This is a genomic window from Roseateles sp., assembly GCF_039595295.1.
GTDB lineage: Bacteria > Pseudomonadota > Gammaproteobacteria > Burkholderiales > Burkholderiaceae_C > Roseateles.
This window is the reverse complement of record NZ_JBCNLU010000013.1, coordinates 56,841-146,152: the sequence shown is the minus strand read 5'-3', so window position 1 is coordinate 146,152 and position 89,312 is coordinate 56,841. Positions and strand designations below refer to the sequence as shown.

Here is an 89,312-nt window from a genome sequence, read left to right as displayed (position 1 = left end):
CCGGCGCTCATGCCGCCGGCGGTGAAGAAGTCGGGCGGCGTCTTGAACTGCTTGTAATGGTTGGCCACGAGCCACTCGTTGACCGGATTCTTCGGGATGCCGAAGTAGTAGTAGGTCGCGCCTTCCATGCCCGGCAGCGCCTTGTAGGCGGCCATCGCGGGCAGGATGTTGCCGCCGGTGGCGATCTCGATGCCGTAGCGCTTGAGGTCCAGATCGGCGATCTTGAACGGGTTGCCCGCGCCGGCCCAGATGATGAAGATCACCTTGCGGCCGGGCTGGTCCTTGAGCTTGTCGATGAGGCGCTGCGCGCCGGCGGTGAAGTCGGTGGTCGTCGTGGGCAGGTATTCCTCATGCACGACCTTGGCCTTCTTGATCGCGTCCTTGAAGGCCTTCACCCCGTCCTTGCCGAAGGCGTAGTCCTGCGCCAGCGTCGCGATCACGGTGCCGGGCTTGTCCAGCGCGACGGCGTTGGAGATCGCGTCCTGCGAGCTGTTGCGGCCGGTGCGGAAGATGTATTTGTTCCACTTGTCGCCGGTGATGGAATCGGCGACGGCGGGCTCGACGAGCAGGATCTTCTTGTACTCCTCGGCCACGGGCAGCAAGGCCAGCGCGACGCCCGAGGAGGACGGGCCGACGGCGATGTCGGCCTTGTCGTCACCGTAGGCGGTGGCCAGCAGGCTCTTGCCCACGTCGGGCTTGCCCTGGTCGTCCTTCTCGATGACGACGAGCTTGCGGCCGGCCACGGTCATGGTGCCGCCGGTGGCGTAGTCCAGGCCCATCATCAGGCCGGTCTGTGTCTGCTTGCCGTAGGCCTCGAGCGGGCCGGTGCGGCTGTAGACGTGGGCGATGCGGATCTCCTTGCCCTGCGCGAGGGCCGGGGCGCTCGCGCCGAGCGCGGCGCTCAACGCCAGCGCCGCGCCGGTGGCGGCGCGGATGAAGCCATGGGTCATGTGCCTTGTCTCCTGTCGTGACGGACCGGTCGTGCGCCGGTCTCGGTCCGCTCACTTCGCAAGGCCCGTGCCGTCCGGGAGAACCCGCAGGAAACGCGTCCGCATCGCCCGGTTTCCGCCAGAAACGACGACGCCGCTGTCCGGATTTCAGACAGCGGCGCGAGGCTGCGATCAATTCAATGTCTGAAATTCGGACGGTGTCCGACGTCCAGACAGTCAAGGCGAATCAAGTCCTGAACGTCGCCACCTGCTCGTTCAGCAACCTCGCCTGCTGCTGCAGCGACTCGGCGGCGGCGGCCGTCTGCTCGACCAGCGCGGCGTTCTGCTGCGTCATGTCGTCCAGATGGGCGACCGCCTGGTTGATCTGCGCCAGGCCGTCGGACTGCCCGGCGCTGGACTGGCTGATCTCGGCCACCGTGCCGGACACCTGCTTCACCGAGTCCAGGATCTGCCCCATCGCCTCGCCCGCACGGCCGACCTGCGCGCTGCCCGCGTCCACGCGCGAGACCGAGTCGTTGATCAGCGTCTTGATCTCCTTGGCCGCCCCCGCGCTGCGCTGCGCCAGCGCGCGCACCTCGCTGGCGACGACCGCGAAGCCTCGCCCCTGCTCGCCGGCACGCGCCGCCTCGACGGCCGCGTTCAGCGCCAGGATGTTGGTCTGGAAGGCCACGCCGTCGATGACCGCGATGATGTCGGCGATCTTGCGGCTCGCGCCGGAGATGCCGTCCATGGTCTGCACGACCTCGCCCATCACGTCGGCGCCCTGACGCGCACGATCGGCCGCGCCCAAGGCCAGCTGATTCGTCTGCTGCGCCGCCTGCGCGGAATGCGAGACCTGCTGCGTCAGTTCCTGCATCGAGGCGGCCGTCTGCTGCAGGCTCGACGCCGCCTGCTCGCTGCGCTGCGACAAGTCCTGGCTGCCCATCGCGACTTCGCGCGACGCATGCTGGATCGAGTCCGTCGCGTCGCGGATCGCGCGCACCAGCTCGCTGAGCCGCCGCTGCATCGCGGCGACCTGCGTCAGCACCACGCCGATCTCGTCCTGCGACTGCGCGCCGATGCCGTCGCCGACCTGCGCGCGCAGATCACCGTTGGCCACCGCCTCGACCACCTCGCGCATCTGACCCAGACGCCGCTTCAGGCCGCGGGCGAACCACTCGACCGCCACCATCGCGCCGACGCCGAAGACGATCACCAGCACCAGCGCCATCAGCGCGTCGCGGCGCGCGATCGCCGCCACATCGTCGGTGTAGACGCCGGAGCCGATCACCCAACCCCAAGGCTTGAAGCCCGACACGTAGGAGCGCTTGGGCTCGGGATCGCTCGATCCGGGCTTGGGCCACAGGTAATCGACGAAGCCCGCGCCCTGCGCCTTGACCGTGTCGACGAAGGCCACGAAGAGCTTCAGCCCGTTCGGATCCTTGTTGCCCGACAGGTCCTTGTCGTTGAGCTCCGGCTTGATCGGATGCATGACCATCTTGGGGGTCATGTCGTTGATCCAGATGTACTCGTTGCCGGAGTAGCGGATCCTGCCGATCTCCGCCGCCGCCTGCTTGCGGGCCTCGGCATCGGTGAGGCCGCCCGCGCCGATGCGGTCGAAGTAGCGCTTGGCGATCTGCTCGGCGTTCTTGACCTGCTCGACGGTCGTGATCATCTTCACGTCCAGCAGGCTCATCGCAGAGCGGTGGCTCAGCCACATCACCAGCACGACGAAAGCGACCACCGCGGCCAGCACGGCCACTCGCAATCGCGTCGCCAGCGTCCACGCGCGGCGGGTGCGTCCGGCAGCGGACGCGGAAGAGGGACGGTCGGCCGCAACGGCCGCGGTAATGCTCGTCATCGATGTCTCCTGGACTCGCCGGCCCAACGGCACCGGGGTCGTGGCTTGTCGTTCTGTTTTGGTCCCTGTGCGCAATATGCGCACAGGGCGGCAGCGTCGGCAAGCCCGGTGAACCCTCTAGGCGTGCGGGCGCAACGCGAAGGTCGTGACGATGTGGCGCTATTGCGGGTTCGTTGGAGGGCTTGTCCCTGAAGGGACGGACAGCAGGTGTGGCCCGGCGGGGACCGAGCGGCGACCGAAGATCACCCGGGGCCGGTGCCGACGGCTCACCCCTCAGGGCGCTCAACTCGGTCCGCTCGCCTCCGGCTCGCTGCCCTCAGACAGAACGCGCCCAGTCAGTTGTCGATGCACGCTCCGCGTGCGCTCGCCGTCGGCACCGGCCCCGGGTGACCTTCGGTCACGAGGGCTTGCCGTGCGAGCTCGGGGTACTTGTTGAGCTTCTCGTACAGCGTCGCGCGCGAGATCGCCAGCAGTCGCGCCGCCGCCACCCGATTGCCCCCCGTCCGCCTCAACGCCTGCGCAATCGCCTCCCGCTCCAGCGACGCCTTGCGCATCGGCAAGGTCGCGCTCGGCCCCTCCTGCCTCGTCGCAGTCGCCGACATCGAACTCGGAACCTCCGGCATCGGCTCGACCTGGCGCGGCAGTTCCTGCGGGGCGCCCAAGCCGAAATGCTTAGGCTCCAGCAGGCCGTCGTCGCTCATCAGGAAGGCCTGCTCCAAGGCATTGCGCAGCTCGCGCACATTGCCCGGCCAGCGCTGCGCCATCAGCGCGCGCAGCGCTTCATGCCCCAGCGTCTTCGGCGCCAGACCGCCGCGGCGGGCGATGTCCTCGAGCAGCACCTCGACCAGCGCCTCGATGTCCTCGAGCCGCTCGCGCAGCGCGGGCAGCCGGATCGGCAGCACATGCAGCCGGTAGAACAGATCGGCGCGGAACTCGCCGCGCGCCACCATCGTCGCCAGGTCGCGACTGGTCGCGGCGATGACGCGCACGTCGACCTTCACCACCTCGTTGCTGCCCAGCGGCTCCAGCTCCTGTTCCTGCAGCACGCGCAGCAGCTTGGCCTGCAGCGCCGGCGGCATGTCGCCGATCTCGTCCAGGAACAGCGTGCCGCCGTCGGCCAGCTTGAACTTGCCGTCCCGGCCCTTGCGCTCGGCGCCGGTGTAGGCACCAGGCGCGACGCCGAAGAACTCCGCCTCCAGCAGCGTTTCCGGCACGGCGGCGATGTTGACCGACACCAGCGGTTTGGCCGCACGTCGAGAGGCTGCATGGATCGCGTGCGCGAGCAGCTCCTTGCCGGTGCCCGTCTCGCCCAGCAGCAGCACCGTCGCATCCGTCTGCGCGACCCGGCGCGCCTGGCGTTTGACGTCCAGCGCCGCGGCGCTGGTGCCGATGAAATCGATGATGCGGTGCTTGGGCCGCCGGTTGCGCGACTGCTCGGCGGCGAGCTGCCGACGCGTCTCGTCGAGCTCCGCCTGCAAGCACGCGAACTTGTTCATCAGCGGCTGCATCGTGGTCTCGGGGTGGTCCAGCAGCACCATGCCCATCGCGCCGATGACTTCGCCGCTCGGGCCACGCAGCGGCAGTCGGCTCACCAGGAAGGTCCCGGCCTTGTTGGTCAGCAGGTCCACCAGGATGGGCTGGCCCGTGTCGATGACCTGCGCCATCAGCGTGTTGGGCACCAGCTCCTCGACGCGGCGGCCGACGAACTCGGATTCGTCGCGGAAGCCCAGCGCCGGCAGGAAGCGCTTGTAGCCCTCGCTGATCCAGACCACGCGGTGCTCGCGGTTGACCACCATCGCGCCTTGCGCCGTGCTGGCCAGCACGTCGAACATCGACTGCGCGGCCAGGCGCAGCACCGCGTCGGCATCCTGAGGAATGTCGCTCATGACTTGTCTCCTGGGCGGCGGGCCCGAGTGCCCGTGCGTCCGCCTGCGGATCCCGGCTTGGCGCCGGCGCGGCGGATCTGATGCGGGCCAATGTAGCAGGTGAGTCCGCGCAAGAAGCGCTCCCGCTCCGGGGGATGACCCGGGGGTGCGAAACTCTCCGGATGCTCGACACGACCCCGCCCCCGACCGGTCACGGACACGCCGTCGCCGACCTCAACGGCAACCTCTTCGCCGCCCTGCGCGCGTCCTTCCCGGACGACCTGGACGCCTGCGCCATCGAGATCGCCGACGGCGCCGACACCGGCAAGCGCTACAGCTGGCGCGACCTGGACCGTGCCACGGCCATGATCGCCAACTTGCTGGACTCGCTGGACCTGCCCGCCGGCAGCCGCGTCGCGGTGCAGACGGAAAAGAGCGTCGAGTCGCTGCTGCTCTATCTCGCGGTGCTGCGCGCCGGCTACGTCTACCTGCCGCTGAACACGGCTTATCAGGCCGCGGAGCTCGAGTACTTCATCGGCAATTCCGAGCCCGCCGTGGTCGTCTGCGCGGGCAAGCATTTCGGCTGGGTCAGCAAGATGGCCTTCCAGGCCAAGGTCCCCTGGGTCTTCACCCTCAACGAGGATCGCACCGGCACGCTGCTGGACCGCGCGGTGCAGATGCCCGACACGCATCAGGCGGCCGAGCGCGGCGCCGACGACCTGGCGGTGATCCTCTACACCAGCGGCACCACCGGCCGCAGCAAGGGCGCGATGCTGAGCCACGGCAACATGCTGGCCAATGCGCGCACGCTCAAGCATTACTGGGGCTGGCGCGCGGACGACGTGCTGATCCATGCGCTGCCGATCTTCCACATCCACGGGCTGTTCGTGGCCTCGCACGGCGCGCTGATCGCGGGCGCGCGCATGCTGTGGTTCAACAAGTTCGACGCCCGCGGCGTGATCGCCCGCCTGCCCGACGCGACGCTGTTCATGGGCGTGCCCACGCTCTACGTCCGCATGCTGGAGCACGCCGCGCTCACGCGGGAGGCCTGCGCGCGGATGCGGCTGTTCATCAGCGGCTCCGCCCCGCTGCTGATCGAGACCTTCAATGACTGGCGTCGCCGCACCGGCCATACCATCCTGGAACGCTACGGCATGAGCGAGACCGTCATGCTGACTTCCAACCCCTATCGCGAGCAGGACGGCGAGCGCATCGGCGGCACCGTCGGCTTCCCGCTGCCGGGCGTGGGTCTGCGCGTGGTCGACGACGCCGGCGCGCCGTGCTCCACCGAGGGCGACGGCGAGATCGGCCACTTGCAGGTTCAGGGGCCCAACGTGTTCTCCGGCTATTGGCGCATGCCGGAGAAGACCAAGGAAGAGTTCACGGCCGACGGCTGGTTCAAGACCGGCGACGTAGGCCGGCGCGACGCACGCGGCTACGTGACCATCGTCGGCCGCAGCAAGGACCTGATCATCACCGGCGGCTACAACGTCTACCCGGCCGAGATCGAGGGCTGGCTCAACGAGCTGCCCGGCGTGGCCGAGTCGGCGGTGGTCGGCGTGCCGCATCCGGACTTCGGCGAGGGCGTGATCGCCGTGGTCGTGCCGCGGCCCGGCGCGTCGCTGGATGGCGCCGTGCTGGTCGCGGCGCTGAAGGACCGCATCGCCCACTTCAAGGTGCCCAAGCAGGTCTTCGTCGAGCCCGAGCTGCCGCGCAACACCATGGGCAAGGTGCAGAAGAACCTGCTGCGCGAGCGCCATCGGGAGCTGTTCACGTGAGCTCGCCCTCGCCGCTGCCCGACAACCTCGCCTGCCCGCGCTGCGGCGGGGGCTTCCATTGCGGCGTGGACGAGGGGTGGTGCGCCTGCTTCGGCACGCGGCTGGGCGAGGGCCTGAAGCGGCAGCTGCGCGAGCGCTGGCCCGGCCGCTGCCTGTGCCTGCGCTGCCTGGCCGAGCTGGCCGCGGACGATCCCGACAGCCAGGTCCCCGCCCGCCCCGGTCCGCCGCCTGTGCGCAAAGACACATAAGGACGGCGCCGCCCCCGCTGTTGGGCGTTTGCCCACGTACGACGCACGGCCAAAATGTCGGCCATGCCCTCCTCCCTGTTCCGCAAGTCCATCGTCGCGCGCCTGGACGCGCGCCGCATGCGCGCGCTGCTGCTCGGCCCCTTTCTGGCGCTGGGGCTGGTGCTGGTCGTGCTGTGGGCGCTGGTGGGCTGGTTCGCGCTGATCTATCCGCGCTCCCTGGTGCAGGACCTGCAGGAAGACCTGCAGAACGTCGCCCGCGACGCCACCACCGAAACGGAAAACCTGTTGCGCGAAACCGAGGGCAGTCTGCGCACCATCGACCTGCTGCTGCTGACCCGCAAAAGCGCTCAGCAGGACCGCGACGCGACGGTGTCGCTGCTGGCGGACTCGCTGCGCGACAGCTCGCGCGGCCTGACCGACGTGATGCTGGCCAACACCGACGGCCGGCTATGGCGCATCCCCTCGGTCTCCGGCGAGCCCTATCTGCAACTGCCCGAGCCGGCTTTCCTGAGAGCGCTGCGCGCGCCGGGCGGACCGAGCATCGTCATCGGCGTGCCGGTGCGGCTGCGTCCGGGCGCCCACATGGTGCTGCCGGTAGCCACGCGGCTGAGCGCCGCCACCAGCGACTTCGACACCGCCATAGCGTTCATCGATCTGGACGCTTTGCTGCGCCTGTACAGGCCGCGCGTGATGCGGCCCGGCATGGCCATCCTGCTGCAGCGCAAGGACGGCATCGCGCTGGCGCGTTGGCCCGAAGTGGACGGCGTGGTGGGCCGCAATCTGACCCCGCAGACCGGCCCTCGGGCGTTGCCGCCCGATCCGCCCGCCAGCGGACGTTTCCTGATCGCGGCCAGCCCGGTCGACGGGCACGAGCGCATCGTCGCCTACCGCGCGTTGCAGGACTATCCGCTGCGGCTGTTCGTGTCCTTCGAGCGTGACCGCATCCTGGCCGGCTATCTGACGCAACGGCGCGCGCTGCTGGGCTTCTCGCTGCTGGTGAGCGTCATCGCGATCGGGCTGATGGCCTGGTTCGTCCGCATGCAGGCCCGCACCCGGCTGCGCGAGGCGGAGCGCCAGGCCACCGCCGACGCCTCGCCGATGGGTCTGTTCCGCTGCGACCTGACGGGCCGCGTGGTCTACGCCAACGAGACCTATCTGCGGATGATGGAGGTCGAGCCCGCCAATCTGGCCTGGGGCTGGATGGAACGGCTGGGGGACGTCGACCGCGAACAGGTCCGCTCGCAATGGGCCGCCCTGGTGGCCACCCACGATTCGGTCGATCGCGTTCGACGCCTGACCCGGCGCGACGGCAGCGAGATGCTGGTGGCGATGCGCATGCGGCCGATGCGCATCGACGGCCGCGTGGTCGCGCATGCGGGCACGGTCGTGGACATCACTGAGAACGCGCGCCAGCAGCAGGCCTCGCGCATGCTGAGCGCCATCATCGATCTGGCGCCGGACTACATCGCGCAGACCGCGCCGGACGGGCGGATGCTCTATCTGAACCCCGCCGTGCGTCGGCGCCTGGGCCTGGCGCCGGACGCGCCGCTGGACGAGCTGCGGCATGAGCGCTTCTTCGTCGACGGCGGGCTGCGGCGCTACCGCGAGGAGATCCTCCCCGCCGCCGAGCGCGACGGTCACTGGCACGGCCGCTGGGCGGTGCGCGCCTCCGACGGTCGCGATCTGCCGGTGGACTGCACCGTGATCGTGCATCGCGACGACATGGGGCGGGTGTCGACGATCTCCTGGATGCTGCGCGACATCAGCGCCGAGCTGGCCGTGGAGCGCGAGCGCGAACGCAGCCAGGCCGTGATGAGCGCGCTGGCGCAGAGCGTGACGGTGATGATGCTGGCCGTCGACACGGACGAGCAGGTGCTGTTCTGCAACAAGGCCTTCGAGCAGCGCTTCGACATCGCGCACCGGGCCTGGCTGGGCCGCGGCGCGTCGGAGCTGCTGGGCGAGGCGCGCTACGCCATCGTCCGACCGCTGATCCGCCGCGCTTTCGCGGGCGAGACCAGCGTGGTCGAGATGCGCGACGACGACGACCTCGATCCGCTCGCCGCCAGCCGCCCGATGCCGCGGGACGGCGACGGTCGCGGCGAGGTGCGCTATGTCGAGCTGAGCTACGCGCCGCTGTACAGCGACGCCGGCGCGATCATCGGCGCCTACGGCGTCGCGCGCGACGTGACCGAGGTGAAGCAGGAGCAGATGCGGCTGCTGAAGGCGTCCAACACGGATCCGCTGACGGAGCTGCTCAACCGGGCGGGCTTCTCGGCCTACGTGGACACCGCGCTGCGCCGCGCCGCCGACCGCGACGAGCTGGTGGCCCTGCTCTACCTGGACCTGGACCGCTTCAAGCCGGTCAACGACGAGTACGGCCATCCGGTCGGCGACGCGCTGCTCAAGGCGGTGGCGGGCCGGCTGCGCCACGCGCTGCGGCCGCAGGATCTGGTGGCGCGCCTGGGCGGCGACGAGTTCGCGATCTTCCTGCACCACGTCGCGCGTCCCGAGGACGCGCGCATCGTGGCGGACAAGCTGGTGCATGCGCTGTCCATGCCTTTCCGCATCGGCGCGCTGGAGCTGCACATCGGCACCAGCGTCGGCTTCTGCGTGCAATGGGCGCGCGGCGTGCAGATCGACGCCCTGGTCATGCAGGCGGACGAACAGCTCTATCGCGCCAAGCGCGCCGGCCGCGGCCGGGCCAGCGGCAGTGTCTGCGCGGCGCGGCCGGCGGGCCTGCCGAACTGAGCCAGGGCGTCAGCCGCCGCAGTTGCCGAATTCGTCCCGGCTGCGTCCGCCGAGGGTGGTGGTCGCCAGATCGGCGCCGTGCTTGATGCGCATCAGCGTCATCTGCAGCACCTTGGCGTCGGCGCTGGCGCGATGGCGGCGCAGCCGCGCCTCGTCGCGCACCTGCGCCTGCACCATGGACCAGCGGCCCGCCTCGTCCTCGCTGAGCAAGCGCCGCAGGTCTTCAAGCTTGAAACGCGGCAGACAGCCGGCGCTCTCGAAGAGCTTGGACAGCCAGCTGTAATCGTGCCCCCAGCTGTCGCAGTAGACGGTCTGTCCGGCCAGTCGCCGATTGAGCTCTTCCGCGACCCACTCGCGCGGCCGACCGTGACGCAGCAGCAGTTCGCGCGAGATGCCGTGCAGTTGCTCGGCCTGCTCGTCCCAGTGCTGCCACTCGGGCGCCGGCTGGATCAGCGAGCAGAAGGGCAGCCCGGTCGCCTCGACGAACCCGATCTCGATCGGATAGCTGCCGCGGCCGAAACCGCTGGCCTCGAGGTCCAGGATGGTGGGCGCCACGGTGGGCGCGACGGGGTCGAGTACGGCCATGTCAGCGAGTATGCAAGCCCCGGGCCAGGCCGAGCCCGGCGTCCCTCCTCCAATCAGGGGACGGCCGGATGCACCGAAGGAGGGGGCACCGACGGATCGGCGGGGTCCATGCGGCTGTCGCGACCTTCACGGCCGCTGTCGTCGCCGCGATCGCCCCGATCCCGCTGACGGCGGCGCTGCATCGCATCCCAGCCGTCCAGGCCGCCCTCGAGCGCCAGCACCCGGGCGTGGCCGCGTTCCAGCAACTGATGCGCACCGGTGATGGCGGAGACCTCGTTGGGGCAGTTGCAGTACAGGACCAGCAGGCGGTCGTCGGGGAGTTGATCGGCGTACTCGGCCAATCGCGGCAGCGGGATGTTGAGCGCGCCGGGCAGCGTGCGGGGATCGGCGGCGCGGCCGGCGTCGCTGCGCACGTCGATGAACTGCGGCGCCATGTCCTGGTCGATCAGAGAGGCGGCGTCCTCGACGCTGATGCGCTCGATCTCGCCCTGCAGGCGGGCCATGCGGCGGCGGCGCCACCAGCGGTTGCCGACCAGCACCAGCAGCAGCGCGCCGATCGCGGCCAGGGCGATCAGGCCGGCGTTGGACAGCGCGTCCAGCACGTCCTGGATCTGGTCGCTGAAGACCAGGCCCAGGCCGAGGAAGCACAGGCTCCAGACCAGGCCGGCGACGGCGTCGTAGGCGATGAAGCGGCGCCAGCCCATGCCCAGCGCGCCGGCCATCGGCGCGGCGACGACCGAGATGCCTGGGAGGAACTTCGCCGCCAGCAGCGAGCTGCCGCCCCAGCGGGCGATGAGGCTTTCGCTCTGACGGACACAGACGTCGGGGGAGAGCGAGACGCGGCACAGCAGGCGCAGCACACGGTGGCCGTAGTTGCGGCCGGCGATGAACCAGAGGGCGTCGCCCAGGACGTTGGCCAGCACCGCCGAGGTGACCAGCGAGGCGGCCGAGATCCGTCCCGCGGCGGCCAGCCCGCCGGCGACGACGAGCAGCGGGGCGGCCGGCACCGGCGCGCCGATGCGCGCGGCCAAGGTCACGATGAAGATGAGGAGGAAATCGTGCTGGACCAGCAGTTCGATCAGGGCGCGCATAGGCACCGATTGTCGCGGCTGGCGATGAGGCGCGTCGGCGGTGGGGCGATTAGGCGCGACTCGCTCTCCCATGTCGCTCTCCCATTTGGGAGACGGCTGGCTCTCGATCCGCCAGAGCCGCGTCGGCCGCTCACGACGCCAGCCGCATCCCCGAACTCGTGGCCGGCTCCTGCTCGACCGCGCGGCGAGCGGGTCGGGCGACGAAGGCGTACTGGACGAACTTGGTCTCCGTCAGCCAGCGGCCGAAGAACCGGTACGTCAGCCGCCGCTTGAGCGAGGTGTTCCACCACTGCTCGTTGATGCCGGTGACGCTCAGCACCTCGTAGCCGCATTCCTCGAACATGCGCAGCGCGCTGACGCGGGTGAAGAAGCGCAGATGGGTGCGGTCGCGCACGCCGCTGCTTTCGTAGCGGAAGTCGTGGTCGTGCAGCAGCGGCCAGATCGTGTCCAGGTGCAGCAGGTTGGGCAGCGACACCACCACCACGCCCTCCGGCGTCAGCAGGCTGCGCGCATGGTGCAGCGCCGCCCACGGATCGGGCATGTGCTCGAGCACGTCGTTGAAGGAGATCGCGTCGAAGTGCCCGTCCGGCAGCGACAGCGAGCCGTCGAAGAAGCCTTGCTGCACATGATCCAGGTGCTTGCGCGCCCGTTCGGCCGCGCCGCCGTCGGGCTCGATGCCCCAGACCTCGGTGCCGGGCCGCGCCTGCTTGACCGCCTCGCCGAAAGCGCCGGTGTTGCAGCCCACGTCCAGCAGCCGCGGACAGGTCTTGGGCAGGAAGGCCAGCATCTCGCGACGGGCCAGGTGGGGATAGGCGATGCGCACCAGCGGGCTGACTGCCGACATGAAGATCTCCTCGAACGACGGTGGGGCTCTGCGGCCTTGGCTTTCAGCGGGCCAGCATAGCCACGGCGATCCGACGCCGATACCCCCATGGATTCGGGACATGCAAACCCTGTGGCACTCCTCGATCAGAACGTCGTCCAGTCGTCGTCGCCGGCGGTGACCGCCTGGGCGGCGGGCCGCGCGGCCGGAGCCGCCCGGACCACCTGCAAGGCGGGCGCGGCGACGGAATGGCGGGCCGGAGCGGGCTCGCGCTTCCCGGCGGGAACGGCGACCGGCTTGCGGGCCGCCGCCACGAGCGCCGGCTTCGCGGTCGGACTCGGCGCCGGGACCGCCGTTGCCATCGGCTTCGCGTCCGACGCGTGGGTCGAATGGATCGTCGACGCCGCGCCCGACTTCGGCGAGGCCACGGCCACGGCTGGCTTCATCGGCGAGCGCAGATCCTCATCCGTGCGGAACACCGCGACAGCCGCGACCATGTCGTCGGCCTGCTGCTTCATGCGGTCCGCGGCGGCGGCGCTCTCGTCGACCAGGGCGGCGTTCTGCTGCGTGGCGCGGTCCATCTGGGTGACCGCATCACCCACCTGGCCGACACCGGTGCTCTGCTCGACGCTGGCGGCGCTGATCTCGCTGACGATGTCGCTGACGCGGCGAATCGCGCCGACGACCTCTTCCATCGTCGCGCCGGCCTGATCGACCAGGCTCGAGCCCTGCTCGACGCGACTGACGCTCTCGCCGATCAGCGCCTTGATTTCCTTGGCGGCGCCGGCCGAGCGGCTCGCCAGATTGCGGACTTCCGACGCGACCACCGCGAAGCCGCGGCCCTGCTCGCCCGCGCGCGCCGCCTCGACGGCCGCGTTCAGCGCCAGGATGTTGGTCTGGAAGGCGATGCCGTCGATGACGCCGATGATGTCCTCGATGCGTCGGCTGCTCTCATGGATACCGCGCATGGTGTCGACCACCTGCCCCACCACGCCGCCGCCGCGCAGCGCCACCTCGCTGGCATTGCGCGCCAGCTGGTTGGCCTGCTGCGCGTTGTCGGCGTTCTGGCGCACGGTGGCGCTGAGTTCTTCCATCGACGCGGCGGTCTGCTCCAGCGCCGAGGCCTGCTCCTCGGTGCGCGAGGACAGGTCGTTGTTGCCGCGGGCGATCTCGCCGCTGGCGAGGGCGATGTTCTCGGCGGACCGGCGCACCTGGCCGATCAGATCGACCAACTGACGCTGCATCACGCCCATTGAGGCGAGCACGCTGTTCGCCGGCGCGGCGTGCACACCTTCGACGGGACGCAGATCGCCGTCGGCGATCCGGTGGGCGGCGTCGGCCAACAGCGCGGGCTCCGTGCCGAGCGCCTTCATCAGGCGGCGCACGATCAGCCAGCCCAGTCCGATGGCGACGGCCACGGCAGCCAGGCTGATGGCGCTCAGCCACCAGCGCTGCGCCGCGTAGGCGGCGGTCGAGTCCTCGACGCGCTGATCGGCGGTGGCGCGGGCGTACTTGACGTACTCGCCCACGTCCTTGAGCAGCGCGGCCAGCAGCGGTCGGCAATCGTGAGTCATGGTGGACATGGCCTCGTCGCGATGGCCGGCGGCGGCCAGGCCGACGATGCGCTCGGCGACCGGTCGGTACTTGTCCTCGACGTCGACAATGCGGGCAAGCAGCTCGCGCTCACGCGGGGTGGCGTCGTCGGCGCTCGCGACGGCGGCCTTGAGCTTGTCCAGTTGCTGCGCGATGGCGGCGTGCGCTTCCAATGCGGAGGCTTTGGAACTGTCGACGTCGGCAGCGTCCTTGACGACGACCATGTCGCGCACGCCGATGGCGCGGCGGTTGGCGGAGGCCCGCACATCGGTCGCCATCATCTCGCGCTCATTGATCCCTGTGACGAAGCCGGAGAAGCGCGCGTCCGAGGCGCCGAGCGCGCGCAGCGCGACGAAGCTCACCAGCATCACCGCCGCGACGAGGGCGGCAAACGCGAGGGTCAGCTGTTTCTTGATCGTGAGACCGTTCATGTCCTGTTCCGGGTAAGAGGTCCGCAGGGAGCCCGCTCATGGCGGCGGCGAGAGTGCGCTGACCCGAACGCGTGAGGCACGACGGAAGCGCGGGAAGGAAACAGGTGAAATGCTACTTTTGAAAACGAAGCTGCAGAAATTGCAGATTTGTCTTCGCGTGAAGAAGTGGGGGAATGCCTAGGGAACCTCCCTCGGGTGGGGGGAAGCGGGATGTGATTTCCTGCTCACCCACACTGCCCCACGAACCCGCACGCCGTACAGAACTCGCAGCCATCACGTTGGATCAAGGTCGCGTTCCCGCATTCCGGACAGCGCTTGCCGGCCATCGCCGGAACGCCGGTCGGCACGGCGCCCGTCCGCGCCTTCGCGGCTGGCGCCTGCTGCAGAAGTCCCATGTCGACCAGCGGATAGCCCTGCTCGTCCAGCACGCCCAGCATCGCGTAGCGATGGATCACCAGCCGCGCGACGTAAGCGACCGTCGACGGCCAGACCTGCTGGCGGCGCTCGCCGGACAGCGTCGGCACTGGCGCCATGAAATGCCCCAGCGGCTCGCCCACATTGAGCAACTTGCGCAGCTTCATGCCGATCCAGCCCGGGTCCAGCACCCGCATGTCCAGCGACAGCAGACGCGCCAGACCGTCAAAGGCGCGCGGGTAGTTGCCTGAGAAACCCATCGCGCAAGGCCGGGTCACGCTGCCGCCGTCGGGCGTGGGCAGGCTGACTTCCTTGAGCGTCAGCGTGAACAGCTCGCCGGTGGCGGGGTTGTCAACGTCCACCGCCCAGGCCATCGTGCCGGCGGTGCCGGTGCGCGGCTCCTCGCGCGAGAACATCGCGTCCAGCACCGGCGTCGGGCCGCCCTCCTGCAAGGCGCCGAGCTGCTCGCAGCGCCAGCGGATCACCGCCGCTGTCGCCGCGACCACGCCGGGGAACAGCCGCGGCTCGCCGAGCGGCGGCATGGGCATCTCGAAAGAGCGCTCCTCGGCCACGGTCGCCAGCGCATCGAGCTTGAGCCGCAACCAGGCCGCATCGTTGGCGCGCAGGTCCATCGACAAGGTCTTGGCCATCGCCCCGAGTCCGCGCGGCTGCTCCGCGCCGTTGACCCAGACCTCGAAGGGCAAGGTGCGGCCGAACAGCCCGGCCTCCGGCCCCTCGGCCGGCAGTTCGCCGACGAAGAGCGCGAAGTCGCCATGCGGGTGGCGGATCATCGTGGACCAAGCCGGGTTGCCGCCCGGCAGCTCGGGCCGACTGGGCCAGCGCAAGGAGGCCAGCACGGGCTTGGGCAATCGCTCCACGCGCAGGCGTTGATTGGGACCGGTCTCCGGCTTGAGCGGTTCGGGCTGGGCGACCGGCTCGACGCTGAGCACCGCGCCGAGCACGCTGTTGGGTCGATAGGTCGCCAGCCCCTTGAGCCCGCTTTTCCAGGCCAGGGCGTAGAGGTCCTGGAAGTCCGCGTAGGGATAGTCCGCCGGTACGTTCACCGTCTTGGAGATGGACGTGTCCACATAGGGCGCCACGGCGGCGACCATGGCCTCGTGATCGGCGGCGCGCAGCTCGAGCGCGGTGACGAAGGCCTCGGTCAGCGGCGCGTCGGCGCCGAAGATGTGGCGGTAGAGACGCCAGGCGTGGTCCTCGACGGCGTACTCCTTGAAGCTGTTGTCGGGCATGCGCTTCTTGCGGGTGTAGCTCCAGGAGAAGGCGGGCTCGATGCCGTTGCTGGCGTTGTCGGCGAAGGCCAGCGAAATGGTGCCGGTCGGCGCGATCGACAGCAGATGCGAGTTGCGCAGCCCCTGCGCGCGGATCTTGTCCTTGAGCCAGGGCGGCAGCCGCGACGCGAAGTTGCCGCCGGACAAGTACAGGTCCGCGTTGAAGAGCGGGAAGGCGCCGCGCTCGACGGCCAGATCGGCGGAGGCCTCATAGGCGGCGTCGCGCATGAGTTCGCTGATGCGGCGCGCCATCGCGCGGGCGGGCTCGCCGTCGTAGCGCAAGCCCAGCATCACCAGCGCGTCGCCCAATCCGGTGAAGCCCAGCCCGACGCGCCGCTTGTTGGACGCCTCGTGCGCCTGCTGCGGCAGCGGCCACGGTGTCACATCGAGGACGTTGTCCAGCATGCGGGTGGCGACTTGGCAGAGGTCGGTGAAGCCCTGCTCATCGAAGCTGGCGTTTGGGGTGAAAGGGTCCCGAACTGAGGTGGTCAGATTGATGGATCCTAGGCAGCAGCACCCATAAGAAGGCAGGGGTTGTTCGGCGCACGGATTCGTCGCGCTGATCGTCTCGCAGTAATTCAGGTTGTTGTCCGCGTTGATCCGGTCGAGGAACAGCACCCCGGGCTCCGCGTGGTCGTAGGTCGAGCGCATCACCAGATCCCAGAGCTTGCGCGCCCGCATCCGCCGATAGATCCACAGCCCGTCCGCCCGCTGCGTCGCGCCCGCCGCGCGCTGCTTGTCGCCGGGCGCGGCCTTGTGCACCAGCTCGAAATCGGCGTCCGCCTCCACCGCCTGCATGAACGCGTCGGTCACCGCGATCGAGATGTTGAAGTTGCGCAGGTCCCCCTGGTCCTTGGCGTGAATGAACTCTTCGATGTCCGGGTGGTCGCAACGCAGCACGCCCATCTGCGCGCCGCGTCGCGAGCCCGCCGACTCCACCGTCTCGCAGCTGCGATCGAAGACACGCATGTAGCTCACCGGTCCCGACGCGCTGGACTGCGTCGACTTCACATACGCGCCCTTGGGCCGGATGCGCGAGAAGTCGTAGCCCACGCCCCCGCCCCGCCGCATCGTCTCGGCCGCTTCCGTCAGCGCGGTGTAGATGCCGGGATAGCCATCCTTCTCCTCGGCGATCGCGTCGCCGACCGGCTGCACGAAGCAATTGATCAAAGTCGCCGACAGCCCCGTCCCCGCCGCCGACGCGATCCGTCCCGCGGGCACGAAGCCGCGCCGCTGCGCGTCCAGGAAGCGCGCCTCCCAATGCGCGCGCTGCTCGGGCGATTCCGCCGCGGCGAGCGCGCGCGCCACCCTCGCCCTCACCTCGTCCAGGCTGCGCTCGCCCCCCTTGGCGTACTTCTCGAGCAGGACTTCCGCGCTGATGTCCTGCGCCGGCAGGCTCTCGGCGCTGGCCTTCACCGACGTGGTCGGCGAGGGCGACGAGCCCTCGGGAGAGGGGGAAGTCCGAGAAGACTTCGAATCGGTCGACGGATTCATGCGCCACGCCTCCAAGCAACACCAGGGACGGACCATCCTAGTCCTCCACTGGTAAGCCCGCATGGGATGTCCGAATCTCGGACGCTATCCTTTTTCGCCATGAACCTTGACAAGGTCTTGCGTGCCAGCCCCGGAACCCTGGGCGATCTGGAACAAGGCTGCGCCGACGCCCGCCGTCTGATCCTGGACGGCCAGGTCGACGCGGCCCGCGTTCGTCTGGACGAGCTGCGCAAGACCCATGGCGAGGAGCAGGCCCCGTTGCAGGAGGCCCTCAGCGCCGTGGCCGAGGCGTATGGCGACCTGCCCGCCGCGCTGTCGCACTACAAGCGCTTCCATGCGCTGGCCATGCAGGCCGGCGCGTCCTCGCCGCTGGCATCGCGGGACCAGCTGCTGGCGCGGCTGGTCGAGCGCCAGCAACAGCAGTCCTCCGACATGGCCTGGTGCCTGGTCGCGCTGGCCGCGGCGCGGGCGCCGGCCGGCGCGCTGCCGCACATGCTGCGCCAGCAATGCCGCGCGCAGGACGTGCTCGCGCTCGGTCAGGGCGAGGCCATGCTCATGCTGCTGCATGACGTGGACTTGCCCACCGGTCGCAAGGTCTGCGAGCGCTTCCGCGCCGTCTGGATGCAGCAGCAGCCCACGGCCGGTCCGCTCAGCATGGGCCTGACCGCCTGGCGCGGTCCCGGCGACACCGGCAGCGGCCTGCTCGGTCGCGCGGAACATGCGCTGGCCCGCAGCCAGCGCGAAGGCGCCCCGCTGCGCACCGGCTGACCGATCGGCGGACCGACCGGTTGACGGCGCACGGGTTCGGGGGCATCCCGGCGATCAGAACGGGTTGATCGTCTTCTCGCGGCGGTAATGGATGTAGCCGACGCTGGCCCCCGCGCGCAGCCCCACGCCCAGACGGATCGGCGCCAGCGTGATGCCGTTGGCGCGTTGGTAGTTGATGCCCGCGCCGCCGATGTAGTACAGGCTGCCGTCCACGCCCGGGAAGCGGCGATAGATGGCGCTCGCCTTGGGCAGCTTGTAGACCAGCGTGAATACCTTGGACGCGTTCGCGCCCAGGTCGAAGCCCACCGACGGGCCGGCCCAATAGACCATGCCGCCGCCGCCGCGCTTCATCAGCAGCTCGCCCTCGCCGTAGCGCAGGCCCACCGTGATGGCGCCGCCGGCCTCCTGGCCCTTGATGTAGGCGTTCGGGCGGCCCTGGTCCTTGAAGGCCTTTTCAATCACCTTGGCCAGACCCTCGGTGGTCTCGCCGAAGAAGTCCGTCGCGGCCTTCAGCACCGAGTCCTGGTCATAGGTGTCGTCCTCGTTCTCCGCCGCCAGCGCAGGCAGCGCGCCCAGGCCCGCCGGCAGCACCAGCCCCGCGGCGGTGTAGCGGCCCAGACGGCTCAGCGCGTCGCGACGGGCCAGCAGCGGCTGGCCGTCCAGGTCTTGCAGCTCGGTGGCGGCAGGGATCAGGGGCTGGGAATCGTGGCGGTTCATGCGAGGTCTCCGGGTTAATCGGAATGGTGTCGGTCTTCGGCGAGCCGGCAATCAGGATGCCCGCTCTACGAACTGACGAATGCTACGCCGGCTGGTGACGGACGGCATGGCGGATCGACATGTCGCGCCTATACACTCCGCGAACGCCGACGCAGAGGGATTCCCGAAGACCAACAAGGAGCGGCGATGCATGCAAACAGCAGTCGTGACAAGAGTGCGTCAAGGAGGACATGCAGTGAGCAGTGACCTGCCCCGTCTGGCCCGAGCGCTGGAGTATCTGGACATGGCGTCCGCGCTGTACCTGGCCGGCGGCGCCGACCATTCGGCGCAGTTGCTGGCCGCCGCGGGCGAACGCCTGCTCGGCGACCTCGCCCGCCTGATCCAGTCGCCGGAGCACGGCGCCGAGGTTCAGCAACTGCTGGCCCGACTCGCCCAGGACCACATCAGCCAGCCCGTGCCGGAAGTGCCCGGCCACAACCAGTCGCGCCAGCTGCAAGCCATGCTGTCGCGCCAGGAATCGCCCGAGGCGACCGAGCTGCGTCAGGCCACGTCCGCGTTGCTGCGCGCGGGCTGGTACTTGCTGGAGACCATGGGCCTGGAGCCGCTGGCGCCCTCGCGTTTGCACCAGGCGATCGAGAAGAGCACGATCTACGCCGAGCTCTGATCCGAGCCGACCGCGCCGCGGCGCCCGACATCGTCGGACCCGCGGCCTTCCTTCAGCCGACCGCCGCGAGCCCCCCATGAGCACCACCGACTCCGAACGCCGTCACTTCTCTCGGATCGCGTTCGCGGGTCCGGCCCAGCTCGTCACGGTCGAGCAGCGATTGCCGGTGCAGGTGCTGGACCTGTCGCTCAAGGGTGCCCTGCTCCTGCTGCCCGAGAGCGCGGCCATCGAGCCCGGCGCGCTGTGCCTGCTCGATCTGCCGCTGGCCCCGCACGAGGGCCGCATCTCCATGGCCGCACAGCTCGCGCATGTGAACGGTGATCGCGCCGGGCTGCTCTGCCTGGGGATCGACATCGAGAGCATCACCCACCTGCGCCGCGTCATCGAACTCAACCTCGGCGACGCCGCGCTGGCCGAGCGCGACCTCAAGGCGCTGGCGGCGCTCTGAAGCGGGGGCCGAGGCCCCTCCTCCTCACTCGGCGATGAAACGCCGCAGCACCGCGAAGGCGGCTTCCGGATCGTCGCGCCACGCGCCATGGCCCACGCCCGGGAAGCGCGCCAGCTGACGCCAACGTTCGGGCAGCGCGTCGTGGATGTCCAGCGCGTCCTCGAGGGGGCACACCGGGTCGTCCTCGCCGACCATCACCAGCACCGGGCATTGCGCCTTCTCCAGGCCGCGCAGCAGTCCCAGGTCCTGTTTCTCGCCCGAGACGAAATGCAGCAGGATGTCCAGGTTCACCAGCGTGCGCGAGCCCGCCTCCGGATCGGCGGCCGGCTGCGTGTTGTACAGGTGACGCACGCCGGCCCAGTAGGCGTCGAACGTCGCCTTGGACGGGCGCGCCCAGAAGTCCTCGGCCAGACGCCGCGCCTCGGGTCCGCCCCGACGCTCGAAGGCGGCGAGCTTGCGCTCCAAGCCCATGTGGTGCGAGGTGCTGGACAGGATCACCTTGGACGCGTGGCCCGGATGCCGCGCGATGTAGCGCTGCGCGACGAAGCCGCCGAAGGACTGGCCCAGCACGATGGGCTTGTCGATGCCGAGCGCATCGCACAGGCGCACGATGTCGTCGGCCCACATGTCCAGCGTCCATTCCGAGGACGGCCGCGGATCGCTGCGGCCGTGACCGCGGTGGTCGTAATAGACGATCTGCGCCAGGTCCGCGAGCCGGCTGAAGGCCGGCTTGTAGGCCGAGTGGTCGAAGCCCGGGCCGCCGTGCATGCAGATCAGCGTGGGTTTCTCCCGCATGGTCGCGCCGTCCGGCACCAGGCCCGGCCCTTCCACGTCCACGAACAGGCGTGCGCCGCCACCGATATGGATCTTCATGGCCGGCGAGTATGCCGCCGCCGTCCCCGGGCCGGCAGCCCGCGCGCGCGAGGCCGGATCGGCCTGCGCCCGCCACGCCGCGGCAAGTCCGCGCCCTCGGTCCCTTGAGGGGCGGACTCGTCCCGCCCTGGGCGGCTTCGTCGCATGGGCGGTGGCGACCCGGTCGGCAGGCGGACAGAATGCCGCCCATGTCCGATGCGTCCCCGTCCCTCGAGCCCGTCGCCGCCACGGCGGCCGCGCGTCCCTTGCGCCCTGCACGGGAGGCCGCGCTGCAGCTCTTCAACCTGCGCATGATCGCGGCGGCCTTCTACTTCTGCCTGGCGATGGCGGGAGCCCGCTCGCTCACCTGGATGACGCAGACGGACACGGTGGCCGACTGGATCTTCGAGTGGGCCACCTTTACCCGCCAGACCCTGCTGACCGCGCTCAGCGTGCTGGCCATGCTGGCCGTGGCCGAAGCCTGGCTGGCGCGCCGGCCGGGCGCGCCGATCGTGGTGCGCGGCGTCGCCATCGCCATCGGGGCCGCGGTCGGCACGTTGCTGCGTTTCAAGGTCGCCAACATGGGCGATCCGGAGGCGCCGCTGCATTGGGCCTGGCTGTTGTCGACCACGCTGCTGTGGCTGCTGCTGGGTTGCCTCTTCAGCGCGCTGCTGCAGACCCTGCGCGAGGAGCGCCGCGTTCAGGCGCATCTGGTGGAGCTCGCACGCCAGCATGACCGGCTGCAGGCGCAGCAGATGGAGGCGCAGTTCTCCGCGCTCAACGCCCAGATCGAGCCCCACTTCCTGTTCAACACCCTGGCCAACGTCAAGCGTCTCTACGAGACCGTCCCCGAGCGCGGCCGGGACATGTTGACCAGCCTGATCGCCTATCTGCGCGCGGCGCTGCCGAGCATGCGCCAGGGCATGTCCACGCTGGGCCAGGAGCTGGAACTGGCGCGCAGCTACCTGACCATTCTGCAGATGCGCATGGGCGATCGCCTGCGCTTCGACATCGTGGCCGACGCGGCACTCTTCGCCACGCCGCTGCCGCCCATGGTGCTGCCCACGCTGGTGGAGAACGCCATCAAGCACGGCCTGTCGGCGCTGCCCGAGGGCGGTCGCATCGACATCAGCGCGCATCGCGAGCCCGGCGGCGACGGCCTGACCCTGGAGGTGCGCGACACTGGCCAGGGCTTCGCGGCGAGCGGAGGCAGCGGCGTCGGTCTGGCCAACACGCGGGCGCGGCTGAGCGCCATGTTCGGGCGCGAGGCCTGGCTGGAGCTCGAGGCAGCCGCGCCGCGCGGCGTGGTCGCCCGGGTGCGGGTGCCGCTGCTGGACTCGCGCCGCGGTGCCGGTCAGGCCACGGCCTCGGCCGAAGCCCGGGTGGCCACATGAGCGCGGCATCGATGACGAGTCCCGTCCGCTGGTCCGAAATCCCCGGCCATTTCTGGCGCTCCTGGGCCTCGCTGCGACGCGAGGAGCTGACCTGGTTCCTGCTGATGGGCGTGTTCTATGGGCTGGTGGACGTGACGTCCATCGCCTACGTGGTCGACAACCCGCGCTGGCCGGCGGCGCTCGCGAATCAGCTGCTGACGCCGCTGCTGGTGGCGCTGGTCATCCTGCTGGCCTGGCTGCCCGCCAACCGCAGCGCGGTCGACAGCCCGTGGCGCATCGCGCGCTTGTGCGCCGCGGTGCTGCTGGGCGCGGTCGCGTCCAAGCTGCTCTACGACTGGCTGATGCCGCTGCTGCATCTGCCCTCGATCGGCGATCTGGCCCGGGAGCGCAAGGGCGAGATGGCGCTGGATCCGGTGCACTCGGCCAACTTCATCGGCGAGTGCCTGGTCATCTGCGTCACCGCCAGCCTGTCGGTCGCTTGGTATGAGGCGGTGCTGCGCCGCCGGCGCACGCGCGCGCGGCTGGAGGTCCTGCTGCGCGAGCAGAGCGCCATGCAGCGCGACGCCGCCGCCGCGCGTCTGGCCACGCTGCAGGCGCAGGTGGAGCCGCAGTTCCTGTTCGACACGCTGGTCGACATCGAGCGCGCCTATGAGCAGGGCGAGCCCGAGGCGCCCGAGCAGATGGAACGGCTGATCCGCCATCTGCGGGTGGCGCTGCCGCGGCTGCGCGAAAGCGGCGTGACGCTGGAATCCGAGAGCGCGCTGCTGGACAGCTATCTGGCGGTGGTCGCCGGCCGGCAGCGGCGCGCGCTGAGCTTGTCGACCGACTGGCCGGCCTGGCTGTCCGCGCGTCCGCTGCCGCCGATGCTGCTGCTGCCGCTGGCCCAGCTGATGCTGCGCGACGCGACGCGGCTGCCGACGCAGGCGCGGCTGAGCGCCAACGAGACCGCCGGTGGCGGCCTGCGTCTGCGGCTGGCCTTCGACCGGGGCGGGCTGATCGGCGAGGATGGCGCCCTGCGCGCGCTCGGCGAGCGGCTGGAGCGGCTGGAACGCGCCGGTCCGTCGGACGGCGCGACGCCCGCGCGCCTGCATTGCCGCAGCAATGCGGAGGACACCGAATTCACCTTGGAGCTGCCTGCATGAGCCCGAACCCCGCCGCCCCGACCGCGGTCGTCGCCGAGGACGAGGCGACGCTGCGTCATGAACTGATCGAGCGACTGTCGCAGCTGTGGCCGGAGCTGAGCGTGGTCGGCGAGGCCGCCGACGGCGTCCAGGCCTTGCGCCTGCTGCAGGAGTGCGAGCCGGATGTGCTCTTCCTGGACATCCAGATGCCGGGCGCGACGGGGTTGGAGGTCGCGCGTCAGGTACGGGGGCGCAGTCATGTGGTCTTCGTCACCGCCTACGACCAGTACGCGGTGTCGGCGTTTGACGAGGGGGCGGTGGATTACCTGCTCAAGCCGCTGGAGCCGGCGCGGCTGTTCACGGCGATTCATCGGGTCAAGCAGCGATTGGCCGGGCCGCCGGTGGATCTGGGGGCGGTGCTGAGCCAGCTGGGGGCGCATGGCGGGGCCACGCCGCAGCGGCAGTACCTGCGATGGATCAATGCGTCGGTCGGGCAGACGCTCAAGCTCATCACCGTGGATGAGGTCTTCTACTTCCAGTCGGACAACAAGTACACGCGGGTGGCGACCAGGCAGGGGGAGGCCTTGATCCGGAAGCCGCTGAAGGAGCTGGTGGATGAGCTCGACCCGCAGCAGTTCTGGCAGATCCATCGGTCGACGCTGGTGAACGCCGCGGCAGTGGCGGGCGTGTCGCGTGACTTCCGTGGGCGCATGCAGGTCAAGCTCAAGGAGAGCGAGGACGCGCTGATCGTGGCGGAGAGCTATACGCATTTGTTCAGGCAGATGTGAGCGGGGGCGTCACCCTGTCGCCTACATGACCACGTCGCCCTGAGCCCCCTCCCACAATCGCCGCCATTCCCGCCCCCCGGGACCGACGATGGGAGACACGCCATGGCCCTGGACGCCACAGCCGATCACGCCGCTCAAGCCGCCTGCGGCGACGCCGCCGCAAGCTCCGACCACGAGCAGTCCCACTTCCGCATCTGCCCGCTCTGCGAGGCCTGCTGCGGCCTCGAGATCCGCACCCGCGACAACCCGAGCGGCCGCTCGGTCGTCTCCATCCGCGGCGAAGCCCGCGACCCCTTCAGCGGCGGCTTCCTCTGCCCCAAAGGCGTCGCCCTCAAGGACCTGCACGAAGACCCGGACCGCCTGCGCCAGCCGATGAAGCGTCGCGCCGATCGCAGCGGCTTCGATCCGATCAGCTGGGACCAGGCCTTCGCCGAGATCGCCGAGCGCCTGCCCGCCCTGCGCGAGCGCCACGGCCCCGACGCGATCGCCCTGACCATCGGCAATCCCGCCTCGCACAAGATCGGTCTGTTCAGCTACTTCCCGCATCTGGCGCGCGCGCTGGGCACGCGCAACCTGTTCTCCGCCTCGACGCTGGACCAGATGCCCAAGCAGCTCGCCTGCGGCCTCATGTACGGCCACTGGCTGAGCGTCCCGGTGCCGGACCTGCCGCGCACCGACCTCATGATCGTCCTCGGCGCCAACCCCATGGTCAGCAACGGCAGCCTGTGGACCAGCCCCGACTACCGCGGCAAGGCCAAGGCCATGCGCGCCCGCGGCGGACGCATCGTCGTGATCGACCCGCGCCGCAGCGAGACCGCCCAGGCCGCCGACGAGCACCTCGCGATCCGCCCCGGCGGCGACGTCTATCTGCTGCTGGGCCTGCTGCACACGCTGTTCGACGAAGGTCTGGTGAATCTGGGCAAGCTCGCCGATCACGTCGAAGGCCTCGACGCGCTGCGCGCCGCCGCGACCGACTTCCCACCCGAGCGTTGCGCCGCCCATTGCGGCATCGACGCGGACACGCAGCGCCGACTCGCGCGCGAGTTCGCGACCACGGAGCGCGCCGTGCTCTACGGCCGCATCGGCACCTGCACGCAGCGCTTCGGCTCGATCAACAGCTGGCTGATCGACGCGCTCAACATCCTCACCGGCCACTTCGACGTCGAAGGGGGGCTGATGTTCCCCAAGGCCGCGGCCTTCGCGGCCAACACGCTGGGCCGCCCCGGCCGGGGCAAGGGCGTCAGCACCGGGCGCCGCCACAGCCGCGTCAGCCGCGCGCCCGAGGTCATGGGCGAGCTCCCCATCAGCTGCCTCGCCGAGGAGATCGAGACGCCCGGCGAAGGCCAGGTCCAGGCCCTGATCACCATCGCCTGCAACCCCGTGCTGTCGTCGCCGAACGGCGAACGGCTCGCGCGGGCGCTGGACTCGCTGGACTTCATGGTCAGCCTGGACCCCTACATCAACGAGACCAGCCGTCATGCCGACCTCGTGCTGCCGCCGCCCTCGCCGCTCGAGGACTGGCATTACGACATGGTCTTCGCGCAGCTCTCGTGGCGCAATCACGCACGCTGGTCGGACGCGGTCATTCCCACGCGACGCTCAGCCGACACCGCCGATGAACACGGCGATCCAGGCCATCGCATCACCGACGCCGCGCCCGCGCCGCATCCCGAGTGGCGCACGCTGCTGCGCCTCGCGTCCATCGTCAACGGCGTGCCGCACGACGCCGACCTCGGCCCCATCGACGACGCCGCGCTGATGGCCGAACTCAAGCGCCAGGCCGGCGATCGCGCCGAGGCGATCTTCGCGATGCTCGATGGCGACGAGGGTCCCGCGCGCTGGCTGGATCTCGGTCTGCGCGCCGGCCCCTATGGCGACGGCTTCGGCGCGCGGCCCGACGGGTTGTCGCTGAAGAAGGTCCGGGCGGCGCCGCACGGCATCGACCTGGGCGAGCTCCAGCCCCGCGTGCCCGAGCTGCTGCGCACCGCGTCCGGCCGCATCGAACTCGCGCCGGCACCGCTGCTGGAGGATCTCGCGCATGTCGCCTCGGCGCTGCGTTTGCCGCCGGGCGACGAGCTGCTGCTGATCGGCCGACGCGAGACCCGCAGCAACAACAGCTGGATGCACAACCTGCCGGTGCTGGCCAAGGGCCGCGATCGCTGCACACTGCTCGTGCATCCGGACGACGCGGCCCGCGCGGGCCTCGCCGATGGCGAGCCGGCGCGCCTGAGCAACGCGCGCGGCAGCTTGATCGCGCCGATCAGCATCAGCGCCGACATGCGGCCCGGCGTGGTCAGCCTGCCGCATGGCTGGGGCCACGACTTGGCGGGCAGCCGGCTCGGCGTCGCCGCGCAGCATCCGGGCGTCAACATGAACCGGTTGCTGGACGAGGAAGCGCGCGATCCGGTCTCCGGCACCTCGGTGCTGAGCGGCATTCCGGTGCGGCTCAGCGCGGCGACTCCCCCGCTTTGATCGACAGCCCGGCCGGCGGTTGCGCGGTGCGGCCCAGCAGATCCTCCGGCACGCGCGCCGGGAAGTGCCCGGCGAAGCGCCCGCTGAGCAGGCCGCTGACCAGCTCCAGGTGGTGCATCACCTCCCACTGCTTGCTGAGCGCGCGGGAGGGCGGCGTCGCGGTGATCAGGCTGGACAGGTAGCGCCGAACGGACTCGGTCGGGCCGAAGGAGGCGTCGCCGCGGTCCAGCGATTCGCGGAAGCACTGCAAGGCTTGGTCGAAGCGACTGCCGCCGCGCTCGTCCGACACGCGGTAGCCGGTGAAGTGCTCGGTCCAGATCGAGTCGCCGCGCTGCGCGTCGTGGTGGATGTAGCTCATGCGGAAGCATTCCGAGCGCGGGGGCGCGTCGGGCATGTCCGGCCGAGACGGCAGCGTCGTGTAGTCGGAGAAGCCGACGAAGCCCTCGGCGCGGTAATGCAGATGGCGATCGGTGAAGGGGTGGCGATCGCGCTGACGCAGATCGGCGGCGTCCGGCAGTCGGCGATCCTCGACCCACACGCAGCCGGCGGTGCCGGCCGACGCGCGGGCCTTGGGCGCGGGTTCGGCGTCGCGGAAGAACACGCGCTGCACCTGCACGCCGCCGAGCAGCGCCATCACGTCGTGCAGCGGCGGCGCGTCGTGGCCGACCACGATGCCCACGGGCCGCGTGCCGAAGACATGGGCGAAGCGCCGCACCAGTTCCGGCGTCAGCGCCGGGCCCAGGCTCAGCACCGGGTGGATCCATTGGCGCTGAGGGAGCGAGGTGTAGAGCCGGTGGCCCCATTCCAGCGATTGCGCGGGCTTGAGCGGCTCGAAGTCCTGGCGGGTGGGATTCACCACCAGCCAGATCTGCTGCTTGTGGGCCTCGCAAGCTTCGAGCGTGTGGCGCAGCGAGGTCGCGGCTTGGCGGACCGGTTCGAGGATGGGTTGCACGACGCCGTCCGTGCCGAGTACCGCCGCGAGGTGCCGCAGGGCGAGCACCTCCTTTTGTTTGCCATGGAGATAGGGGAAATACATGGTCGCGACCTCTGCGCTGTGGATTCAGGGAGGGCGCCGATGATGCGTAGCCCCCGCGCATTCGTCAGCAGCCATCGCGGTCATGTATGAGGCAAGTCAAAGGATCCGCAAATATGGGGAGAAGTGGCGATCTGCGAATGCAACCGACCGGCAAGAGCGCTGCACTGATGCGCCCCTCGCGGGCGCCGCAGTCGGCAACCACGGCGAATGACAAGGTCGCAATGACAGATTGAGGTCAATCGAAGAGGGCTTCGACGGCTTGGCCTCGCCGACCGAGGTCGGCAACGCTCCCCCCCTCTCCCCCGCCCTCTCCCGCCCCGCGGGAGAGGGGGTAATACGGCACCGCGCGTCTTCTCGCCGCCAGCCTCGGTCGCCGCACGAGTCACTCCCTTGCCTGCCGAAGCGATGGATGGCCCCCTCGCCTGCCGAAGCGATGGATGGCTCCCTCGCCCGCTTGCGGGAGAGCGATGGATGGCTCCCTCGCCCGCTTGCGGGAGAGGGTGGGGGAGAGGGTCTTCGAGCTCTCACAGCTCCCCAAGAACGCCCCCGGCACCATGGAAGATGCCGGCTCGAATGGTTGACTGCGAGGGCGCGCGGAAGACCCTCTCCCCTGCCCTCTCCCGCAAGCGGGAGAGGGAGTCATAACAACGAAAACGGCGCCGGCCGCTCAACGCGAACCGGCGCCGTCAAGGCGTCGAAATGACAGACCTCAAATCAAGACGGTTGCCCGCCCCCCAGCACCTTGTAGAGCTGCACCTGGTTCTGCAACTGCGCCAACCGCACCTGGAGCGCGAGCTGCTGAGCCGCGAAGCTCGAACGCTGCGCATCCAGCAGGTCCAGCGTCGACGCCGCGCCGTTGCGATAGCTCAGGTCGACCAGCTGAAGCCGCGTCGCTTCCGCCGCCGCCTGCGCATCCTGCGCGCGCAACTGCTCGTCCAGCGTCGCCCGTCCGGCCAGCGCGTCGGCGACTTCCTTGAAGGCCGTCTGCACGACCTTCTCGTACTGCGCCACCGCGATCTCACGATTCGCCTTCGCCGCCTCGACGTTGTTGCGCACGCGCCCCGCGTCGAAGATCGGCATCAGCGCCGATCCTGCGATGCTCCACGCGCTCTGGCTGAACAGGTCACGCAGCGCGCCGCTCGCCGTGCCCACGCTGCTGGTCAGCGTGATGCTCGGGAAGTAAGCCGCGCGGGCCACGCCGATGTTGGCTTCGGCCGAGACCAGTTGCTGCTCGGCCTGACGCACATCGGGACGACGCACCAGCACCTCCGACGGAATGCCCGCCAGCAGCGCGCCCATGGTCTGGTCGCTCAGCTTCTGCGCCGTCGGCAGCGTGTCCGGCAGCGTCTGGCCGACCAGCAGGGTCAGCGCGTTCAGGTCCTGCTGACGCGTGCGCTCGGCCTGGGCCAGCGTCGCGCGCGCCGACTCGTACGAGGACTTCGCCGTGCTCAGGTCCAGGTTGGACGCCGCGCCGTTGTCGAACTTCAGCTGCATCAGCTTGAGGCTGTCCTCGCGCGTGGCCAGGGTCTGGCGCGTGAGCGCCAGCAGCTCCTCGTCGGCCTGCACCGCCAGATAGGCGGAGGCCACCCCTGTCACCAGGCTGATCTGCGCCGATCGCGCCGCCTCGCCGGTGGCCAGGTAGGTGGCGAAGGACGCCGCGCTCTGGTTCTTCACCCGGCTGAACAGATCGATCTCGTACGAGGTGATCTGCAGACCCGCCTGATAGACGCTGGTGATCTTGCTGTCGCCGTTGCTGGTGGTCTGCGGACCGCGCTGGGCCGACAGGCCCAGGTTGACCGTCGGCCAGCGGCTGGCCGCGGTGACGTTGGCTTGCGCCCGCGCCACGTCCACGTTCAGCAGCGCGATGCGCAGATCGCGGTTGTTCTTCAGCGAGAGCTCGATCAATTGCTTGAGCCGCTCGTCGCGGAAGAACTGCTGCCATTGCAGCTCGGTCGCGACCTTGGCGTCGGCGGCTTCCGCGCCGGGGCCTTGCGGCCACTGCGGGGATACCGGCGCCTCGGGACGCTGATGCTCAGGCGCGAGGTTCACGCAACCGGCCAGCAGCGCGACCGTCGCGGCCGCCGCGGCCATCACAGAGAGTTTTCTTTTCATCATCGTCAGACTCCGTCGGCGTTCTTGGCGGCTTCGATCGCCTTGGCCGGATTCGGGCCGTCCAGCTCATGCGTGTACATCTTGCGCTGGCGCTCGCTGCCCTTGAAGAAGCGGCGCACGACCAGGAAGAACACCGGCACGAACACCACCGCCAGCACCGTCGCCGAGATCATCCCGGACAGCACGCCGGTGCCGATCGCGCGCTGGCTGCCCGAGCCCGCGCCCGTGGCGAAGAACAGCGGCGCCACGCCCAGGATGAAGGCCATCGAGGTCATGATGATCGGGCGGAAGCGCAGATGCGCCGCCTCGAGCACGGACTCGACCAGCCCCTTGCCCTGCGCCTGCAGGTCCTTGGCGAACTCGATGATCAGGATCGCGTTCTTCGCGGACAAGCCGATGATGGTGATCAGGCCGACCTTGAAGTACACGTCGTTGGGCATGCCGCGCAGCGTCGCGCCCAGCAGCGCGCCCAGCAGACCCAGCGGCACCACCAGCATCACCGACAGCGGGATGGACCAGCTCTCGTACAACGCGGCCAGGCACAGGAAGACGGCCAGCAGCGAGAACGCCAGCAGGATGCCGGCCTGCGAACCCGACAGTTGCTCTTCACGCGACAGACCGGTCCATTCGTAGCCGATGCCCGCCGGCAGCTGCGCCACCATGTTCTCGAGCTCCTTCATCGCCTGACCCGAGGACACGCCCGCGGCCGGATCGCCCGCCAGACGCATCGCCGGATAGCCGTTGTAACGCGTGGCCTGCATCTGACCCGTGATCCAGCGGCTGGTCGCGAAGGCGGAGACCGGCACGTCCGTGCCCGCGGCATTGGTGACGTTCAGCCTGAGCACGTCTTCCGGGGTCGAGCGGCGTGCCGCATCGGCCTGCACCACCACCCGCTGCATGCGGCCGGCGCTGGGGAAGTCGTTCACATAGGCCGAGCCCAGCTGCGTGCCCAGCACGCGGGCGATGGTGTCGAAGCTGACGCCCAGCGCCTGCGCCTTGGCGCGATCGATGTCGATCTGCAGCTGCGGCGCGTCTTCCAGACCGTCGGGACGGATGGTCGCGATCAGCTTGCTCTTGGACGCCATGCCCATGAGCTGGTTGCGCGCGTTGAGCAGCGCCTCGTGGCCGAGGCCGCCGCGGTCCTGCAGACGCAGCGCGAAGCCGGTGGCGTTGCCCAGTTCCTGGATGGGCGGGGGCGACAGCGGGAAGATGAACGCGTCACGCACGCCCACCATCATCGCGCCCATCACCCGGCCGGCCAGCGCCTGCGCGCTGTGGGCCTCGCCCTTGCGCTCGTCCCAGGGCTTCAGGGGAACGAACACCAGCGCGGCGTTCTGACCTTGACCCGAGAACGAGAAGCCGATCACGCCGATGGTGTCGGCCACTTCCGGCTGCTTGTGCAGGAACTGCTCGACGGCGGCGACGGCGGCTTCCGTCCGGTTGGACGTGGCGCCCGGGGGCAGCTGCACGTTGACGATCAGGTAGCCCTGGTCTTCGTTGGGCAGGAAGGACGTGGGCATGCGCACGTACAGCCAGCCCACCACCGCCACGATGGCGACGAAGGCGACCATCATGCTGCCGCTGCGCTTGAGCAGCTTGGCGACCCAGCCCTCGTAGCCCTTGGCGGTGCGCGAGAAGCCGCGGTTGAACCAGCCGAAGAAGCCGCGCTTCTCGTGGTGGTGACCGGCGTCGACCGGCTTGAGCAGCGTGGCGCACAGCGCGGGCGTCAGCGACAGCGCCATCAGCGCCGACAGCGCCATCGAGGCCACCATCGCCAGCGAGAACTGGCGATAGATGTTGCCCACCGAGCCCGCGAAGAAGGCCATCGGGATGAACACCGCGATCAGCACCGTGGTGATGCCGATGATGGCGCCCGAGATCTGGCCCATGGCCTTCTTGGTCGCCTCGCGCGGGGAGAGGCCCTCCTCGCTCATGATGCGCTCGACGTTCTCAACGACCACGATCGCATCGTCGACCAGGATACCGATCGCCAGCACCATGCCGAACAGCGTCAGCACGTTGATCGAGAAGCCCAGCGCCAGCATCACGCCGAAGGTGCCCAGCAATGCCACCGGCACCACCAGCGTCGGGATCAGCGTGTAGCGCCAGTCCTGCAGGAACAGGAACATCACCAGGAACACCAGGACCACCGCCTCGATCAGGGTCTCCACCACCTGGGCGATGGAGATCTGCACGAACTTGGACGAGTCGTAGGGGACGCTGTACTCGACGCCGGCCGGGAAGAACTTCTTGAGCTCTTCCATGCGCGCCTTGACCGCCTTGGCGGTGCCCAGCGCGTTGCCGGTGGGCGAGAGCTGCACGCCCACGCCGGTCGAGGGTTGGCCGTTCAGGCGGGCGTAGGTGCTGTAGCTCTGGCCGCCCATCTCGATGCGCGCGACGTCCTTGAGCTTCACGGTGGAGCCGTCGGTGTTGGCGCGCAGCACGATGTTGCCGAACTGTTCCTTGTTCTCCAGCTGGCCCTTGACCACGATGGTCGCGGACATGGTCTGGCTGCTCGTGTTGGGGCGGTCGCCCAGCACGCCGGCCGGCACCAGCGCGTTTTGCGCGGTGATGGCCGCGTTCACCTCGGACGGGCTGAGGTTGAACGACTGCATCTTGGCCGGGTCCAGCCAGATCCGCATCGCCTGCTCGGAGCCGAACAGTTGCGCCTGACCGACGCCCGCGATCCGCTGGATCTCGGGCACGACGTTGCGGGCGGCGTAGTCGCCCAGCGCGATCGGGTCCAGCGAGCCGTCCTTGGACGACAGCGTAACGAACAGCAGGAAGTTGGAGCGGGCCTTGTCCACGCGCACGCCCTGCTGCGTCACCGCGGCGGGCAGCCGGGGCGTCGCGCGGGACAGACGGTTCTGGACTTCCACCTGCGCCAGGTCGATGTTGGTGCCCGACTCGAAGGTCACCGTGATCGCGCCGGTGCCGTTGGCCTGGCTGACCGACTCCATGTAGGCCAGCCCGGGCGCGCCGTTGAGCTCCTGCTCGATGACGGAGATCACCGCCTCGTCCAGGGTCTTGGCGGAGGCGCCGGGGTAAGCGACGTTGATGGACAGCGAGGGCGGCGCCACCGTGGGGTACTGGGCCACCGGCAGCTGCGTCACCGCCACGCCGCCGAAGACCAGGATGAACAGGGCGATCACCCACGCGAAGATGGGGCGATCAATGAAAAAACGTGCCATGTCTTGGATCCTTCCCGAGCGTCAGGCGCTCAGCGGCTCGCGGCCGACGCGGCCGGAGCGGCGGCACCGGACGCGGCGCTGGCCGGGTTGAACGGCACCGGATTGACCGGCGCCCCCGGCACGAACATCTTCTGGAAGCCGTCGGCGATGACCTTCTCGCCGGACTTCAGCCCGTCGAGCACGATCCACTGGTTGCCGACCGCGTTGCCGATCTTGACCTGGCGGGTGGCGGGCTTGTTGTCCGCGCCCACGACCAGGACCGTGTCGCCGCTGGAGCCCCGCGTGACGGCCTGCTGCGGCAGCAGGATGGCGGACGGCAGCTCGGCCTGCGCGACGCGCACCCGCACGTACTGGCCCGGCAGCAGCTGGCCGTCGGCATTCGGGACTTCGGCGCGCAGGGTCACCTGGCCGGAGGTCGGGTCCACGGTCAGATCGGTGAACAACAGCTTGCCGGTGCGCACGACCTTGCCGTCGTCGCCCAGCACCTCGACCTGCGCGGCGCCCGCGCCGGCGCTGCGCAGTTGGCCCGCGGCCAGCGCGCGGCGCATGTTCTGCACTTCGTTGGCCGATTGGGTGAAGTTCACGTAGACGCTGCTGACCTGCTGGATCAGCGCCAGCTGGGTCGCGTCGGACGCGCCGACCAGCGCGCCTTCCGTCACCAGCGCGCGGCCGATGCGGCCCGAGATCGGGGCGTAGACATGGGCGTAATCGACGCTCAGCTTGGCCTGCGCGACGGCGGCCTTGGCGGCGGCGACGTCGGCGGCGGCCGCCTTGGCGGTGGCGACGGAGGTGATGTATTCCTGCTGGCTGATGGCCTTGGCGTCGGCCAGCGGCTTGTTGCGGGCGGCCTGGGCGGCGGCCTGCGCTTCATTGGCTTGCGCCTTGGCCAGCGTGGCGTTGGCGCTGTCGAGCGCGGCCTGGTACTGGGCCGGGTCGATCAGGAACAGCTGCTGGCCGGCCTTCACTTCCGAGCCTTCGGTGAACAGGCGCTTGAGCACCACGCCGTTGACGCGGGCGCGGACCTGGGCGGTGCGCAGGGCCTCGATGCGGCCGGGCAGCTCGCTGGCCAGGGCCACCGGCTGAGCACCCACCGTGACCACGCCGACGTTGGCGGGCGGCATGCCGCCGCCGTGCGCGCCCGCCGCCTGATCGCTCTTGCCGCAGCCGGTCAGCACGGCCGCCAGCGAGATCACCAGGGGCAGCAGATAAAGCACGCGCGCGCCGACCTTCAGGCCCGGACGCTCCGTCCCCGGCAGTTCTTTTGTCAGAGGGCTAGACATCACGATGGGATTCCTCTCGCAGTTCATGTGATTCGAGTGAGCGGTCGGACCGACCCACGGACGACGGACGCGGCGCATCTTCTGGCAAGTCGCGGCCCTTCCGCAACGACGGAGGGCGTCGTCGCGGATCGACAGCGTTGGCGGGAAGGCGGGGGCAGCCCACTCCGGGTAGACCCGAAAGGCGTGGAGTATATACATACATTCGCGTATGTATGTTTCCCCCATGTTCTAGAATCCGCCCCATGGCCCGCCGAACCAAACAAGAAGCCCAGGAGACACGCGCCCGTCTGATCGACGCGGCGGAACGGCTCTTCCACGAGCGCGGGGTGTCCCGCACCTCGCTGCAGGACATCGCCCAGGCCGCCGGCGTCACGCGCGGCGCGGTGTACTGGCATTTCGAGGACAAGGTCCAGCTCTTCAACGCGATGATGGAGCGGGCCACCATGCCGCTGGAGGAGGGCTTCGACGACGCCGTCCTGGGCCATGCCCAGCGCCCATTGGACGAGCTCCGGCTGCGTCTGTTGAACGTCATGCACCATGCGGCGTTCAATGCCCGCACACGGCGCGCCTTCGAGATCGCCAACCTGCGGGTGGAGTTCGTCGGGGAGATGGCCTCCATCCACGGCCGCAAGGTCGACGCGCACCGCGAGTGGACCGCCCGCAACCAGGACACCTTCGAGCGCGCCATCGCGCTGGGCCAGCTGCCCAAGGGCCTGGACACGCACCAGGCCGCGATCGGCCTGATGGCGATGGTGGGCGGGCTGCTGCACCACTGGATCATGGATCCGGAGTCCTTCGACATCATGGTGGTCGGCCAGGCCCGGCTGGAGCATTACCTGTCCAGCCTCACGGTGACCGTGCCCAACCGCTTCGCCCCGCTGACCGAGGCCGAACGCCATGCCCTGGGCCGCCAGCCGATGTGCGGCAGGGCCGCCTGCGACGCGGACGACCACCCCGCCACGCCCGCCGATTCGCCCCCTCGCTGAAACAATCCCGGGCGAAATCCCCGCGAATGTGAGGTCTCCCCTGGGGGGAACCCGGGTGTGCGGCGACAATACCCGGTTGCCCACGCCCGAGCCGACGCCGTGTCCATTGCCCCGCCCCCGACCCGTCCCCTGTCCGATCTGAAGAAGACCGGCCAGAAGGCGCTGACCGCCTACCGTCCGTTCTGGGCCAAGCGCTTCGGTCCCGCCCCGTTCCTGCCGATGTCGCGCGACGAGATGACCCAGCTCGGCTGGGACAGCTGCGACATCATCATCGTCAGCGGCGACGCGTACGTGGATCATCCGAGCTTCGGCATGGCGGTCATCGGGCGGACGCTGGAGGCTCAAGGCTTCCGGGTGGGGATCATCGCGCAGCCGGACTGGAATTCGGCCGATGCGTTCCGGGCGCTGGGCAAGCCCAACCTGTTCTTCGGCGTGGCGGCCGGCAACATGGATTCGATGATCAACCATTACACGGCCGACCGAAAGATCCGCTCGGACGACGTGTACACGCCGGGCGGCCTGGCGGGCAAGCGGCCGGACCGGGCGACGCTGGTCTACACGCAGCGCTGCAAGGAGGCGTTCAAGGACGTGCCGGTGATCATCGGCGGCATCGAGGCCTCGCTGCGCCGCATCGCGCATTACGACTACTGGCAGGACAAGGTCCGCCGCTCAATCCTGGTGGACTCCAAGGCCGACCTGCTGGTCTACGGCAACGCCGAGCGCGCCATCATCGAGATCGCCCATCGGCTCTCTCAGAAGAAGCCGATCGAGTCCATCACCGACGTGCGCGGCACCGCCTTCATGCGCAAGCCGGACGACGAGTCGCTCAACGGCTGGTTCGAGATCGACTCCACCGAGGTCGACGTCCCCGGCAAGATCGACGCGCTGCTCAGCCCCTACATGACGACCGAGGAAGCGGCCGCCGATCAGGGCACCGATTGCTCGAAGCAGCAGGAGCAGGCCGCGTCTGCGAACGGAGCCCCAGCGCCCGCGCAAGCCGGCATCGCCGAGGTCAAGCCGATCAAGATCATTCGCCAGACGCTGTCCAGGACGGGTGGCGACGGCCGCGCGCTGGTCACGCCGCGCGACCGCACAGTGATTCGCCTGCCGGCGTACGAGCAAGTCAAGAGCGATCCGGTGCTCTATGCCCACGCCAACCGCGTGCTGCATCTGGAGACCAATCCGGGCAACGCACGCGCGCTGGTGCAGCGGCACTCGTCCAGCGGCGTGGACCGCGACGTCTGGCTGAATCCGCCGCCCATTCCGCTGACGACGGTCGAGATGGACCATGTCTTCGACCTGCCCTATGCGCGCAGCCCGCATCCGAGCTACGCGGACCAGGACGGCAGCCACGATCACGCCACGAAGATTCCCGCCTGGGAAATGATCCGCTTCAGCGTGAACATCATGCGCGGCTGCTTCGGCGGCTGCACCTTCTGCTCGATCACCGAGCACGAGGGGCGCGTGATCCAGAGCCGCAGCGAGGACTCGATCATTCGCGAGATCGAGGACATCCGCGACAAGGTGAAGGGCTTCACGGGGGTCATCTCGGACCTGGGCGGCCCGACGGCCAACATGTGGCACATCGGCTGCAAGAGCCCCGAGATCGAGGCCGCCTGCCGCAAGCCCAGCTGCGTCTATCCGGGCATCTGCCCCAACCTGCACACCGACCACGGCCCGCTGATCAAACTGTACCGGCGCGCACGCGGGCTGCGCGGCGTCAAGAAGATCCTGATCGGCTCGGGCCTGCGCTACGACCTGGCCATCGAGTCACCCGAGTACATCCAGGAGCTGGTGACGCATCATGTCGGCGGCTACCTGAAGATCGCGCCCGAGCACACCGAGGGCGGCCCGCTGTCCAAGATGATGAAGCCGGGCATCGGCACCTATGACCGCTTCAAGCAGCTGTTCGAGGCGGCCAGCGCCGCGGCGGGCAAGAAGCAGTACCTGATCCCGTACTTCATCGCCGCGCACCCCGGCACGGCGGACGAGGACATGATGAATCTGGCGCTGTGGCTGAAGCGGAACGGCTTCCGCGCGGACCAGGTTCAGACTTTCTATCCGAGCCCGATGGCCACGGCCACGGCGATGTACCACTCGGGCAAGAACCCGCTGAAGAAGGTGGGCCGGGACAGCGAGGCCGTCGACATCGTCAAGGGCGAGCGTCGTCGGCGCCTGCACAAGGCCTTCCTGCGCTATCACGACCCGAAGAACTGGCCGTTGCTGCGCGACGCGCTCAAGGAGATGGGCCGCGCCGATCTGATCGGCAACGGCAAGCATCACCTGATCCCGACCTTCCAGCCCACGGGCACGGATGCGGGCTACGAATCGGCGCGCCGGAAGAACTCGACCAACGCGGGTCAGAAGGTCGCGCCGAACAAGCCGCGCGCGGGGCAGATCCTGACGCAGCACACGGGGCTGCCGCCGAGGGAGACCGGGGCGGCCCGTACGCCGCAGCGTCCGGCCGGCGCCGGTGTTCGTCCGGCTGCAGGTTCGACGACGACTCCGCGTCCAGGCAATCGCCCGGGCGCGAAGCGCGGTCAGCGCTGAGCCTCGGTGGGGGTCGCCGGTGCGGACGGCGTCGGCGCCTGCGGCTTCACCCACTGCCACACCTTCCACCCCAGGCTGACCCACGCCCACGCGCGCGCGATGCGTCCCGGCGCGGCGCCCGCGTCCTCCGACGCATTCGTGCCGCGCCTGCCCCAGCGCCGCATCAAGCCGGCAAGTCCGCCCGCAGCAGCCATCGCCGCAGCCGTGCGCCACAAGCGCGGCAGGCTGCCCGCCAGTCGCCACAGCGAATGACCGCGCTCTGCCCAGCGCATCGGGCGCTCGAAGGCCTCGGCGTCGTGCAGCAATCCCAGACGCAGCTCCGCGCTGCGCAGTTGCAGCTCGAGCTGACGCAGCTTCAGCCGTTGACGGGACTCTCGCCACATCACCTGCGCTCCCCGCCGCGACCGGTGTCGGCGTCACTCTCAGGAGCGACAGCGCGTCCGTCGCGGGCCAGTTCCGCCACGCTCGCGGCGAAGGGGCGACCGGTCGACAGCTGGCGCTTCGCCCATTGCCAACACAGGACCGCCGCGATCGCGAAGGCCGCGCCCAGTCCCGCGCCCACCGGCGCGCGCCACTCGGCGGGCACCCACAGCAGCCCCGCGAAGATCAGCATCACCAGCGCCGCCACGCCCATCAGCAATGCGAGCAGCAAAGCGGTCAGCGCGCCGAACAGCCGCAGCAGCTCGCTCTGCAGCTCCACGCCCAGCAATTCCAACCGCACGCGGGCCAGTTCCAGCGCGCGTTCCGCCATCCGGCGCAGCCGGTCCGCCAGGCTCGGATCGTGTGCATCCATCGTTGGTTTGTCCTCCGTGTCTCTCCCCCCGGAATGCGGAAGCTATCACTGAATCGGGGGAAACGAGGGCGATGTTTGGGGATCCGGCCCACAGGCGTTGGGCTACAGTGCGCGGTAACGCTTGGTTGCGCCCCGCGCCGCCGGACAGACAAGGTCCTTTCAATGCCTGATCGCCAGCCCCTGCCGCACACCGCCGTCGTCGAGGACGACGACCTGCTGCAGTTCCTGGACGACCACGATCACGCCCACGACGAGCCCCCAACCCCGCGCACTCCCTGGCGCGTGCTGATCGTCGACGACGACACCGACGTCCACAAGGCCACTGAGTTGGCCATGCAAGGCCTGCCCATCGAGGGCCAGCCGCTGACCTTCCTCCACGCCAAGTCCGCCGCCGAGGCCCGCTCCCTGCTGGTCGCGGAGCCCGACATCGCCGTCGTGCTGCTGGACGTGGTGATGGAGTCCGACGACGCCGGCCTGCAGCTGGTCCGCCACATCCGCGAGGAGCTGCGGCAGCGCGCCGTGCGCATCGTGCTGCGCACCGGCCAGCCCGGCTACGCGCCCGAGATCGAGACGGTCCAGACCTACGACATCAACGATTACAAGACCAAGTCGGAGCTGACCCGCACGCGGCTGTACACGGTGCTCACCGCCGCGATCCGCTCCTATCGGCAGATCCGCGCGCTCGAAGCCAACCGGCAAGGCCTGGAGATGATCGTCGAGGCCAGCACCGAGCTCGGCCGCCAGCACGGCCTGCATCGCTTCGCCGAGGGCGTGGTGACGCAGCTGTGCGCGCTGCTGGGCACGCTGCCCGAGGGCCTGGTCTGCGTGCAGGCCCACAACGACGCCAGCGGCGACGCGCGCGTCATCGCGGCCGCCGGCCAGTACAGCTCGCTGATCAACCGGCCGCTGCATGCGGTGCCCGTGGCCAAGGTGCGGGAGCTGCTCGCGCGCTGCCTGGCCGCCGGCCACAACCTGCATGAGGACGGCTGCACCGTCCTGCACTTCGGCCTGCCCAGCGGCCGCGCGATGGCCGCGCTGGTCGAGGTCCAGCGTGAGCTCGACGACCTCGACCGGCAGCTGCTGCGGGCCTTCTGCTCCAACATCTCGGTCGGCTTCGAGAACGTCATGCTCTACACGCAGTTGACGGACCAGGCCTACAACGACCCGCTGCTGCAGCTGCCCAACCGCACCCGCTTCATCGAGCTGCTTGAGCAGAACCTCAAGAGCCCCGAAGGCATCACGCTCGCGCTGATCGACCTGGACGACTTCGCCGACGTCAACGACGCCTTCGGCCATCGCTTCGGCGACCAGGTGCTGCAAGCCGTGTCGCAGCGGATGGCGCAGCGCCTGGGCTTCAACACCGCGATGGCGCGGATCTCCTCGAACGCCTTCGGCCTGCTGGGCCCGGACGAGATGGTCAACGGCCAGCGCATCGGCGCGGTCTTCGACGACCCCTTCACCGTCGCGGGCGAGCGCCTGCAGCTCTCCGCGACCACCGGCCTGGTGCGGCTGGCGCAGTCACGCGCGCTGGGATCGGAGCTGCTGCTCGACGCGCAGATCGCGCTCAAGCGCGCCAAGGCGGGCAACCGCGGCGCCTCGCAGTACTTCTCACCGGAGATGGGCGTGGACGCGCGCGAGCGCTTCAAGCTGCTCAAGGGCCTGCGCGCGAGCTTCGAGGAGCGCCGGCTCTTCGTCGTCTATCAGCCACAGGTGGAGCTGACGACGCTGCGCGTGGTCGGCGCCGAGGCGCTGCTGCGCTGGCGCACCGCCGAGGGGCAGTTCGTGCCGCCGGACCAGTTCATCCCGCTGGCCGAGCAATCCGGCCTGATCGTCCCGATCGGGGAATTCGTGCTCAGGACCGCCTGTCATCAGGTGCGTCAGCTGCGCGACCACGGCTTCGCGGACTTCCGCATCGCGGTCAACATCTCGCTGGCGCAGTTCCGCCATCCGGCCTTCATCGACACGCTGCGGCGCGCGCTGGCCGATGCCGAGGTGCCCGGCTCCGCGCTGGAGCTGGAGATCACCGAATCGATGGCGATGGAAGAGGTCTCGGCGGTGCTGCGCGTGCTGGCGGAGATCCGCGGCACGGGCGCCTCCGTCGCGATCGACGACTTCGGGACGGGCTTCTCGTCGCTCAGCCAGCTGCGGCGGCTGGACGTGGAGCGCCTCAAGATCGACCGCGCATTCGTGCGCGAGGCGCAGAGCTCCGCCGCCGGCGCGACGATCGCGCAGATGGTGGTGAACCTGGGTTGCAGCCTCGGGATGCGAGTCGTCGCCGAGGGCATCGAGACCGAGGAGCAGCGCCAGCACCTGTTGGCGCTGGGCTGCCATGAAGGTCAGGGCTGGCTGTTCGCCCGCCCCATGCCGGCCGAGGACCTGGAGCGCTGGCTGGCCGCGCCCAAGCCCTGGGAGACGGCCGGCGCCGACGGCGCGCAGCCCGCGACCACGCCGCAGGTCCGCACGGCGTCTCCGCTCAGCGGCGGCTGAGCAGCAGCCCCACCAGCAGGCCGACGCCGGCCGCCACGCCGATCGACTGCCAGGGGTTGTCGTGCACGTAGTCGTCGGTCGCCTTGCCGGCGGCCTTGGCACGCTCCACCGCGACCGACTGGAACTCGCCCAGGCTGGTCTTGGCGCGGTCCAGCGTGGACTGCACGCGGGCGCGCAGCTCGGAAGCCCCGGCGCTGGTCTGGTCGGCGGTCGCGCGCAGCAGCGACTCGGCATCCGTCACCACCTGGTGCAGGTCCGTCAGCAGGCGGTCGGAAGGGGAAGTCTTGGCCATGAGCAGCACTCCTTTTTCGGGTTGATGGTCGGACGGCGCCGGGCGACCCGGCACCGGAACGTCCGGTTGTACGTCTATCGAGCAGTGGCGGGCAAGTCGGCGGCTTAGTCCGAGCGCGCCGCGCGGTCTTGCCCAGACAAGGATGCGGTGTACGGGCAGACGGCGTGCCTGGGCTTCAGACCGGATCGCCTGACGATTCGCCGCCCGGCGAATCATCGCCCCGCACGCGATAGCGACGCACCAGGAAATGACTGCCGCGGTGTTCCCCTTCGACGATCAAGACCTGACCCTCCAGCGCCTCCAGCTCCGGATCGTGGAAGGGATTGGCGCCCAGGCGCCGCAGGACCTCGCGCCGCCCGTCGTCGAGCTCCAACAAGGGCGCGACGCGCTCGCTCTTGCTGCCGGGCGAGCGCTCGGCCAGCACCAGGCGACCGACGAGGCGCTCGGGCTTGGGATCGGCGTCAGCGGGCATGCATGCGCCTCACGTGCAGCAGACGACCGTCCTGCTCAGTGGCGACCAAGGACAGCGGCAGCGCGGCGTCGCCCTTGGCCCCCTCGGCGCCCTCGCCTTTCCCGACCTGACGCAGCGCGGTGTAGACATGCACCGTGCGATGGTCCGGCGCGCCCACGATGCGGTAGCTCACCAGCCGGCAGTCCTTGGGCTTGAGGCCCGACTCGCGCAGCATGGGCGTCACCGCCTTCACGACGGCGGCCGCGGGCGCCTCGTCGGTGGGTTGCAGGCGCGGCAGGCTGCGCGCCAGGTTCTGGCCCTCCCGCTGCAGGCGCTCGCGGCGCAGGCCGCGCACGCCACGGTCCTGCACGGCGGAGAAGGCTTGCTTGAAGGCCTTGGTCCGCGCCAGCGCATGGCCCTGGAAGGTCACCGGCTGCACCGACGGATCGCCCAGCAGATAGAACTGCGCCAGCGTCTTGAGGTCGACCGGATCCAGATGGGTGCGCTCGCCGGCGAATTTCTGACGCGCCTCCAGCAGCGCGCGGCCGGTGGACGCGCCGGCCAACACCCGCTGCAGGAAGTACTGGCAGACCAGATCCGCCGAGCCGTTGCCGGCGCTGGGGCCGTAGGCCACGGTGGTGCTGCCGACGAAGGCGATGGCGCCGTCGCCCAGATAGCGCAGCGAGATCGGCCAGGGCCCCGGATTCCCCTTGGCGTCCGGCGTCGGCGCGAAGACCTGCGCGCCATAGCAGCACTCCGCCGCGACCACCGTGCCCGGCGTCACCAGGCCCTTCACCGTCGTCGAGGTCATCGCCTCCGGATAGGACCGACCGCGCTGACCGTAATAGGTCGGATCGTGATCGGCCCCGTGGCAATTGATGAAATGCATGCGCGGGGCCAGGTCCGCCTTCTTCCACTTGGGGCCGCTGGGCGGGGAGAGCCTGAGCTGCTCGGCGCTGCCGAAGGTGTTGGTCAGACTCATGCGGGTCGAGTCCTGCCAGACCTCGGCGGACAGGCCGAAGCTTTCCAGGTAGGAATCGCGCGGCAGCGGCTTGTGCGAGGTCGCCGCGGCGATCAGGGACAGCAGCAGCGCCGGATCCTTCGCGCCCGGCAGATCGGGCAGCCGCCCGACCACGCGGGTCGGACCCAGGAAGCGATTCGGGTCGGTGCTGTAGGCGGCCTCGCAGGCATAGGGCAGATCGCTGGGGACGTCGGCGTCGTCGTCATCGGGCGCGGGGTTCTTCAGCGCCACCATGGGCAGCAGATCGGGACCGCCGATCAGCACCAGGTAATGCGGGTTGCGCGCCTTGGCCAGCGCATCGATCACGGTCTTGAGCGCCCTCGCGGTGGCCGGCGTCGGCAAGGGGGCGACGCCGAAGGGCTTCATCGTGGCGGCCAGGTCGGCGGCGATGACGCGGGTGTCGATGCCGCGTTTGGCGTCGGCCTTGACCAGCGCCTTGAGCGCCGTGTCGATCTTGGTCAGCGCCTGGGCGCCGTACTTCGCGCGCAAGGCGGCGCGGTGCAGGACGATCAGCTTGTCCATGGAGTCCTCCCTTGTCGGGGCAATTGTGGTCATCGAAGGGTCGTGCGGCAACGCACGGTCTAGGGAGAGCGACGCGGAACTGTCATCAAGCCTGCATCGCATCTGCGCAACATGCGCCGGCCATGCAAGCCACCCTCACCCCGCCCCGCAAGACTGACCGCGCGCGCGAGCTGCTCGCGCAGGGCCAACGCCAGTTGCCCGGCGCCCTGCGCGCGCTGCTGATCACCGTCGACGGCAAGCGCGACGCGGACGAGCTGCGCCGGCTCGGCCGAGGTCTCGGCCTGGAGGATGGACTCGAGCGCCTGGTCGACCAGGGCCTGGTGGAGCTGCCGCGGGTGGTGGACACGCGCGCCACGATGGAGCGCGCGCGCCGTCTGGTGTCGACCAAATTCTTCGCGCTGGATCTGGTGACGCGCATGCTGGCGGGCCGCGAGGGTGAGCTGCGCGACCTGGCCCGCCAGGCCGACACCGAGAGCCGCTTCATGGAGTGGGTCGAGCTGTGCTGCGCCCGCATCGAGTCGCAGTCCGACGCCGAGCGCGCGGCCAAGTTCCGGACCAGCGTCGCGCAGACGCTGGCCGGTGCCTGAGCCGGCGCCGGGCTACTCGAACATCCGTCCCTGACGCAGCGCCGCGAGGCGCTCGCTGAGCTGGATCTTCTCCTCCGCCTTGCGGCGCGCGGGATCCGACATGAGCTCGGTGAGCTCGCGCAGCTGCTCGGGATTGGCGACGATGCGGAAGTCGCGCAGCCGGTGGACGAAGACCACGGTCTTCTTGCCGCGCGCCAGCAGCTCCAGGATGTTGCCCAAGGTGCCGGTACTGCGGCAGTCCCAGATCATCAGCCCGAAGTCCGCGACCTCGGCCAGACGCCGGTCCTTGGCGGTGAAGTAGGCGCGCGAGCCGACCTGATGCTCGGACTCGACCGACTCGACGCGCCAGCCGCCGAGGTTGTTGCGCGGCGTGCCGGTGCAGAAGACGGTGACGCGCGCCTGCGGCATCTCGAGCAGCACGCGCTGCGCCGCGGTGTCGACGCCCTCGGCATCGCCGACGACGATCTCCAGCCGCTGCGCGACGATGTTCTCGATGCGCGCCCGCACGCGCGAGTCCAGTTGCCGGATGCTCAGCGAGCCGGCGACGAACACGCGCGGTGGAGGCGCCGGTGACTTGTCGGCAGGCTTGGCGTGCTCGTTGACGATGTCCTCGTGGGACTCGTCGGGCGTCGCGTGGGCGGCCTCGACGGGCTGATCCTCGGGGCGGTCCGTGGGGAGGTCGTTCGGGGTGTGGTGGGATGCAGCCATGGCATTCATTTCCAGGTGAGAGCGGCCACGCAGACCTGATGGACCTTGGCGTAGCCGGCGAGCGCGATGCTCGCGGCCTCCATGGAGGCGCCGCTGTCGAAGAGATCGTCCAGCAGCAGCGCGTTCCAGCAGCCCTGCGCGCGGATCTCGTCCTGCAGGAAGAAGGCGCCGGCGAGCGCATGCAGCTTCTCCTCGCGCGATTCCATGTCCTTGAGCGGACGCGCCAGCGGAGACTTCATGAGCAGGCGCTCGAAGGTGGGAACGCCCAGGCGCCGTGAGAGCTCGCGCGCGACGACAGCCACCGGCTGCCAGGGCCGAGCGCGGCTGGGCGGCATCGGCACGACAAAGCCGATCGGGGGCAGTCGTGGGCAGATGTGGTCGAGCACCGCCTGCGCCAGCGTCCCGGCGTGGCTGGGCTCTAAGCGGTACTTGAGCTGAAACAAGGCCTCGCCCGCCTCGGTGCGAGTGTTCTGGAATTGCGGGTGACCCTGCGCGTCGTCGCCCAGGTACACGCTGTTGAGCATGTGCTTGTCCAGCACGTAGCCGGCCGTCCAGGGGCCATCGATTTGTCTGAGAGAGACCTTCATCGGCATGACTTTCCGCGGTTGAAAAGCAGCTAGTTGCCATTCGAGGCCGAGGAAGTTCGACATGCACATGCTGCTCACTGGCTTGTGATGCGCAGGGAACGCGGCCTATGCTGGTCACTTCTGACTGTCGATCCGGAGTCGCTCATGAAGCCCACGCCCGCCGGTTGGCCGCGCCTGTCCTCGGCGCTCTATTACGAGAGCGCCGCGCGCGCGATCCCGTGGCTGTGCGAAGCCTTTGGGTTCGAGGTGCAGCTGCGGGTGGATGGGGAGGATGGATCCGTCGTCCACAGCCAGCTGGTCTACGGGGAGGCGCTGGTGATGGTGAGCGAGGGCGGCAAGGACGGGAAGCCGCAGCGCTTCGGGATTCCGTTGCGGAGCCCGAAAGCGCTAAGGGCGGCCAACACGCAGAGCGTGATGATCTTTGTCGACGATGCCGACGCGCATTGCGCGCGTGCGCGCCAAGCCGGCGCGACCATCGTGCACGGCCCCCAGGTCGAGGACTACGGGCCCGAGTACTGGGCCGACAAGACCTACGGCGCCCTGGATCTGGACGGGCACCTGTGGTGGTTCGTGGAGCGGGTTCGGGGTTGAACCCGAAGCCCGCTCAGCCCTTGCGCTTGGCCAGGATCGCGCGCCCCACGCGCGACACCGGCGGCCGGCCCAGCACGCCGGAGATGAAGGCGCCGGCGTCGACCAGCTTGTCCAGATCGATGCCGGTCTCGATGCCCAGGCCGTTCAGCAGGAACACCACGTCCTCGGTCGCCACGTTGCCCGTCGCGCCCTTGGCATAGGGGCAGCCGCCCAGGCCCGCGACGCTGGCGTCGAAAGTGTGGATGCCCATCTCCAGGCAGGCGTAGATGTTGGTCAGCGCCTGGCCGTAGGTGTCGTGGAAATGGCCGCTGAGCTCGACCAGCGGGTAATGCTTGAGCGCCCGCTCCATCGCGGCCTGCACCTTGCGCGGTGTGCCGACGCCGATGGTGTCGGCCACGCCCAGGTGGTCCACGCCGATGTCCTTCATCAGCTTCACGACGCGCTCGACCTCGTCGGCGGACACCTCGCCTTGATAGGGACAGCCGACCGAGCACGACAGCGCGCCGCGCACCTTGATGCCGGCCTCGTGCGCGGCGGCGACCACCGGGGCGAAGCGCTCGATGCTCTCGGCGATCGAGCAGTTGATGTTTTTCTGCGAAAAGGCCTCGGAGGCTGCGGCGAAGACCACGATCTCATCGGGCTTGGTCGGCAGCGCGCCTTCGAGGCCCTTCATGTTGGGCACCAGCACGCTGTGGCGCACGCCGGGGCGGCGCTCGATGGCCGCCATCACCGCGGTGTTGTCGGCCATCTGCGGCACCCACTTGGGCGAGACGAAGCTGGTGACCTCGATCTCCTTCAGGCCGGCGTCCTGCAGCATCGCGACGAGGCGGGCCTTGTCGGCGGTGCCGACGTTCTCCTTCTCGTTCTGCAGGCCGTCGCGGGGGCCGACGTCGACGAGGGTGACGCGATTGGGCAATGAGCTCATGACTTTTCCTTTGGTCCTTCGATTCGAGCTTGCACCCTCGCCCGCTTGCGGGAGAGGGCGGGGGAGAGGGTCTTCGGGCTCAGGCGTACTGCAACCCTCCCACCCTCTCCCCTGCCCTCGCCCGCTTGCGGGAGAGGGAGTCAGAAGGCATCGCGCTGCTTACTCCCTCGCCCGCTTGCGGGAGAGGGCGGGGGAGAGGGTCTTTCTCCCGCTCAACCCACGCTCTGCAGCCGCAGCAACTCCGCGCCGTCCCCAACCTGATCGCCGATGCCGAACAGTAGCTCCGCCACCACGCCGTCGCGCGGCGCGATGATGGTGTGCTCCATCTTCATCGCCTCCATCACCGCCAGCGGCTGGCCCTTGCTGACCGCATCGCCCGGCTGCGCCAGGAAGGCGACCAGTTTGCCGGGCATGGGCGCGGTCAGGCGACCGGCCTCGGAAGTCCCCTCGCCGGCATGGGCGATGAGGTCCACCTCGGTGACCAGCGCCGATCCGTTCGCGCCGAACACCGCCACCTGCTCGCCGACCTTGTAGGTCGTCACCACGACGCGACGCCCCTCCAGATGCAGCTCATGCCGCTCGGTCCCCGTCGAGCGCAGCGCCACCGGCAGCACGCGGCCCTGCACCGTCAGCGCCAGGCTGCCCTGATGGTGACGCGCCAGCAGCACCTGATGGCGCTCGCCGTCGACTTCCAGCTCGAAGCGACGCTGCGCCGCACCGAACAGGCGCCAGCCGTCACGGCGGCTCCAGGGATCGGCCGACTCGCTGATGCCCTCCTCCGCCAGCGTGTGGGCGACGACGGCCGCGGCCGCCTCGTCCAGCGGCAGCCCGGGCTGACCGAACAGCACATCCTTCTCGCGCTCGATCAGCGCGGTGTCCAGATCGGCGTTCGTGAACGAGCCCGTCGCCGCGCAACGGCGCAGGAAGGCGACATTGGTGTGCAGTCCGACGATGTGCGTGTCGCGCAGCGACGCATCCAGCAGCGCCAGCGCCTGCTCGCGCGTCTCGCCCCAGACGATGAGCTTGGCGATCATCGAGTCATAGAAGGGGCTGATCTCGTCGCCCTCGCCCACGCCCGAATCGATGCGCACCGGCGCCGTACGGAAGGCCGCATGGGCCGGCCAGCGGGCCACCGACAGCTTGCCGGTCGCCGGCAGGAACCCGCCCTCGGGGTTCTCGGCGCAGATACGGGCTTCGATCGCGTGACCGTGCATGCGCAGCTGGTCCTGCTTGAGCGGCAGTGGCTCGCCGGACGCGACGCGCAGTTGCCACTCGACCAGATCCTGGCCGGTGATCGCCTCGGTCACCGGATGCTCGACCTGCAGCCGCGTGTTCATCTCCATGAAGTAGAAGCGGCCGTCCTGCTCGGCGATGAACTCCACCGTGCCCGCGCCCTGATAGCCGACCGCCTTCGCGGCCGCCACCGCGGCGGCGCCCATCTCGGCGCGGCGCTCGGCGCTCATGCCGGGCGCCGGCGCCTCCTCAAGCACCTTCTGATGGCGGCGCTGCACCGAGCAGTCACGCTCGAAGAGATAGACGCAATCGCCGTGGCTGTCGCCGAAGACCTGGATCTCGATGTGGCGCGGACGCTGGACGTAGCGCTCGATCAGCACCGCGTCGTCGCCGAAGCTGTTGATCGCCTCGCGCTTGCAGGACGCGAGCGCTGCGTCGAAGTCCTCGTCCGCGAGCACCGCGCGCATGCCCTTGCCGCCGCCGCCGGCGCTGGCCTTGATCAGCACCGGATAGCCGATGCGCTGGGCCTCGCGGCGCAGCAGCGCGGGATCCTGATCGGCACCGTGATAGCCCGGCACCAGCGGCACGCCGGCCTGCTCCATCAGCCGCTTGGACTCGGCCTTCAGGCCCATGGCCTGGATGGCCGAGGGCGGCGGTCCGATGAACACGAGGCCTGCGTCGGCGCAGGCCTGCGCGAACTCCTCGTTCTCGCTGAGGAAACCGTAGCCCGGATGGACCGCCTGCGCGCCCGTTTGCTTGGCGGCCTCGAGGATGCGCTGCCATTGCAAATAGCTGTCGCGCGGCGCGGGGCCGCCGATGCGCACGGCCTCGTCGCAGACCTGCACGTGACGCGCAGTGGCGTCCGCGTCGGAATAGACGGCCACAGTCTTCACGCCGAGTCGGCGTGCGGTGGCGGCGACGCGGCAGGCGATTTCGCCGCGGTTGGCGATCAGGATCTTCTTGAACACGGGTGTCTCCTCATGCTGTCAGTTCCTCGGCGCGCCGCTGCTGGTGGCCGCGGCGCGCCGGGTGCGCTCAGGTGGCGCGCTCAGGTGGCGCAATCAGTGGCGATGGCCGCAGGACGCCGCGGCGTCCTCGCCGGCCGGCGCACAGCCGTGCGCGTGGCCGGCGCCGGCCTCGGCGCTCAGTTCGGCCTCGGTCGCGCAGTGCATGCCCAGGCGGTCGATCAGCTGGCGGTCCTTCTCGGCCTGCGGGTTGCTGGTCGTGAGCAGCTTGTCGCCGTAGAACATGCTGTTCGCGCCGGCCAGGAAGCACAGCGACTGCATGGTCTCGGGCATCTCCTCGCGGCCGGCGGACAGACGCACCATCGCGCGCGGCATCGTGATGCGCGCCACCGCGATCGTGCGGATGAACTCGAAGGGATCCAGCGCCGCCGTGCCCGCCAGCGGCGTGCCCTCGACCTGCACCAGGTTGTTGATGGGCACCGACTCCGGATACGGCTCCAGATTGGCCAGCTGCGCGATCAGGCCGGCGCGCTGACGGCGCGTCTCGCCCATGCCCACGATGCCGCCCGAGCACACCTTCAAGCCCACGCCGCGCACGCGATCCAGCGTGTCCAGACGGTCCTGATACGTGCGCGTCGTGATGATCTGGCCGTAGAACTCGGGCGAGGTGTCCAGGTTGTGGTTGTAGTAATCGAGGCCCGCTTCACGCAGTTGCTCGGCCTGGCCGTCGCCCAGCATGCCCGCGGTCAGGCAGGTCTCCAGGCCCAGCGCCTTGACCTCGGTGATCATCTCGCCGATGGCTTCCAGATGACGCTCCTTGGGCGAGCGCCAGGCGGCGCCCATGCAGAAGCGGGTCGCGCCGTTGGCCTTGGCGGCGCGGGCCGCCTCCATCACCTCCTGCAGCGGGATCAGCTTCTCGGCCTTCAGACCGGTGTCGAAGTGGGCCGACTGCGGGCAGTACTTGCAGTCCTCCTCGCAGCCGCCGGTCTTGATCGACAGCAGCGTCGAGAGCTGCACCGCGTTGGGATCGAAGTGCTCGCGATGCACCTGCTGCGCGCGGAACAGCAGATCGTTGAAGGGCAGCTCGAAGAGCGCCGCGATCTCGTTCACGGTCCAGGGCTTGGCGTTGCGGCGCTGCTCGTCGGTGGTCGGGGTCAGCGTCTGGATCTGGTTGACGGTCTGCTTCATGGTCATGCTTTCTTGGCCCTCACCGGGACTTTCAAAGGGCGTTCAAGGCGGCCAGCAACTGCGGCTGCGCGAGGTGCGCGGCGACAGCCGCGGGAGAAGGATCGGAGAGCCGGGGCACATGGCCCCAGCAGGGAGCGCCGAGCGCATCGTCGATGCGCGCGCGCAAGGCGGCGAGATTGTCCGCCACATGCGGTTGATGGGGGTCGGCGGTGTTGGCGACCCAGCCGGCCAGGCGCAACCCGCGCGCCAGCACGGCCTCGGCCGTCAGCAACGCGTGGTTGATGCAGCCCAGCCGCAGGCCGACCACCAGCACCACCGGCATCGCCAGGTCCACGGCCAAATCGGCCGTGTCCCAGTCGTCGGTCAGGGGGACGCGGAAACCGCCGACGCCCTCGATCAGCGCCAGGTCGCCCTTGGACGCCGAACGGCGGATGTCGGTCAGCAGCGCCTCGCGATCGATGCCGCGGCCTTCCAACCGGGCGGCGATGTGCGGCGCGCAGGGCTCGCGGAACTGCAGCGGGCCGACCTCGTCCATCGTCATGCCTTGCGACTGCGCGGCGTGCAGCTGGGCGACGTCCTCGTTGACCCAGACTCCCTCGGCGTTCTGGGCCTGCCCCGCCGCGAGCGACTTGATCGGCGTTACATAACGGCCCAGCGCGTCGAAGGCGCGCGTCAGGCCCGCGGTGATGCAGGTCTTGCCGATTTCGGTGTCGGTGCCGGTGATGAAGAAGCCGTGCAGCGGCCACGGGGTGGTCGCCGGATTCGGTTCTCGGTTGGCCATCGTCTTCATGCGCAAGCCTCCAGCGCGGCGACGAGGCGATCGACGTCCGTCTCCTCATGCGTCGCGCACAGCGTGATGCGCAGGCGCGCCTCGCCCTTGGGCACGGTCGGCGGGCGAATGCCCGGCACGCGCAGGCCCTCTCGCTCCAGCGCGGCGGCCAGCGCCATCACCTCGGCGTTGCCGCCCACGATCAGCGGCTGGATCGGCGACTGCGAATCGGCCAGCGTCCAGGTCAGCGTCGGATGGCGGTCCAGCATCGCGGTGATGCCGGCGCGCAGCCGCGCCTGGAGCGCGCGCAGGCGCTCACGGCGCTGATGGCCGACCTCGCCGCGGATCAGGTCCAGGCTGGTCAGCAGCGCATGCTCCACCGCCGGCGGCGAGGCCGTCGAGAAGATGTAGTTGCGTGCCGCCTGCAACAGGAATTCGGTGACGGTCGGATGCGCGACGACGAAGGCGCCCGCCAGTCCGGCCGCCTTGCCCAGCGTGCCGACCAGGATCAGCCGCTCGCTGCGCAGCTTGAAATGCTCCAGCGTGCCGACACCCGTCGCGCCCAGCACGCCCAATCCATGCGCGTCGTCGACGATCAGCCAGGCATCGAATTCCTCGGCCAGCGCGAGCAGCTCGGGCAAGGGCGCGATGTCGCCGTCCATGCTGAACACCGCGTCGGTGACGATCAGCTTGATGCGGGCGCGGCTGGCGCTCAGCAGCGCGCGCAGCTCCTCGACATTGCAATGGCCGTAGCGCGCCACGCGTGCCTTCGCCAAGCGCGTGCCGTCGATCAGCGAGGCGTGATTCAGGGTCTCGCTGAAGATCTCCGCGTCGGCGTCGCCCAGCGCGGTGATGACCGCCAGATTGGCCATGTAGCCGGTGCAGAAGCCAATGGCCTTGGCACCGGGGATGTGGGGCTCGAACCAGCGGCCCAGCAGTGCCTCGACCTCGTGATGCGCGCGGGAATGGCCGCTCACCAGGGGCGATGCGCCGGAGCCGCCGCCATAGCGGCGCGCGCCCTCGGCCAAGGCCTCGGCGACCGCCTGATGCGCGGCCAGGCCGAGATAGTCGTTGGCGCAGAACATCGTCAGCTCGCGCGCCACGCCGTCGGCGCCGCGCACAGTCTGACGCGGGGCGGTGCCGGTCTCGGCGATGCGGGTGAAGCGGGTCAGGTCTTGCGCGCGGATCGCGTCAAGCTTGGCCTGCAGGTGATCAAGCAGCATGGACCACCTCCTCCAGCGTCGCGGCGACGGCGGCCGCGAGGAACTTCGCCGCGGCCTCGTCGATCAAGTACGGGGGCATCAGATACACGGTCTGGCCGATGGGGCGGATCAGCAGCTCGTGCCGGCGCGCGGCGAGGTGGAATTTCTCGGCGAAGCGCTCGACCGGCACCGTGGTCTTCGGATTGATGTCCAAGGCCAGGATCATCCCGCGCTGACGCAGATGCATCACGCGCGGATCCGAGGCCAGCGGCGCGAAGGCCGCGGTGAGCCAGGCGGCCTGCTGCTGGTTGCGCTCGAGCTGAGCCGCGTCGAAGCGATCCAGCACCGCGTTGGCGGCGGCGCAGGCCAGCGGGTTGCCGGTGTAGCTGTGCGAGTGCAGGAAGCCGCGCGTCACGTCCTGCGACCAGAAGGCCTCATAGATCTCGTCGGTCGTCAGCACCAGCGACAACGCCATCGTGCCGCCGGTGATGCCCTTGGACAGCAGCAGGAAGTCGGGCCAGTCGGCCTTCGTCGCCGGCACGGTCTGCTCCCAGGCAAAGAAAGTCCCGGTGCGGCCGCAGCCGACGGCGATCTCGTCGGCGATCAGGTGCACGCCGAACTCGGTGCACAGCACGCGCAGCGCCTTCAGATAGGACGGCGCGTACATCGACATGCCAGCGGCGCCCTGCACCAGCGGCTCGACGATGACGGCGGCGATGTGATCGTGGCGGTCCGCCAGCAGCGCGCGCATCTCGTCCAGCGCCTGCGCCTCGTTGCCCAGGCGCTGGTCGGGCGAAGTCACGATGTGGCTGCGCATCAGCAGCGGGTCATAGGCGTCGCGGAAGATCGCGACGTCGGTGACGGCCAGCGCGCCGATGGTCTCGCCGTGATAGCCGTTCTTGAGACAGACGAACTCGCGCTTGTCCGCGCGGCCGCGGTTGCGCCAGCTGTGGAAGCTCTGCTTGAGCGCGATCTCGACCGCCGAGGCGCCGTCGCTGCCGAAGAACAGGTGACCCAGCGCGCCGCCGGTGCGCGCGGACAGGCGCTCGGCCAGACGCACGGCGGGCTCGTGGGTGCAGCCGGCCAGCATGACGTGGGGCAGCGTGTCGAGCTGATGCTTGATGGCGTCGTTCAGGCCCTTGTCGGCGTGGCCGAACAGATTGACCCACCACGAGCTGTTGGCGTCGAAATAGCGGCGGCCGTCGTGGTCGATGAGCCAGGGGCCCTCGCCGCGGGCGATGGGCAGCGGCGGCACGTCCTGCGCGCGCGCCATCTGCGTGCACGGGTGCCAGACCGCCGCGAGGCTGCGGCGCTGCCAGTCTTGTCGTACTGCTTCAGACATTCGATCTACTGCTGATGGGAAACATCGTCGCGGCGCCGATTCACGCGCGCCGCATCAGGCCAGCCACGAGGGCTTGCCCTTGGAAAGAAAACTCTGCACGCCCTCGCGGCCCTCGGCGCTGGCGCGGATGTCGGCGATGCGGCGCGCGGTGTCGTCGCGCAGCTCCGGCGTGATCGGCGCCTGCGCGACGTCCTGCACCAGTCGCTTGCAGGCGCGGACCGCCGCCGGGCCGTTGGCCAGCAGCGCGACGGTCAGCGCGTCGACCTTGGCGTCGAGCGCCTCGGCGTCCGCGACGATCTCATGCACCAGGCCCAGCCGATGCGCCTCGGCGGCGCTGAAGCGCTCCGCGGTCACGAAGTAGCGGCGCGAGGCCTGCTCGCCCAGCGCGCGCACGACGTAGGGCCCGATGGTGGCGGGCAGCAGGCCCAGCTTGGCCTCGGACAGGCAGAAGCCGGCGGACTCGGTCGCGACGACGATGTCGCAGACCGACACCAGCCCCACGCCGCCGGCGTAGACGTCGCCCTGCACCCGCGCGATGACCGGCACCGGGCAGCTGTAGAGGGTCCACAGCATGTGGGCGAGCCGGCCGGCGTCGGCGTGGTTCTCGTCCCAGCTGTAGCCGGCCATGGCCTTCATCCAGTTGAGGTCCGCGCCGGCGCAGAAGGCCTTGCCCTCGGCCGCCAGCACGATCGCGCGCAGCGAGTCGTCGCGGCCCAGCGCCTCGAAGACGGCGGTCAGTTCGGCGATGACGGTGTCGTTGAAGGCGTTGCGGACGTCGGGCCGGTCCAGCGTGACGCGGGCCACCGCGCCGTGGCGCTCGACGCGCAAGGTGGTCGGGCCGTCGAGGAAGGGGTCGGGATGGCGGGTCGAGGCGGTCATGGCTTGCTCCAGACGACAGTGCTGTTGACGGCGTAGAGCCGGCAGCGCTCGGCGGCGTTGGTGTTCTGGTCGCACAGGGCGAGCGCGCGGGACTGCGCGTCGTCGCCGAAGGCATAGCCCCAGTGGCGGCCGTTGGTGGCGAAGGCGCGCGGCTCCTTGGCCGCGAGGAACTTGCGATAGCCCACGTCCAGACGCGCGCCCGGGAGCGCGGATTCATCGTCGATCGCGACGCTGCCGCCGCTCGGGATCGGCAAGGCGCCGGGGATGTCGAAGCCCAGCGGCTTGAGGAACTCGTCGACGACCGGCTGCCAGAGGTCGTTCCCGCGCGCGAAGAGCTGGTGGCCGTCCTCGCCGAACGCGGGCATCTCGCGCGTCGTCGCCAGGCCGCCGGCCTCGCGGTAGGCGTCGGACCAGCGGCGCTGATACCGTGGAGAGAAGAAGCGGTCGTTGGCGGTGAAGACCCACAGCGTGGGGGGCGGATGGCCGTCGGCGCCGGCGCGGCGGCCGAAGTCGGCGAAGCGGCGGGTGAGCTCGTCAGGCCGGCAGGGCTCGCCGGTGCGCGTGTCCGGATTGCCGCCGTGACCGCCGGCGAAGTCGATCGCGGCGATCACGCCGGGCAGGCGCTCGCCGGTGGTCGCCATGGTGGCGTAGCCGCCCAGGGACTGGCCGATCAGCACGACGCGGCGCGCGTCGATGTCGGACACGCCCTGCATGAAGCGGACGACGGCGGCGACCTCGGTCGCGGCCGCCTTGGCGGCGGACTCGTAGCGCGGCGCGTCGCAGCGGACGCTGGCCTCGGGGTCGCCGACGGCGGCGAGCTCGCCATAGCCGATGCGCATCGGCACCGCGACGGCGAAGCCCTTGCGGATGAAGAAGCGCGCGGCGGACTCGAAGCGCGGACGCTGCATCGCGGCGCGGTCTTTCTCGCTCACCGCGCGGCCGTGATTGATGACGACCAGCGGGAACGGTCCCGGGCCGGGCGGGCGATAGGTCGTGACGACGAGGTCCGCGTCCAGGCGCTTGCCGAAGGCGTTCTCGACCGAGGTCGGGACACGCACCACGGCCTCACGGATGTCCGTGGCGATGCGCGGCTGCGCCGCGGGCGCCGACGGTGTCGCGGAAGCGGCGGGGCGTTCCTCGCCGACGGAAGGATCCGTCACGGCGGATTGGGCGCGCGCCAGCGCGGGCATCGCGACGTGAAGCACCGCGCCCAGGCAGAGCGCGGCCAGAGACAGGGTCGAACGCATCATGCCGACAGCTCCTTGACGACGTCGTTCAGCGCCTTGCGCATCAGCACGCTGCGATAGGTCTTCCCCGCCCATTGCACGTCGCCGATCAGCGCGTAGCCGCGGCGCTCGTAGCGGCGGCGCAGCGCCTCGGCCGGTACGGCGGTATCCAGCGCGACCTGCGCGTAGCCCTGCGCGCGGGCCCAGTCCTCGGCCAGGTCCATCAAGCGCTCACCGACGCCGAGGCCGCGACAGGACGGATGCACCGCCAGCTGCGCCAGGATCGCCGTGTCGGGCTGGGTGTAGCAGTCCGGCACCGGATCGCCGAGGTAGCGGCCGTCGACCTGCTTGGGCGGCGCGATCGTGACCGTGCCGACCATCGCGCCCTCCCCCGTCACCGCGACGAAGGCCTGCCCCGCCGCGACGCGCTCGCGCGTGGTCTGCACGCTCTGGTCGACGGCGGTGAAGTTCCAGCCCTGCGCCGCCAGCGACGCGTAGGACGCGTGCAGCAGCGCGGTCAGCGCTTCGATCGAATCACGGGAATCGAGCGGTCGTAGGGTGAGGTCGGGCAGCGTCGCGGTCATGGGGGTTCTTACATGCGGAAGACGCCGAATTTTGTCTCGGGGATTTCCGCGTTCAGCGACGCGGCCAGGCCCAGCGCGAGGACGCGGCGAGTGTCGGCCGGATCGATGACGCCGTCGTCCCACAGGCGCGCGCTGGCGTAATACGGGTGGCCCTGGTCCTCGTACTGCTGGCGGATCGGCGCCTTGAAGGCCTCCTCCTCGTCGGCAGACCACTGGCCGCCCTTGCTTTCGATGCCGTCTCGCTTGACGGTGGCCAGCACCGACGCGGCCTGCTCGCCGCCCATCACCGAGATGCGCGCGTTCGGCCACATCCACAGGAAGCGCGGCGAGTAGGCACGGCCGCACATGCCGTAGTTCCCGGCGCCGAAGCTGCCGCCGATGATCACGGTGAACTTGGGCACCTGCGCGCAGGCCACGGCCGTCACCATCTTGGCGCCGGCGCGAGCGATGCCCTCGTTCTCGTACTTGCGGCCGACCATGAAGCCGGTGATGTTCTGCAGGAAGACCAGCGGGATCTTGCGCTGGCAGCACAGCTCGATGAAATGGGCGCCCTTGTTGGCGCTCTCCGCGAAGAGGATGCCGTTGTTGGCGACGATGCCCACCGGCATGCCCTCGATGTGGGCGAAGCCGCAGACCAGCGTGTTGCCGTAGCGGGCCTTGAACTCGTCGAACTCACTGCCGTCGACGATGCGGGCGATGACCTCGCGCACGTCGAAGGGCTTGCGGGTGTCGGTCGGGATCACGCCGTGCAGCTCGGCCGCCGGATGCAGCGGGGCGCGCGGCGCCTGCGTCAGCAGCTCGCCCTGCTTGCGCCAGTTCAGGCGAGCGACGGACTGGCGGGCGATGGCCAGCGCGTGGGTGTCGTCTTCGGCCAGATGGTCGGCCACGCCGGAGAGCCGGGTGTGGACGTCGCCGCCGCCCAGGTCCTCGGCGCTGACGACCTCGCCGGTGGCGGCCTTCACCAGCGGGGGGCCGCCCAGGAAGATGGTGCCCTGGTTCTTGACGATGACGGTCTCGTCGCTCATCGCGGGCACGTAGGCGCCGCCGGCGGTGCAGGAGCCCATCACCACGGCGATCTGCGGAATGCCCTTGGCCGAGAGATTCGCCTGGTTGAAGAAGATGCGGCCGAAGTGGTCGCGGTCGGGGAAGACCTCGTCTTGATTGGGCAGGTTGGCGCCGCCGCTGTCGACCAGATAGATGCAGGGGAGCCGGTTCTGATCGGCGATCTCCTGCGCGCGCAGATGCTTCTTGACGGTGACCGGGTAATACGTGCCGCCCTTGACGGTCGCGTCGTTGCAGACGATCACGCACTCGACGCCGGACACGCGGCCGATGCCGGCGATCACGCCGCCGCCCGGGGCGGCGTTGTCATACATGTTCAGGCCCGCGAGCGGGGCGATCTCCAGGAACGGGGTGCCGGGATCCAGCAGCATCTCGACGCGGTCGCGGGGGAGCAGCTTGCCGCGCGCCACATGCTTGGCGCGCGCGGCCTCGCCGCCGCCCTCGGCGATCTTCGCCAGCCGGGCGTTGAGGTCGTCGATGAGGGCGCGCATCGCGTCCGCGTTGGCCTTGAAATCGGCCGAGCGGGCGTTGAGCTTGGTGGACAACGAGGGCATGAGGTCTCCTGATGGCTTTTCGACTTGTCTGCGCCTGAGGCGCTTTCGCGTTCGACGCTGTTGGCGGCGGTTCGCGACAACTGGCGGCTTCTCCAGCCAGCTGGCGGCATCTCCACGGATCATGAGCCCGGCTCAACTTCGTTGATGCCGGATGACCCGCCCGGGCCGACCGGGATCGCCGGAGGGCCGCAAGGCGCGAAGCATACGGCAGATGCGCGAGGTCGCCAAGATGACTTGAGCCCGGCTCAATAAATGGCGAGAATGCGCCCGTCATGAGCGCCAATGTCCGGACCGAGCGGTCCACCCTTTCTGCATCCAGCCGCGCGGCCCTGCCGTCGCAGCGCCGCGCCCCCGTGAGCGCCAAGTCGGAGCAGCGCGTGCGCGACATCCTGCGGGAAAGCCGCGCGGTCTTCGCCGAGCGCGGCTACGAGCGCGCGACGACGACCGAGATCGCCCAGCGCCTGGGGATTTCGGAGGCGACGGTCTTCACTTACTTCCGCGGCAAGCGCGAGCTGTGCATGCGGGTGATCGGCGACTGGTACGACGAGATCATCGAGGCCATCGAGTCAGGTCTGCCGCGGGATCGCTCAATCCGGGACCAGCTGGAATTCGTGGTCCACACGCATCTGCGGCTGTTCCTGATCCACGGGACGGGCTTGTGCGAGCTGGTCCTGTCGGAGGGCCGCAAGCGCGAGACGCTGCCCGCGCGCGGCGAGGCGCAGGAGGACTTCGGCGCCGCCTTCGTCGATCTGCAGCGGCGCTACACGGCGCCGCTGATGGACCTGCTGGCGCGCGGCCAGACCAGCGGCGAGGTGCGGCAGGACATCCCGCTGCGGCTGCTGCGCTCGCTGGTGTTCGGGCCGATGGAGCACATGCTATGGGAGGTCATCATCGCGGGCCGGCAGATCGTCGTGGACGACGCGGCGCGCGATCTGGTCGCGCTGCTGTGGCCGGCGCTGCAGGCGCCGGATCAGGAGCTCCACGCGCTGCGGCGGATGAAGGAGCGCGTGGCGCAGGCGTTGAAGGAGCCGGCGGGGATCGGCGGCGTGACGGGCAAGGACTGACCCCAGCACAAAGCGTCGCTCTGCGTAAGACTTGCCCAGGTCAAATCTTCAGCAGTTCGTGCTATCGCCAAGACACCCTTGGAAGGGAATCATGACCGCCCTCGGAACCTCAACGACCTCCATTGACGAGCCCACTCTTGAGCAGTGGTCGATGTCAGACGCGTCGATGCGAGCCGAGGCCGTCGCTCAAGGTCGTGTCTGGCATCTGCGAGTGAATCGGCGAGAGGTCTGGCATCTTCTGGTCACGGCACGTGGAGCGCCAAGAAGGTTTCAGAGCCTCGAGACACTCGCCAGACGACTGCTGGAGCTCAACATCGTGGATCTCGAAGTCATTCGCCCACCCACCCCGTCCCCCCTCTCCGCGCGCAACACAGCAAGCTTGTCGCCCCGGTCGAACGCCGATCACTCTTGCGAACCGTCGACATGGGATGACTGGTTCAAGGAGCAGATCCAAATCTCCCTTCGGGACAAACGTCCGGGCACGGACTATCGCCAGGTTTGGCGCGAGGCGGACGAACGTATTCGCAAGATCGGGGGGCTCCATGCTCGCCCGAAGAAGTCTTGAATGGAGTCCAAGGGCGCGCCGCTCCTACGACAACTTCCTCGATGAGCTCGCGGAGAAGAACGCGCTGGCGGCGCTGGAGTTCAATGACGACGTCCTCGAGAAGCTCTCGCTGATTCAGGTCTATCCCAAGCTCTACCGAGAGTCCACTCGCGTCGTTGGCGTGCGCGAGATGGTCATTCGACCCAACTTCTTCATCGTCTACCGCGTGCTCAGGACAAAGCTGCGCATCCTCAATTTCGAGCACTCGCGACGTAACTGGCCACAGCCTCCGTCGCGGACGAGCCCACGCCGACGAAGGTAGGAGGAACATGCCATGGGTGGTCCCCAAGGACCACCCTTCCTCAGGCTCAGCGCGCGCGCCGCTCCATCCCCACACTGACCGCCGCCAGCCCCAATCCCACCACCGCAAGGCCTGCCCCTGCCACCGGCAGCGCCCGCAGCGACGCGCCGTGATCGAGCATCCACCCGCCCAGCCAAGCGCCCCCGGCGTTGCCCAGATTGAACGCGGCGATGTTGAGCGTCGACACCAGCGCCGGCGCATCAGGCGCTTGCTGCATCATCCGCATCTGCAGACCCGGCACCGTCGCGAAGGCGGCCATGCCCCAGACGAAGACGGCCGCGATCGCCGCCCACTTCCAGCCCAGCACCGCCGCCAGCACCAGCTGGATCAGCGCCAGCACCACCAGCACGCCCATCAGCGAAGGCATCAGCTTCCAGTCCGCGAGCTTCCCGCCCAGCGTGTTCCCGATGGTCAGCCCCAGACCGAAGAGGAAGAGCACTGCCGTAACCGCGCCGGGCGACAGGCCGGTGACATCCTCCAGCATCGGGGCGATGAAGGTGAACGCGGTGAACACGCCGCCGAAGCCGATCGCCGTCAGCATCAGCGCGATCAGCACCTGCGGCCGCTTGAGCACCGACCAGTCGTTGCCCGCGGCCGATTCGTCATGCGAGGCCAGCGACTTCGGCAGCAGCGCCATCAGCGCGATCGCGGCGATCACGCCCAGCACCGCCACGCCGGCAAAGCTCGCGCGCCATCCCCAGGCCTGGCCGATCAGGTTGCCCAGAGGCACGCCCAGCACATTGGCCAGCGTCAGACCAGTGAACATCAGCGCGATCGCGCCGGCCTTGCGATCGGGCGCGACCAGCTCGCTGGCCACCACCGCGCCGATGCCGAAGAAGCAGCCATGCGCCAGCGCGGCGACGATGCGCCCGGCCATCACCATCCAGTAATCGCCGCCGACGGCCGACAAGGCATTGCCCGCGATGAACAGCCCGATCAGCACGAGCAGCGCCCGCTTGCGCGGCCATCCCGCGCTCAACGCGGCCAGCGGCGGCGCGCCCAGGGCCACGCCCAGCGCGTAGCCGGTCACCAGGAGGCCCGCGCCGGGCAGGCTGACCGCGAGGTCCCGCGCCATCGCAGGCAGCAGGCCCATGATGACGAACTCGGTGGTGCCGATCGCGAAGGCGGCAAGCGCCAAGGCCAGGATCGGCAAAGGGAAGCCGCGCCCCGAGGACGCGGCGGTCGACCCGGAGGACCCGGTCGAGGCGGAAGCGACGTTCATCTGTGTTCTCCATGCGCGAGTGCTCCCGCTGCGCGCCTTCGTGGCGCCTCGCGGTTCTCGCAGGACTCGCACTGTGAGCTTTCCGCTTCTGGATGAGAATCCGTCCAGCCGCACAAGCATCTGTTCCAGATTGGAAAGCTTGAAAGGCGTCAGCCCTACCCCCACGCGATCCTCCGCCCCCTCCCGCAATCGGGAGAGATCAGAGAGGCGGGAGCGACGGGAGAGGCGACCGCCTGCGGATCGAGCCTCAGGAGCCTCCACATGAATGAACTCGACGACATGCGCCTGTTCGTGCGCGCCGTCGCCGCCGGCAGCCTCTCCGCCGCGGGACGCGAGCTCGGCTTCTCGCCGGCCGTGGGCAGCAAACGGCTGACGCGGCTGGAGACCCGGCTCGGCGTGCGGCTGCTGCAGCGCAGCTCGCGGCGGCTCGCGCTCACCGACGAGGGCGCGCTGTATCACGAGCGCTGCCAGGCCATCCTCGCCGACATCGACGACGCAGAGGCCGAGCTCGCCCAGGGGCGGCAGCAGGTGCGCGGACTCGTACGCGTGACCGCGACCGTGGCCATGGGCCGGCGCTGCATCGGACCGCTGGCGGCCGAGTTCATGCGCCGCCATCCCGAGGTCACCGTACAGCTCTCGCTGTCCGATTCGCTGGTGGACCTGATCGAGGACGGCTTCGACTGCGCCATCCGCATCGGCGGCCCGCAGGACTCGCGGCTGGCCGCACGCACGCTGGGGCCGAATCGGCGCGTCCTCTGCGCATCGCCGGCGTATCTGAAGCGGCGTGGTCGGCCGCGCACGCTGGAGGACCTCGCCCAGCACGAATGCATCCTGCAGGAACGCATCGCCACGCGCCGCTCCGAATGGCGTTTCGAGCCGCGCGACGCAGGCGTCGCTTCGGGGCCGCAAGCGGTCGACGTGACAGGGCGGCTGGTCACCGACAACGGCGAGCAGGCGCATGACTGGGCGCTCGCGGGACTGGGGCTGGTGCGGCGCTCGGTGTGGGACGTGGTCGAGGAGCTCGACGACGGCCGGCTGGTCGAGCTGCTGCCCGAATGGGCCGGCACCAGCGCGCCGCTGCAGCTGGTATTCCCCTCACGCCGGCTGCTGCCGCCGCGCACGCGGCTGTTCATCGACGCCGTGGCGCGCAAGTTCGAGAGTTCGCGCGATCAGGCGCGCATCCTGCCGCCCGCACCCGTCGTGCCGAAGAAGCGCAAGTGACGGGGCGGAAACGAAAAAGCCCGCGGGACTGGCGTCTCGCGGGCTCTTGAAGACCGGCGGCTCGCGCTGCCGGTCCTGCTCCGAAGCTCGATTACATCGAGTACTTCAGCGTGGCGCGGAATTGACGGCCACGGGTGTCATACAGGCTGAAGTCGTACAGCGAGGTGCTGCTGAAGCCCGGATCGTACGGAGGCATGCGGTTGAACACGTTCAGCACCGAGACGCTGGCTTGCAGCTTCTTGGTGATGTTGTAGCGACCGTACAGGTCGAACGTGGTGTTCGAGCGGACGAATTCCGGATACGCGCCGTTCTGGTACTTGCCGGTCGGGTCGTAGACCGACGTATAGGAACCCGGCAGCAGCGTCTGACGCACCTTGTGGGTGTAGTTCAAACCACCAGTGATCGACCAAGGACCGTAGTCGAAGTCCGTCGTGAAACCGGCGCGGATGCGGGGAATCGTGTTGGAGCCCCCGTTCGTGCCCACGTACTCTTCGCCGTCTTCCTTGAAGCTCGACACGTAGATCAGGTTGCCGCGGAAGGTGAACTTGCCGAAGCTGGTCGGAACGCGCAGGGTGCTGTCGATGTCAATACCGCTGGTCTTGCGCTGGGCCAGGTTCTGGTACTGCGACATGATCGTGGCGACCAGGTTGTTGCCGTCACGAATGATGTCGGCCGTCGACGGGCAGTTCTTCGTCGGATCGGTATTGCCTGCCGGGGGCGGCGTCGGGCACGAGTCATTGATGATGTCCTGCAAGCTGCGGGACGCCACCACGTTGCGCCAGTCGATCTTGTAGAAGTCGATACCGATGTTGAAGTTCTTCGTCGGCTCGAACACCGCACCGAAGGTGGTGCTGGTCGAGGTTTCAGCCTGCAGGCCCGGGTTGCCCTTGAACACGCCCGAAACCTGACGAACTTGGCTGTCCTGCGGATCGATCACGCTCGTGAAGAAGGTCGCAGACGACGGCGAGATCTCCGGCAGCGTCGGCGCACGGAAGCCCTTGCCCCAGTTGGCGCGCAGCAGCAGGCCGTCGAAAGCCTTGTACTTGGCGCCCAGCTTCGGGGTAGTGGACTTGCCGTAGTCGCTGTATTTGTCGAAGCGGGCAGCGGCTTGCACTTCCAGCTTCTTGGTGAACGGCATCGACACTTCGGTGAAGACCGAGTAATTGTGACGCTTGCCGTCCGTGGCAGTGATGCCCTGGCCCAGAACGTTGCCGTCGTCGGCGATCTTGGCCGGCGAGTCCTTCAGCTTCTCGGACCGGTACTCGGCACCGATGGCCAAGCCGATGTCGCCGCCGGGCATCGCGCCCAGCGTCGTGTTGGCCTTGGTGTCGATGAACTGCATCTCCGATGTCGACTTGCGGTCGAAGTTGGCACGGATGGAGTCACGCACGGCGTCGCTGTTGGTCGTCCACTTGTCCAGGTTGTACGTGGAGCCAGTGGAGCGCGGAATCGGCGGCTGCAGGCCAGTGCCGACGCCGAACGCGGCCGACACACCAGGCAACGAGAGGCGGTTCAGGTTGTCCTGTTTGGTCTCGGTCCGGGAGAAACCGACGCCGCTATCCAGGTCCCAGCTGCCGATCGAGTAGTTGACACCGGCCAGCACCCGGGTCGCGTCCGAGCGGATCTTGGCGTCGCGCGTACCCATGTCGTTCAGCGAACCGGTGTAGCGCGCGTCTGCGCCCATCGGGTTGCCGGCCACGTTGGGCGCGAAAGTCACGTTGTAGGTGAACGGCTGCCAAGCGGTCGGGCTCAGCTTCTTCAGAGCCGTCGTTGCGAACGAAGGTGCAGTGAAGGTCTGCTCGGTGTCGGCACGGCTCAGGCCCAGCTCAACATAGCCCGTTGCGTTGGGTGAGAACACCTTGGTAGCACGGCCCAGGAAACCGATGCGCTCGGTGCCAGGCAGTGCGGACAACTGACCGTTCTGATCCAGCGTGCAGAAGGTGTTGGTGGCCGCGGCGAACGCCGCTTGAGTGTTCGGATCAATCAGACCCGCCGCCAAGGCTTCAGGACCCGTCATGACCTTGCCCTTGCAATCGCTGATTGCTCGGAAGATGCTGGTGTTGCCGCCGGTGGCCGTCACCTGGCGCCAGGTGCCGCCCGCGGTCAGGCTCTGGAAGTTGCGGCCACCCGCGTACTTGCGGAAATCGCGCGATTCGGTGAATTCGACGTCCGACTGCAGCAGCTCTTCGCGCTTGTAATAGTCGATCGTGCCGAAGACATTGAAGCCATCGGTCGACAGGTCGCCCAGGCCGCCGGCCGCGGTCACGCGGTAGTCGCCCTTGCCTTCGTAGAAGCCCTTCGAGGCGGTGATGTCGAAGCCGCGATAGTCCTTGCGCAGAATGATGTTGACCACGCCGGCGATGGCGTCCGAGCCGTAGATCGCGGAGGCGCCGTCCTTCAGGATGTCGATGCGCTCGACCGCCGCGGAGGGGATCGAGTTCAGGTCGACGAAGGTGTCTTGCAGGTTCTGCGCGAAGCCGTAGCCGGCGACGCGGCGGCCGTTCAGCAGCACCAGGGTCGTCTTCTGGCCCAGGCCGCGCAGCGAGAAGCCGGCGGCGCCAGGGGCGAAGCTGTTGCTGAAGCTCTCGCCCAGGCTGCCGGTGTTGGACGGCAGGTTGCGCAGCACGTCGGCGACGGTCGGCTGACCGGTCCGCTCGATCTGCTCACGCGAAATGATCTGCACGGGCGACACCGTCTCGGCGTCGACGCGCTTGATGTTCGAGCCCGTGACCTCGACGCGCTCCAGCGTCGTCGATTCTTGCGCGAACGCCGCACCGCAGGAGAGCGTGGCGGCGATGGCGATGCTGGTCAGAACCAGCTGCTTCCCATGGGTATTAAGACGAGACATTACGGTCCTCTTGTGGTCAGGCCGCGCCAGGTATGGCGCCGTTTGGTATTCGCTGCTCGCACCATGCGCGGATGACGCAATGACGAATGCGAGCTTCAAATTGTTTCACCCACCCAAAGTTGTGCTGCCTCGACGCGAAGCCCGGTCGTTTTTTGATACTGGAACGCCACACACCAATAGGCGCTAACCCTTCCTTGCTAACAAAAATGGGCTGGCGATGCCGGGTTAACCCCAGCAAATCTCCTCGGGATTAACACCAATTTCTGACTGGCCTAGAGGGTCAATCTGATGACTTCCGGCTGTGATGGCCGTCGGTCATGACGCTGTACGAATAGTCCAAACGGGCTAGAACTCGCCGGAAACTCGCTTGAAACTCGGTCGATCCGCGGTCCGCAAACGAAAAAACCCGGCCGAAGCCGGGTTTCGTATTTCCACCCCGCGCAGGGCGCGGACGCACCATGGCGGGGCGGGTGACTTTCTCGATCAGAAGAAGTCGTAAGACACGCCGACCTTGTAGGTCCGCGGACGCAGGCTGTAACCGTCGCGCAGGTTGACCGGACGCTCGTCGCCCAGCAGGTTGTTGATGTTGAGCGACAGGCGCATGTTCTTGAACCCGGTGTAGGCCAGGTTGAAGTCGGTGCGCATGTCTTCATCGATGAAGCACGGCAGGCTGCCCGGCTTCAGACGCGTCTTGCAGGCGGCTTCGCCCCAGCTGGCGATGTCCGTCTCATCCGAGTTCAGCGAGGTCTTGGACGTGTAGTTGAAACGCACGCCCGTGGTCCAGTCGCCCTTGCTCCACGCGGCCGACAGCACGGCCTTCAGGCGCGGCTGCTGGTAGTTGCCGACTTGGTTGGGACGCCAGGTGTTGGCGTCCACGTCCCACAGCTTGTAGGTCAGCGCGTAGGTCGCGGCCAGGCCCAGGTTCAGCGTGCCGAACGAGCCCGAAGCGACACGGCCCTTCACGTCGATGTCGATGCCCGAGGTCTCGGTCTTGCCGAAGTTCTCGTATTGCAGCAGCAGCGAGGTGATCTGGCCGGCTTGCCAGTTGGCGACGCTGCCCGGGGACAGTTCGTTGGCGCGGGTGACCCAGCGCTGTTCCTGCTCGGTCAGGCCGCCGCGGCTGATCATGTTCTCGTAGCCGGCCTTGCCTTCGCGCTCCAGCACGTAGGACGGATCACGCGAGTTGATCTCGTTCTTGCGCTCGATCTTGAAGTAGTCGACGGCGATCGACGCGTTCTTGGTCGGCTCGAAGACGAAGCCCAGCGTGTAGCTCTTGGAGGTTTCCGGCTTCAGGTTGGGGTTGGCCGAGATCATGGCCGGGACCGAAGCCAGGCAGCCGCTGTTGTAGGCGGCGGTGGCGTCGGCCTTGTCGGCGTCGGTGCCGTTCTTCAGGATGTCGCGCAGCTTGGTGGCGGTCTCGCAACGACGCGGGTCGACCGTGTTGTTGAAGAAGCCGGTCACGCCGACCTGACCCAGGGTTTCCGGGATGTTGGGCGCGCGGAAGCCGCCGGCCACCGTGCCGCGCAGCAGCAGCTGCGGCATCACTTCATAGCGGATGCCCAGCTTGGGCGAGACGCGGCCGTCGAAGCCCGAGGCCTTGTCGAAGCGCAGCGCGCCGTTCAGCTCCAGGTGCTTGACCACGGGGGCGTTCAGCTCCAGGAAGGCGGCGTCCAGGTTGCGCGAGCCGTCGATCAGGACCGAGCCGCGACCGATGATCTGCGCCTTCATGACGTTGTCGGTCGACTTGATCGACACGCCTTCCTGACGGTGCTCGGCGCCCAGGGCGAAGGCCAGCGGGCCGCCGGGCAGCTGCATCAGCTCGCCGCTGATCTTGGCGTCCACCCAGTTCTGGTGGTTCTTGCCTTCGGAGCCATTGATCGGGAACAGGCGCTCGAGCAGCTCACGGCTGTTCGGGCCGCCGATCTTGTACTCGCCGGAAGCGACGGCGGCGTACAGGTCGCGCGAGCCCCAGCGGCTGAGCTTGTCGGCGTCGGCGCCGACGCGGCCGACCGAGACTTCCCAGTCGTACTCGCGGAAGGTGCCCTGCAGGCCGGCCAGCACGCGGTACTGGCTGCCGTTGCCGGTGTAGTTGAACAGGCTCGGGTCGTCCATGAACCGGTAGTCGATGCCCACCGGCGCGCCGGTCGGGTTGACCGGATTGTTGGCGCCCAGCACCGGCATCGGCACGGACTGCGCGACCTTGTTGAAGCCGTCGTACCAGCGCGAGGTGCCGCCGGCCGAGAGGGTCTGCGGCAAGTTGCGGTAGTCGGTCTTGGTCTTGGAGTACGAGGCTTCGGCGAAGCCCTGGATGTCCTCGGTGATCTTCAGGCGCGCGGCGGAGAAGACGTTGACGCGTTCAGCCGGATCGGACACCGGGTTCAGGCCGTTGACGTCGGTCACGCACTGGCCGGCGGCATTCAGCGTGGTGCAGCCCTTGACCGCCACGCGCTGGCCGTTGATGCGCAGGTTGCCGGGGTAGGACGCCAGGCTGGGGTCGCCGAAGGCCGGGTTGAAGATGCCCTTGTGCCAGGCGGCGTAGGAGTCCTTCACGTCGGCGACGGTGTAGCCCTCGCGCTTGTAGGCCTCGACGTTGGCGAAGACATTGAAGCGGTCCTTGTCCAGGTCGCCGTAGCCGGCCACGATGGACGCCTGACGCTCGCCGCCGGCGCTGGGGTGCTCGCGGAAGGTGTAGCTGGCGGAGCCGCCCACGCCGTTGTAGCTGCGGCGCGTGATGATGTTGATCACGCCGGCCATGGCGTCGGAGCCGTAGATGGCGGAGGCGCCGTCCTTCAGGATTTCGACGCGCTCGATGACGTCGGCCGGGATCGAGTCGACGTTGACGAAGGTGTCCTTGGCGCCGTCGGCCAGACCGAAGTTGGCGACGCGGCGGCCGTTCAGCAGCACCAGCGTGGCGCCCTTGCCCAGACCGCGCATCGACACGCCGGTGGCGCCGGAGGCGAAGCTGGTGTTGTTGCCGTCGTCACGGATTTCATTGCTCGACGTCGACGTCAGCGTGTCCAGGACCTGGCGCACGGTGTTGGCGCCGGTGCGACGGATCTCGTCGCGGTTGTAGACCTGGACCGGCGAGGACGTTTCGGAGGCCAGGCGCTTGATGTTGGAGCCGGTGACCTCGACGCGCTGCAGCTGCGTGGTTTCTTCCTGTGCATGCGCCACTTGAGCGCAGCACAGCAGCGCCGCAGTGGCGCACAGCGACAGGGAGAGCTGGGTGTTCTTTTTCATACTTCCACTTGCGAATTGATGAAGGGCCTTGTGGGCCGAGGAAACCGGTCGCCGGATGCGGCGCCGGGCGGGCGGCGCGCCCTGGGGGTTTCCCGGGTGGGCACGCAAGGGGGCGGATTCTGAGGAGCCTCCCGGCCCCGGCGCCTCGTCACCTATTGCAGATCAGCAACAAAGGTTCACGCCGTCGCATTCACTCTTCACCGAATTCGGGCGGCTGTCGCCCCAATGCTTCAAAAGCGACAGATGAAGCCGGTTCCATGGGCGGTCATCTCGCTGAAACCGAGGGAAAACCCTTCTGACACAAGCAGGCACCATTCAGGTGCGGTGACCGCACTTTCATGCGGGATAACCCGCGAATCGCACACAAACCGAGTATCGGACGACAGTTTGATGTCGGTTTGGTAGCGACGGCCAGCCTCAAAACGGTGCGCGAATGATCGGTTTCAGCCGGGGACGAGTGCCCCGGTCGGGCTTGGGGCGGGTGCTCTCACGTTCGCATCCTGAAAGGGATAGGCTGCGCCGGTTCCCGACCCGGAAGGCGCCCGAGGCCGAGCGCCGCCGCCTTCCCCATCCCCCAGGAGGAGACCCCCATGTCCATCTCATTGACCGTGAACGGCCAGGCGGTGACGCTGGAAGCCGACGCGCAGATGCCGCTGCTGTGGGCGCTGCGCGAGGATCTGCAGCTCACCGGCACCAAGTTTGGTTGCGGCATGGCGCTGTGCGGCGCCTGCACCGTGCACCTGGACGGCCAACCGGTGCGCGCCTGCCAGACGCCGCTGGAAGCGGCCGCCGGCAAGAAGATCACCACCATCGAAGGCGTGGGCGCCACCCGCGCCGGTCGCGCGGTGCAGGCGGCCTGGCTGAAGATCGACGTGCCGCAATGCGGTTACTGTCAGAGCGGCCAGATCATGAGCGCCTGCGCGCTGCTGGCCGGCAAGAAAATGCCCAGCGACGCCGACATCGACAACGCCATGAGCGGCAACGTCTGCCGCTGCGGCACCTACAACCAGATCCGGGCGGCGATCCACGACGCCTCGGCCACGCTGGCGAAGGGAGGCTGATCATGGGCATCACCTTCGAACACGCGGCGAGCCTGGCCGCGTCCGCCTCCGCGTCGGAGGCCGGCTCGCCGGCGTCGACCTCGCGCCGCTCCCTGCTCAAGGGCGGCGCGGCGCTGACGCTGTCCTTCACCTTGCCGCTCGCCGCCGGGCGCGCGCTCGCGCAGTCGGCCGACGCCGCGGCGCCGAGCAACACCTTCGCGCCCAGCGCCTGGCTGCGCATCACGCCGGACGGCAAGGTCGCCGTGGTGTGCGGCTCGGCCGAGATGGGCCAGGGCGTGCTGACCGCGATCCCGATGATGGTGGCCGAGGAGCTGGACGCCGACTGGGCGCTGGTCTCGGTCGAGCAGGCTCCGGCCAACACCGCCTACAACAACCCCATGTTCGGCATGCAGGCCACCGGCGGCAGCACCACGGTGCGGGCGCACTGGACACCGGTGCGGCAAGCCGGCGCGGCCGCGCGGCAGATGCTGATCGCGGCGGCGGCCAAGCAATGGCAGCTCGACGCCGCCTCGCTGCGCACCGAGCGCGGCCAGGTCATCGCCCCGGACGGCCGCAAGCTGGGCTACGGTGCGCTGGTCGCGGCGGCAGCGCAGCAACCGGTGCCGGACAAGCCCGCGCTGAAAGACCGCAAGGACTTCCGCATCATGGGCAAGCCCACGCGGCGCCTGGACAGCGCGGCCAAGATCAACGGCACGGCCAAGTTCGGCATCGATGCGAAGGTCGACGGCATGCTGGTGGCCGTGATGGCGCGAGCGCCGATCGCCGGCGTCAAGCCCAAGGCCTTTGACGAGGCCAAGGCCAAGTCGGTCAAGGGCGTGCGCAAGGTCATCGCGATCCCGTCGGGCGTGGCGGTGCTGGCCGACGGCTACTGGGCCGCCAAGCAGGGCCGCGATGCGCTGGCCGTCGAGTGGGATCTAGGCGATCACGCCAATCTGTCCTCGGACAAGGTGTCCTCGGCGCTGGAGGACGGCCTGCAGAACGCCACCGCGATCGCGCGCGAGGAAGGCAACGTCAAGGACGGCGCGGCGACCTCGGCCCGACAGGTCTCGGCGCAGTACGAGGTGCCCTATCTGGCCCACGCCTGCATGGAGCCGCTGAACTGCCTGGCCTGGGTGCGCGGGGACGAGGTCACGATCTGGGCCGGCACGCAGAGCCAGGGCCCGGCGCAGGGCATCCTGTCGCAGGTGGCGCAGGTCACCCCGGCCAAGGTCAAGGTGAACACGCTGCTGCTGGGCGGCGGCTTCGGACGCCGCTTCGCGCCGGACTTCACCATCGACGCGACCTTGCTGTCCAAGCTCAGCGGCAGCCCGGTCAAGCTGATCTACAGCCGCGAGGACGACATGGCCGCCGGCTATTACCGGCCGACCTCACGCGTGCGTTTCGAGGCCGGTCTGGACGACAAGGGCCAGCCCCGCATGCTGCGCGCCGACGTGGCCAGCCCGTCCATCATGGCGGCCTCCGGTTTCATGAAGATCCCGGAGAACGGCGTCGACTCGATGGCCGTGGAGGGCTTGGCCGACCATCCGTATGCGATTCCGAATCAGCGCATCGCTTATGGGCGCGCGGAACCGGGTCCGCAGGTGTGGTTCTGGCGCTCGGTGGGGCATTCGCAGAACGCGTTCTTCATCGAGAGCTTCATCGATGAGCTGGCGCATGCGGCCAAGGCGGATCCGCTGAAGTACCGGCTGGGGCTGCTGGAGCAGCAGCCGCGCGCGCGCGGGGTGCTGGCGCTTGCGGCGGAGAAGGCGGGTTGGAGCAAGCCCGCGCCCAAGGGCCGATACCGCGGCCTGGCGGTGGCGGAGAGCTTCGGCACCTATGTGGCGGAGGTGGCGGAGGTCTCGGTCGGCAAGGACGGGGCGATCCGGGTGCACAAGGTGACGGCGGCGGTGGACTGCGGTCAGACGGTGAATCCGCAGACCATCGCGCGGCAGATCGAGGGGGCCGTGGTGTATGGGCTCACGGCGGCGCTGTATGGGCGCATCACCTTCAAGGACGGGAAAGTGGAGCAGAGCAACTTCCACGATTACCCGGTGTTGCGCATGAACGAGATGCCCAAGGTGGAGGTGCACATCGTGCAGAGCGATGCGGCGCCGGGCGGCATCGGGGAGCCGGGGACGCCGCCGATCGCGCCGGCGGTGGCCAATGCGATCTTCGCGGCCACTGGCAAGCGGCTGCGACAGCTGCCGTTTGATACGGAGGCGCTCAAGAAGGCCTGAAGACCCTCTCCCCCGCCCTCTCCCGCGCCGCGGGAGAGGGGGCCTGACCGCGCTGCGGGAGGCGCTCCCGCGCTGCGGGAGAGGGGGCCTGACCGCGGTGCGGGGAGCGCTTCCGCGCTGCGGGAGAGGGGGCCTGACCGCGGTGCGGGGAGCGCTTCCGCGCTGCGGGAGAGGGGTTCGCCACGGTCCGGGACCGTTGAAGATCAGCGCTCAGGTCACCGGGTCGCCGCGCTCAGGCCGGCGGGTAGCCGGCCTCGGTCAGCGCCGCCACCAGCTGCTCGCGGGTGGCGGCGCTGTTCACTTGCGCGGTCTTCGCGCTCAGGTCGACGACGACCTCGGCTTGCGCGTCGACTTCCTTGACCGCCTCGGTCACCGCGGCGCGGCAGTGGCCGCAGCTCATGTCGGGCAACTTGAATTCATGCATCGAGAAGACTCCTGGTTTGAACAGTGGCCCGAAGGTTAAACCTTGCCATCGTGGCAAGGTCAACCGCGATGCCACCTGTCACCCCACCGGCGTCAAGGTCGCACCCGCCGCGTGCGCTCGGCGCTCGATGCGCGAGTGCGCGGAGTCGGCCGACCGTCATGCCCCTTTCTCTCGAACGGGGCATGGCCTTGACCTTCCCATCATGGCAAGCTTGAGACTTCCGCCATGAACACCGCCACCACCACCCCTCTTCCCTCGCCGGCCCCGCACGCCGCGCCCGACGGCGCGGAGTTGCAGTTCGCCGTCTCCGGCATGACCTGCGCCAGCTGCGTCAACCGCGTCGAACGCGCCTTGCGCAAGGTGCCGGGCGTGGAGCTGGCCGAGGTCAACCTCGCCGCCGAGACCGCCACCGTGCGCGCCCCCGGCGTCGGCGCGGACGCCCTGGTGGCCGCCATCGTCAAGGCGGGCTATGAGGCCCAGCCGCTGGCGGACCAGAGCGAGGACGCGCCCCGCCCCGTCGCTTGGTCCTCGACCGGCTGGCCGGTGCTGATCGCGGCCGCCCTGTCGCTGCCGCTGGTCGCCCCCATGATCGGCATGCTGTGGGGCGCGCACTGGATGATCGACGGCTGGTGGCAGCTCGCGCTGGCCACGCCGGTGCAGTTCTGGCTGGGCGCGCGCTTCTATCGCGCGGGCTGGGCGGCGCTCAAGGACCGCAGCGGCAACATGGACATGCTGGTCGCGCTCGGCACCAGCGCCGCTTACGGCTTGAGCGTCTATGAGCTGCTGCGCGACGGGCCCATGAGTCCGGCGCTCTACTTCGAATCCGCCGCCGCGGTGATCACGCTGGTCTTGCTGGGCAAGTGGCTGGAGGGCCGCGCCAAGCGCCAGACCCTGAGCGCCATCGCCGCGCTCAAGCAGCTGCGGCCAGAACACGCCCGCGTGCGCCGCGACGGCGCCGACATCGATCTCCCGATCGCGCGCCTGCGCCTGAAGGACCTGATGGTCGTTCGTCCCGGCGAGCGCATCCCCGCCGACGGCCGCATCCACGAGGGCCGCAGCCAGGTCGACGAGTCGCTGATCAGCGGCGAGAGCCTGCCGGTCGAGAAGCTCGAGGGCGACCGCGTCGTGGGCGGCGCCGTCAACGGCGAAGGCCTGCTGCTGATCGAGGTCACCGCGCTGGGCGCGGAGTCCACGCTGTCGCGCATCGTGCGGCTCGTCGAGTCGGCGCAGGCGCACAAGGCGCCGATCCAGCGCCTGGTGGACCAGGTCAGTGCGGTCTTCGTGCCGGCGGTGCTGGTGATCGCCGCGGTCACGCTGCTGGGCTGGGGCCTGACGACCGGCGACTGGGAACGCGCGCTCATCCATGCGGTCGCGGTGCTGGTCATCGCCTGCCCCTGCGCGCTGGGTCTGGCGACGCCGGCGGCGATCATGGTCGGCACGGGCGTGGCCGCGCGCCGCGGCCTGCTGGTCAAGGACGCCGAGGCGCTGGAACACGCGCGCGGCGTCGATCTGGTCGTATTCGACAAGACCGGCACGCTGACCGAAGGCAAGCCGCGCCTGATCGATTTCATCGCGGCGCCTGGTCAGGACGAGGCCGATGCGCTCGCCCTCGCGGCGGCGCTCCAACAAGGCAGCGAGCACCCCTTGGCGCGCGCCGTTCGGGATGCCGCCGCACAGCGCGGCCTCACGGTGCCGGTCGCCAGCGAGCTGCGCGCGTCCGCCGGACGCGGCATCGGCGGTCGCGTCCGCGACTGGCACGGCGCACGCTCGCCCTCGCCCTCGCCCTCGCCCTCGCCCTCGCCTGCTGCAGAGCATGGCGCGCCTTCACTCCCTCTCCCGCTTGCTGCAGCGGATGACGCCCGCTCACTCCCTCTCCCGCTTGCGGGAGAGGGCGGGGGAGAGGGTCTTCGCGCTCGATCCACCCACCTGCTGCTCGGCAGCCGCCGCTGGATGGAAGAGCTCGGCGTGGACCTGACCCCTCTCCGCGCGCAGTCCGACGCTGCCCTCGCGCAAGGCCGCACGCTGTCATGGCTGGCCGCGTCCGACGATGCCGCCCCCCCAACCCTGCTCGCGATGCTCGCCTTCGGCGACCGCGTGAAGGACGGCTCCGCCGAGGCCATCACGCAGCTACGCGCCATGGGCCTGCGCACGCTGATGCTGAGCGGCGACAACGCCGCCGCGGCGTCCGCGGTCGGCGCGTCGCTCGGCCTCGACGAAGTACGCGCCGAGCTCCTGCCCGAAGGCAAGTCCCGCATCGTCGCCGAGCTGCGCGCCGCCGGGTCGCGCGTGGCCATGGTCGGCGACGGCATCAACGACGCGCCCGCGCTGGCCGCGGCCGACGTCGGCCTGGCGATGGGCGGCGGCACCGACGTCGCCATCGAGGCCGCCGGCATCACCCTGATGCGCGGCGATCCGCGTCTGGTCGCGGACGCGATCGCGCTGTCCCGCGCCACCGTCGCCAAGATCCGCCAGAACCTGTTCTGGGCCTTCGTCTACAACCTGCTCGGCGTGCCGCTGGCCGCGCTGGGCCTGCTCAGCCCGGTGATCGCCGGCGCCGCGATGGCGCTGTCCAGCGTGTCCGTGCTCGGCAACGCGCTGCTGCTCAAGCGTTGGAAAGGAGCCTCGCGATGACCGCCTCCACCGCCGCCGCGCCGCTCACCATCGGCCAGGCGGCCGAGCGCTCCGGCGTGTCGCCCAAGATGCTGCGCCATTACGAATCGCTCGGCCTGCTGCCCCCCGTGGCCCGCACCGAATCCGGGTACCGCCTCTACGGCGAGAAGGAGGTCCACACGCTGCGCTTCATCCGGCGCGCGCGCGATCTGGGCTTCTCGATGGTGGAGATCGCCGAGCTGCTCAAGCTCTGGCAGAACCGCCGCCGCGCCAGCGCGCAAGTCAAGCGCATCGCCGAGTCCCACATCGCCGACCTGGACCGCCGCATGGCCGAGATGCAGGCCATGCGCCGCGCGCTGGCCGAGCTCGCGCATTGCTGCCACGGCGACGACCGCCCCGACTGCCCCATCCTCGACGATCTCTCCCAAGGAGCCGCCCCATGAGCGACACACCCCACGACACCGCCCCGGGCACCTCGCCCTTCGACCCGCCTCCCGCCCGCTGGGAGCGCCTCACTGCCCACCTGGGCGACGTCGGCGGCCTGACCATCCGCCGCGCGCTGCCCACCGCCAAACGCCGCATGGTCGGCGCCTGGTGCTTCCTCGACCACGCCGGTCCGGCCGACCTCACGCCGACCACCGCGATGCGCGTGGGCCCGCATCCGCACACCGGTCTGCAGACCTTCAGCTGGATGATCGAGGGCGAGGTCCTGCACCGCGACAGCCTGGGCTCCCTGCAGATGCTGCGTCCGGGTCAGGTGAACCTCATGACCGCCGGCCGCGGCATCAGCCATACCGAGGAATCGCAGTCCGACCGACTGCAACTGGCGCAGCTGTGGATCGCGCTGCCGGACGCGGTGCGCGACTGCCCGCCCTTGTTCGAACACTTCCCCGAGCTGCCGTCCTTCGCCACCGGCGGCTTCGACACCATGCTGCTGGTGGGCGATTTCGGCGGCCATCGCTCGCCGGTGCCCAGCCACACGCCGCTGCTGGGCATGGACCTGAGCGCGACCCGCGCCGCCGAGGCGACGCTGGCGCTGCGTCCCGACCATGAGTACGGGCTGATGGTGCTGGAGGGCGAGTTGTCGGTCACCGTGGACGGCGAATCCACCGGCATGAGCAAGCCCGGCGAGCTGCTCTACCTCGCGCCGGGCGCGCAGTCGCTGCACCTGCTGACGGGCGGTGGCAAGAGCCGCGCGCTGCTGCTGGGCGGCCCGCCTTTCGGGGAGCCGGTGCTGCTGTTCTGGAACTTCGTCGGCCGCTCGCGCGAGGAGATGCTCGTCTACGCGGAAGAGTGGAACGCCAGCGAGGACGGAGGCCGCTTCGGCGCGGTGCACGGCTTCGACGGTCCGCGTCTCAAAGCCCCGGTCGTGCCGCCCCTCAAGGCGCCGCAGTAACGGCCGTCCCGGCCGCGAGGCCAGGGGGCGCGGAAAGCACGAAGGCCGTCGCATCGCGACGGCCTTCCGCTGTCATCGAGGCGCCGGGGCCGGCCTTCGCGGACCGGTCATGGCGCGCCACGGGCGCCCGCGGCTCAGGCGAACTTGCCCGCCTGGAAATCCCGCACCGCCTGGAGCAGCTCGCCCTCGGTGTTCATCACGAACGGACCGTACTGCGCGATGGGCTCGCCCAGCGGCTGTCCGGCGATCAGGATCACGCGGGCGCCCTCCTCCGACGCGGTCAGCCGCACGCCGTCCGAGCCCGGCGTGTTGGCCAGGATCGCCATGCGGCCGCTGTTCACGAGGCATCCGGTGTCGAAGCGCAGCGCGCCGCGGTACACGTAGACGAAGGCATTGTGGGTCGCGGGCAGCGCCTGCTCGAAGCGGACGCCCGGCTCCAGGCGGATGTCCAGGTAGGTCGGCTGCGTGGCGTCGCGTTGCACCGCGCCGGTCACGCCATGGCTCTCGCCGGCGATGACGCGCACCTGGGCGCCGGGCAGCGCGAGCTCGGGGATCTCCTCGCTCGGGATGTCGCGGTACCAGGGGTCGCGCATCTTGTCGCGGCCCGGCAGGTTCAGCCACAGCTGAAAGCCTTCCATGCGGCCTTCCTGCTGCTCCGGCAGTTCCGAATGGATGACGCCGCGGCCGGCGGTCATCCACTGCACGCCGCCGGGACCGAGCAGACCTTCATTGCCGGCCGAGTCGCGATGACGCATGCGGCCATCCAGCATGTAGGTCACGGTCTCGAAGCCGCGGTGCGGGTGGTCGGGGAAGCCGGCGATGTAGTCGTCGGCGTTGTCGGTGCCGAAGGCATCCAGCATCAGGAAAGGATCCAGGCGCCGCTGCAGGTCGTGCGTCAGCACGCGCGTCAGCTTGACGCCCGCGCCGTCGCGCGTGGCCGTGCCCTGCACCAGGCGCTCGACCTGGCGGGGCGTCGTGATGGTGGTGACAGGGGTGGCGGCGATCATGATGAATTCCTTTGCTTGGATGATGCGGATGCTTCGGCGTTTCCCTCAGGCTCAGGCCGGTTGGGCTTCGCCCAGGATGGCGGCGATCTCTTCACGGGCGCTGGCCAGGCCCTTGGCCGCGGCTTCCTCGCCCATGTTCAGGCCCTCGGCCAGCACGAAGTCGACGTCCTTCATGCCCAGGAAGGCCAGCGTGACCTTCAGGTAGGGAACGATGTTGTCGCTGGGCTGGTCGCGGTGCACGCCGCCGCGGCTGCTGACGACGATGACCTTCTTTCCCGTCAGCAGGCCTTCCGGGCCGGTGGCGGTGTAGCGGAAGGTCACGCCGGCGCGGGCCACCGCGTCGATCCAGTTCTTCAGCTGCGAGGACACGCCGAAGTTGATCATCGGCGCGGTCAGCACGACGACGTCGGCGGCCTGCAGCTCGGCGATCAGTTGGTCGTTGAAGGCGACCCGGTCGGCTTGCGCCTGCGTACGGGCGTCGGCCGGGGTGAACAGCGCGCCCAGCGTGGCTTCGTCCATCGCCGGCAGCGGGCGCACGGCCAGGTCGTGCACATGCACTTGGGCGCCGGGGTTGCGCTCGACCAGACCTTGCACGACCTCATTGGCCAGCAGGGTCGACACGGAGCCCTGGCCTTCATGCAGACGGCGGGCGCTGGAGTTGATTTGCAGGATGTTCATGGTGCGTTGCTCCGGGTTCGGTGATGGCCGGTAGGGCCGGTGAGAGGGGATGACTGAACTGTATTGATCGCCCCATGAGCCCGGAAGCCAAGGATCTGGATAAGATTGTTCCATTGCACGAACAATCGGAGCGCTCTCTCATGAGCCTTGACGCCGACGACCTGCTGGTCTTCGCCCGCGTGATCGAGAGCGGCAGCTTCAGCCGGGCCGCCGAGCGGCTGCAGCTGCCCAAGTCCACGGTCTCGCGCCGGATCGCGGCGCTGGAGGAGCGGCTGGGCGAGAAGCTGCTCCAGCGCAGCACGCGGAGGCTGACGCTGACCGACTTCGGCCAGGGCGTGCTGGAACACGCGCGGGTGCTGGCGGGCGAGGTGGACGGCGCGCTGGCGCTGGCGCTGCACCGGCAACAGCGTCCCACCGGTCGGCTTCGGGTCTCGATGCCGGCGGACTTCGCACATCAGATGCTCACGCCCATGCTGAGCCGCTTCGTCGGCGACTACCCGGAAGTCCAGCTGGAGCTGGACCTGTCGCCGCGCCGGGTGGACCTGATCGCCGAGGGCTTCGACATCGCGCTGCGCATGGGCCAGTTGCCACCGGACAGCCAGCTCGCGGCCCGGCGGATGGCGATGTTCAGCAGCGGTCTGTATGCGTCGCCGGACTATCTGCGCCGGCATGGCGAGCCCCAACTGCCCGAGGGCCTGATCAGCATGCACGGGCTGATGATCCTGAGCCGCGCGGGGGAGCCGCTGCCGTGGCGGCTGTTCGGCATCGTCGACGGTCAGGCCGATCAGCGACGGGAGTGGGTGGGCGTGCCGGAGCGCCGCACGCTGGTGAACGCGCCGGACATGCTGCTGCAGATGGCTCGGGCGGGGCTGGGCATCACCTGGGTCGGCAACCAGTACGCGCAGGCCTTCGTCGATCGCGGCGAGCTGGTCCGGGTGCTGCCAGGCTGGTGCGCGGAGCCCTCGACCTGCTGGGCGGTGTTCCCGCAGCGCCGCCTGATGCCGCTGCGCACCCGGCTGTTCCTGGATGCGCTGGCGGCGGAGCTCACGCCCTTCGATCAGGCGGCGATGTACGGGATGTGAGGGATAGCGGAACGGCGGCCTCAGCCGGCGCGCTGGATGCCGATCTGTTCGTCGGCTTCGATCTTCAGCAGCAGCGCCACCAGTCCGTCGGTCGACAGGTCGATCAGTCCCGAGGGTCGCGGCTTGAACGATCCACCGACGGAGCAGGCGATGCCCAGCCGGTTCAGCGCGACCTGGACCTCGGAATCGATGGCCTCCTCGCGCTCGCGTTCAGAGAGCCACGCCTGCGACTCATTGGCTCGATGGGCGGCTTCGCTGCGGACCACGCGCAGGCATCGCTCAACGTCTCCTTCTCTCTGCCATTGAGGCAGCGCCAGCAGATCCCGCTTGCCATCGCCGAACAGGCGCGCACTCTGCGCTGTCATGCCCATCGGCAGTCGGGTGAAGTCGCCGGCGCGCTGCTTGATGTCGCGGCGGACGGGCGCATCGGGCCCTTCATCCGGCAGCATCTCCATCAGCCACTGAAAGGTGCTGAACAGCTCATACCTCGCCCGGTTGTAGTACGCCAAGGACGCTCTGAAGTGCTCCGGACTTTGCCGATCGGCGTCATAGAAGCAGCGCTGGTTCTTGGCGGTCCTGATGCAAGCCGCCAGCACGGCGCGCGATTCGTCGGAGGCCTGCCCGATGGCTGAAGGCAGGCTGGTGTCGATCGGTGGGGCGTCCCAGGTGTTCGGCATGAGCGGCTCCCAATAAGGGAAGGAAGGAAAAGAAAGGGAAGCAGGCGCGGTGGCCCGTGCCGGAGCAGGGCGTCACTGTGCGCGGCGCGCTTGGATCTTTCGGAGAGCGGCCGCTTCGGCCGCTTGATGCAGCGCAAACAAGCCGGGCGCCGACAGGTCGACGAGGCGCGCCGCCTCTTTCCACTGCGTGGTGCTGAGGAAGGCAAAGGGCTCCCATCCCAACAGCTGTCTCACGGTAGCCCTCGCGCCGGAGACCGCTGCGTGCCGTTGATCCACAGGAAGCGCCAGGGCTCGACGTTCCAGTTCATGTTGGAGAAAGTTCTTCCGAGCGTTGTGCATCCTCCGCGCGTCCTCCTGCCCCCACAGGCGAGGGCTGAGCTGAAGCGCAACGTTGAGGATCCCCATCGTCGAGTTCGGGCCCTTCAGAAACTCGAGCAGGTAATCAAGCGGCCCTTTCGCCGACAGCTCACCGGGCACGATGCGGTCCAGGGCATCGCAGATGCGATTCAGCCCATCGATCCCGAGCAGGTGCAGCATGCCGATCTCGTCGTGATCGGTGCCGTTGGGGCGTTGGCCGTCAACGCGCTTCAGGAGTGAATCCAGTCCGCCCTCTCGAAGACCCGCATCGACCACGTGGTCGCGAAGCTGCTCCACCACGCTCAACAGCCGCACCAAGAACGCATCGGCCTCGAACGCGGGGGGCTCCGCGTCGATCGCCGGCGACGACGAGGCGGTCGCGCCGCGCGCTTCCACCGAAGCCGCCTCTGCCACTGCCGCCAGCGATGCTTGCGTCGGCGAAGCCGTCACCGCAGGGGTCGCGGAGGCTAGCGAGGGGGTCGGCTCGACCACCGTAATCGCACCATCGGCGCTGATCCTCCACTGCGAGAGCCGGTGCGAGGCGTCAGGCTGGGCGGCTTCGATGGCATCGATGACGACACGCCTGAGCCGGTCGGACATGAACTTCGGGGCGAACTGATCCGCCGCCCAGGGCCCGATCGTGTACCAATTCCCCCCCGACCTGACTCCGCACAGCGCCCCCTGGACATGGCACACCGACCCGCGTGCCGCCAAGGTCGGATGCTCACGCTCCTCCCAAGAGGCAATACGATCAACGCTCGCCCAGACCAGTCCCCGCTCGCGCAAAAGCGACGCCCAGTAGAGCCCCGTGGGATTGGAGTCACGATGCAAGCGCGCCTCGCGTCGCGAGTTGACATGACAGAACGACTCCACCTTCATCGGCAAGCTCCATTGGCGATCTCCCGCCGATGCAAGCGACGACAGCTCCGCGAGAGCTCCCTGCGCCGCGTCGACGTCGATCGCTTCCCAGCGGACCTGAAGAGGAGCCTCCACGGCCGGGATCACATTCCCCCGTTGCCGTTCCGCCAGTCGAGCAGCTTCCAATTGGGCCTGAACACGAGCCTCCACGGCCGGGATCACATTCCTCAGTTGCCGGTCCGCCATTCGAGCAATCACCGCGCCGTCCCGCCATGCGGGCATGGTTTTGAAGAAGACCCGCGTGAGCGTGGTCGCGTCCAGCTCTGCGCGGTCCGATATGGGCGCTGATGGCGGCAACCCCAGCAGGTACCTCAGCTGTTCATGCGCGGCGGCGATGAAGTGGTCCCTACTGCCTCGAAAGACGTCGCGTTCGTCGTCCATTCCCTCCACCACCTGAGCCAGCACTTCCGTCATCAGCCGAGCGCGCTCATCGAGGAAGGAACAAGACAACGGGTCCGAACCGGCCAGCCGCATGTCCAGCTCCCTGAGGGTCTGAAACAGCGCACCCACTTGGGCATACGAGGACGACGAGCTCGACGCCCACTCGCTCATCAGACGAGCCACCGCGTCTCGCTTGGTCAAGGGATCACCGTGCGGCGAATCCAGGCGAGAGAACAACTGATCCAATGCGTACAGCTTGAGCCCCAGAGACAGGACCTCATCGTCGGTACCGGACGGCCCCTGCGAGGCCATCGCGCTGGCGCTCGCCCGACACGGCGCGAGCGCGCGCGCCGCCTCGTCCGGCACCACGCCCGCATCGAGGGCCTTGCACTCCAGGACGTCAAGCGCGCTTGCCAGCTGGCCGACCGCGTCACCGCGGTTGCGGGCGAGAAAGGCGTCGAAGCTCTCCGTGCCGCTTTTCGTCGGGACCAAGCCGGTGAAACAGTCCTCCGGGATGTCGCCGGTGCCTCGCTTGGGCGCCGCGGGACGCGATTGAAGCGCAGGCGTCGCAACGGGCCGCGACGTTCCGTCCTGGGCACGCACAGCGAGCAGCGCGGCGCTCGCGGCCCTCGTCAGCGAGTCACTCTGGACTTCGCCTTCGCGGAACGCTTCGCGAAGCTCCAGACAAGCTGCGGCCACGGTACTTGTCCGATTGTCGGCCTCGAGCGCGAGGCACAGCGCGAACAAGGTCCGCTTGCACTTGCCAAGAAGCCCCACCCCCTCCAAAGTCACGTCGCTCGAAGAACCGTCCAACCCCTGGCACCAGCGCTTGAATCCAGAATGAACCGCCCAATCCGGACCGCCTCTTGGCAGCAAACTCACCAGCCACGTCGCGGTGCAGAGCAACTCTTGCTTTGCAAGCCGGTAGTCCGCCAGGGAAGCCATGAACTCCTCCGCCGACTGGCGATCGGAGTCGTAAAAGCAGTTCTGGTTCCGTGCCGTCTCGATGCACGACTCCAGACACTCGTGGGCATTTTCGGAGGTCTGCCCGATGCCAAAACCCTGGTTCGGATCGATCGACGCAGAAGGTAACGGGTTCACTATCCTTGCTCCAAGAAGTGAATTCAGCGATTCGCAGCCGCGACCGATACTCGGGCCGCGGACGCGCGTCTCAGGCGGGCTGATCAAGCGCTTGGGAAGCCGCCTGGCGGACCCGTTGATTGAGCCTGTGGAGCGCGACGGACGAGGTGTCGATCAGCCCCCCGGCGTCCGAGGCATGCGTATCGCCGTCGGCGGCACGCACGCCCAGCAAATCCTGCAAGCGGCGGCAGGCCTGACCGATCAGCCGTGCCTTGGCCGCCTCGTCAACGTCCCTGAGCAGCGGCCGCGCGGACGCCTCCGCCGCAGCACGGATCGCTTGCCGTCGCGCGATGTCGATGCTGGCCTCCGCGCTCCTGGGCTCGTCGGGGATCCGGTAGCGCGCGAAGTGCAGCAGCGTGGCCGCCGGATCCTGGGCCTTCTCGAGATCCGAGATCATCGCGATCAGCTCCCGACGCACGGCTTCGCGGTCCCCCATCCAACTGTTCAGACGCTGTTCGATGCGCTTCATCGCGCCGACGCCCATCAGTTGGAGATTGCCCACCGGGTCATCCTGATTGCCCGACGCCGCCTGCGCCAACCATCGATCCGCAAACTCGGTCAACGGGGTCAGGTTGTCCACGCCGAAGTCGGCGCAGCACTTCCGCAGCCCAAAAATCGCCGCTGCCAGATCCGTGCGACCGTAGTCCGACAGCGGATGCGGATCGACACGACCTGTCGACGGGGCCAAGCATAGGCGCCACGCGAAGTTCTTTCGGGCGGTGTCCATTTCGCTCAACGGACCGCAAATGACAATGTGCGGCTCATGCAGACCCAGGCTCTGCATCGCGTCGGCGGCCTGACCGCTGGAGACTTCGCCAAGCGCCTGCTGAGGTCCGGTCCACGCACGCAGGGCTTGTTGGCGGCGGGCGAGATGGGGATTCTCCGAGTCGGTGTTGGCGCTCTCGGCCGCCAGCAGAACCTTGGCCAGCTCGGCTGCCGGAGAGTTGGCCCACGCCTGCCGAAGGACGAGTGCCTCCAATCGATCAAGGACCTCTTGTTGCCGGTCCGGCTCCATGCGGTCGAGCTCGTCGCCGAGCATGCCGAGGATCAGCGGGCCGCTCCCCAGCATCTCCAGGTGGTGACCACCCAGCTCGTCCGGAAGGCTTGTGAAGCGATCGCGCCACGTGCTCAGATGGTCCCGCAATCCTGCGCGGTCATGGGACGAAGGCACGAGCGCGATCAAGCGGTCGAAGCCGGCACGAAGCCGCCCCGCCTCGAGCGCCACTTCGTCGGTGCCCAAGGCCAGTTGCATCGCGGCGACGCGTGCCTCTTCGCCGTTGCGCGGAACCGCGCGCCTCAGCGCATTCGGGACAGAAGGAGCCGCCCTCTCGGGCACGATCGCTTGCGCGGCGGTTCGTACGGCCGTGCGGTCTGACTGAACAGCCGCGAGCGCATCAACGATGGATGCCGCCATGGATTCGGCCAGCGGAGTGACCTTCTCGAACGCGGTGCGCAGCTCGCGGCAGGCGGCCGCGATATGGCTCGGCCGCGGATCGGCCTCAAGCGTTCGACACAGTGCCAGCAGGGCCCGCTTTCCCTCGCCGAACAGACGCGCCCAGTCCTCGGACATGTGAGTCGGAAGCCCCGCCAGCTCACACCCATGGAGCCGGATACCCTCACGCACCAGGGCATCCGCACTGTCCGGGGGGAGCAGATCGACGAGCCACTGAAAGGTGCAGAAGAGCTCAAGCCTCGCCTGTTCGTAGAGCTCCTCCGCGCGCCTGAACTTCTCTGGCGTGTGGACGCGCTCATCGTAGAAGTGAGTTTGGCCCTTTGCGATCTGGATGGCGCGATCCAGTCGTTGTCGCGATGCGTCATCGGCCTGCCCGACGCCGGAAGCGAGCCTGGTGTCGACCGACGGGACGTTGCACGCACGCAGCATAGGCAGCTCCAAAAATTTGAAGCGGCTTCAGTTTCTCCGTGACCGTCAGGGTTCCGGAGAGATCCGTGTGCGTCACTCGACCTGGAACCCGATCTCCACGCTCACCTGCTTGGGCTTGGCCACGGGCTCGAAGCGCCACTGCTTGACCGCGGCCAGCGCGGCCGCGGCGACCTTGCGATCGGGCGAGCGCAGCGCCTGCGCGTCGTCCACCGTGCCGTCGGGCTTGACGGTGAAGCTCACCAGCACCGAGCCGTTGCGCTGCTGGACCAGCCAACTGCGCGGGTACTCGGGATCGACCTTGTGGACGAGCTTGAGCGGCGCATCCTCCGGCTCCGCAGCGGGGACGGCGGCCGGCTTGCCGGCGGGCGCGGTGGTCGCCGGCGCGGCCATCGCGACGACCTGCGGCGGCGGGAGCTGCGCCGCGGTCGGCATCGGCGAGGTCGCCGAACTGGTCGGCGTCGCTGCGGCAGTCTGCGTCGCGGGCGGCGGGGTCAGGCCTTGCGCCGGCGCGGCGTTGCGTTCCGAAGCACGCTCGGCGACCGCACGCTCCGCGGCGGGATCCAGGTCCTGACGCTTCGCCACGGCGGGCGCCGCTGGCGCGGTCACGGGCGCGGCCTTGGCGGCGGGCTTGGGCGGCTCGGCCTTGGCCTCGTGCTGCTTCTCGGCGGCCTTGTTCTCGGCGGCCTTGCGGGCCTCGCCCTTCTCGGCGTGGAACTTGATCCACTGGAACACCTTGTCGGCGTCACGCTTGGCGCGGTCGACGTCGCTCATCGGCGCCTTGGGATCGGCAGCGACCGTGCCTTGCGCGGTCGTCTGCGCCAGCGCGGCGCCGGCGACGGTCATCAGGACGAGCGCCACGGCGGATGCCGAGGCGGCTATCGACGGAAACGTCGATGGCAGGCGCCGTGCCGGGTCTTGCCGGCGCGGGGACTGGGGACTTCTGCGGCTCATCACTCCACCCTCTTGGAGCGCGCGGGTCGGTTGAATTGTTGGTTTGTCGTTCTGCAGATCGCACCCGAGCGCGAGCGCCGCAGTGTATGAAGTCACGTGCGTGACGCGGCCTCGGGGTTTGCCCGGGCTGGCGCGGGCCGCCGCCGCCGGGTGCCCACGATTTCACGAACGATTCACATCGCCGGCGACCCGCGCCTATACTGCGCGCCTGCTCCGGGGTGCCCTGGGCCGCATGACGCGGCACGGGCTGAGACATGGCGATGAAGCCGTGGACCCGCTGAACTTGATCCGGTTCGTACCGGCGTAAGAAGAGCCCGTCCTTCACGGTCCGCCGTCGTGTCCCGCACGCGAGCGAACCGCCCAGGCCCGGCCCAGGTCCGCGACATCCGCTCGTGCCGGCCCGGGTCCGTCACGCTGAAGGACCCGGTTCCCCACGCCTTCACGACCGCATCGGTCCAGCCTCCGGCGCCCAACCGGAGATGCCCCGATGACGCAAGACCTGTCCCTGTCGACGCCGCCCGCCACGACCGCCGCCGATGCCGCTGTCGACTTCCACGAGCGCCTGGCCGCCAGCCGCGCGCCGCTGCCCGCCTCGGCCAAGACGCACGAAGCCGGCGCGATCCACCCGGCGCTGCGCGTGCCCCTGCGCGAGATCGCGCTGACCAACGGCGAGCGCATCGCCGTCTACGACACCTCCGGGCCCTACACCGATCCGGCCGTGCAGACCGACGTGCGCCGCGGCCTGCCGACGCCGCGCGCCGAATGGATCGCCGCGCGCGGCGACACCGAGGCCTACGCCGGCCGCCCGGTGCAGCTGTTCGACGACGGCCTGCGCGAGGCCGCTCAGCAGCAGGCGCTGCGGGCGCACGGCGCGGGCCTGTCGCGCACGCCGCGCCGCGCGCGGTCGGGCGCCAACGTCACGCAGATGCATTACGCCAAGCGCGGCATCGTCACGGCGGAGATGGAGTACGTGGCCATCCGCGAGAACGGCCGCCGCGCCTGGATGAACGAGTACCTCACCGACGCCGAGCGCGAGCAGCGCCTGCGCGGCGACGGATTGGGCGCCGCGATCCCGGCGGTGATCACGCCGGAGTTCGTCCGCGACGAGATCGCGCGCGGACGCGCCATCATTCCGGCCAACATCAACCACCCGGAAGTCGAGCCGATGGCCATCGGCCGCAACTTCCTGGTCAAGGTCAACGCCAACATCGGCAACTCGGCGGTGAGCTCGGGCATCGAAGAGGAGGTCGAGAAGCTGGTCTGGGCCACGCGCTGGGGCGCGGACACGGTGATGGACCTGTCCACCGGCCGCAACATCCACACGACGCGCGACTGGATCCTGCGCAACAGCCCCGTGCCCATCGGCACCGTGCCGATCTACCAGGCGCTGGAGAAGGTCGGCGGCGTGGCCGAGGACCTGACCTGGGCCTTGTTCCGCGACACGCTCATCGAGCAGGCCGAGCAGGGCGTCGACTACTTCACCATCCATGCCGGCGTGCGCCTGCCTTTCGTGCCGATGACGGTCAAGCGCCGCACCGGCATCGTGTCGCGCGGCGGATCCATCCTGGCGAAGTGGTGCATCGCGCATCACCGCGAGAACTTCCTGTACACGCACTTCGAAGAGATCTGCGAAATCATGAAGGCCTACGACGTCAGCTTCTCGCTGGGCGACGGACTGCGGCCGGGCTCGCTGGCGGACGCCAACGACGAGGCGCAGTTCGCCGAGCTGCGCACGCTGGGCGAGCTGACCAAGGTCGCGCGGAAGCACGATGTGCAGACCATGATCGAGGGCCCCGGCCATGTGCCCATGCACATGATCCAGGCCAACATGACCGAGCAGCTCAAGCACTGCGACGAGGCGCCGTTCTACACGCTGGGGCCGCTGACCACGGACATCGCGCCCGGCTACGACCACATCACCAGCGGCATCGGCGCCGCGATGATCGGCTGGTTCGGCTGCGCGATGCTGTGCTACGTGACCCCCAAGGAGCACCTGGGCCTGCCCGATCGCGACGACGTCAAGCAAGGGCTGATGGCCTACAAGATCGCGGCGCATGCGGCCGACATCGCCAAGGGCCATCCGGCGGCGCGAGCGCGCGACGACGCGCTGTCCAAGGCGCGCTTCGAGTTCCGCTGGGAGGACCAGTTCAACCTCGGCCTCGATCCCGAGACCGCACGCGAGTTCCACGACGAGACCCTGCCCAAGGACAGCGCCAAGGTGGCGCACTTCTGCTCGATGTGCGGGCCCAAGTTCTGCTCGATGAAGATCACGCAGGACGTGCGGGAATACAGCGAGGCCATGCAAGCCAAGAGCGCGGAGTTCCTCGCCGGCGGCGGCGAGCTCTACATCCCCATCCGCCAGGCCTGAGCGCGATGGCCACGATCGCCATCGCGGGCGCCGGCCTGGCCGGGCGCCTGTGCGCGTGGGCGCTGGTGCGCGCGGGACATCGCGTCGAGGTCTTCGAGGCGGCGCCCGGTCGGACACCGTCCTTCGACGCGCGCGGCGCGGCCGCGTTCAGCGCGGCCGGCATGCTGAGCCCGCTCGCCGAGCAGGAGCAAGGCGGCGCGGAGATCGCGGCGCTGGGCTGGCGCTCCCTGGCGCTGTGGCCGGCCATCGTCGCGGCGCTGCCGCTGCCGGTGCCGCTACGGGCCGACGGCAGCCTGCTGCTCGCGCATCGCGCGGACCTGGGCGCGGCGCAACGCGCGCTGATGCGGATGCCGGGCGCCGAGCCCTTGAGCGCGGAGGAACTGGCCTCACTCGAGCCCATGCTGGCGCCGGGGCTGCGCGGCTGGCATCTGCCACGCGAAGGCCTGATCGCGCCCATTCCCGCGATGGCCGCCTTGCATGCCGGCGCCGAGGGCGCGCGCTGGCACTGGGACCGCGCGGTCGATCAGGTGCTGCCGGGTGAGATCCATTTCGCCGACGGCGGCCGCTGGTCGGGCGACTGGGCGCTCGACACGCGGGGGCTGGGCGCGCGGCCGCCGCTTCCGCTGCGCGGCGTGCGGGGCGAGATCGTCACGCTCTCGCTGCCGGGTCACGGCTTGCGGCGACCGGTGCGGCTGCTGCATCCGCGGCATCGCGTGTACCTGGTGCCGCGTAGCGACAGCGAGCTGGTGGTCGGCGCCAGCGAGATCGAGAGCGAGGACCGCAGCCCGGTCTCGCTGCGCTCGGCGGTGGAACTGATGGCGGCGGCGCAGAGCGTGCTCCCGGCCTTGTCGGAAGCGCGCATCGAGCGTCTCGATCGGCACCTGCGCCCCGCCCTGCCCGACAACCTGCCTTTCCTTCATCACGAGCCCGGCCTGCTGCGGCTCAACGGCCTGTACCGCCACGGCTGGCTGCTCGCGCCAGCGCTGGTTGAGCGGCTGCTCGTCGAGGCCGGGTTGGCGACGCTGGCCCAGCCCGCCGATGCGGCCGATCAAGCGACCCAAGTTGATCGAGTGAATCGAGCGGGTCGAGCGGAGCAGGCCAAGCCCGACGATCAAGCGACTCTGGAGATGACCACATGAGCGATGACCCGCGCTCCTCATTCATCACGGTCCGGCTCGACGACCGCGCCGTGTCCATCGGCGCGGGCTCGACGCTGGCGCAGCTGCTCGCGCAGGAGCAACGCGAGCCGGAGGCCGTGGCGACGGCGCTCAACGGCTGCTTCGTCCCGCGCGCCGCGCGCGACACGACGTCGCTGCGTGAAGGCGACATCGTGCTGTTCTTCCAACCCATCGTCGGAGGCTGAGATGTCGGACGACCTGACCATCGCCGGCGTCACGCTGGCGAGCCGCTTCTTCCTCGGCACGGCCGGCTATCCGAGCCCGGCCGTCCTGTGCGACGCGATCCGCGCGTCATCGACGCAGCTCCTGACCGTGGGCCTGAAGCGCACGCTGCAGGCGGGCGACAACGGCGCGCTCGCGCAGGCGCTGGCCGTCGGTCGTGAGCAAGGCGCGCGCCTGCTGCCCAACACCGCCGGCTGCCGCAGCGCGCGCGAGGCGGTGCAACTCGCCCACATGGCGCGCGAGCTCTACGGCACCGCGTGGATCAAGCTGGAGGTCGTCGGCGACGAGCACACGCTGCAACCCGATCCCTTCGAGCTGGTGGCCGCGGCGGCCGAGCTCACGCGCGAGGGCTTCGTCGTCTTCCCCTACTGCACCGAGGATCTGATCCTGGGCCGGCGCCTGCTGGACGCCGGCTGCCCGCTGCTGATGCCCTGGGGCGCGCCGATCGGCTCCGGTCAGGGGCTGCTGAACCTGCACGGCCTGCGCACGCTGCGCGAGCGCTTGCCCGATACGGTGCTGGTGATCGACGCCGGACTGGGTGCGCCGTCGCAAGCGGCGCGGGCGATGGAGCTGGGCTTCGACGCGGTGCTGCTGAACAGCGCGGTGGCGCAGGCCGGCGATCCAGCGGCGATGGCCGCCGCCTTCCGCGACGCGGCGCGATCGGGCCGCGCGGCCTTCCGCGCCGGGCTGATGCCGACGCAGTCATTCGCCGTCGCGAGCACACCGGTCAGCGGTCACGCCTTCCTGCTGGGGGACGCATGAGCGGGC

General features: G+C 69.3%; 71 protein-coding genes and 1 riboswitch (1 of these 72 only partly in view). Of the genes, 30 read left to right on the top strand and 41 right to left on the bottom strand.

Annotation, left to right across the window (positions count from 1 at the left end):
• The 3 genes from ABDW59_RS12425 to ABDW59_RS12415 all read right to left on the bottom strand — a co-directional run.
• The coding region (locus ABDW59_RS12425; RefSeq protein WP_343630144.1) for a substrate-binding domain-containing protein at window positions 1–950 on the bottom strand (950 nt) is incomplete at its 3' end.
• 226 nt (window positions 951–1,176) lie between these two features.
• Window positions 1,177–2,790, bottom strand: a complete 1,614-nt coding sequence (locus tag ABDW59_RS12420) for a methyl-accepting chemotaxis protein (RefSeq protein WP_343630142.1) — start codon at window positions 2,788–2,790, stop codon at window positions 1,177–1,179.
• Between the two features lie 335 nt (window positions 2,791–3,125).
• On the bottom strand, window positions 3,126–4,676 hold the full coding sequence (locus tag ABDW59_RS12415; RefSeq protein WP_343630141.1) for a sigma 54-interacting transcriptional regulator: 1,551 nt from the start codon (window positions 4,674–4,676) through the stop codon (window positions 3,126–3,128).
• Between the two features lie 161 nt (window positions 4,677–4,837).
• Here ABDW59_RS12415 and ABDW59_RS12410 point away from each other — a divergent pair, with 161 nt between their 5' ends.
• From ABDW59_RS12410 to ABDW59_RS12400, 3 genes are all read left to right on the top strand, one after another.
• A complete protein-coding gene (locus ABDW59_RS12410) occupies window positions 4,838–6,433 on the top strand; it encodes a malonyl-CoA synthase (RefSeq protein ID WP_343630139.1) in 1,596 nt (531 codons plus the stop codon).
• Entirely contained in the window at window positions 6,430–6,681 is a 252-nt protein-coding gene (locus ABDW59_RS12405) for a cysteine-rich CWC family protein (protein WP_343630138.1), read from the top strand. The genes ABDW59_RS12410 and ABDW59_RS12405 overlap by 4 nt, the downstream gene beginning before the upstream one ends.
• Window positions 6,682–6,744: 63 nt before the next feature.
• On the top strand, window positions 6,745–9,429 hold the full coding sequence (locus ABDW59_RS12400) for a diguanylate cyclase (protein ID WP_343630136.1): 2,685 nt from the start codon (window positions 6,745–6,747) through the stop codon (window positions 9,427–9,429).
• A 9-nt stretch (window positions 9,430–9,438) separates the two neighbouring features.
• Here the strand turns inward: ABDW59_RS12400 and ABDW59_RS12395 are convergent, their stop codons facing one another.
• From ABDW59_RS12395 to ABDW59_RS12375, 5 genes are all read right to left on the bottom strand, one after another.
• Entirely contained in the window at window positions 9,439–10,014 is a 576-nt protein-coding gene (locus ABDW59_RS12395) for a hypothetical protein (RefSeq protein WP_343630135.1), read from the bottom strand.
• 53 nt (window positions 10,015–10,067) lie between these two features.
• A complete protein-coding gene (locus ABDW59_RS12390) occupies window positions 10,068–11,105 on the bottom strand; it encodes a VTT domain-containing protein (RefSeq protein ID WP_343630134.1) in 1,038 nt (345 codons plus the stop codon).
• 130 nt (window positions 11,106–11,235) lie between these two features.
• Window positions 11,236–11,949 (bottom strand): class I SAM-dependent methyltransferase, encoded by a 714-nt coding sequence (locus ABDW59_RS12385; RefSeq protein WP_343630133.1) that lies wholly within the window; start codon window positions 11,947–11,949, stop codon window positions 11,236–11,238.
• A gap of 125 nt (window positions 11,950–12,074) precedes the next feature.
• The gene (locus ABDW59_RS12380; protein ID WP_343630132.1) at window positions 12,075–13,952 is read right to left on the bottom strand and encodes a methyl-accepting chemotaxis protein; all 1,878 of its coding nucleotides are present in this window, start codon (window positions 13,950–13,952) and stop codon (window positions 12,075–12,077) included.
• Window positions 13,953–14,176: 224 nt separating this feature from the next.
• Window positions 14,177–17,149, bottom strand: coding sequence for an adenosylcobalamin-dependent ribonucleoside-diphosphate reductase (locus ABDW59_RS12375; protein WP_343630130.1), 2,973 nt, complete (start codon window positions 17,147–17,149; stop codon window positions 14,177–14,179).
• A gap of 99 nt (window positions 17,150–17,248) precedes the next feature.
• On the opposite strand from ABDW59_RS12375, the gene ABDW59_RS12370 reads away from it, so the two are divergent.
• A complete protein-coding gene (locus tag ABDW59_RS12370; protein WP_343630129.1) occupies window positions 17,249–17,917 on the top strand; it encodes a hypothetical protein in 669 nt (222 codons plus the stop codon).
• A 54-nt stretch (window positions 17,918–17,971) separates the two neighbouring features.
• On the opposite strand, the gene ABDW59_RS12365 is transcribed toward ABDW59_RS12370, so the two are convergent.
• Complete coding sequence (locus ABDW59_RS12365; RefSeq protein ID WP_343630128.1) at window positions 17,972–18,634, bottom strand: DUF1134 domain-containing protein; 663 nt, start codon at window positions 18,632–18,634, stop codon at window positions 17,972–17,974.
• 235 nt (window positions 18,635–18,869) lie between these two features.
• On the opposite strand from ABDW59_RS12365, the gene ABDW59_RS12360 reads away from it, so the two are divergent.
• Both ABDW59_RS12360 and ABDW59_RS12355 read left to right on the top strand, forming a co-directional pair.
• On the top strand, window positions 18,870–19,298 hold the full coding sequence (locus tag ABDW59_RS12360; RefSeq protein WP_343630127.1) for a hypothetical protein: 429 nt from the start codon (window positions 18,870–18,872) through the stop codon (window positions 19,296–19,298).
• A gap of 76 nt (window positions 19,299–19,374) precedes the next feature.
• Window positions 19,375–19,746 carry a PilZ domain-containing protein gene (locus tag ABDW59_RS12355; protein WP_343630126.1) on the top strand — a complete coding sequence of 124 codons (372 nt, stop codon included), beginning with the start codon at window positions 19,375–19,377 and terminating at the stop codon, window positions 19,744–19,746.
• A 24-nt stretch (window positions 19,747–19,770) separates the two neighbouring features.
• Here the strand turns inward: ABDW59_RS12355 and ABDW59_RS12350 are convergent, their stop codons facing one another.
• The gene (locus ABDW59_RS12350; protein WP_343630125.1) at window positions 19,771–20,619 is read right to left on the bottom strand and encodes an alpha/beta hydrolase; all 849 of its coding nucleotides are present in this window, start codon (window positions 20,617–20,619) and stop codon (window positions 19,771–19,773) included.
• A gap of 188 nt (window positions 20,620–20,807) precedes the next feature.
• On the opposite strand from ABDW59_RS12350, the gene ABDW59_RS12345 reads away from it, so the two are divergent.
• The 4 genes from ABDW59_RS12345 (at window position 20,808) to ABDW59_RS12330 (ending at window position 26,373) form a co-directional block, all read left to right on the top strand.
• Window positions 20,808–21,992: a histidine kinase gene (locus ABDW59_RS12345; RefSeq protein WP_343630124.1), complete on the top strand. Its 1,185-nt coding sequence runs from the start codon at window positions 20,808–20,810 to the stop codon at window positions 21,990–21,992.
• A gap of 11 nt (window positions 21,993–22,003) precedes the next feature.
• Window positions 22,004–23,134 (top strand): histidine kinase, encoded by a 1,131-nt coding sequence (locus ABDW59_RS12340; protein ID WP_343630122.1) that lies wholly within the window; start codon window positions 22,004–22,006, stop codon window positions 23,132–23,134.
• Window positions 23,131–23,901, top strand: a complete 771-nt coding sequence (locus ABDW59_RS12335) for a LytTR family DNA-binding domain-containing protein (RefSeq protein ID WP_343630121.1) — start codon at window positions 23,131–23,133, stop codon at window positions 23,899–23,901. Before ABDW59_RS12340 ends, ABDW59_RS12335 begins: the two co-directional genes overlap by 4 nt.
• Before the next feature lie 102 nt (window positions 23,902–24,003).
• Window positions 24,004–26,373: a molybdopterin-dependent oxidoreductase gene (locus ABDW59_RS12330; protein ID WP_343630120.1), complete on the top strand. Its 2,370-nt coding sequence runs from the start codon at window positions 24,004–24,006 to the stop codon at window positions 26,371–26,373.
• On the opposite strand, the gene ABDW59_RS12325 is transcribed toward ABDW59_RS12330, so the two are convergent.
• The 4 genes from ABDW59_RS12325 to ABDW59_RS12310 form a co-directional block, all read right to left on the bottom strand.
• The gene (locus tag ABDW59_RS12325; protein ID WP_343630119.1) at window positions 26,348–27,409 is read right to left on the bottom strand and encodes a sce7725 family protein; all 1,062 of its coding nucleotides are present in this window, start codon (window positions 27,407–27,409) and stop codon (window positions 26,348–26,350) included. The two genes, ABDW59_RS12330 and ABDW59_RS12325, sit on opposite strands and share 26 nt — an antisense overlap.
• Window positions 27,410–28,123: 714 nt before the next feature.
• A complete protein-coding gene (locus ABDW59_RS12320; RefSeq protein ID WP_343630118.1) occupies window positions 28,124–29,524 on the bottom strand; it encodes an efflux transporter outer membrane subunit in 1,401 nt (466 codons plus the stop codon).
• A 2-nt stretch (window positions 29,525–29,526) separates the two neighbouring features.
• Window positions 29,527–32,712: an efflux RND transporter permease subunit gene (locus ABDW59_RS12315; protein WP_343630117.1), complete on the bottom strand. Its 3,186-nt coding sequence runs from the start codon at window positions 32,710–32,712 to the stop codon at window positions 29,527–29,529.
• Window positions 32,713–32,741: 29 nt separating this feature from the next.
• Window positions 32,742–33,992 (bottom strand): efflux RND transporter periplasmic adaptor subunit, encoded by a 1,251-nt coding sequence (locus ABDW59_RS12310; protein ID WP_343630115.1) that lies wholly within the window; start codon window positions 33,990–33,992, stop codon window positions 32,742–32,744.
• A 242-nt stretch (window positions 33,993–34,234) separates the two neighbouring features.
• Here ABDW59_RS12310 and ABDW59_RS12305 point away from each other — a divergent pair, with 242 nt between their 5' ends.
• Window positions 34,235–34,978, top strand: coding sequence for a TetR family transcriptional regulator (locus ABDW59_RS12305; protein ID WP_343630114.1), 744 nt, complete (start codon window positions 34,235–34,237; stop codon window positions 34,976–34,978).
• Window positions 34,979–35,197: 219 nt separating this feature from the next.
• Window positions 35,198–37,528 carry a YgiQ family radical SAM protein gene (locus tag ABDW59_RS12300; protein WP_343630146.1) on the top strand — a complete coding sequence of 777 codons (2,331 nt, stop codon included), beginning with the start codon at window positions 35,198–35,200 and terminating at the stop codon, window positions 37,526–37,528.
• Here the strand turns inward: ABDW59_RS12300 and ABDW59_RS12295 are convergent.
• Together ABDW59_RS12295 and ABDW59_RS12290 are read right to left on the bottom strand one after the other, a co-directional pair.
• The gene (locus ABDW59_RS12295; RefSeq protein ID WP_343630113.1) at window positions 37,519–37,911 is read right to left on the bottom strand and encodes a hypothetical protein; all 393 of its coding nucleotides are present in this window, start codon (window positions 37,909–37,911) and stop codon (window positions 37,519–37,521) included. The genes ABDW59_RS12300 and ABDW59_RS12295 overlap by 10 nt on opposite strands.
• On the bottom strand, window positions 37,911–38,321 hold the full coding sequence (locus ABDW59_RS12290) for a phage holin family protein (protein ID WP_343630112.1): 411 nt from the start codon (window positions 38,319–38,321) through the stop codon (window positions 37,911–37,913). The genes ABDW59_RS12295 and ABDW59_RS12290 overlap by 1 nt, the downstream gene beginning before the upstream one ends.
• Before the next feature lie 162 nt (window positions 38,322–38,483).
• Between ABDW59_RS12290 and ABDW59_RS12285 the strand changes: the two genes are divergently transcribed.
• Window positions 38,484–40,808, top strand: a complete 2,325-nt coding sequence (locus tag ABDW59_RS12285; RefSeq protein WP_343630111.1) for an EAL domain-containing protein — start codon at window positions 38,484–38,486, stop codon at window positions 40,806–40,808.
• Here ABDW59_RS12285 and ABDW59_RS12280 read toward each other — a convergent pair.
• From ABDW59_RS12280 to ABDW59_RS12270, 3 genes are all read right to left on the bottom strand, one after another.
• Window positions 40,795–41,100 carry a DUF883 family protein gene (locus ABDW59_RS12280; RefSeq protein ID WP_343630110.1) on the bottom strand — a complete coding sequence of 102 codons (306 nt, stop codon included), beginning with the start codon at window positions 41,098–41,100 and terminating at the stop codon, window positions 40,795–40,797. The two genes, ABDW59_RS12285 and ABDW59_RS12280, sit on opposite strands and share 14 nt — an antisense overlap.
• 175 nt (window positions 41,101–41,275) lie before the next feature.
• On the bottom strand, window positions 41,276–41,572 hold the full coding sequence (locus ABDW59_RS12275) for a hypothetical protein (protein WP_343630109.1): 297 nt from the start codon (window positions 41,570–41,572) through the stop codon (window positions 41,276–41,278).
• A complete protein-coding gene (locus ABDW59_RS12270) occupies window positions 41,562–43,094 on the bottom strand; it encodes a hypothetical protein (protein WP_343630108.1) in 1,533 nt (510 codons plus the stop codon). The genes ABDW59_RS12275 and ABDW59_RS12270 overlap by 11 nt, the downstream gene beginning before the upstream one ends.
• A gap of 122 nt (window positions 43,095–43,216) precedes the next feature.
• On the opposite strand from ABDW59_RS12270, the gene ABDW59_RS12265 reads away from it, so the two are divergent.
• Window positions 43,217–43,681: a hypothetical protein gene (locus ABDW59_RS12265; RefSeq protein WP_343630107.1), complete on the top strand. Its 465-nt coding sequence runs from the start codon at window positions 43,217–43,219 to the stop codon at window positions 43,679–43,681.
• Window positions 43,682–43,693: 12 nt separating this feature from the next.
• Here the strand turns inward: ABDW59_RS12265 and ABDW59_RS12260 are convergent, their stop codons facing one another.
• Together ABDW59_RS12260 and ABDW59_RS12255 are read right to left on the bottom strand one after the other, a co-directional pair.
• Window positions 43,694–44,389, bottom strand: a complete 696-nt coding sequence (locus ABDW59_RS12260) for a hypothetical protein (protein ID WP_343630106.1) — start codon at window positions 44,387–44,389, stop codon at window positions 43,694–43,696.
• Between the two features lie 5 nt (window positions 44,390–44,394).
• Window positions 44,395–44,976, bottom strand: a complete 582-nt coding sequence (locus tag ABDW59_RS12255; RefSeq protein WP_343630105.1) for a ComF family protein — start codon at window positions 44,974–44,976, stop codon at window positions 44,395–44,397.
• Window positions 44,977–45,120: 144 nt separating this feature from the next.
• On the opposite strand from ABDW59_RS12255, the gene ABDW59_RS12250 reads away from it, so the two are divergent.
• Entirely contained in the window at window positions 45,121–45,567 is a 447-nt protein-coding gene (locus ABDW59_RS12250) for a VOC family protein (protein WP_343630104.1), read from the top strand.
• A 13-nt stretch (window positions 45,568–45,580) separates the two neighbouring features.
• Here the strand turns inward: ABDW59_RS12250 and ABDW59_RS12245 are convergent, their stop codons facing one another.
• The 10 genes from ABDW59_RS12245 to ABDW59_RS12200 form a co-directional block, all read right to left on the bottom strand.
• Window positions 45,581–46,492, bottom strand: coding sequence for a hydroxymethylglutaryl-CoA lyase (locus ABDW59_RS12245; RefSeq protein WP_343630102.1), 912 nt, complete (start codon window positions 46,490–46,492; stop codon window positions 45,581–45,583).
• 212 nt (window positions 46,493–46,704) lie between these two features.
• Window positions 46,705–48,693 (bottom strand): acetyl/propionyl/methylcrotonyl-CoA carboxylase subunit alpha, encoded by a 1,989-nt coding sequence (locus ABDW59_RS12240; RefSeq protein WP_343630101.1) that lies wholly within the window; start codon window positions 48,691–48,693, stop codon window positions 46,705–46,707.
• Between the two features lie 93 nt (window positions 48,694–48,786).
• Window positions 48,787–49,878, bottom strand: coding sequence for a biotin synthase BioB (gene bioB, locus ABDW59_RS12235; protein ID WP_343630100.1), 1,092 nt, complete (start codon window positions 49,876–49,878; stop codon window positions 48,787–48,789).
• A 31-nt stretch (window positions 49,879–49,909) separates the two neighbouring features.
• A complete protein-coding gene (gene bioD, locus ABDW59_RS12230; protein ID WP_343630099.1) occupies window positions 49,910–50,668 on the bottom strand; it encodes a dethiobiotin synthase in 759 nt (252 codons plus the stop codon).
• Window positions 50,665–51,870, bottom strand: a complete 1,206-nt coding sequence (gene bioF / locus ABDW59_RS12225; RefSeq protein ID WP_343630098.1) for an 8-amino-7-oxononanoate synthase — start codon at window positions 51,868–51,870, stop codon at window positions 50,665–50,667. The genes bioD and bioF overlap by 4 nt, the downstream gene beginning before the upstream one ends.
• Entirely contained in the window at window positions 51,860–53,191 is a 1,332-nt protein-coding gene (bioA, locus tag ABDW59_RS12220; protein WP_343630097.1) for an adenosylmethionine--8-amino-7-oxononanoate transaminase, read from the bottom strand. The genes bioF and bioA overlap by 11 nt, the downstream gene beginning before the upstream one ends.
• A 54-nt stretch (window positions 53,192–53,245) precedes the next feature.
• On the bottom strand, window positions 53,246–54,070 hold the full coding sequence (locus ABDW59_RS12215) for an enoyl-CoA hydratase/isomerase family protein (protein ID WP_343630095.1): 825 nt from the start codon (window positions 54,068–54,070) through the stop codon (window positions 53,246–53,248).
• The gene (locus ABDW59_RS12210; RefSeq protein WP_343630093.1) at window positions 54,067–55,320 is read right to left on the bottom strand and encodes a hypothetical protein; all 1,254 of its coding nucleotides are present in this window, start codon (window positions 55,318–55,320) and stop codon (window positions 54,067–54,069) included. Before ABDW59_RS12210 ends, ABDW59_RS12215 begins: the two co-directional genes overlap by 4 nt.
• A complete protein-coding gene (locus ABDW59_RS12205; protein WP_343630091.1) occupies window positions 55,317–55,880 on the bottom strand; it encodes a GNAT family N-acetyltransferase in 564 nt (187 codons plus the stop codon). Before ABDW59_RS12205 ends, ABDW59_RS12210 begins: the two co-directional genes overlap by 4 nt.
• A gap of 8 nt (window positions 55,881–55,888) precedes the next feature.
• Window positions 55,889–57,496 (bottom strand): carboxyl transferase domain-containing protein, encoded by a 1,608-nt coding sequence (locus ABDW59_RS12200; protein ID WP_343630090.1) that lies wholly within the window; start codon window positions 57,494–57,496, stop codon window positions 55,889–55,891.
• Between the two features lie 272 nt (window positions 57,497–57,768).
• Here ABDW59_RS12200 and ABDW59_RS12195 point away from each other — a divergent pair, with 272 nt between their 5' ends.
• From ABDW59_RS12195 to ABDW59_RS12185, 3 genes are all read left to right on the top strand, one after another.
• Window positions 57,769–58,560: a TetR/AcrR family transcriptional regulator gene (locus tag ABDW59_RS12195; protein WP_343630089.1), complete on the top strand. Its 792-nt coding sequence runs from the start codon at window positions 57,769–57,771 to the stop codon at window positions 58,558–58,560.
• Between the two features lie 91 nt (window positions 58,561–58,651).
• On the top strand, window positions 58,652–59,125 hold the full coding sequence (locus tag ABDW59_RS12190) for a hypothetical protein (RefSeq protein ID WP_343630088.1): 474 nt from the start codon (window positions 58,652–58,654) through the stop codon (window positions 59,123–59,125).
• Window positions 59,103–59,426, top strand: a complete 324-nt coding sequence (locus tag ABDW59_RS12185; protein WP_343630087.1) for a type II toxin-antitoxin system RelE/ParE family toxin — start codon at window positions 59,103–59,105, stop codon at window positions 59,424–59,426. Before ABDW59_RS12190 ends, ABDW59_RS12185 begins: the two co-directional genes overlap by 23 nt.
• 46 nt (window positions 59,427–59,472) lie before the next feature.
• On the opposite strand, the gene ABDW59_RS12180 is transcribed toward ABDW59_RS12185, so the two are convergent.
• Entirely contained in the window at window positions 59,473–60,687 is a 1,215-nt protein-coding gene (locus tag ABDW59_RS12180; RefSeq protein WP_343630086.1) for an MFS transporter, read from the bottom strand.
• A 261-nt stretch (window positions 60,688–60,948) separates the two neighbouring features.
• Here ABDW59_RS12180 and ABDW59_RS12175 point away from each other — a divergent pair, with 261 nt between their 5' ends.
• Window positions 60,949–61,908, top strand: a complete 960-nt coding sequence (locus ABDW59_RS12175) for a LysR family transcriptional regulator (RefSeq protein WP_343630085.1) — start codon at window positions 60,949–60,951, stop codon at window positions 61,906–61,908.
• 91 nt (window positions 61,909–61,999) lie between these two features.
• On the opposite strand, the gene ABDW59_RS12170 is transcribed toward ABDW59_RS12175, so the two are convergent.
• The gene (locus ABDW59_RS12170; protein ID WP_343630084.1) at window positions 62,000–64,756 is read right to left on the bottom strand and encodes a TonB-dependent receptor; all 2,757 of its coding nucleotides are present in this window, start codon (window positions 64,754–64,756) and stop codon (window positions 62,000–62,002) included.
• 483 nt (window positions 64,757–65,239) lie between these two features.
• Window positions 65,240–67,996, bottom strand: a complete 2,757-nt coding sequence (locus tag ABDW59_RS12165; protein ID WP_343630083.1) for a TonB-dependent receptor — start codon at window positions 67,994–67,996, stop codon at window positions 65,240–65,242.
• A gap of 590 nt (window positions 67,997–68,586) precedes the next feature.
• On the opposite strand from ABDW59_RS12165, the gene ABDW59_RS12160 reads away from it, so the two are divergent.
• Both ABDW59_RS12160 and ABDW59_RS12155 read left to right on the top strand, forming a co-directional pair.
• Complete coding sequence (locus ABDW59_RS12160; protein ID WP_343630082.1) at window positions 68,587–69,057, top strand: (2Fe-2S)-binding protein; 471 nt, start codon at window positions 68,587–68,589, stop codon at window positions 69,055–69,057.
• 2 nt (window positions 69,058–69,059) lie between these two features.
• Window positions 69,060–71,273, top strand: coding sequence for a xanthine dehydrogenase family protein molybdopterin-binding subunit (locus ABDW59_RS12155; RefSeq protein WP_343630081.1), 2,214 nt, complete (start codon window positions 69,060–69,062; stop codon window positions 71,271–71,273).
• A 232-nt stretch (window positions 71,274–71,505) separates the two neighbouring features.
• Here ABDW59_RS12155 and ABDW59_RS12150 read toward each other — a convergent pair whose 3' ends face one another.
• On the bottom strand, window positions 71,506–71,697 hold the full coding sequence (locus tag ABDW59_RS12150) for a heavy-metal-associated domain-containing protein (protein WP_343630080.1): 192 nt from the start codon (window positions 71,695–71,697) through the stop codon (window positions 71,506–71,508).
• 225 nt (window positions 71,698–71,922) lie between these two features.
• Between ABDW59_RS12150 and ABDW59_RS12145 the strand changes: the two genes are divergently transcribed.
• Genes ABDW59_RS12145 through ABDW59_RS12135 form a run of 3 tightly spaced genes read left to right on the top strand, consistent with a single transcriptional unit; the run spans window position 71,923 to window position 75,703 of the window.
• Window positions 71,923–74,328: a heavy metal translocating P-type ATPase gene (locus ABDW59_RS12145; RefSeq protein WP_343630079.1), complete on the top strand. Its 2,406-nt coding sequence runs from the start codon at window positions 71,923–71,925 to the stop codon at window positions 74,326–74,328.
• Complete coding sequence (gene cueR, locus ABDW59_RS12140) at window positions 74,325–74,750, top strand: Cu(I)-responsive transcriptional regulator (RefSeq protein ID WP_343630078.1); 426 nt, start codon at window positions 74,325–74,327, stop codon at window positions 74,748–74,750. Before ABDW59_RS12145 ends, cueR begins: the two co-directional genes overlap by 4 nt.
• Entirely contained in the window at window positions 74,747–75,703 is a 957-nt protein-coding gene (locus ABDW59_RS12135; protein ID WP_343630077.1) for a pirin family protein, read from the top strand. The genes cueR and ABDW59_RS12135 overlap by 4 nt, the downstream gene beginning before the upstream one ends.
• Before the next feature lie 134 nt (window positions 75,704–75,837).
• Here ABDW59_RS12135 and ABDW59_RS12130 read toward each other — a convergent pair whose 3' ends face one another.
• Both ABDW59_RS12130 and ABDW59_RS12125 read right to left on the bottom strand, forming a co-directional pair.
• A complete protein-coding gene (locus ABDW59_RS12130; protein WP_343630075.1) occupies window positions 75,838–76,710 on the bottom strand; it encodes a pirin family protein in 873 nt (290 codons plus the stop codon).
• Between the two features lie 51 nt (window positions 76,711–76,761).
• On the bottom strand, window positions 76,762–77,388 hold the full coding sequence (locus ABDW59_RS12125) for an NAD(P)H-dependent oxidoreductase (protein ID WP_343630074.1): 627 nt from the start codon (window positions 77,386–77,388) through the stop codon (window positions 76,762–76,764).
• Between the two features lie 140 nt (window positions 77,389–77,528).
• Between ABDW59_RS12125 and ABDW59_RS12120 the strand changes: the two genes are divergently transcribed.
• Complete coding sequence (locus ABDW59_RS12120) at window positions 77,529–78,470, top strand: LysR family transcriptional regulator (RefSeq protein WP_343630073.1); 942 nt, start codon at window positions 77,529–77,531, stop codon at window positions 78,468–78,470.
• Window positions 78,471–78,490: 20 nt separating this feature from the next.
• On the opposite strand, the gene ABDW59_RS12115 is transcribed toward ABDW59_RS12120, so the two are convergent.
• The 4 genes from ABDW59_RS12115 to ABDW59_RS12100 form a co-directional block, all read right to left on the bottom strand.
• Window positions 78,491–79,147 (bottom strand): hypothetical protein, encoded by a 657-nt coding sequence (locus ABDW59_RS12115; protein WP_343630071.1) that lies wholly within the window; start codon window positions 79,145–79,147, stop codon window positions 78,491–78,493.
• A 72-nt stretch (window positions 79,148–79,219) separates the two neighbouring features.
• The gene (locus ABDW59_RS12110) at window positions 79,220–81,904 is read right to left on the bottom strand and encodes a hypothetical protein (protein ID WP_343630069.1); all 2,685 of its coding nucleotides are present in this window, start codon (window positions 81,902–81,904) and stop codon (window positions 79,220–79,222) included.
• A 70-nt stretch (window positions 81,905–81,974) separates the two neighbouring features.
• Window positions 81,975–83,825 carry a hypothetical protein gene (locus ABDW59_RS12105; RefSeq protein WP_343630067.1) on the bottom strand — a complete coding sequence of 617 codons (1,851 nt, stop codon included), beginning with the start codon at window positions 83,823–83,825 and terminating at the stop codon, window positions 81,975–81,977.
• Between the two features lie 72 nt (window positions 83,826–83,897).
• Window positions 83,898–84,683 (bottom strand): TonB family protein, encoded by a 786-nt coding sequence (locus ABDW59_RS12100; protein ID WP_343630065.1) that lies wholly within the window; start codon window positions 84,681–84,683, stop codon window positions 83,898–83,900.
• Between the two features lie 297 nt (window positions 84,684–84,980).
• Window positions 84,981–85,103: riboswitch (TPP riboswitch) on the top strand.
• 160 nt (window positions 85,104–85,263) lie between these two features.
• Between ABDW59_RS12100 and thiC the strand changes: the two genes are divergently transcribed.
• The 5 genes in view from thiC to ABDW59_RS12075 are tightly spaced (at most 5 nt apart) and all read left to right on the top strand, a layout consistent with a single transcriptional unit that may run on beyond the window.
• Window positions 85,264–87,144: a phosphomethylpyrimidine synthase ThiC gene (gene thiC / locus ABDW59_RS12095; protein ID WP_343630064.1), complete on the top strand. Its 1,881-nt coding sequence runs from the start codon at window positions 85,264–85,266 to the stop codon at window positions 87,142–87,144.
• A gap of 5 nt (window positions 87,145–87,149) precedes the next feature.
• Window positions 87,150–88,283 carry an FAD-dependent oxidoreductase gene (locus ABDW59_RS12090; protein ID WP_343630063.1) on the top strand — a complete coding sequence of 378 codons (1,134 nt, stop codon included), beginning with the start codon at window positions 87,150–87,152 and terminating at the stop codon, window positions 88,281–88,283.
• On the top strand, window positions 88,280–88,507 hold the full coding sequence (gene thiS / locus ABDW59_RS12085; protein WP_343630062.1) for a sulfur carrier protein ThiS: 228 nt from the start codon (window positions 88,280–88,282) through the stop codon (window positions 88,505–88,507). The genes ABDW59_RS12090 and thiS overlap by 4 nt, the downstream gene beginning before the upstream one ends.
• Window position 88,508: 1 nt before the next feature.
• Window positions 88,509–89,306 carry a thiazole synthase gene (locus ABDW59_RS12080; protein WP_343630061.1) on the top strand — a complete coding sequence of 266 codons (798 nt, stop codon included), beginning with the start codon at window positions 88,509–88,511 and terminating at the stop codon, window positions 89,304–89,306.
• On the top strand, window positions 89,303–89,312 hold the 5' portion of the coding sequence (locus tag ABDW59_RS12075; RefSeq protein WP_343630060.1) for a bifunctional hydroxymethylpyrimidine kinase/phosphomethylpyrimidine kinase. Its footprint extends 1,760 nt past the window's final position; 10 of the gene's 1,770 nt are visible here — the first part of the coding sequence; its start codon is at window positions 89,303–89,305; its stop codon lies off the right edge, out of view. The genes ABDW59_RS12080 and ABDW59_RS12075 overlap by 4 nt, the downstream gene beginning before the upstream one ends.

Coding starts and splice junctions, on each gene's coding strand:
- ABDW59_RS12335 (WP_343630121.1), top strand. CDS start 23,131: ATGAGCCCGAACCCCGCCGCCCCGACCGCGGTCGTCGCCGAGGACGAG.
- ABDW59_RS12340 (WP_343630122.1), top strand. CDS start 22,004: ATGACGAGTCCCGTCCGCTGGTCCGAAATCCCCGGCCATTTCTGGCGC.
- thiC (WP_343630064.1), top strand. CDS start 85,264: ATGACGCAAGACCTGTCCCTGTCGACGCCGCCCGCCACGACCGCCGCC.
- ABDW59_RS12290 (WP_343630112.1), bottom strand. CDS start 38,321: ATGGATGCACACGATCCGAGCCTGGCGGACCGGCTGCGCCGGATGGCG.
- ABDW59_RS12380 (WP_343630132.1), bottom strand. CDS start 13,952: ATGAACGGTCTCACGATCAAGAAACAGCTGACCCTCGCGTTTGCCGCC.
- ABDW59_RS12250 (WP_343630104.1), top strand. CDS start 45,121: ATGAAGCCCACGCCCGCCGGTTGGCCGCGCCTGTCCTCGGCGCTCTAT.
- ABDW59_RS12285 (WP_343630111.1), top strand. CDS start 38,484: ATGCCTGATCGCCAGCCCCTGCCGCACACCGCCGTCGTCGAGGACGAC.
- ABDW59_RS12320 (WP_343630118.1), bottom strand. CDS start 29,524: ATGATGAAAAGAAAACTCTCTGTGATGGCCGCGGCGGCCGCGACGGTC.
- ABDW59_RS12175 (WP_343630085.1), top strand. CDS start 60,949: ATGAATGAACTCGACGACATGCGCCTGTTCGTGCGCGCCGTCGCCGCC.
- ABDW59_RS12120 (WP_343630073.1), top strand. CDS start 77,529: ATGAGCCTTGACGCCGACGACCTGCTGGTCTTCGCCCGCGTGATCGAG.
- ABDW59_RS12280 (WP_343630110.1), bottom strand. CDS start 41,100: ATGGCCAAGACTTCCCCTTCCGACCGCCTGCTGACGGACCTGCACCAG.
- ABDW59_RS12190 (WP_343630088.1), top strand. CDS start 58,652: ATGACCGCCCTCGGAACCTCAACGACCTCCATTGACGAGCCCACTCTT.
- ABDW59_RS12270 (WP_343630108.1), bottom strand. CDS start 43,094: ATGGACAAGCTGATCGTCCTGCACCGCGCCGCCTTGCGCGCGAAGTAC.
- ABDW59_RS12350 (WP_343630125.1), bottom strand. CDS start 20,619: ATGAAGATCCATATCGGTGGCGGCGCACGCCTGTTCGTGGACGTGGAA.
- ABDW59_RS12390 (WP_343630134.1), bottom strand. CDS start 11,105: ATGCGCGCCCTGATCGAACTGCTGGTCCAGCACGATTTCCTCCTCATC.
- ABDW59_RS12300 (WP_343630146.1), top strand. CDS start 35,198: ATGTCGCGCGACGAGATGACCCAGCTCGGCTGGGACAGCTGCGACATC.
- ABDW59_RS12200 (WP_343630090.1), bottom strand. CDS start 57,496: ATGCCCTCGTTGTCCACCAAGCTCAACGCCCGCTCGGCCGATTTCAAG.
- ABDW59_RS12370 (WP_343630129.1), top strand. CDS start 17,249: ATGAACCTTGACAAGGTCTTGCGTGCCAGCCCCGGAACCCTGGGCGAT.
- ABDW59_RS12170 (WP_343630084.1), bottom strand. CDS start 64,756: ATGTCTCGTCTTAATACCCATGGGAAGCAGCTGGTTCTGACCAGCATC.
- ABDW59_RS12420 (WP_343630142.1), bottom strand. CDS start 2,790: ATGACGAGCATTACCGCGGCCGTTGCGGCCGACCGTCCCTCTTCCGCG.
- ABDW59_RS12255 (WP_343630105.1), bottom strand. CDS start 44,976: ATGAAGGTCTCTCTCAGACAAATCGATGGCCCCTGGACGGCCGGCTAC.
- ABDW59_RS12375 (WP_343630130.1), bottom strand. CDS start 17,149: ATGAATCCGTCGACCGATTCGAAGTCTTCTCGGACTTCCCCCTCTCCC.
- ABDW59_RS12345 (WP_343630124.1), top strand. CDS start 20,808: ATGTCCGATGCGTCCCCGTCCCTCGAGCCCGTCGCCGCCACGGCGGCC.
- ABDW59_RS12105 (WP_343630067.1), bottom strand. CDS start 83,825: ATGCTGCGTGCGTGCAACGTCCCGTCGGTCGACACCAGGCTCGCTTCC.
- ABDW59_RS12365 (WP_343630128.1), bottom strand. CDS start 18,634: ATGAACCGCCACGATTCCCAGCCCCTGATCCCTGCCGCCACCGAGCTG.
- ABDW59_RS12125 (WP_343630074.1), bottom strand. CDS start 77,388: ATGAACATCCTGCAAATCAACTCCAGCGCCCGCCGTCTGCATGAAGGC.
- bioB (WP_343630100.1), bottom strand. CDS start 49,878: ATGAAGCAGACCGTCAACCAGATCCAGACGCTGACCCCGACCACCGAC.
- ABDW59_RS12090 (WP_343630063.1), top strand. CDS start 87,150: ATGGCCACGATCGCCATCGCGGGCGCCGGCCTGGCCGGGCGCCTGTGC.
- ABDW59_RS12150 (WP_343630080.1), bottom strand. CDS start 71,697: ATGCATGAATTCAAGTTGCCCGACATGAGCTGCGGCCACTGCCGCGCC.
- ABDW59_RS12205 (WP_343630091.1), bottom strand. CDS start 55,880: ATGACCGCGACGCTGCCCGACCTCACCCTACGACCGCTCGATTCCCGT.
- ABDW59_RS12295 (WP_343630113.1), bottom strand. CDS start 37,911: ATGTGGCGAGAGTCCCGTCAACGGCTGAAGCTGCGTCAGCTCGAGCTG.
- ABDW59_RS12155 (WP_343630081.1), top strand. CDS start 69,060: ATGGGCATCACCTTCGAACACGCGGCGAGCCTGGCCGCGTCCGCCTCC.
- ABDW59_RS12185 (WP_343630087.1), top strand. CDS start 59,103: ATGCTCGCCCGAAGAAGTCTTGAATGGAGTCCAAGGGCGCGCCGCTCC.
- ABDW59_RS12330 (WP_343630120.1), top strand. CDS start 24,004: ATGGCCCTGGACGCCACAGCCGATCACGCCGCTCAAGCCGCCTGCGGC.
- ABDW59_RS12315 (WP_343630117.1), bottom strand. CDS start 32,712: ATGGCACGTTTTTTCATTGATCGCCCCATCTTCGCGTGGGTGATCGCC.
- ABDW59_RS12325 (WP_343630119.1), bottom strand. CDS start 27,409: ATGTATTTCCCCTATCTCCATGGCAAACAAAAGGAGGTGCTCGCCCTG.
- ABDW59_RS12135 (WP_343630077.1), top strand. CDS start 74,747: ATGAGCGACACACCCCACGACACCGCCCCGGGCACCTCGCCCTTCGAC.
- ABDW59_RS12395 (WP_343630135.1), bottom strand. CDS start 10,014: ATGGCCGTACTCGACCCCGTCGCGCCCACCGTGGCGCCCACCATCCTG.
- ABDW59_RS12145 (WP_343630079.1), top strand. CDS start 71,923: ATGAACACCGCCACCACCACCCCTCTTCCCTCGCCGGCCCCGCACGCC.
- ABDW59_RS12260 (WP_343630106.1), bottom strand. CDS start 44,389: ATGGCTGCATCCCACCACACCCCGAACGACCTCCCCACGGACCGCCCC.
- ABDW59_RS12245 (WP_343630102.1), bottom strand. CDS start 46,492: ATGAGCTCATTGCCCAATCGCGTCACCCTCGTCGACGTCGGCCCCCGC.
- ABDW59_RS12210 (WP_343630093.1), bottom strand. CDS start 55,320: ATGATGCGTTCGACCCTGTCTCTGGCCGCGCTCTGCCTGGGCGCGGTG.
- thiS (WP_343630062.1), top strand. CDS start 88,280: ATGAGCGATGACCCGCGCTCCTCATTCATCACGGTCCGGCTCGACGAC.
- ABDW59_RS12415 (WP_343630141.1), bottom strand. CDS start 4,676: ATGAGCGACATTCCTCAGGATGCCGACGCGGTGCTGCGCCTGGCCGCG.
- ABDW59_RS12165 (WP_343630083.1), bottom strand. CDS start 67,996: ATGAAAAAGAACACCCAGCTCTCCCTGTCGCTGTGCGCCACTGCGGCG.
- bioD (WP_343630099.1), bottom strand. CDS start 50,668: ATGAAGACGATGGCCAACCGAGAACCGAATCCGGCGACCACCCCGTGG.
- cueR (WP_343630078.1), top strand. CDS start 74,325: ATGACCGCCTCCACCGCCGCCGCGCCGCTCACCATCGGCCAGGCGGCC.
- ABDW59_RS12215 (WP_343630095.1), bottom strand. CDS start 54,070: ATGACCGCCTCGACCCGCCATCCCGACCCCTTCCTCGACGGCCCGACC.
- bioA (WP_343630097.1), bottom strand. CDS start 53,191: ATGTCTGAAGCAGTACGACAAGACTGGCAGCGCCGCAGCCTCGCGGCG.
- ABDW59_RS12080 (WP_343630061.1), top strand. CDS start 88,509: ATGTCGGACGACCTGACCATCGCCGGCGTCACGCTGGCGAGCCGCTTC.
- ABDW59_RS12355 (WP_343630126.1), top strand. CDS start 19,375: ATGAGCACCACCGACTCCGAACGCCGTCACTTCTCTCGGATCGCGTTC.
- bioF (WP_343630098.1), bottom strand. CDS start 51,870: ATGCTGCTTGATCACCTGCAGGCCAAGCTTGACGCGATCCGCGCGCAA.
- ABDW59_RS12130 (WP_343630075.1), bottom strand. CDS start 76,710: ATGATCGCCGCCACCCCTGTCACCACCATCACGACGCCCCGCCAGGTC.
- ABDW59_RS12160 (WP_343630082.1), top strand. CDS start 68,587: ATGTCCATCTCATTGACCGTGAACGGCCAGGCGGTGACGCTGGAAGCC.
- ABDW59_RS12265 (WP_343630107.1), top strand. CDS start 43,217: ATGCAAGCCACCCTCACCCCGCCCCGCAAGACTGACCGCGCGCGCGAG.
- ABDW59_RS12195 (WP_343630089.1), top strand. CDS start 57,769: ATGAGCGCCAATGTCCGGACCGAGCGGTCCACCCTTTCTGCATCCAGC.
- ABDW59_RS12180 (WP_343630086.1), bottom strand. CDS start 60,687: ATGAACGTCGCTTCCGCCTCGACCGGGTCCTCCGGGTCGACCGCCGCG.
- ABDW59_RS12410 (WP_343630139.1), top strand. CDS start 4,838: ATGCTCGACACGACCCCGCCCCCGACCGGTCACGGACACGCCGTCGCC.
- ABDW59_RS12115 (WP_343630071.1), bottom strand. CDS start 79,147: ATGCCGAACACCTGGGACGCCCCACCGATCGACACCAGCCTGCCTTCA.
- ABDW59_RS12400 (WP_343630136.1), top strand. CDS start 6,745: ATGCCCTCCTCCCTGTTCCGCAAGTCCATCGTCGCGCGCCTGGACGCG.
- ABDW59_RS12310 (WP_343630115.1), bottom strand. CDS start 33,992: ATGTCTAGCCCTCTGACAAAAGAACTGCCGGGGACGGAGCGTCCGGGC.
- ABDW59_RS12275 (WP_343630109.1), bottom strand. CDS start 41,572: ATGCCCGCTGACGCCGATCCCAAGCCCGAGCGCCTCGTCGGTCGCCTG.
- ABDW59_RS12385 (WP_343630133.1), bottom strand. CDS start 11,949: ATGTCGGCAGTCAGCCCGCTGGTGCGCATCGCCTATCCCCACCTGGCC.
- ABDW59_RS12305 (WP_343630114.1), top strand. CDS start 34,235: ATGGCCCGCCGAACCAAACAAGAAGCCCAGGAGACACGCGCCCGTCTG.